Origin of the sequence: Nocardia sp. NPDC051570, assembly GCF_044454005.1 — a bacterium.
Lineage (GTDB): Bacteria > Actinomycetota > Actinomycetes > Mycobacteriales > Mycobacteriaceae > Nocardia.
The window spans coordinates 1-109216 of sequence record NZ_JBITDI010000023.1 but is presented as its reverse complement, the minus strand read 5'-3'; the positions used below and the strand labels follow the sequence as shown (position 1 = coordinate 109216).

Genomic DNA, 109216 nt, shown 5'->3' with positions numbered 1-109216 from the left:
CACAAACACGACATGATCACGCGGTGGCCGCCCTGCTACCAGCAGCCCCGTCCACCAGCGCTGCCGTCACCAACGAAGTCCGGCTGGAGTACTAGTTGTTGAGGGTCAGGATGTTGTTGACGCTCGAGTTGGTCGATACGGGGATCGGTTCCCGGCTGGCGTAACCAATGTCATGGCCTCATGCAGCTAGCGGGCCTTCGGCCAGTTGGTTCGTCGGAGCGGTCGTGCGCGTGCCCGAGCGCTGTGCCAGAAGAGATTTCGTGGTCGAAGGTCGCGGTGGTGTGTGGGGTCGGGAGTGGCGCGGGGGAACGTCGGGTTCGGGTCGCGACTGCTTTGGCGGCGGATAGTGGATCCCAGTCGGCGGTGGATGTGGATTGGTCGTGGGCGTCGCCTAGTACTGTGCCGGAACGGATTTCGCGGTCCAGGTCGCGGTTGAGGGCCGCTGCGGCGGCGTGTAGGCCGGAGAGCATTGCGCCCTCGACAGCGGGGCCCCAGGCGAGGGAGGCGCCGCAGAGGTACAGGCCCTCGATTTCGGTGCGGCCTCCGGGGCGTAGGGGGCTGAATTGGGTGATGGACAGTTCCAGTCCGTAGGGAGTGCCGTCGGTGGAACGGGTGTAGCGGTGGTGGGTCAGTGGGGTGGCGGCCTCGCGCCAGACGATGTGCTTCTCGATGCCCGGAATGACCTCGGCGACACGCTGAATCATGATGTTGGTGAAGGCTTCTTTGCGGCGCACGTATTCGGGATCGGTGCGGTAGCTGTCGTCCCCGGGCTCCGGCCAGGCGCGCAGGCCGCAGAATTCGGGGTCGGAGGACAGCAGCGTCATGACCTCGAGTACCGAGCATCCGGCGGGCGCGCCGCGCGGGTTGTCCGGATCCTTGATGGTGGTCACGCTGACGTAGGCGGGTAGACGTCCGCGGGCCTGTTCGAGGCGTTCGTCGATCGTCCGGCCGTGCCTGTTCTCGGCCAGATCCTCGAACAGTGACGTGACGTCCTCGGAGGTCGGCGCCGAGTAGAAGTTGGTGTTGGGGATGCGCTCGCTCAGGTCGATGTCCACGCCGAGATAGCAGTTGGAAGAACGGCTGCGACATCCGGAACCGCTTCACCCGCAGGGTCGTCAGGCCGCGCAGATGTTCGCGGCCGACCAACTCCAGGTAGGTCTTCTTGATATCGGCATTGGAGACCACGACCGGCGCACGCAGTCGGGTGCCGTCGGCCAATTCGACACCGGTGACCCGCTTGTTCTCGACCCGGATGCGCCGGACCGTGGCACGGGTGCGGATCTGCCCACCGTCCGCGACGACCACCTCGCCGAGCCGTGCCGAGTGCACCTGGCCGCCGCCCTTGGGGAACCAGGCGCCGTCGCTGAGGAAGTTCTGCAGCATGACGCGTGCACCATCACCGGCGTCCGATGCGGCGGACTGGCATAGGTGCCGTACTGGACCGCGAGCGCCACCTTCAAGCGCGGGCTCAGCCCGTGTGCGTTCAGCAGATGCGTCAGCGGCCGCATCGCCCACAGTGCGGCGGTACCGGCCTCGACCAGGAAGCGGGCATTGCCGAAAAGCGAAGCGGGCGTGCGGGAATGGTCGATGCTGCCGCCGATGCGGCGCAGAATGCCGACTACCTGCGGATCCGGCGTTCCTCCTCGGGAAAGGCCTCGATGAGGTTGGCCTGGTAGTTGTCCCAGCCAACCGGGATCTTCAGGGTCGGATCGGGAAAGACGATGGTGTCGAACCCGTCGCGATCCAGCGGCAGGAATTCGATCCTCTTGTCCAGGCCCACACCGCGCAGAATGCGGGGGATCTGCCCGGCGGGCCCACAGTCGCCCAGATAGTGCACGCCCACGTCGAACTCCCATTTGCCCGCGCGGCGGAATACACGGGTGCTGCCGCCGATCACGTCATAGGACTCGAGGACCAGGGTGCGTTTACCGCCAGCGGCGAGATATACGGCGGCGACCATGCTACCCATCCCGGAGCCGTCCACGATGGCGTCGAAATCGTTCGAGGTCCGGGTATCGGATGTGCTCACGGTGGTACTCATTTCTGGCAAAGTTGACGTAACTTGAAGTAACACTCGTTTGCACGCTAGTAGCACGATCGTTCTACCGCAACGGGTGACCGACCGAGGGAAGGAGTGCGAGATGACCGCTCGGCCGCGCGATCGGCTCATCGCGGGCGCGATCGACCTCATTCGCCGTAAGGGCGTCGCCGGGACCGGGATGACCGAGCTCGTCGAACGCAGCAGGACAGCGCGTCGGTCGATCTATCAGAACTTCCCCGGCGGCAAACAGGAGTTGGTCGAGGAGGCCGCACGCACTGCGGGGAAAGTGGTCACGGAGGCGATCTCGGCCGTCGACGATCGGGAGGGCTCGCTCGCTCGACTGGGCGCCTTCATGCAGATGTGGCGAGACATCCTGGTGGCCTCCGATTTTCAGGCGGGCTGCCCGGTCGTGGCCGCCGCTCTCGGCGGCGCGGAGGTGCCGACCGCCCCCGCGATCGCCGCCGAAACCTTCGCCGACTGGCAGCGGGAGATCACCGTCCAACTCGAGGCCGAGGGCCTCGACCCCGCCACCGCGGAAGCCACGGCCACGCTGGGTATCGCCGCGATCGAGGGCGGCGTTGTTCTGGCTATCGCGAGCCGCTCGCTGCTTCCGCTCGACCAGGTCACCGATCAACTCGGTGTCCTGCTGACCCATCAGCTCGCACGGTCGGTGAATACCCGGTCGGGCGCAACGTGATGGGATGAACCAGGATTCGTTCGGCGCGGGGACTTGCCTGGGTGTGGCTGGTCGGTGACCGTGGAGGGTATGGACGAGTTGCCCGAGGACCTGGTGGCGCTGCTGGAGGAGTACGGGCGGCATCTGCGGCTCGGGCGGAATCGATCGGCGCATACCGTGCGCGCCTATCTCGGCGATGCCCGGTCGCTGCTGCTGCATCTGTATGCGCGGGCGGCGGATTCCGGGGTGGGGGAGATCGATGTCGCGCTGCTGAGATCGTGGCTGGCCAAGCAGTCCGCGAGTGGTGTGGCGCGCACGACGATGGCGCGGCGGGCTTCCGCGGCCCGGACCTTCACCGCATGGCTCACCCGCACCGGGCGGCTCGCGGTGGATCCCGGCTCGCGGCTGGGATCGGCTCGGGCACATCGCACACTGCCCGCGGTGCTGGGACGTGAGCAGGCGCGCGAGGCCATGGCGGCGGCGGAATCCGGTGCAGCCCAGCATGATCCGATGGCGTTGCGGGATCGGCTGATCGTGGAGATGTTGTACGCCACCGGAATTCGGGTGAGTGAGCTGTGCGGACTGGATATCGACGATGTCGATCGGGAGCGGCGGCAGGTGCGGGTGCTGGGTAAGGGCAACAAGGAACGGTCGGTGCCGTTCGGGATTCCCGCCGACCAGTCCCTGGAGATGTGGCTGCGCTATGGTCGCCCGCTGCTGGTGAACCCCGAATCGGGACGGGCGCTACTGCTGGGCCGACGAGGCCGCCGGCTGGATCAGCGGCAGGCCAGAACGGTGGTGCACGAGGTGATTTCGGCGATTCCGGGCGCTCCCGATATGGGCCCGCACGGCCTGCGGCACACCGCCGCCACCCATCTGCTCGAAGGCGGCGCGGACCTGCGCATCGTGCAGGAGATCCTCGGCCATGCCAGCATGGCCACGACTCAGCTCTACACCCACGTGTCGATCGAACGGCTCAAGAAGGCCCACGAGCAGGCGCATCCCCGCGCCTGAACCGCCTACGTCGATCCCAGCTGGCCCGCGCGGAGCAAGGGTCCGGCTGCCGTATGTTCCGGTTGAAGTCGATGCTGTGGAAATGGGTCGAGCTTGCGCCTGAACTACTCGCGCTGGTCGTCGGTCGGTCTGTGTGAAGCGGGGGTGCGGCTGTCGTGTGTTCCGGTTGGAGCCGATGCGCTCGGAAATGGGTCGAGCCCGCATCTGAACTGCTCGTGCCGATCGTCGGTCGGTCTGCGTGCAGCGAGCGTGCGGCCGCCATCTGTTCCGGTTGGAGCCGATGCTGCGGAGATGAGTCGAGCTCGCGCCTGAACTGCTCGCGCCGATCCTCGGTCGGTCCGCGCGGAGCGGGGTCCGGCTGCTGTATGTTCCGGCTGGAGTCGACGCGCCTGAACCGCCCGGGGCGATCCTTGCGGTCGGTCCGCATGGAGCGAGCGTTCGGCCGCTACGTCTCAGGGCAGCCGGAAACCGATACCGCGGAAATGAGTCGCCCTTGTGCCGTTCGGCACGTACCGTCTTGATCATGACCGAGCTGACGGAATCGCTTCCGCTGCGTGCGCGGCTGCGCGCCGCGCTGTCTGTCGCCATGAAGAGGCGGGACCGTGTGGCCGCTGCTGCACTGCGTTCCGCGCTGGGAGCGATCGATAACGCCGAGGCCGTCGACGCCGCCGAGGTCAACGCCGGTGCGATCGAGACCAGTGCTGTCGGCCTGGGCGTGGCCGAGGCCCGCCGCCGTGAGCTCACCGAATCCGATATCGAGCGGATCGTCCGCGCCGAGGCGGACGAAAGGGTCACGGTCGCAAAGGAATACGATTCACTGGGCCGTGCGGACCGGGCCGACCAGCTGCGCGCCGAGGCCGCGGCTCTGATCGCTCACCTGTCGGCGAACTGACGGGCTGCCGCGCGGACGGTCGTTCATCCGGATAAGTCGGAAACGAAGCCCGCGTTGGCGCGTCCGCTCGTCGGATCCTGATGTCGTCGATCGTATGGTCGGCCGTGCGCTGTGGATCCGAGAGATCCCTCTCGGCGGTGACGATCGTCTGGCTGATCTGCTGAATCGTCGCCTGCAGTACTCCTTTGTCCCCCATGCGGTTTCACTCGCATCGCGCGAGTCGATGCCGCGGTGTCGGTGGTAGATCATGCCCTGCAAGGGATTTCGTTCGGGCCGCATCGTCCAACGTCCGGAGGGTCTCCACATGGATGACCGCGGCCGGATTGCCGAACTTCTGGAGGTCTTCGCGTGGACCGATTTGTGGCTGGGGCGTTGGATTTCCGGAGGTCTCCGTGCGGACCGATTTGCGGCTGGGGCGTTGGACTTCCGGAGGTCTCCGTGCGGACCGATCCGTGGCCGGATCGTCGAACTTCCCGAGATGTCCGCGCGGACCGATCCACGGTCGGATTGTCGAACTCCCGGAGGCGTCCGCCCAGACGACTCGTGGCCGGACCGGGTAATGGCATCCGCGACGGAAACTGGAGCCGTTCGTCCTGGCGGTTCGGCCGCCGGGCACGGTTCATACCTTCCCGGCCGTGCCTCAGGTGGGGCGGATCGTGGCGATGTACCTCCTCGCGAACCAGTGTTGGATCAGGCGGACCACCGGGCCGCCTAAGCGGGTGTACCAGGTGCCGGGGCGGGAGAAGGCGGCCACCACGCCGTGGACCGAATCGTCGGAGGGGTCGTATTCGACCAGGAACAGCTCCTCGCCGATCTCCGGATGGCCGGGGAGGGTGCCGTAGGCGAAGCCGCGGCGGTCGGGTTCGTCCACGACGTAGACGATGCGGCAGGGTGCGGTGACGCCCAACGGGCCGAGGGCGAGTCGCACCGTCAGGTGGGTGCCCGGGGCGGCGGTGGGCGTGTCGGCGCCGCGAAAGATGCCGGTGCCCTGCTGCATTCGGTATGTCAGGATCTGCGTGGCGGCCGATTCGAACAGGGCGCGGCCGGTGCCGAGACGTCGGCGCACGCGGAAATGGTGGTAGCCGGGCGGGAATTGATGAGCGGTGGCGCCGACTTCTGCATAGGAGAAGGGCGACTCCGGCTGTTCGGACATGGCTCCATCCTGCTGCGTTCGGAGATGCGAAGTAACTGGATATATCCCGAGCTATCGTCGATACTTCTTGCTAGGATCGCTTAGGTAACCCTAATTGTGGAGGTGTTTTCCTTGGCTCGCACCCGACACAGCTTTGTGGTCCGTGGCACCGAACGCCTGAGCGATCATCTGATCCGGGTCCGGCTGGGCGGCCCCGGTTTCGCGGCCTTCCAGCCCAACGGTTTCACCGATGCCTACGTCAAGCTGCTGTTTCCCGAGTCCGGCGGTGAGGTGACGCGCACCTATACGGTCCGCTCGATCGATGCCGAGGCCGAGGAGATCGCGATCGACTTCGTCTACCACGGCGACGAGGGCGTCGCCGGGCCGTGGGCCGCCGGCGCACGCCCGGGCGACACGATCGACCTGTTCGGTCCGGGCGGCGCCTATGCCCCCAGCTCCGAGGCCGACTGGCATCTGCTCGCCGGTGACGAGTCGGCACTGCCCGCCATCGCCGCCGCCTGTGCCGCCCTGCCTGCGGATGCCGTCGGCCGGGTCTTCGTCGAGATCGCCGGTCCCGCGGACGAATTGACCGTTGAGCGTCCCGCTGGCGTGGAGCTCAGCTGGATCCATCGCGGCGCCGGCGCGCAGGGAGAGGCGCTGGCCGCCGCGGTGCGCGCTGAGCCCTGGCGCGACGGGCGGGTGCACGTCTTCATCCACGGCGAGGCGCAGGCGGTGATGCACGAGCTGCGTCCCTACATCCGCAAGGAGCGCGGGGTCCCGGCGGAATTCGCCTCCATCTCCGGCTACTGGCGCCGCGGCCGCACGGAAGAGGGCTTCCGCGATTGGAAGCGCGATCTCGCCGAGCGCGAATCCGTCGGCTCCGCCGCCCGCTGACCCACGCCGATAGTCGGCCGGCCACGCCCACGGCTTGTCGGCGAGAGCCTCGATTCCGCAATCACGGCAGGGCCTCGCGGGCCGCTCGGCTGATCCGTGAGAGTCGTTGGCCCACAGCAGAAAACGATGGGGGCCCGCCGACTGCTCGGGTGATTCGTGAGAGTCGTCGGCCCGAAGCGGAAATCGGTAGGGCCCCACTGGCTGCTGTGGCGATACGCGAGAGTGTTCGGTTCGTAGCGGAGAGCGGTAGGGGCTCGCTGGCGGCTCGGGTGACTCGTGAGAATGGTTGGTCCACAACGGAAAGTAACAGGGTCCCACCGGCCGGTCGGGTGATTCGCGAGAGTCGTTGGGCCGCAGTGGGAATCCGATCGACGTCGCCGAATGGTGGATGGGTACAAGGGTGTCGGATGTCATCGGTTCGAATCCAATCGTGGTCGGGTGAGTGAGTTCTCCAGTGGTTTGAGTCGCAGTGGGGCGGTGTGGAGGAGGCCGAGCGGGTCGAGGTAGTCGTGGTCGCGGCGTAGCCCCCAGTGCAGGCAGACGTCGGGGCAGGACGGGTGGCCGGGCTCGAGGGTGCCCACCACCTCGCCGCGCAGGACCCGGCGGCCCGCGAGGACGGTCGCGCGCACCGGTTCGTAGGTGGTGCGCAGGCCGCCGGGATGGTCGATGGAGACGACCGGTTTACCGGCCACCTCGGCGGCGAAGGCCGCGATACCGTCGCCCGCGGCGAGTACGGATTGGCCTGCGGCGCCGCCGAGATCGACGCCGCGATGGCCCGGCAGCCAGTCGTGGGCGGGTTTGTCGAATCGGCGCAGCACCGGCGGGCGGGGATGCAGCGGCCAATCGAATCGGCCGACCGGTGCGGCCTCCGCCGCGGGGGCGGGCAGCACGATCGGAAGGGCGAGCCAGGTCAGCAGGATGAGGATGGGCCAGCGCATACCGTCAGCCTGCTCGTGCGGGGAGCTCGCGGGTATGGCGTCTTCGGCGAGTGTGGATAACTCGACGGTTGTGAACAGAGTGTGTTCACGTTCCGTCTCTCGATATCACCCACCGAGAGGCCGTCACCCGCGCGCTGTGACCGTCACCTCCACGACCTGCGCATCGGCCGCCGCCGCGATGGTGATCACCCGGCTGCCGGATGCCGATGTGACTCGTCCGCCCCGCACGTCGACGGTGTATCCGTGGGGATAGTGCAGGTCCGAGGTGATGATTTCGGTTGGGGCGGCACGCTTTTCGGGGCGATAGCGATAGTGGGTCTCGCCCGTCTTCGCGTCGAAGGTCAGCGACAGTGGGGTTCCGGCGGTGGCGCGAGGATAGGTGCGCACCAGTTGTCGGCCCAGGTCGCCGGTGAACGGGTCCGGATGGGCCGTGGGGCCGTCGATGCTGTTGTAATGCCACCACATCCAGCCGACGAGGTGGCGGTCGGCCCGGTCGAGGGTGCGGGCGGCGGTATCGGCTCGGGCGTCGCCGCCGAATTCGGTGACCAGGGCGGGGATTCCGGTGCGCGCGGCGACGGCCTCGTAGTTGGACCAGGTGCGATCGTGCTGCACATCGCACAGGCCGATCAGCTCGGGCGGCAGGCCGAGATAGATCGCCGCCTCGTTGAACGTGCAGTAGTCGTGGAAGGAGAACACGATCGACGGATCGGTGAGGGCGGGGGTGAGCGGCGGTTCAGCGATATGGGTCGGAATCGTCTCGTTCCACAGCACATTCGGCTCCCACAGCACCGTCGCCGCCGGATCACCCTCGCGGATGCGGCGCGTCAGCCGTTCGTGCACGCCTTGATACTGCGCGTCGAACTTGGGGCAGCCCAACGGAATACAGGTGGGATAGGCCACCCCCGGCCACGGCTCGTTGAGCACCTCGTAGCCGAGTACCGCGGGATTGCCGCGCAGTCGGGCGGCCAGCGCCGACAGGGCGTCGCCGAGCCGATCGGTCACGCCCCCGGAGTTGTTCCAGAAGTTCGTCCAGGCCAGATTCAGCGACAGCATCGTCGCGCTGTTCAGCGGCCAGCCCGGATTCGGTTCGCCCGGAAAGGGTTTCGGGTCGACGGCCCAGGCCGGGAAGCCGTTGCTGCCGAAGACGGCGCTCATCGAATCCTGATGATCGTCCAATAGCACATGAATGCCCGCCCGTCCGAGCGCGTCCACCGTCCGCGCCAGGCGCTCGATGTAATCGTGGTCTATATGCCCGCGCTCGGGCATGAGTCCGGCGAATTCGACGCCGAGCCGGACCGCGGTGAAGCCGTGCCTCGCGAGCAGCTCCGCATCGCGGGCGGTCACCGTGAGGCCATCGCCGGGCGTCACATAGGGCGCGTCCTTGTCGACGTTGTTCACCCCGTGCAGCAGCACCACCCGTCCGTATTCGTCGACGAACGACGAGCCCCGGACGGTCAGGCGGGAGATCGGCGCCGGATCGGCCGATGCGGGTTCGGTCACGGTCGTTCCGAACGCGAGTGCGACGGTCGCGGCCACGACGGCGGCCCAGCGAACGCCCGGAGTCAGTGCGCGCATTCCTCCACGGTGGGGCATGGGTGCGGAGGCTGACATATCTTCTGGACGATTGACCAACTATTGCCGGTGTGAATAGGGGTTGAACCGGGAGCGACCACCCCGTTTAGGTTCCGGCGGCCCTGGCCCGTAAACTGGTCCCGCGGTCCGCTCATCACCGGATCGACTTCGCGCGCCCGCAACTGTGGGTCGTCGGCTGGTCCCGATCGTTTCGAGCTAGTGCCGAATCGGGTCCGACTTCCCCGGGCGCCAGGGCAGGAATCGCCGATTCCTGCGTCAACCAGCAACGAAAGGTTGTTACGGAGCCATGGCTGTCGTAACTATGAAGCAGCTGCTCGACAGCGGCGCGCATTTCGGTCATCAGACCCGCCGGTGGAACCCGAAGATGAAGCGGTTCATCTTCACCGACCGCAACGGCATCTACATCATCGATCTGCAGCAGACGCTGACCTACATCGATAAGGCCTACGAGTTCGTCAAGGAGACCGTGGCCCACGGTGGCACGGTGCTCTTCGTCGGCACCAAGAAGCAGGCGCAGGAGGCCATCGCGGCCGAGGCGACCCGCGTCGGCATGCCGTATGTCAACCAGCGTTGGCTGGGTGGCATGCTCACCAACTTCTCGACCGTCCACAAGCGGCTGCAGCGCCTGAAGGAGCTGGAGTCGATGGAGCAGACCGGCGGTTTCGAGGGTCGCACCAAGAAGGAAATCCTCATGCTCACGCGTGAGAAGAACAAGCTGGAGCGCACCCTCGGCGGTATCCGCGATATGGCCAAGGTGCCCTCGGCCATCTGGGTGGTCGACACCAACAAGGAGCACATCGCCGTCGGCGAGGCCCGCAAGCTGAACATCCCGGTCGTCGCGATCCTCGACACCAACTGCGATCCGGACCTGGTCGACTACCCGATCCCGGGTAACGACGACGCCATCCGCTCGGCCGCGCTGCTGACCAAGGTCGTGGCCTCCGCCGTGGCTGAGGGCGTGCAGGCCCGTGCCGCGCGTGCGACCGGCGATGCCAAGCCCGAGGCCGGCGCCGGCGAGCCGCTCGCCGAGTGGGAGCAGGAGCTGCTCGCTCAGGCCAGCCCGAACGCCGAGGCGCCCGCCGAGGTCGTCGAGGCTGTCGAGGTGCCCGCCGAGGCTGTCGAGGTGCCCGCCGAGGTCGTCGCGGCGCCCGCCGAGGAGCCGGCCGCGGCCGAGAGCTGAGCAGTGTCCGATGGCGGCAGCGGGGCCTACGTGGTTACGCAAGCTGCCGCCTTCGGCCCTGACGCTGCTACCGCAGCCCGCGGACGTTTGTTCACTGTGCCGGCCCTTCCTGTTCGGAAGCGGTCGGCATGGTGGTGCTAGAGACCTAGAGACCAACATTCGAGGAGGCTCGCCAGGATGGCGAACTACACTGCCGCCGACGTGAAGCGGCTTCGCGAGCTCACCGGCTCCGGCATGATGGATTGCAAGAAGGCGCTGGAGGAGACCGACGGCGACTTCGACAAGGCCGTCGAGATCCTGCGCATCAAGGGCGCCAAGGACGTCGGCAAGCGCGCCGAGCGTGCGACCGCCGAGGGTCTGGTCGCCGCATCGGACGGCGTCATGTTCGAGATCAACTCCGAGACCGACTTCGTCGCCAAGAACGACGAGTTCCAGAACCTCGCCGGCGATATCGCCGAGGCCGCGGCCAAGGCCCGCCCGGCGGATCTGGACGCGCTGAAGGCGGTCGACGTCAACGGCAAGACCGCCGAGCAGGCCGTGCAGGAGCTGGCCGCTCGTATCGGCGAGAAGCTGGAACTGCGTCGCGTCGTGTCCTTCACCGGCCCGGTCGCGACCTACCTGCACAAGCGGTCCTCGGACCTGCCGCCGGCCGTCGGCGTGCTGGTCGAGTACCAGGGTGAGGGCGATAAGGCGGCCGAGGTCGCCCGCGCCGCCGCCATGCAGATCGCCGCGCTGAAGGCCCGTTACGTCACCCGTGACGAGGTCCCGGCCGACGTGGTCGAGAAGGAGCGCACCATCGCCGAGGCGACCGCCCGCGAAGAGGGCAAGCCGGAGGCCGCGCTGCCGAAGATCGTCGAGGGTCGCGTCAACGGCTTCTACAAGGACGTCGTCCTGCTGGAGCAGTCGTCGGTCACCGACAGCAAGAAGACCGTCAAGCAGCTGCTGGACGAGGCCGGTGTGACCGTGTCCCGCTTCGCTCGCTTCGAGGTCGGCCAGGCCTGATCGGCGCCTGATACATCGGAAGGGCCCCGCACACGAATTCATTGTGTGCGGGGCCCTTTCGCATATTCCGCTACCCGGTGTAGCCGGACAGCTTGTACACCGTGGCATTGCCGACCTGCTGCGGTGTGAACGTGGCCGTCACCCAGTTGGTGATGTCCGCGTGCTGGTTTCGGCCCCAGCCGCCGCCGGTACCGGGGAAGGCGCCCGGGTCCGTGCCCTTGCCGGGGGTAGCGCCCTGGCCGGTGCTGTTGCCGGGGGTAGCGCCCTGGCCGGTGCTGTTGCCGGGGGTAGCGCCTTGACCAGTGCCGTTGCCGCGCGCCGTGCCGCCGCCACCGTGCTGATCGCCGCCCCGGCCGGTGCCGGATGCGGTCGCTCCCGCGCCGCCGCCGCGACCGCCGCTCTCGACGATGTAGTACCCGACCTTGCCCGCCTTCACATCCTGTTGGAACTGCGCCAGTGTCGGGGTCGGATCGCTGCCGGAGAATCCGCCGATCGCCATGACCGCCTTATCGCTCTGCAGCTCCAGCCCGGCCGCCGCGGAGGAACCGTTGATGGCCGCCGCCCAGGTCGAATCGGTTGCCGAGAGCATCGCCGCCAGTTGCGGATTGGACTGTGTCTGGCCGAATCCGCCGAGGCCGCCGCGGTTTCCGGCCTGTGCCGGTCCCACCGTGGGACCGCCGCCCGAATGCGCGGTGCCGATAGTGGTGACCGTGTAGGCCGCCGCACCCGAGAGGCTGGCGAGCATCCCGATCGTCACCATCGCCGCGGCCACCCGTCGATCGATCCGGCCGTGCCACGGCAGCGCCAGCGCGATCGCCACGACGATCGTCACCACCAGAATCGCCCAGCGCAATTCGGGATGCCAACCGCTGTTGCGGTGCAGCAGCACGAAGCTCCACACGCCGGTGGTCGCCACCAGCGCCGCCATGCCGAGGCGGCCGAAGATGGTGTGCCGCTTGGTCCACATCTCCCAGACGCCGATCGCGAACATGCCGGCGACCGCCGGTGCGATCGACAGGCAGTAGTACGGGTGCACCATGCCGTTCATATAGCTCAGCACGCCGCCGTCGACGACGATCCAGCCGCCGAAGACGATCGCCGCCGCCCGCATCATGTCGGTGCGCGGCGCGCGTCCCCGCGATACCAGCACCAGCACCATCGCCAGCAGCGCGGCGGGCAGCAACCAGCCGATCTCATAACCGAATTCGCCGCTGAACAGCCGCTCGACGCCCCGGACCTGACCGCCGAACCCGCCGAACCCACCGCCGTGGCCGCCCGCGGGCATCGGCGTGGCGGCCGCAGGCGCGGCGGGCGTGGCGGCGTGCGGTGCCCCGCCGCCATGATTGCGGCCGAGCACACGCGCGAATCCGTTGTAGCCCAACACCAGATTCATGAAGTTGTTATCCGTCGAACCCGCCAGATAGGGCCTGCTGGAAGCGGGCCACAGCAGCGTCACGAACACGTACCAGCCGCTGGCGGCGAGCATGGCGACCAGCGCCCCGAACAGCTGGATGATCCTGGTGCGGATCGGGTTCGGCGCGGCGATCAGATAGGCCAGCCCCAGCGCGGGCAGCACCATCAGACCCTCGAGCATCTTCGCCAGGAACGCGAAACCCAGCGCCGCCCCGGCCAGCAGGATCCATTTCGTCGACGCCCGTTCGAGCGCCCGCACGGTCGCATAGGCGCCCGCCATCATCAGCAGGACCATGACCGCGTCCGGATTGTTGAATCGGAACATCAACGCCGCCACCGGGGTCAGCGCCAGCGCACCACCGGCCAGCAGCGCCGCGTTGTGGTTGCCGGTGATCCGCCGGACCGCGCCGTAGAGCAGCGCGACCGCGGCCACCGCCATCAGCGCCTGCGGGATCAGCATGCTCGCGCTGGAGAATCCGAAGATCCGGCCGGACAGGCCCATCACCCACTGCGACACCGGTGGCTTGTCGACGGTGATGAAGTTCCCGGTATCCAGCGATCCGAAGAGCAGGGCCTCCCAGCTCTTCGAACCCGCCCACGCCGCACCGGCGTAGAACTGGTTACCCATCCCGTTGATGGTGATGTTCCATAGATACATCACGGCCGTGGCGGTCAGCAGCGCGATCAGGCCGACGCGTTCGGCGATCCGGCCGCTACGATCGGCGGTCGGAGACGTCGCGGGCAGCGGCGGAATCGTGGGAGTGTCGACAAGTGATGTAGTCACGACCATAATTCAGCCCGACCTACTCCAGAGAATCCTGTGAGCGCGCGGTGAGCTTGCCGGGACAGTTGCGGACGGATCGAGCTCGAGGCGTCGATTCGGCGGGGGCCGGGTAACGGTTCGCGCCGGTCGTAGGGCAGGATGGACAGAGCTTTGTCACCGTCTCGTGTCCGTCTCGACACCGGATGGTCTTTTCGCATGTGTGTAGCCAGGCTGCCGAAGAGAATGGAGACCGATGTCGGACCCGGAACCGGCCCGTAAGGGCTATCGCCGAGTACTTCTCAAACTGGGTGGGGAGATGTTCGGTGGCGGCAAGGTCGGACTCGACCCGGACGTGGTGCAGACGGTCGCCGAGCAGATCGCCGATGTGGTCTCGACTGGTGTCCAGGTGGCGGTGGTCAACGGCGGCGGCAACTTCTTCCGCGGCGCCGAACTCGAGGAGCGCGGCCTCGACCGCGCCCGCTCGGACTACATGGGCATGCTCGGCACCGTGATGAACAGCCTTGCGCTGCAGGACTTTCTGCAGAAGCAGGGCGTGGACACCCGGGTGCAGACGGCGATCACGATGGGCCAGGTGGCCGAGCCGTACATCCCGCTGCGTGCCAAGCGTCATCTGGAGAAGGGCCGCGTGGTGATCTTCGGAGCGGGTATGGGCATGCCGTACTTCTCCACCGACACCACCGCCGCGCAGCGCGCGCTGGAGATCGGCGCCGAGGTCGTGCTCATGGCCAAGGCGGTGGACGGGGTGTACACCGCGGATCCCAAGCTCGATCCGGATGCCGAGATGTTCTCCGAGATCACGCACAAGGAGTGTCTCGAGCGGGGGCTCAAGGTCGCCGATGCCACCGCGTTCAGCCTCTGTATGGACAACCAGATGCCGATTCTGGTGTTCAATCTGTTGACGAAGGGAAATATCGCCCGCGCAGTGGCCGGCGAGAAGATCGGCACACTGGTTCGGTCCTGAACGGGCCGAACATGATGACGCTGTGGAGGAAACGGTCGTGATTGAAGAAGCTCTCTTCGACGCCGAGGAGAAGATGGAGAAGGCCGTCTCGGTGGCGAAGGACGACCTCGGTTCGATTCGAACCGGTCGCGCCAATCCGAGCATGTTCAACCGGATCGTCGTCGACTATTACGGCTCGCCGACGCCGGTCACCCAGATGTCGGGCATTACGGTGCCCGAACCGCGCATGGTCGTCATCAAGCCCTATGAGCAGGGTCAGCTGCAGGCTATCGAGACCGCGATCCGCAATTCGGATCTGGGCGTCAATCCCACCAACGACGGCAACATCATTCGCGTGATGATCCCGCAGCTGACCGAGGAGCGTCGTCGCGAGCTCGTCAAGCAGGCCAAGGGCAAGGGCGAGGATGCGAAGATCGCCATTCGCAACGTGCGTCGCAAGGTGATGGAGGAGCTGAGCCGCATCCAGAAGGACGGCGAGGCCGGCGAGGACGAAGTGGGCCGCGCCGAAAAGGAATTGGACAAGACGACCCACAAGTACGTCGGCCAGATCGACGAGTTGGTCAAGCACAAGGAATCCGAACTGCTCGAGGTCTAGGCCCGGCCGGCGCGCGCCGATCCGGGGTGACCGCTCGTGGGGGACGAAATGGATGACAAGTGAGCGACGGGACAATCGTGGCCGAACAAACCGCGGCCGGTGACACGGTGTCGGCCGGCGACGTGAACGGTGCACCCGCCGAGGAGGCACCCGAACCGCAGGCGCAGCCGAGCGGTAAGTCTTCGCGGGCCGGTCGCAACCTACCCGCGGCCCTGGCCGTGGGGTTCGCGCTGGGACTGTCGCTCATCGCGATCCTGTTGTTCGCGCCGAAGATTCTGATCGGTGTGATCGCGGTGGCCATCGCCGTCGCCACCTGGGAGGTGGCCAAGCGGCTGCGCGAGGCCGGTGTGCTGGTGCCGCGCATTCCGTTGATCGTGGGCGGGCAGGCGATCATTTGGCTGTCCTGGCCGTATGGGACCCAGGGCGTGGTGGGGGCGTTCGGGGCCACGGCACTGCTGTGCATGGCGTGGCGACTGTTCGATCATGGGCTCGGCGCGCAGCCGCGAAACTTCCTGCGCGACACGGCGATCACGGTGTTCGTCTTGTCCTGGATCCCGCTGCTGGCCTCGTTCGCGACGCTACTGCTGCTCGAGGACAAGGGCAATCTGCGGGTCCTGACGTTCATGATCCTGGTCGTCTGCTCGGATGTCGGCGGTTATGTGGCGGGGGTGCTGTTCGGCAGGCATCCGATGGTTCCGGCGATCAGTCCGAAGAAGTCGTGGGAGGGTTTCGTCGGGTCGCTGGTGTTCTGCGTGATCGGCGGTCTGCTCACGGTGACGCTGCTGCTGCAGGCGAATTCGATGATCGGCGTGCTGCTGGGCGTTGCCGTCGTGCTCGTCGCAACCTGCGGGGACCTCATCGAATCCCAGGTCAAGCGCGAACTCGGCATCAAGGATATGGGCACGCTGCTGCCCGGCCACGGCGGCATCATGGACCGCCTGGACTCGATGCTGCCCTCCGCGCTGGTCTCCTGGCTGGTGTTCACCGCGCTGCTGTAATCAGCCCTTCCGGGCCGCCCGGCGCAGCTGCAGGATGCGCCAGCCGCCGACCAGCGCCATCACCAGTGCGCCCGCGATCACCGACAGCAGGATGGTGACGCCCAGCGGCTGGGTGAAGTCCCAGAAGAACAGATGGGTCTGGACCTGATCGGAGTTCTGCAGGATGAAGATCAGCAGGACGATGCCGAGGATCGCGGCCGCGACCAGGGCGGTCCAGGTGTATCCGGCGCGGGTGCGCAGGGGACGGCTGTGTTTGGCGGGCGCCTTGGTCTGGGTCGGAGACGCCGGGACGGGTGCGCCTGTGGGGGCCGGAGGGATGGGGTCGCCGCTCGCGCGCGATACCGGATCCGGGCCCGGGGTCGGAACTGCGTCGCTGGTCATATCCCGATCATTCCCGATAGCTATGGCCAGTACACGTCTATCGCCCCATCGATCCGTGGCATGTCGTGCGATGTGACCGGGATATCGCCGCCCTCGCGCCTGGCGGCCGCGAACGGATGGGACACTGGAGAGGTTATGACGACCCCCCTGCCCCTCGTATTCGATGCCCCGCGCCGCGGCATGCCGCCGCGACACCTCGCCGACCTCGACGCGGAGGAGCGGCGCAAGGTGGTCGAGGAGCTGGGTCTGCCCAAGTTCCGCGCCGACCAGATCGCCCGGCAGTACTACGGCCGCCTGCAGGCGGATCCGGAACAGATGACCGACCTGCCCGCGCCCCTGCGCGCCAAGGTGGCCGAGGCCCTGTTCCCCCCGCTGCTGTCGGAGGTACGGCACGTGGTGTGCGACGAGGGCACCACCCGCAAGTCGCTGTGGCGGGCGGGTGACGGCACGCTGCTGGAGAGCGTGCTGATGCGCTATCCGGACCGCAACACCCTGTGCATCTCGAGCCAGGCGGGCTGCGGCATGGCATGCCCGTTCTGCGCGACCGGCCAGGGCGGACTGAACCGCAACCTCTCCACCGCCGAAATCGTCGACCAGGTCCGCGCCGCGGCCGCCGCCCTCCGCGACGGCGAGGTCGCCGGTGGCCCCGGTCGCCTGTCCAACATCGTCTTCATGGGCATGGGTGAGCCGTTGGCGAACTATAAGCGGGTGGTGAATGCGGTGCGCCGCATCACTTCTCCGGCTCCGGACGGTTTGGGTATCTCTCAGCGCAACGTCGTCGTGTCGACAGTCGGTTTGGCTCCGGCGATTCGTAAGCTGGCCGATGAGGATCTGTCGGTGACTTTGGCTGTGTCGTTGCATACTCCGGATGACGAACTGCGGGATACGTTGGTGCCGGTGAACAGCCGGTGGTCGGTAGCCGAAGTGCTCGATGCTGCAAGGTATTACGCGGATAAGTCCGGTCGTCGGGTGTCGATCGAGTACGCGTTGATTCGCGATATCAACGATCAGCCGTGGCGTGCGGATATGTTGGGTCAGAAGTTGCACAAGGCGCTTGGTTCGCGGGTGCACGTGAACCTGATTCCGTTGAATCCGACTCCGGGTTCGAAGTGGGACGCGTCGCCGAAACCTGTTGAGCGAGAGTTCGTTCGGCGGGTGGAGGCCCAGGGCGTGCCGTGCACGGTGCGTGACACTCGTGGCCAGGAGATCGCGGCGGCGTGTGGGCAGCTGGCGGCCGAAGGCTGAGCCACCGCCATCAGGTCGATTCGTCGGTACTCGATTCCAACAGAGAGTCCAGCGAACTGTATGTAATCAGCGGAATCCTGGTCTTTCCGAGTGGGGATCTCTCGTTTCTATTGTCATCGATCAATCAGGGCCGGGTGGGTGTGGATGACGCTGCCCTGTCGGTGGTGGGCGATACGCTGCTGGGACGAAGCGGAGGGAGGCGCGGCGGTTCGCCGAGCGCATTCGAGGACAGGACGGATCATGTATTCGTTTGACCGGATGGGATGTGAACGTGTCGCATTGGCAAAGGCTTTCGGCGACTCGGGCGATGGCCGCGTCGTTGAGTTGCCGATTGCCGGTCGACGGTTGATTGATGCCGTCGCCCACGGGATCCGAGCCTCATCGACTGGCATGACCAATGGATTCTGCTGCGTCGCAGATACGATCGGTTGGAGGCGGAACGAGATGAAAAGGACGAGGAGATCGTCGCCCTGAACGCCGAGCTGCTGGATCTCTACAGGAAGGTGCGCTCGTAGGCTCGGGCCGAATGCCGGTGCGCTGCAGCAGCGTCCGTGCAGTTGACCAGCTGCGGCCAGCTCTGGTCCTTTTCTTGTAAGGGTCGGCGATTCGTGGGAGTGTCGGCGGCAACAGGACCGCCACGGCATGGCAGCCTCGTCGGCACGGGTGACCGTGTCGTTTGGGGGTTATGATTGCGGTGCTGTCATCTCGACACCGACGCAGAGCAGTCCACGACCGCGTACTGCCCGGTTGAGGTCTTCTCGTCAGCTACGGCTCCATCGACGGTAATCCGGCAGGTGACGGAGGTTCCGTTGGTTTGTGCGCCGAGTCCTGCGATGGGGTAGGTGGAGGTGTTGTCGACCGTCATCGACCATGGCGCGGGGACGTCTGTGTCTTGCTGCTCTGCGGACAGCGCGTCGAAGTAGGTGACCGAGGACAGGCTGCCGTTGGACACCACTTCGTAGACGATGGTCTTGCCGGGCCCGGTCGACGGGTCCGCGGTCAGTGGCGGGATCGTGGTGCGTGTCGCGATGCCCGTTGCAGGCGCGGGGCTGTTGTGTGCCTGCAGTTCTGCGCGGGCGTCTGCCGCGCTGAGGTTGCTGCTGGTGCCGGTGACGGCCTTCGCCGCCTCGTGGCCGGCGGTGGAGACGAGGATGGCGCAGCTGCTGAACATCACCACGATGACGGCGATCAGGATCCATGGCCATATGTGACGCTTCCGCGGTTGCCCGGGGTACTGACCGGGCCGGGGATATTGGCCGGGCCGCGGGGCCTGAGGTGCAGTCATGACTGTTCGCCCGCCCTCTGTGCATCCCGAATTTCGGCCAGAGTGTTGATTCGACGCTGCAGATAACGAGTATGCGATCCGAACCACGAGGTTGCCCAGAACCATGTCACGAAAGGTGAGACGCGCACGGTCGACCCGAGGAGAATATGGGCTTGGTTAAGACGCTTGGCTGTTCGGGACAGACCGACGAGCCCGTAGATCGGGATGAGCTGCGACCACCATCTGGTCCACGTGGTGCGCTCGTTGTTGGTCATCCCGGCTAGTTCCTTGCCGATCCGGTCATACCAGACTAGGTAGTAAACGCCGAGTGTGATAGCGGTGAGCCACCACACCGTCCAGGCGCCTTGCCGTCGAGGGTGCGGGAACGGCTGTGGTGCCGTCATCGATTTCTCATTCCGCTGATGTAGACGCAAGATATGCATCTGCGCGATTGCAGCCGGACGAACGGGCTGGTAACTGCCTATCGCGGGCAGACATGGCTTGTTACCGGGTGTCCAGGACCCCTGGCGTGTCCTGACCGGACGTGCCGCGAACAGCCACCTCGGCCGATAAGCCGGCCGACGAAGACCTCTCGGTCACCCTCGCTGTCTCTCTGCACACCCCTGACGACGAACTGCGCGACACTTTGGTCCTGGTGAACAACCGCTGGCCGATCGCGGAGGTCCTCGATGCCGCCCGCTACTACGCCGACAAGTCCCGCCGCCGTGTCTCCATCGAGTACGCGCTGATCCGCGACATCAACGACCAGCCATGGCGCGCGGACATGCTCGGCCAAAAGCTGCACAAGGCGCTGGGCGAGTGCATGTCGACCTGATCCCGCTGAACCCAACCCCAGGCAGCAAATGGGACGCCAGGCCCCAAACCTGTTGAGGCCGAATTCGTTCGCCGCGTCAATGCCCGGGGCGTCCCCTGCACCGTCCGCGACACCCGCAGCCAAGAAATCGCCGCCGCCTGCGGACAACTCGCCGCCGAAGGGTAGTTACAGTCGAACCGGCGTGTTCGGCGGTCTGAGGCGAACACGCCGGTGCTTGATCGCCATCCTCGGTACAGCGCTCTACGCTCGCAGATCTCCGAGGGGTCGGTTGATGCGTTCGACTACCCAGTTCTCCCAACCATTGATCTGGTTGCCGACGCATTCTCTCAGCGCAGGTGAGGGCGCTGCGAACCTGAGGCCATTGTCGAGTTCTATGAACCCGTCGGAGGCCACCGTGGCGTGGAAGGTGCGTTGTTTTCGCGGTTGGTGGTGAACCAACCGGTCACCGGGATTGAGCTTTCCTTCGCTGATCAGCGGTGTGAGCATGCCAGTTGTCCCCGATGGTGAGCCTGCGGCCTTGTCTGGCAGCAGAATTCTGCGCAGTACATCGTTCGGCGTTGTCTCTACGAACGGTTCGGCTGCGTCAGCGAGGTACGCGAAGACATCATCGTCGACATCGATCTTCCGCAAAGCCATCTTCCACTCCTAAACTCTAGACTCGGATGATCAGAGTTTAGGAGTGTGTTGACTGAACGTCAAGCCCGTCGCTGTCGAGGAGCGGCCTGCCGGTGTGCGACAACTCCGCCAGGGACGAGCGAAATGCCTGGAGCACATCCAAACACTGCTTCCATCCGTGTGTTCGACCATGCCTGGAGTGGAGAAGGGGTGTCGGCAGCGAGGTCGAAGTAATCGCGGTGTCTCCGACGTTCACGGCGGGCAGCATGTCTGGGATGTGCGTCCAGACGAGGATTCACTGAGGCTCGGGGCGGGCGCGGTCGAGAACTTCCTCCTCGGTGAGTGCGCTGGAAGGGTGGTAGCTGAGGCACATGGGGGTCGTGATCTTGCTGAAGCCGGCACCTTCGGTTGCGCCGTAGAACCTGCCTGCGGGTAGGCGCGAGATGTCGTCGACTCGACCGCCTTTTGCTCGGGCCAATTCCTGGGCAGCCTGGATCTGCGCAGAGGCATTCAGTCTGCCGAAGAGTTGGGTTGCGGCATTGCCGGTAACCATGTTGTGCAGTGCTTTCGGCGCTTGGGTTGCGTACACGAGGCCGAGGCCGTACTTGCGGGCCTGGGTCGCGAGCTTGAGGGTGCTCTCCGTGGACGCTGTTGTACCGCGTGACGGGGCGAAGGTCTGTGCCTCATCGAGAACGAGCAGGCCGCCGAGCGGTTTGTCACCGGCGGGATTTCGCTTGATCCAGGCGAACAGCGCCAATTCGAGCTGATTGACGAAGGTCTGGCGTTGTTCGTCGGTGGGCAGCCCGATACAGCTGATCACCGAGATCCTGGCGCGTTTACCTGCGGTCGGAGTGAGCAGCTCGCCGGGGTCGAGGCGGGCGCCGACACCGCCGAACACGGGATCGTTGATCATGGCCGCGTGGAGTTCGTCGGCCATGTCTGCTGCCAGGTTGGCACCATTGCGGACAGTGCTCACCCCTTCGGGCAGATTGCCGAGCAATGCGACGAAAGCGTTGAGGTCTGAACCACCGTACCTGGCGAAAGAGGTCAGCGCCTGGGTCAGCACCGCGGTGCCTGTTCGCAGTTTTCGCGCGGTCAGGCCAGTGCGGGAGATCAGGCCGGCGACTGAGGCGTCGATAGAGGTTCGGAACTCGTCAGGATCATCGAGCACTCCGCCGAAGTCTGGGAGCGGGTTCAGTGCGAGCGGGCGGCCCGCTTCCCGCCGGGGCGTCCAGATGATCACCTCGGTGTCGGCGAAGTAGCGGTCGGCGCGGGCGGGGTCGTTGTTCCCCCAACCGTCCGGCATCGACGGCCACCGGTCGCCCAGCCGGGACAAGTCATTGTTGGTATCGATCAGAATGGATGAAACGCCATGAATCGCAACCTCTTCGACCAGGCGACGGAGCAGGACGGTCTTACCTGATCCGCTGCCCGCGAACACCGCGGTGTGCTTCCTCAGCAGTATCAACGGAATCTGGAAGCTGAGCCCGGTCTCGACGTTGCGCCCGAGCACGATCGACGGTTCGTCACGATCGGTGGAGGGCGCGGCGGATGCCGACGCCGTTGTGGAGGCGACGGTGGATCGCTCACCCTCGACTGCGGTAAACCGTTCTGCCCCAACGTCGATCAGTTGTTCTTCGCTCGCATTCGATGCTTCCGTCTCACCGGTAGAAAGCGATTCCGGCGCAACGACTCCGGCCCGATCGTCAGCGAACACTCGGCTGAACAACTGCGATCCGCTTGCCGGTCGCCGAACCGCCAGCCAGCCGAGAAATTCCGGCGCACCTTCGCTGAGCATCGTGCGCAACGCCGAGAAGGTTCGTAGATCCTCGGCTGATATCGGTAGCGCGATTCCTTGTGAGACTTCGAATTCGGCGACAGCCGCAGTCGTTACCGGACCGGTCGAGAAGGGTGCGTTGCGCAGAATGACGAGGTGCCTCTTCCTGGCCCCCGGATGGATCCCGGCCTCTAGGCAGGCCGAACGCATCCGGGTCAGTACGGCTCGGTGGTGGCTGTGGGCGATGGCACGGAAGCTCCAGTGTTCCTCATCCTCATTGGCCTCGTCGAGCGTCCGGCGTAGCCGGGCGTGCAGGGCGGGCTGGACGATCGTCGCCGGGTCGACTGTCAGTTCCTGCTCGCCTCGCCGCTCGAGCACGTAGCAGTGCAGCGCGGCGTTCAGCAGCGAGAACATCAGGGTGTCTTCGTGTCTGGGATCCATCGGTTCGATCACGTCCGCGGCGGAGCGCAGGTCGGTGAACCGCTTGTCCAGGGTTGTCAATTCAGCAGGGGCTGGTACTGCAGGGGTTGGTGCCGGCTGGTCGGATGTACCGAAATGGGCGAGCTCGCTGACCGTGTTCTCGGCCAGACACCGGCTTGCGTGCATCTCCACCAGTTGGAGCAGCCGACGTGGCGTGAAGTTGGGTACATCCGGATCGTCGAATGCTTTCGGCAGTACCGGCCATGTCGGGTACGGCGGCTCGAAACCCACCTCCCCGTAGAGGCTTCCGAGATGTCGTTCGACGATCGCGGAGGCCAGTGCCGCGGAAGGCATGGCGGTCGAGAGTCCAAGAACCTTGAAGCGGTCTTCGACTGAGTTCGTCGCACGCGTCGCGATCAGATCCCACGATTGCGGGAGGCATGCGGCGACTATCAGTGTGCGGACGGTTTCCTCACGCATCTGCATGAGACCATCGGCGAGCTGGCTCGCCAGGTTGTTCTCGTCGTCCTCGCCGGACTCGGCTATTACGGTGTCGACTTGGTCGAGTGCCAGCACGACGGGCCCGGTCAGCGCGAACAACCGGATCATGTGTTGGAATATCAACTGTGGCGCGTCGTTGCGACGACGGAATCCCCAAGCGGTGCGGTCTGATTCGTCGATGCCATCGGCAAGGGCGAGGAAGCTGTACCCGACCTCCCGCAGTTCCCGCTTGGCTTGGTAGAGCACCAATGCGCGCAGTGTGTCCTTGCACTGCAACGCTACTTGCTCGTCGAGTGCTTCGATCCGCTCGATGAATTCGTCGAGTTCTGGCCTGCGAACGGCGATCATGCCGTGCAGTCGCATTCGCAGCTCTTTCCCGCAGCCCGCGATGTCGGCGAGGGTGTTGAGCATCCGGCCGAGTTGCCCGCCGTCGGGAGCGAGCAACTGGTTGACGACACCGTGTACCGCACCGGCCCAAAATGACTGACCCACAATCAATTTGGGCATGAAGAACGAGCCACCCTGCTGCTGAACATAGTGCCGGAGCCAGCCGAGCATATGTGTCTTACCGACACCGCGCTCGCCGCTGAGCACCAGCCCACGCGGTGTGCTGTCAGGCCGACGTTCGGCAGCCTGTACTGCGCGGACGATCTCGTCCACCGCCACCGGATGCAGGCCGTCGACATGGTAGTTCAGTGGGCTCCACACTTGATCGGCGCTGAGCACGCTGCTGAACTGGATCGATGCGAGCGCGTGGTGATGTTCCTCGTTCACTGTGCGGCCTCGATGGTAAGCACATGTCGTGGCGTGCCACCCAGTACCACCGCCGCTTCCCGGTCCAGGTCTGTCAGGGTCTTCTGGTCTGCCTCGGCGCGTACATGTACGTCGCCGCGGCGGGCGAGCACCGCGAGGGCCCGGTCGACATCTTTGCGAGGTATGGCATCCAACCGTTCGCGCAGTACCGAAAGTCGCAGCGGCATGCCGATTTTGCGCGTCAGCTCCGCATAGGCTGCCTCCACCTGGCTCGCCACATCCGGCCGGAAAATGTCGGCGAGTGTCTGTCCGGAATCGTCGAGATGGCGCCGCAGACCGCCTAGCACGGAGTACAGCGCTCCGCCGGCGTAACCGGATCGAGCGGGGCGCGGGTGGGTCAACTCTTCGGCGCACCACACTGCCCCGCGGTCGGTGAGCTCGTGCACGAACGCGCGATTCACCATCGTGCTGCTGACCAGATCGAGAGCATTGAGGTGCCTGCGGTACTTGCCGTCAAGCTTGATGCCCGCGACCGCGTGTAGTTCGGCATTGGTGAGCTCACGCGCCTCGGCCATCAGGACGAGCAAGACACAACGTTCACTCGAGGTCAACCGGTCATCGAACATGTCAATCCCGTTCCGTTCCAATAGTTCACATCTGTGTTCGGTCAGCCACCGTGAATCCCGCTGCGGTGACGTTGATTCCAGCGGGGCTACCGGTGACGGTTCCTACCGCTCGGACCGTGTGTCCATTCCGGTGGGCGGTGATGGCGGCCTCGTAATTGGTACTGTCGCCGAGCGATACGTTCACCAGCCGTGTTCTTCCGGTCGCGGCACCGTCGACTACGAGCACGCCACGCACCTTGATGTGCCACCGGCCGCTACTCGGGTCGTCGGACAGACTGATGACAGGTCCTTCGACGACGCCAACCGGAGGCAGGGGTGCCGGTTCGACGCGCCTGCCTCCCCGGCGAATTCGCTCGCCTGCCCCTGGTGGAAACTGCACGGTCACGTCTCGCCTCGGCATCAGCCAGGACCAGTGGAAACCCAGTTCGAAAGCGAGAGTTTCGCCAGGACCAGCCAATTCGGCGAGAACCTCGCCCGAGGTCGGCGAGATGCCTTGACGAAGGATTTGTTCGAAGGCATCGTCGTCCGACGAGTACGCGGCATGCCGCACAGCCGTGGAGCCGTGCAGCAGACGCAACGCCGTCAGCCGTCCGAGCGGATCCGGATCGTCTGCGTCGATGGGCAGAGCGATATCGAGACCAACCACCCCCTCGCTGGGCGTCAAGAGCGAGCGTTCCAGCAAGGCCCCGACCGCGCTATCCGGGGTGTCGTGATGAGTCGAATGGGATTCGCCCGCAACCTCTTGCGCGCAGAACGTAATCAGATCGCGCACCGCGAGGATCGTGCGGGTGCCCGCCGGAAGCGTGATCGACCCGCGGTCGGCCTGCGTGCGGTAGGCGATGATGTCCACCCCCGGAGCGGTCATATCGCGCCAGACAGCGGTCGGCGACCGACCTTCCGCGTCGGCGACGCACTGCACCAGCTCGCGCAACCTGATTGTCGCGTCGGCGACACCATCGCTGGGTGGGACGAGCACGTCGAAGTCCTGCCAGGTCCACACATTCGCGGTGCGCCATTGGCCGGTGACGGCCCAGCCGTGCCCACGCAGGTATCCGGCCACATCATCGATTGTCGGCACTCGTCTCATCGGTACCGTCATCCGATCGGTAGTGAGGCGTTTTCAGTGACTAGTGCGCGCAGGCTGGTCGCAGTAAGGATGTTGCTCATCGGGATCTTCACCCGTAGTCGCCGTCGGACGTCCGGGTCAGGCAGTGTGTCGAGGCTGCTGAGCGATGTGTAGTAGCCGATATGCCGAAGCAACAACCCGGCGGTGCGCAGATCGGCATAGTGATTCGAACTGCGCGGAACATGAACGACGAACAGGTAACGCGGCACGGTGAAGCCAGGACCCGCGAGCTTGTTGAATTGTTGCTGGTTCAGCCCGTCGAAGTTGATCAGCCCGCTTCGGGTTTGGAGGGTAGAGACGGTCTTCACCTGCACATCGATCCGCGGCGAGAAACCGCGCGGGGTACGGCCCGGTAACTTGATACACAGATCGACCCCGTCCAAGTCCACGTCATCCTGTGACCAGCTCAAGCCCGCGGCTGAAGCGAGGACGCGTATGTAGTCGGCTCCGAACTTGCCTTGGTGGTTACCGGCGTCGAGTTGGTGATCACGCGCGTCGAGCACTGTGTCCCCTTCAAGCCGTAACCACCCCAACAGCGTTGACTACAACTGTAGCCATCGGTCAGTCGATCCCCTGGGGTTTCCCCCAATTGCCTTCCGGTGCAACGGATCGGCAGTGAGTGGACGGTATTCGGAGGTGTCGATCTGCAATGTCCGATTCGATGACGTTATCGGTCGCGACCAGGAAATCGCTGAGTGCAAACCGCGGTGGAACGCACCGCCTGGTCGCGACGCCTTGCTGTCTCCGTCGGCAGGTGCGGCGGATCCGTAAGTATAGTTCGCACGGAGCAATCGCTCTGTGCCGCAATGAGAACCGTGATGTCGGTGCGCTGGGCGGCAGCTTCGGGGGTTCGCATCGGCCCAGCGGTTGGAGACCCTGGCCAGTTGCAGGATATCGGCCGGAGTCGGCTCGTGATCACGTGGCTCGCGAGGTTGTCCGACGTCGGCAGGACACGCAGCCAGGATTCGATGAGCCACCACCGAGATCCCATGGCTCTCACCCTATTGATCACCACGATCCCGGTGCCCAATCCTTCAGATATGTCCGTGCGTGCTGTGACGATCAACCGTCACGTCGGACGTTGTTGGAGTTCCTTGCGTCGTTCCGTGATGAGAGCTGCCAGGTGACGAGTCGTTTCGGCATCGAAGCCGATCTCCCCGACCCGATCGATCCAGGGTTCTGATGCGTCGATGATCCGTGCCAGACTGCGATTGATGGCTCGTGTGGTGACGCCGAGGCGAATGGCTGCTTCTGCCCACCAGCGATAGGTGAGCTTCCCGTCTCGTCCGTAGAGCGACAGGGCCATGGGATCGTTCCAGCTCAGGTACGGCTGGGTGCTGAGCAGGTCGTAGGCCGGGGTGACTTCCCAGATGGCGTCGAGGTTCTGTCGGATCGACAAGTTCTTGCCATGCAGGTCGCCATTGCCGATGAGGTAACTGAATGCGGCGACTTCGAGCATCTGCAGGGTGGCGAGGGGACGTGAGCCACGGCCTTCGGTGACAGCGTCGGCGAGTCCTTTGATGGCTTCCTGCAATGTGATCCGGTACTTGGCGGCCGGGTATCGGCCGAGAACCTGGCAGGCGTCCTCCTGGGCCAAGCGGCGGATCCGGCCATTCGCGACGGCGCGGTCGAACCGATCGACAAACAGTGCCGTGCGCCCGTATCTGTCGACAGCGAGTTGATGGGAGGGAACGCGGATGCCACACGCGGCAGCCATATCGAGAAAGAAGTTCTCGTTCTCGACCAGGAGCGGATATTCGGGTGGGTTGAGTTTGAGAATGGCTGGTCCGCGCGTGCTGGAAATCGGTGTCGAGATCATTTGTGCGGAGACCTTGATCTGGATTCCGGGCAGCGCGGTGCGGTCGAGGTCGTCAGCGTCGGTGGACGTGGCGCGGGTGAACAACGCCGTGAAATCCGCACTGGTGGTGTCAGTCTGATCGAACAGGGGTTTCGGATCGATAGGAAGCGTTCCGGCGGGCAGCACCTGGACGTCGCCGATTGTGTCCGCGCCTACGGCCAGAAGAATGCTGAAGTGGTCGTCTTCACTGGTCCGTGCGGCTGTCGTGACGGCCGTCAGGCGCAGCCCCTCGGGCAGCAGACCGGCGAAGAAGGATGGGACCGATCCTCCGGTCGCCCTGAAGATCCCCGCTCGCTTCGGCAGAGTGAACGCGACGCGGGGCGCTTCGGAATCGGCGAGATATGGTTCGGCGTAGACGAATTCCACGTCGTCGCGTTCGCGGCGCAGGTATCCGGCGAGTCTGCCGGCTTTGTACACATCGGCGCCGTCGATGGTCCGGAGCTGGGCGAGATCGGCCGGAATGGTCACTGCTGCGCCTCCGCGGCTCGCAGTTCGGCAGTGCTGCCACCGCGGGTTCGCGCATCTGCCAGCGGCATGCTGACGAGTGTCAGCCCGAGGGCGTCGAGGATGCGCAAGGTGATCGCGAGGGTTGGTGACAATTGGCCAGCTTCCAAGGTGCGCACCGATGAGACGCCGACGTCGGCGAGATCGGCGAGATCGAGCTGGGTCAGTGCGAGAGCGCGTCGCCGTTCCGCCACGAAGGTGCCGAAGGAAGCGAGGGGACCCGTCTCGTTCCGCGATCGTCGTCGAGGTTTCGGTCGTGTCATCCCGCCTCCTATCGTTGCTATCACAGTGTTAAGCTGAGCAGATCGAGCTGATTACCCAGCTCAGCGTTGGGCTTGAACCATTAACAGTGCTATGGCAACGATAGCATGGGGAAGCTGCAGATCCTGGCGTCTATCAGAGCTAATCGTTGCGATCGCAGCGCTGATCCATCCCATGGACTTCTCTCGTCGGGCACCCACTATGCCGACGACGCGGCAGCGTCGGCGAAGCGGCGCGCCAACTGCGTGAAGGCGTTCGCGAGTTCCGGTGGGCCGACCACCGTGATACCGGCGTCGAATGTGCCGATGGCTGCGGCCAATCCGACCCATGACCACGATCCGAGAACGAGTCGGCAGCGGTCCGGACCGAGTTCCTCGACCACACCGTCGCGAATGAACCGTCCGACGACCGCGGCGGGCAGATCGAGGATCACCTCACCGCGGCAGGGCCATCCGCCGAGGCCGTCGGAGCCCTGGAACCTGTTCGTCACGAAGGTGGCGACATCCCCGCCCGGCAGCGGGCGCGGGGTGAAACGAGGTCCCGTCGGGATGCGCGGGGTGATTCGGTCGGCGCGGAAGATCCGCCAGTCGTCGCGGTCGAGGTCCCAGGCGACGAGATACCAGCGCCCACCGCGGACGACCAGATGATGCGGCTGCACTCGCCGCGGTGGAGTCGTGGGGGCGTCGCTTCCCGGTCCGGACGCGTAGTCGAATCGCAGCACCTCGTGGTTGTGGACCGCGCCGCTGAGTGCCGTGAGCACATGCACGTCGACCGGCGAATCCCGCAGTGCCGCAGGCATATCGATGGTGGTAATCCGCAGTGTGTCGATGCGGTGGCGCAGCCGGGTGGGCATGACCTGCCGGACGGTCTGCAGTGCGCGCGCGGCCGCCTCGGCGATCCCGGCGCCGGAGGAGGTGGCGATCTGCAGGGCGACGGCGAGCGCCACGGCCTGCTCGTCATCGAACAGCAACGGCGGCAGTTCGGTTCCCGCGCCGAGCCGATAACCCCCGTCCGGACCCTTGGCCGCGGCGATCGGATAGCCGAGCTCGCGCAGGCGGTCGATATCGCGGCGCACGGTGCGCTGGCTGATGTCCAGCCGCTCGGCCAGCAGTGCGCCGGGCCAGTCCCGGCGCGTCTGGAGCAACGAGAGCAGCGCCAGCAGTCGCGCTGAGGTTTTCGGCATATCTCCGATACTGCCTCGAGTAGCGGACACAAGCTGACCTCTTCCCTTGCGATCGTGGTCTCGTACCGGATGACGACCGAAGGGATTCGACCACCATGACCGCTTCCACCGCCTCGACCGCCGCGGGCCTGGACACCGAAAAGGCCGAGCTGCTCACCGAACTCGCGCTCGCGCGCACCGCCCTGATCAACTGCACCCGCGGACTCGGCGACGAGCAGGCGGGCGCACGCCCGACGGCCAGCACGCTGTCCGTCGGCGCCCTCGTCAAACACGTCGCCTCCACCGAGGCCGAATGGATGCGCTTCGTCGCCGGAGATCCCACGGCCATGCGCTTCGATCTGCCCGACGGCGTGACATGGGCGGATTTGGCGGCGGGCACCGCACGGCGGTATCCGCAGTGGGCGATCGACCACGAGAACGACTTTCGGATGCTGCCCGGCGACACACTCGCCGAAATCCTCGCGCGCTACGAGCGGGTGGCCGCCGACACCGAGCAGATCATCGCCGCCGCCCCCGACCTGTCGGCCACCCGTCCGCTGCCGGAGGCGCCCTGGCTGGAACCCGGTGCGGCGCGCAGCATTCGCCGGGTGCTGGTGCACGTCATCGCCGAGACGGCACAGCATGCCGGGCACGCGGATATCCTGCGTGAGTCGATCGACGGCCACAAGAACACCTGAGGATGAGAGTGCGTGAACGCGAATGTTCCGTTCGCGAACCGACACCCACCGCGTGTCGGTGCCGCCACAGGCTCGGCTCCGTAGACTCCGGGTGTGAGTGATCTTGCGGACTTCGAACGGCTGATCGCCGGCGATCAGGGACTGTGTGTCGTATCGACCCTGCGGGCGGACGGCACGATCCAGTCGTCGCTCGTCAATGCCGGGGTGCTGGCGCATCCCGAGACCGGCGCGCGCGTCGTGGGGATGGTGTTGCTCGGCGGCACGCGCAAGCTGGACAACCTGCGCGCCCGGGGGCGGATGACGGTCGTCGTCCGGGTCGGTTGGCAATGGCGCACCGTCGAGGGGTCGGTGTGGATCGTGGGCCCCGACGATCCGGTTCCCGGCATCGACGGCGAGCGGCTGCGGCTGCTGTTGCGTGAGGTGTTCACCGCGGCCGGTGGCACCCACGAGGATTGGGACGAATACGACCGGGTCATGGCCGCCGAACGGCGCACGGTCGTGCTGGTCGCGCCGGATCGGATCTACGGCAACGGCTGAGGCTTACTGGAACAGCTTGAGCAGGTTCACGATCAGGCGGTCCAGGCCGTAGGCGAACGGGATCGCGACCCACGCCCAGGCGAGGATCAGCAGCGGGATGCGGCGTGGAGCCGGGCCCTCGGGTTCGGTCACGCCGGATCTCCCTCCGCGACGACGGCCGGGATCCCGGCCGTCCGGTGATACTTCGCCGCGACCGGACGGATGAGCTCGTTCGCGACGAAGCCGATGCACAGCAGAGCGATCATGATCGCGAACGACGGCCCGTAGAGCGCGGGACCCGATTTCCCGTGCCGTGCACCGGAATCCGCGATCGCATTGACGATCAACGGTCCGGCCACGCCCGCCACCGACCAGGCCGTGAGCAGCCGGCCGTGGATGGCGCCGACCTGATAGGTCCCGAACAGATCCTTCAGATAGGCCGGGACGGTGGCGAATCCGCCGCCGTAGAAGGACAGGATCACCAGGGCCCCGAGGATGAACACCGCCTTGTCGGTCCGGCCCACCGACCAGACCAGAACATAGGCGAGCACACCGACGGCCAGATAGCCGCGATAGATGTTCTTGCGGCCGATCACATCCGATAGCGACGACCAGCCGATCCGCCCGGCCATATTGCCCGCCGACAGCACCGCGACGAAACCCGCTGCGGCGGTGGCCGATACGGGCGTCGCGGTATGCGCGAAGAAGTCGACGACCATGGGCGCGGCCTTCTCCAGAATCCCGATGCCCGCGGTCACGTTGAAGCACAACACGATCCACAGCAGCCAGAACTGCGGGGTGCGGATCGCGTCGTTGGCGGCAACCTCTTTGCCGCTCACCAGCTTTGCCGACACCGTCGGTGGCACCCAGCCGGTCGGCCGCCACCCCGGCGGCGGCACCCGTACCAGCAGCGGCCCCACCGACATGAACACCGCATAGGTCAGCCCCATGACCAGGAAGGTCGCGGCGATGCCGCCGTGGTCGTGGCCGAAATCCGACAGCAGCTCGGTGCTCCACGGCGAGGCGATCAGCGCCCCGCCGCCGAATCCCATGATCGCGAAACCCGTTGCCATACCCGGCCGATCGGGAAACCAGCGGATCAGCGTCGACACCGGCGAGATATAGCCGATCCCCAGCCCGATCCCCCCGACGAATCCGTACCCGAACACGATCAGCCAATACGCGTTCACCGCCGCCCCCAGCGCGGAGATGCCCAGCCCCGAACAGAAACACACCAGCGCCACCGTCATCGCCCACCGCGGCCCGCGACGCTCGACCACGGTCCCCCCGAACGCCGCCGACAGCCCGAGCATCACGATGGCGATCTGAAACGGCAGCGCGCTCCCGGTCCCCGAGATATGCATGGCCCCCTCGAGCGGCGCCTTGAACACACTCCACGCATACGCCTGCCCGATCGCCAGATGTATGGCCAACGCCGCGGGCGGCACCAACCACCGATTCCACCCCGGCGGCGCGATCACCCGGGAATACCCACCAGCGTCGACTGCTGCAGTCATGGCTCATCTCCACATCCAGCTGTGTGGGTGATCATAGGCGGCCGCCGCACCCGTCATCGGGATTCGGTTGGGACGGAGGTGAATTACCACGGTTGGGGGAGCCTGTCGATCGGGCCCGTAGCCTCACCGCGAAACCCTGACCGCCGGTGTGTCCCTCGGCTACCCTGGCCGCGTATCGAGATGGATCAGCCTGTCCAGCAACATAATTCAGGAGCTTCGCTAATGGTCTTGTCACGACTGCTCGGTGTGGTCACGGTCGGTGTGCTGATTGTCGGCGGGGTGGCCACCGGTACCGGGACGGCCGCCGAATATGAACAGCGGGAGGTGTTTTCGCCCGATGGGAGTATCGGGCGGGTCGTTGTGCCGGTGCAGGAGGAGGCGCCCGCGCCGCGGGCGGGGGTGCGGGCCGATGTGGTGGCCATTCAACAGACCGGGCCGTCGAGTGAGCGGTTCGATCTCGTGTTCGTGGGGGATGGGTATACCGCTGGTGAGTTGGGGCTCTATCGGCAGCATGCGATCGATCGGTGGAATGAGATCGCCGAGATCGAACCGTTCAAGTCGCATCGGCAGTCGTTCAATGTGTGGGCGGTCGAGGTCGTGTCGCCCGAATCCGGTGTGAGCAACGATCCGCGGGGGACCCATCGGAACACCGCTCTGAATATGACCTTCTGGTGTGGGGGCACCCAGCGGCTGTTGTGCGTCAACGAGACCAAGGCGTTGCAATACGCCCGGCTCGCGCCGGAGGTCGATCAGGTGATCGCGCTGGCCAACACCACCACCTACGGCGGCGCGGGCGGAACGGTGGCCACCTCGTCGGGCGGCAATGCCAGCGCGGGGCAGATCGTGCTGCACGAACTCGGGCATTCGGTCGGGGGGCTCGCCGATGAATACGACTACCCCGACGACCAGTACACCGGCAGCGAACCCAGCGAGCCCAATGCCTCGGTCTACACCGGCGACCAGATGCGGCAGCACCACACGAAGTGGTATCAGTACCTGGGCAAGCAGTCTCCCGACGGCGGCGTGGTCGGCACTTACGAAGGCGCGGTATATGCCAAACATGGTGTCTATCGCCCCACGCAGAATTCGCTGATGCGCTCACTGGGCCACCCGTTCAACCTGATCGGACTCGACGCGATGACGACCGCGATCGAACGTAAGAGCAGGGTGGCGTCGTCGAACCGCTAGCGTGGATGGGGTGGAACTCGCCGATGTGATCCTGCCCGACACCGATGCCGCCCGCGGCGCGCTGCTGGTGGCAACGGAGTACTGTTCGCCTGCGCTGCTGAATCATTCGGTGCGGTCCTATGTCTGGGCCGTCGCGCTGGCGCGCGCGGAGCGGATCGAATTCGACGCCGAGCTGCTGTATGTGGCCGCGGTGCTGCACGATATCGGGCTGGTTGCCGAATTCGACAGCCACACAGTGCCTTTCGAAGAGGCGGGCGGCCATGTCGCCCGGGTGTTCGCGGCGGGGGCCGGATGGTCGGTCCCGCGGCGGCAGCGGCTGCTGGAGATCATCGTGCGGCATATGTGGGACAAGGTCGAGGTGACCGTCGATCCGGAGGGCTATCTGCTCGAGGCCTCGACGGCGATCGACATCTCCGGGCGCGGAGTGGACCTCCTCGAACCCGGACTGCGGGCGGAGGTGCTCGCGCGATGGCCTCGGCTGGATCTGGTGGAGGAATTCGCGGGGCGCTTCGAGGATCAGGCGCGGCGTAAGCCCGGTTGCACGGCCGCCGAGGCCGTCGCGAGCGGTCTCGCCGGAGGAATTCGCCGCAATCCCCTCGACGAACCGTAGATTTTCTCCCGAATCGGGCGGTAAGGGCTTCGCCCTTTCTCTGCGCGCCAATCGGATTCGCTGCGCGATTCGCGAGTGAGACCGATCTCACAGTCCTACGATCGACGCATGTCGGACCCGTGGAGCGGATCAATGATGATCGAGGGGCGGGTGGTGCGTGCGGCATCGGGTGGGTCGCGGATCGAGTTTCGCAGTGGCCCAGGGGATCCGATGGCCGTCGCGGAACGTGTGGAGCCCGCCGCCCCGGGCCGGAGATTCCCGATGTCGCTGGGCCGCACGAAAACACGCGGCGACATCCACCTGATCACCTACAGCGACGGCTATCGCGTCCGGGTCGAATCCAGCCGCGACGCGCCGACGGTGCTGCGGACCGCCGCGGGTACCAAGATCGGCCTGATCCTGGTGACCGATACCGCGACCGCCGTCTCGATCACGGCGGGGACGCTGTGTCATTTCGTGCCCCATCCCGAGGAGCCCCGCACGCCCGAGGTGTTCCGCCTGCTGATCCTGGATCTGTTCGGCGTGGAGATGGGACGGCTGAGCCTGATCCGCACCCCGGAGGGCTGGAGCAGGCGTGGCGATGAACTCGCCGACAATCACCTGTGGTGGGACCGCACCGGAGACGCCCTACCGGCCCCGATCCTGGGCACCCGGTTGGCGATCGGTCGCCGCATCGATCGGGACGAACGCGATGCCCTGTTGGCCGCCTGCGTGGACATGGCTCTCGGCCTGCGCCCCTACATCACCGAGCTGAAGTGTCTCGACGGGTGAGCGGTGCAATACCCTGACTGGAATGAGTGGGTTTGCTCCGGATGCGCTGCGGGTGGGTTATGTGCCGGGTGTCGTCGTAACGAGGTGGGGCCGGGTCTGGGCTGAGCGTTTTCCCGACAGTCCGTTGGACCTGATCGGTGTGCCCCAGGCCGAGCAGGAGGCCGCGCTGCGCGAGGGTCGCGTCGATATGTGCTTCGTGCGGTTGCCCATCGACCGGGAGGGTATGCACGCCATCCCGCTGTATCACGAGAGCCCGGTCGTGGTGATCCCGAAGGATCATCCGATCTCCCTGTTCGAGGAGGTCGCCCTCGCCGACTTGTCCTCCGAACGCATGCAGGACGCCGCGGATATCGACGCGCTGGCCGACACCATCGAACTCGTCGCGGCGGTCGGCGGCGCGGCGATCATGCCGCATTCCCTGGCTCGCCTGCACCATCGCCGCGATCTGACGTTCCGCCGCATCACCGACGCCCCCGACACCCAGATCGCCCTGGCGTGGCCGATCGATAACGCAGGGGAGACCGTCGAGGAGTTCATCGGAATCGTCCGCGGCCGCACGGCCCGCAGCTCGCGCTCCCCGTCCGCGCGTGCGGAAACCGTTCCGCCGCAACGCAAGAACAAGCAGCCGCCCAAGAAGAAGACCCCCGCCGCGAAGAAGACACCTCCCGCGCGGATCAGGTCACCTCGTCGTCGCGGTCGGTAGCCCGCCTGAGCCGGACCTACCGGGGCTTACCCTGCAACCACCGGTCGCGGATCAGGATCGCGGCCATCAGGATCGAGATGCCGATCAGGAAGAAGTAGCCCGTATTGCCCGTACCGGAGGAGCTGCCCTGCGGCCCCTCGAACAGCATGGCCAACAGGATGACGATGACGACCCAACCGGCGACGCGGGCGGCGCGACGCGACTCGCCGCTCCAGCCCCATGCGGCGGACGGAACCTCGGCGGGGTCGACCTTGGTGACGACACCAGCGCTCTTGGCGGGTTCCAGTTCCGTGGCGGCCACGTTCGCTCCCATCGGTTCGTTCAGGTACGTACTGTCGCCAATATCGTGGCATACGACCGCCCGTCGTAGCCAGCCGACCCGCTAACCCCGGTTGCCATCGGTCCGCGACAATACGAGGGTGTCCGACATCGTGAGAGTCCTGCTGCTGGGCAGCACCGGTTCCATTGGCACGCAGGCGCTGGAGGTGATCGCGGCCGAGCCGGAGCGGTTCCAGGTCGTGGGTCTGGCCGCGCGTGGCGGTAACACCGAGCTCCTGGCCGAGCAGATGCGGGCCACCGGCACCACCAACGTCGCTGTCGCCGATCCGGCGGCCGCCGCGAAACTCGGTGTGACCCTTGCCGGTCCGGACGCCGCCACCGAACTGGTCCGGCGCACCGAGGCCGATGTGGTGCTCAACGCGCTGGTCGGCTCGCTCGGCCTGGGCCCGACGCTGGCCACGCTGCAGTCCGGTCGCCGCCTGGCCCTGGCCAATAAGGAATCGCTGGTCGCCGGCGGCTCCCTGGTGACCCGCGCGGCCACGCCCGGCCAGATCGTGCCCGTCGACTCCGAACATTCGGCGATGGCCCAATGTCTGCGTGGCGGCCGCGAATCCGAGGTGGCCCGGCTGGTGCTCACGGCCTCGGGCGGCCCGTTCCGGGGCTGGAGCACCGAGATGCTCGAATCGGTCAGCCCGGCCGAGGCCAAGGCGCATCCGACCTGGTCGATGGGTCAGATGAATACGCTGAACTCGGCGACGCTGGTGAACAAGGGCCTGGAGCTGATCGAGGCGCATATGCTGTTCGGCATCGCCTACGACGCTATCGATGTGACCGTGCACCCGCAGTCCATCGTGCATTCCATGGTCACCTTCACCGACGGTTCCACGATCGCCCAGGCCAGCCCGCCCGATATGAAGCTGCCGATCGCGCTGGCGCTGGGCTGGCCCGATCGGGTCCCCGGCGTGCTCGCGCCACTGGACTTCACCGAATCGTTCGCCTGGGAGTTCGCCCCGGTCGACAACGAGGTCTTCCCCGCGGTCGAGCTGGCCCGCGAGGCCGGTAAGGCGGGTGGATGCGTGACCGCGGTCTACAACGCCGCCAACGAAATCGCCGTGCAGGCCTTCCTCGACGGACGGCTGCGATTCCCCGATATCGTGCGCACCGTGGCAGGTGTGGTCGAGTCGGCCGACCGTTGGCGCGCCGAACCGGCTACCTTGGACGAAGTGCTCGCGGCCGATGCGTGGGCGCGGGAGCGTGCGCGGGCGCACGTTGGCTGACTGACGCAGGAGGGTTCGAGACCGTATGGGCTTCGCTATCGGATTCGTGCTGTTCGCGCTGGGCATCACGGTGTCGGTGGCACTGCACGAGTGCGGGCATATGTGGGCAGCGCAGGCCACCGGCATGAAGGTGCGGCGCTACTTCATCGGATTCGGGCCGAAGGTGTTCTCGTTCCGGCGCGGTGAGACCGAATACGGCCTCAAGGCGCTGCCTCTGGGTGGATTCTGCGATATCGCCGGAATGACCGCGCTGGATGAGATCGATCCGCGCGATCTGGACCGGGCGATGTACCGGCAGGCCACGTGGAAGCGGCTGGTCGTGATGTTCGGCGGCATCTTCATGAACTTCCTGCTCGGCTTTCTGCTGATCATGCTGATGGCCGTCGTCTGGGGTCTGCCCCGGCTGAGCGACACCCCGCCGGACACGATGATCGGGACGCCCAGCTGTGTGCCCACCGAGCAGCCGAACGGGCAGAAGGCCGTGCCGTGCACTGGAGTCGGTCCGGCCGAGGCCGCCGGACTGAAGCGCGGCGATCTGGTGACCGCGATCGCCGGCACGCCGATCAAGTCCTGGGACGACCTCCAGAAGAACACCCAGAACAAGTCCGGTCCGATCGTCTACACCGTCAAGCGGGACGGGCAGACGCTCGACTTCACGGTCGTCCCGCAGCAGACGGTCACCTACGCCGACCCGACCACCAAGAAGCTCACCGACACCCCACGGACGGTCTCCAAGGTCGGAATCGGCCAGATGCTGGCCTACGATCCGGTGAAATACAATGTCGTGTCGGCGATTCCGGCCTCGGCCTCGTTCACCGGCACCATGTTCGTCAATGTCGCCCAATCGCTCGCGCATATGCCCGCGAAGGTCGTGAGCCTCTGGCACGCCGTCACCGGCGGTCAACGCGATAGTGACACCCCCATCAGCGTCTACGGCGCCAGCCGGATCGGCGGCGAGACGGCCGAACACGGCCTGTGGAACGTCTTCGTCCTCACCCTCGCCAGCCTCAACTTCTTCCTCGGCGCCTTCAACCTGCTCCCGCTACTACCTCTGGACGGCGGCCATATCGCGGTCGTCCTCTACGAGAAGCTGCGAAACCTGTTGCGCGGCAGGCGCGGTCTCCCGCCGGGCGCCCCGGTCGACTATCTGAAGCTACTACCCGCGACGTACGTGGTCGTGGTGATCGGCGGCGCCTACACGATCCTGACTCTCGTTGCCGACGTGGTGAATCCGATCAAGCTGTTCCCCTGAGTTCGAATTCCTTGTCACCGAGGGCAATACGCGCTGGCACGACGTCATCCGTTTCCGCCGGACGGGATAGGCACCGACCCCGTTGCCGCCGTGGGTAATCCGCATAGGCGATGATCGACCCATGTCGTCCACGGACAAGCTCACTCGGGAATTCGGCAGCGACAACACCGCGGGCGCGCCGCCGCAGATCGTCGCCGCGATCGTCGCCGCGGCGGCGGGCCAGGCGCCGCCCTACGGCGCGGACAGCTGGGCCGTCAGCCTGGAACAGCGACTCGGCGAGATCTTCGACCACGAGGTGCATCTCGCGCTCGTCAGCACCGGCACCGCCGCCAACGTCACGAGCCTGGCGTGTATGACCCCGCCGTGGGGTGCGGTGCTGTGCCATCGCGACAGCCACCTGCTCAACGACGAATCCAGCGCACCCGAATTCGCCACCGCCGGAGCCAGATTCGTGCCGCTGGGCGGCGACGACACCAAGATCGATGCCGACGAGCTGGCGGCCGTGGTCGCGCGCGGGGCGGGCGATGTGCACAAGATCCAGCCCGCGGCGCTGAGCATCACTCAGGCCACCGAGACCGGCAGCGTCTACACGCTGCCCGAGATCCGCCGCCTCACCGCCCTCGCCGAGGACGCGGGCCTGCGCGTGCATATGGACGGCGCTCGATTCACCAACGCCCTGGTCGCCCTGGACTGCAGTCCGGCCGAGATGACCTGGAAATCGGGTATCGATATCCTCTCGTTCGGCACCACCAAGAACGGCACCATGACCGCCGAGGCGATCGTGCTGTTCGACCGAACCCTCGCATCCGAACTCGATTTCCGCATCAAGCGTTCGGGCCAGCTCAGCTCCAAGATGCGTTTCCAGGCCGCGCAGATCCACGCCTATCTCACCGACGATCTCTGGCTGCACAACGCCCGCCATGCCAACGCCATGGCGGCGCGCCTGCTGACCGGCCTCGCCGCCCTGCCCGAGGTCGCGATCATCGGTGCGTCACAGGCGAATATCGTGTTCTGCCGACTGCCGCTGCCCGTCGTCGAGGGTCTGCACTCCCGTGGCTTCGGCTTCCACGCCGACCGCTGGGGGCCGGGCGTCGCGCGCCTGGTCACCTCCTTCGCCACCACGACCGAGGATGTCGACGCCCTGGTGAGCGCCGTCGAGGACCTCATTCGATGAGGATCAGGTTCGATCCAGCCACTCCGACAGCAGGACTCGTTCGGCGTCGGTGAGCATCGGCAGTCTCGGTGCCGCCGCCCGGACCGCCACGGCCAGCGCGGTCGTCTCGTCGGCGGGCAGCGCCGGCGCGTCGACGAGGATCGACCGCAGCACCGCCTCGTACATCGCGTCGGCCAATTCGAGATCCCGATCCGCGGGCGGTAGGGACAAGAGGGTGAGCACCGCGCCGGTGCCCGCGGCATGGATGAGTTCGACCGCGCGGCGTTCGGTGACCCGCAGCCGACCGGTCGCCGCAACGCGCCGCACGCGTGCCCGCAGCACCTCCAATCCGGCGGCGGCCGCGGGGGAATGGGGTCGGCCGGGATCGGTGAGCAGGCCGAACAGCGTGGCATTGGTGAGGCCGAAGCCGATATGCGTATCCCACCCCGCCCGCAGATCGGCGATCGGATCGCCGAGATCCTCGGCGAGCGTCTTTCCGGCGATGTAGGCGGCGAAGACATGGTCGGCGATGGCGTCGAGCAGCGCGTCCTTGTCCTCGAAGTACCGATAGATGGTCGGCGCCTGCATGCCCGCCGCCTGCGCGACCGCGCGCACGGTGACCGCGGGCGTGCCCTGTTCGCGCAGCAGTCGCGCGGCGATCTCGACGATGGTCGCGCGCGTTGCGCTCCTAGCGGTGCTAGCTGCTGTCGTCTCCGGCATGTTGCCAATGATAACGCAGATCTGGTAGCACTGTTACTAACAACGATATTATCGTTGTTAATCGCAGCTCCGAGAGGTGGAAACATGATCATCGTTACCGGCGGTACGGGCCAGCTCGGCACCCGGGTTGTCGATCGACTGCTGACGCGGGTCCCGGCCGAACGGGTGGGCATCAGCGTTCGCGATATCGGTCGAGCCCAGGAGCAGGCCGCGCGCGGCGTGCGGGTTCGGCACGGGGACTTCTCCGATCCACGGTCCCTCGCGGTCGCGTTCGAGGGCGCGACGCAGGTGTTCATCATCTCCGCGAGCCAGACCGGTTCCTCGGCGGTCGAGCTGCATACCGCGGCGATCGATGCGGCGCGCGCGGCCGGGGCCGAACGCATCCTGTACACCAGCCATCAAGGCGCCGCCGCGGATTCGTTGTTCGCGCCGATGCCCGACCACGCCGCCACCGAGCGATATCTGGCGTCGACGGGCACGCCGTACACCGCGCTGCGCAACGGGTTCTACGCCGGTACCGTCCCGCTGCTGCTCGGCCGGGCGCTCGAGACCGGTGAACTCGTCGCCCCGGTTGACGGTCCCGTGTCCTGGACCGCGCATGCCGATCTCGCCGAGGCCGCGGCGATCATCCTCGCCGACGAGGGCCGATTCGACGGGCCCACAGCGCCTTTGGTCCCACCGCGCGCACTGGATCTCGCCGACGTCGCCGAGATCCTCGGCGATCTCACCGGCCGCACGATCCGGCGCGTCGTCGCCGACGACTCCGAATGGCTGGCCGCCCTGATCGCCGGTGGCGTACCGCAGGATCGGGCGACCCTGCTGCTCGGCATGTTCCAGGCATCGCGCCGCGGCGAATTCGCGACCACCGGAACCGATCTGGAGAAACTGCTCGAGCGCTCGGTCACACCGCTGCGCGCCCTCCTCGAAACGCTGGCCCAGCAGCGCTAGGCCGTCGCGCTATTCGGCGATGCGGTGTCCCGCATCGCGCAGCGCGACCGTGGCCTCCTCGACGCGGTGCGCGGGCACCAGCACCAGATCGGCGTGATAGGTCGAGGCGACGAATACCGGAACCCCGGCCTCGGACAGCGGTCCGATCACCGCGGCCAGCATGCCCGGCTGATGCAGGTTGTGGGCGCCGTCACTGTAGAACCCCTTCCAGATCTCGCCCTCGGCCCACGCCGGAGCCTCGCGAATCGCCGTGAGGCCCTCCGGCGCTCGCACCAGCGCGATCCACTCGTCGTCCTCGGGAAAGGTCGAATTGGGCAGATGCTCCACGACGAACTGTGACGGCACGATCCGGAGGCGCTGGCTGCTGCTCATGGCGGTCATCGTAGGCAGGGCCGCCGACAGCCTCGAAAAGGTAGTTTCGCGAACCGATCTCTGGATACCCGTAGGAGAACGCCATCTAGCCGGGCGGACATGCTCACTACAGCGGGAAGGAACCGGACATATGTTGATGCTCACCCCCACCGCCCTCGAGGCCGTTCGCACGCTGACCTCCGCGGAGGGCACACCGCAGGATGCCGGGCTGCGGATCTTCACCGACGACGGTGATCAGTCGCTGCAACTGGCGGTCGCGGCGGTGCCGGCCGAGCAGGACCAGGTCCTGTCCGCCGAAGGCTCCCGGATCTTCCTGGACGAGAAGGCCGCGGCCTTCCTGGACGACAAGATCCTCGATACCGGACTGGATTCCGACGGCCAGGGCGCATTCGTGCTCGCCCAGCAGGATCGGAGTATTGGGGAATGAGAGCGGCTCGCTATGCGGCGACCGCCCGAGCGGTGCGATCGGGCTGGGGCTTGTCGCGGTCGAGGGTTCGCATGAACAGCCGGAACATGGCCAGCTCCAGTCCGATACCGATCTCGGCGGCGTGGTAGGCGGCCAGTTCGGCGGCCAGGCAGTTGTCGACCAGGCGGGAATCGCTGAGGGTTTCGTCCAGCACCATCCCGCTCATGGCCTGATCGCGAGTCAGTGTGAACTCGGGTAACCAGCTCAGGGACCAGTGGCCTCCGCCGCTCGCCGCCGGGAGATACTGCGCGAATTCGGGAGTGATATCGCTGGTGATGAACCAGTCGGTGCTCTGCAAGGCCATTGGTCCGCTCTCGTTCGAGTCATGTATAACGCTCGCGTAACGTTACGGCTCGTGATCTGTTCGTGATGCGAATCACCAAGAACCTAAACGATTTTGAAGGCCAGGCTTAAGTCTCGACCTCGAATTCACGGTCCGACCATGGGTATTCCGCTAGAATTGCGGTGCTCTGAGCGCGTCCGAGATCTACTTCCGCTATGCAGGAGGTCGAAGATCAATGGTGACTATTCGGAACCACCGACGCCCCGCCCTCGTCGTGGCCGTCTTCGGGGCGATCGCCTCGGCCGCCGTCGCGGTCGCCCCGCCCGCCCTCGCCGCCGACACGATCGCTGTCACCGGCGTCGGTCCGGTCAACGTGGGCGTCACCTACAGCTGCGATGACCCGGCCCGGGTGGTCGCCATCGACGCGATGGCGGGCGCGCCCACCGCGGACCGTCCGGCGGCCACCGGTGTGCAGAAGGACATCACCTGCGACGGGAGTCCCCATGACACCGTGGTGGTCCTCACCGGATTGCCGCTGTCGGCGGGTCAGCAGGTGCAGATCCGGGTCGCACTGGTCGATGGCAACGAGACCGTCGTCTCCGGGCAGAACGCGCTGCTGACGCTCGGGTAGCCCGCTATTCGGTGCCGAGCTGGATCACCGTCGTCTGGTGATAGGTCTGGCCGGGATTCAGTGTGGTGGTGGGGAATTCGGGGTGATTGGGTGAGTCCGGGAAATGCTGGGTCTCCAGGGCCAGCCCCGCGCCCTGCCGATAGGCGTGTCCACTGGTTCCGGTGTACGCCCCGGTGAGGAAGTTGCCGGAGTAGAACTGGATCCCGGGTTGGGTGGTGCGCATGGTCAGCGTGCGGCCCGACGCCGGATCCTCGACCGTGGCCGCCGGTACGAGCGAGGTGTCGTCGCCACGGTTGAGCACCCAGTTCAGGTCGTAGCCTTGGCCGTTCATCAGTTGCGGATCGGCGTCGGTGATGCGGGCGCCGATCGCGGTCGGGGTGGTGAAGTCCATCGGCGTGCCCTTCACCTCGGCGAGTTGACCGGTGGGAATCTGGGTGGCGTCGGTGGGGGTGTAGCGGTCGGCGTTCAGGGTGAGCTTTTCGTCGTAGATGCCCAGGCCAGATTCGCCGGAGAGATTCCAGTACGTGTGGTTGGTCAGATTCACCACCGTCGGCGCGTCGGTGGTCGCGCCGTAGTCGATCGTCAGCCGATCATCGCGATCGAGGGTGTAGGTGACCGTCGCGGTGAGTGTTCCGGGATAACCCATTTCGCCCGCGGGACTCAGATACCGCAGCCGCAGCCCGACCGTATCCGCTCCGTTCTGCGGGGTCGCCTGCCATACCTTCTGATCGAAGCCGGAGGTTCCGCCGTGCAGGCTGTTGCCGTTGTTGTTCACCGGAACATGGAACGCCGCACCGTCGATCGTGAAGGCGCCCTTGGCGATCCGGTTCGCATAGCGGCCGACGATCGCGCCGAAATACGGTTTACTCGCAAAGCCATTGCTGGCCAGATATCCGTCCAGGGTCGGAAATCCGAGCACCACATTGTCGGCGTGACCCCGCCGATCGGGCGCCTCGAGGGATTGAATGATGCCGCCGTAGTCGAGAATCCGCACCCGCAGCCCGCCGTTGGCCAGCGTGTAGCGGCTGACCGGGGTCCCGTTCACCTGGCCGAACGGTTCACTGGTGATCGTCGGCGCCGCCTGCGGTGCGGAGGTGGGGCCGCTGCTCTGCGCGGGCTGGGTGGTCGCGGTGTTGCCGCAGGCCGCCACGCTCGCCACGCCGATGAGCGCACATATCCGGAGAAAGCTGTTGCCGCGCATGGCACCTCCCTGCATCCGCCCCGACGATGTCATTATCGGCGCGGCACTCGGCGGATGTCCGGCGAATCGCCCAGCCGTCACCGGCCCGCACCGGTCGATCCGATCACCACCCCACCTCGCCCGCGGCGTGTCGGTCGGCGCCGCCGCCCGCGCGGTCGAATACCGCAAAACCGGCGCCTTCAGCGCCGCGTTCCACCGGCTACCGGCCAATCCCCGAGTATCCATCACACGAATTCACCGTCCCGCGACGATCCGGCCGCGGCTCACCGCGCCGGAAATCCTCCCCACGGATGCCGGGCAGGGGATGATCAAGTCGGTGGCGGACATCCTGACCGTCACGATTCGACTACCTCGCAGGAAGCGGTGTGGGCATGGCCGACAGGCAAAGCGGGATTGTGAAATGGTTCAACGAGGAGAAGGGGTTCGGTTTCATCACCCCCGATCGCGGAGGAGACGACCTGTTCGTGCACTTCAGGGCGATCAGGAGCAGCGGCTTCAAGAGCCTCAAAGAGGGCCAGAAGGTGACGTTCGTCGCCGTTCAAGGTCAAAAGGGTATGCAGGCCGACGAGGTCGACCCGGAGTAGTAGGGGTAAGCCCGAATTCCCTGGTCGCAGAGGGGCCGCGCAGCAGTGGAAGCCTCGCCTGATCGCAGGCGCAGGCTTCGCGGCTGCGTAAGGCCCTGCGAGAGTGGGGGAGATGTTGAATCACCGCGGCCCTCGACCGCATCGACGATCCGTATCTGCTCGAATTGCTCGCAGACATCCATGCCGTGCTAACGATCGGTATCCGGCCCGGCGGGCAGGGGCGGGCGCGGCGGCTGCGGTTCGTCGGCGAAGACCCGTCTCATCTCCGGTAGCCGGGCCGGGTGCCGCATGGACAGATAACCCAGCACGGCGAGTCCGATCAGATACCAGACTCCGATGACCAGGCCCGCCTTGCTCGACGGGTAGGTCAGTGGCGTGACGAACTTCAGCGCCGAGGAGCCGATGCCCAGCGCGGTGAGCCAGGCGGGGATGAATGCCGCGATGCCGAGGATCGGAATCACCAGGTGCAGTAGCCAATTGAATTCCGAACGCTGGCGGCGCAGGTAGAACATCGTGCACGACAGGTTGAACACCATGTAGACGGCGATCATCACCCCCGACAGGATCGTGGCGAGGAATACGAAGGCCGCGGTCGGGCCGAAATGGATGCCGATCGGCAGGCCGATGGCGAGCGTCAGCACCAACTGGACGAGCACGCCGATATGCGGCGAATTCCATCGCGGATGGGTGCGCGACAGCGCGGCGGGCAGCAGCCCGATCCGGGACATGGCGTACCAGGTGCGGGTCGTCGCCAGGGTGCCCGCATTGCCGTTGGCGAATGTCGAATTCAGAATCGCGAAAAACGCCACCACCCAGCCGATTCCCCATACATCGCGGGCCAGTGTGATCCACGGGCTCCCGCTGCCGCCGAGTCCTCCGAAGGTCGCATAGCGCTGCGGCCCGAAGTACACATCGCCCGCATAGGTGGTGAAGACATAGAACAGGCCGATCACACAGCAGGACGCCACGACCGCGATCGGAATGGTGCGGCGCGGATTACGGGCCTCCTCGGCCAGCGGCGCCGAGGCCTCGAAGCCGATGAACGCGAGAACGGTGTAGATCGACGCCGCGGCGACACCGGAAAACCCGTGATACCCCGGGACCGTCGCGAAACGCAGCGTGAATACGGCCCCGGTGTTCCCCGGCCCCGCCTTGATCACGAGCCATGCCGCCAGCACGACGAATACGAGAATCTCGAACAGGCCCAGCACGGTCCCCACCTGCGCGCTGACCCGCACGCCGCGATAGTTCAGCAGCGCGATCAGAATGGCTGCCACGATCATGACGACGATCCAGGTGGTCGTGAACGGCCAATCGAATTCGTCGTGCATCACCGAACCCACGAGATAGCCGACCAGAACCGTGGTCGTCGGGCCGAGTAACGCCTCCACGAGCGCATACCCCCAGCCGACCAGGAATCCGATCGTCGGATGCAATGCCTCGGCCGGATAGGTGTAGATACTGCCCGCCGACGGCAGATGTTTGGCGAGCTGCCCGATCGAACTCGCGACCAGCAGGCAGGCCACCAACGCGAGCAGCACGGCGAGCGGCAGCGCGCCACCGGCATAGCCCGCGCCCACCGCGATCGATAACGCGACCGCACCCGCGGGCGCCATCGAGGTCACCGATTGGAACAACACCTCGCGCAGCCCGATCGCGCCGCGCGCCAGACCTGAGCCTCCGGTGGAATCGGCGGTTGCCATAACCCGCCCTCCTTTGTCTCCCGACTACGAGCATGCGGGGTTTCCGCCTCGCGCACAGCCGGATCGCCGTTTTGAGACATTTGTTCCGGTGAGATCGGACAATACTGAGATATGTCCGTCGACATCCGATCCCTGGCCTCGAGCTTCGCCTCCTACAGCGCGACCCTGTCCGGGACCGTCGGGCTCGCCTACGCCCCGGTCGGCGGAGATCGCGCCGTCACGCTCGGCGAATGGACCGGCGGCGTCGCCTGGTCGACCAGTAAGGTGCCCCTCGCGATCGCCGCGCTGCGGGCGGCCCCGGAATCCGCGAAAACCCTTGTGGTCCCGGCGATCACCCGCTCCGACAATGCCGCGGCCGAGCGACTGTGGTCGCTGCTGGGCCCCCCGGCCGACGCGGCCGAGGCGACGGAGGCCGTGCTGCGCGACGGCGGCGACACCGTCACGCGGGTGCAGTCGCGCCGGGTCCGGCCGGAGTACACGCCCTTCGGTCAGACCGAATGGACTGCCGCACAACAGGTCCTGTTCACCGCGCACCTGCCGGGCATCGAGGTCGGTCCCGATGTCCTGGCGCTGATGCGAACGCTCCATCCCGAACACCGATGGGGTCTGGCGCGGCTGCCCGGGACGGCCGCCAAGGGCGGCTGGGGACCTGACGAACAAGGCAATCTGATCCGGCAGCTGGGCGTGATACCCAATGAATCGGGCTGGACCGCAGTGGTATTGGGCGCGCAACCATCCTCGGGCGCCTTCGCCGACGGGATCGTCCTGCTCGACCGGCTCGCGCGCTGGGTCGGCAGTCACCTCCGGCGACTCCCCGCCGGACGATATCCGCGGTGATCAGGCCCGATGGAGGTAAGGTGGGATCGGAGCCGGATTCGCGGAAACCTCGACCCGAACGGATAACGCCATGGGCTCTCTCCCTCGCCGAGCCATCCGTCCCGGTGTGCTGCTGTGGGCGCTGAGTATCGTTGCCGCACTGCCCATCCCGGCCCGCGCCGATGCATCCGAACCACCCAGCGCCTATGTCGACGTCGCCGCGGCCACGGTATGGACCGCACCGGACAGCCCCCGTCCGGTCGACCAGCCTGCCCTGACCAATCCGGTCGACATCCCGCGCTGGATCGCCGATATGACACCGGCGCAGCAGGAAGCCCTCACCTCCAGCAATCTCACCCAGACACAGGCGCTCTACGGCGACCGTGTGTATGTCCTACGACAGCAAGGGGATTGGTCCGAGGTGGTGGTGCCCGGGCAACCCACACCGAAGAATCCGCTCGGCTATCCCGGCTGGATCCCCACGGTTCAGCTGGCCACCAGCCCGGAGTTCGCCGCCCTGAAGGCCACCGCCCCCTTCGCGCTCGTCGCCCGCACCCCGACCGCCTGGCTGTTCGACGACCCCGCTCTCGGCGGCCGGAACATCGAAATCAGCGCCAACACAAGACTTCCCGTGCTGGACCGCGTGGGCGACGCGATCGCGGTCGCCACGCCGCACGGCGGCCCGAAATGGCTGGACGCCCACAGCGCCGACGTCTACGCGAAGGACACCGACATCCCCTATCCCGCGGCCGCCGATCTGGTGCGTTTCGCGACCATGTTCATCGACCGTCCCTACCTGTGGGGCGGCCGCGCCGCCTTCGGCTTCGACTGCTCCGGCTTCACCTCGACCATCTATCAGGTCCACGGGATCACCCTGTCCCGAGACGCCGGCCCCCAGGCCACCGACGGCCGCGGCCGCGCGGTCGACAGCAAGGACCTACAACCCGGCGACCTGCTGTTCTACGCCAGCAACACCCACGACCCCGACTCGATCTACCACGTGGCCATGGCCATCGGGGACGGCCGGATGATCGAGGCGTTCGACTCCACCGCACCCGTCCGCATCACCCCGCTGCGGTTCGGCCCGGACTATTGGGGCGCGGAACGATACCTGCGCGCCTGAGGCGGCCCGGCTTCGCGCCCGCTACGCCCTCGGGCGGTCCAGGCGGAAATGCCTACTGCGACGGGCACTTCCGTCGCGCCGGATACGAACGTCGGGGTGTACGCCGAGATCCGTGGCGCCGAGCTTACGAATTGCGGCCGCCGAGCGGTGGTTTCGTTCATCGGTCTGGAGCCGGATCCATGCCGCGCCCCGAGCGAACACCTCCTCGATCAGCATCCGCTTGGCCCGCGCGTTGATCCCGCTACCCCATACGGCGGGGTCGAATTGCGTTCCGCCGATCTCGACACCGTCGGGGGCGGACGGCACCCAGAGGATCGATGTCCGGCCCACCACCACCTCGGCCCGCCGCACAACGAACGTGAGACGTTGTCCATCAGCCACTTTCGCCCGCACATCCGCATCGAGCTCGCCGAAATCCCCGGGCACTCGGCCGGGGAGATGCTCCCACGCGCGCTCATCGCGCACCGCATCGAACAGCTGCGGAGCATCGACAGCGCGATACAACCGCAAGGACACCTCGCCGTCGTCGAGGCGGTCGGCAGATATGTGCATCGGCCAGATCATGCTGTGCATCCCTCTGTCCTACCTCAGGATTCGGCGCGGGGCAGAGCGTCAGGACGCGACCGGCAGGTGCAGACTGGCCAGTAGTTCGGTCACGCGGCCGCCGATATCGTCGCGGATCGGTCGAACCTCGGCCACCGGCAGCCCGGCCGGATCGTCCACGATCCAGTCCTCGTGCCGGATGCCGGGCACCAGCGGGCAGACATCGCCGCATCCCATGGTCACGATGACGTCGGCGGCGCGGATGATCTCATCGGTCCAGGTCTTGGGAAACTCGTGGGAGATGTCGATTCCTATCTCGGCCATGGCCGCGACCGCCGCGCGGTTCAGGGCGCCGCTCGGCTCCGATCCGCCCGACCAGCCCAGCGCGCGTCCGTGCGCGTACTGCTCGAAGAAACCCAGCGCTATCTGCGAACGCCCGGCATTGAACGTGCACAGGAACAGCACCACCGGGATCGCATGCTCGATGCGGCCCTCCACCTTGGCCCGGGCGTGCAGCCGCTGCCGCGCGAAGCGCTCGGCCAATAGCGGCAAATACAGATCCACCGACGCTCGCGCGCCGATCTCGTCGTAGGAGTCGTGGAGGAAGTCGTGAATCGTATTGGCGTCGAAGAGGATGGTGAATTCGCGGTGCAGCCGCCGTTCGGCATGAGCGAGTGCGGTGGCATGCACGATGTCGAGGAGTCGGTAGGCCGGAGTGATCTCGGCGTACCCGGCCCGGTTCGACCGCTCGGGCATAGACACGGTAGTCAGCGTGACACCCGCATCGCTCCACGGCAACCGAACTGGGGATGAACCGATTCGAACCCGTAGGCCACAACCCGGCAACCCGCCGAAAACACGCCTCGATGAGCAGCGTGTCGCGACAAACGTTAGCGCAGCAAACCGTTCGCCGACGCGATCCGAGTTCGACGCTGTCGAGCATCCGCGGCCAGAGCGTGCAGATGCCCGCGCCGATCACCGACGCCTTCGACGCCGTGCTGACCGTCCCGGCCATCACCACGAGGGTCGACTTGTCCCTCGGCCGACCTACCCGGCGAGCGTAGCGCCGGACGATCATGTGCCCGCAGGTCGCCCACGTGAATTACTGTGTCGGCGTGGGGTTTATCGAATACGGTCCAGGTGATGTCGTCTACTTCCCGGAGGGTCCGTTCAGCGGTATCTGCGGCGTCGTCCGGGAGGTGGACGCCCGCAGATCCCGGCTACGCATCGACTTCAGCGAGGGCCTCGTGCACCGCGAGGGCGGCGTACTCCGCGAGCGGCGGCACAGCCTGACCGTCGGATTCGACGAGGTCGAATTGATCTAGGCAATCGTCATTTCGGTCGCGCCTGCCGTACGGCGGTGGCAGCGGCGTCGTGACCGCTCTCGGTCAATCCGGAAATCACACCGTCGATATCGGCCGCGGACCGATTCTGGCTGAGCTTGTACTTGGCTTCCACACGGGTGATCATCAGCTCGATGCCGACGATGGCGCGCAGTTGGCCGGCGATGAACTGCGGCGGTGCGTCATCGACGGACCATGGGGACGGGCGCCCGCCCTCATAGCGTTCGGTCAGCTCGCGGATCAGCTGTTCGACCCAGACCGGATCATCATGAACGACGAGCCGCCCGTAGACATGCGCCGTCACGTAGTTCCAGGTGGGCACCACACGTCCATGCTCGGCCTTGGTCGCATACCAGGACGGGGAGATATACGCGTCCGGACCTCGCACGATGACGAGCGCCTCGCCGACCACAGGCTGTCGCCACTGATCATTGTTACGCGCGAGATGCCCACGCAGAGTCCCGGCCTCGGCGTCGTACACGAACGGCAACATGGTGGCGACCAGCCCACCCGACGTCGCGGTGATCAGATCGGCGGCGCCGTGCCGAGCCAGCAGATCATCGACTGCCTGCTCGTCGGCGGTGAAATGTGCGGGGACGTACATGTATCCACTGTTATCGGTACGGATTGATCCACGCCAGAGCCACTTCGAACACAGTGGTCGTCACGGAATCAGGGCGTACACCTTCACGATGAACCCGTCCTCGGCCGAGCCGTAGGGGTCGGCGATGTAGAAACCGCGGCGGGACAAGGACTCTCGCTCGCGCGGGATGGGCGTCCTCGAGCCGGATGCGATATTCGACAGCACCCGCTGGTCGTAGTTGGCCCTGACATCCGACAGCACGCTGAACCGGATCGCTTCGCTGTGGGGTTCGGTCCGCCAGACGAGTTCGCGCGCCCCCTCCGGAATATCGGCCAGCGAGAAGTTCACACTCGACCGATCCTTCTGTCTCGACCGGGTATGGCCATCCGACCGGACCTCGGCGACCAGGACCTCAGCCATCCTGTGCTCCTTCATGTGCCGCGGATTGTCCCGCCCCCTCGACTTTACCAACGGGCCTGGGCGCGGCCTCCGAACACACTGTGACGTACCAGTGTTCGTGCTACCGGTGCTGATCACCGTCGGCGCCGGGGCCCTCGCCCGCACCCGGTCCGATCCTGCGCGGTCTGGCCCTCCGCCGAATGCCGGCGGACGGGGCATCGTCACCCGCTCGCTTCCGCCGCACCGCGCCGAGATCGACCACACTCGCGTCACGCCCCTCGCTGCCCGGAGCCTCCTCCGGCGCGGGATGCCGCACCGGACCGGGACCGACCGGCCACCACCCTGTCTCACGCTGCAGTTCCGATCGCAGCACGGGCCTGGTCGGCGCGTGATCGGAGCCGCCTTCCGAGCGCCAAGTCTTGTGCGGACGCTCGCTGACTTCTTCCGTCAACCGCCGCGGGCGACGCGGCAGCCGGGTGGGTCCCGTTATGCCGTCACTCGCCTCGGGGGAACCATCGAACCCGTTCCCACCCGGTCCCGGCGACGATCCCCGCCCTGGCACTTCCCGCTCCGACATCGAGCTAGCTGCCGGCCGGGGCCGTGACATCCGCCGGCATTGCCACCGTCGGTACCCTGCACTTCTTCCTGATTGCGTCGCTCACACCCGTATTCTCCCTTGAGACCGCCACACCCGTTCCGGCGCTCCCATCCTTGCGGATACGGGAGCGATCATCGGCATATCGAGCACCATGTCGGTCTCCGTCTCATCGACCCGACCCGGCGCAACGGTAGCGCGCCGGATCCATGGAGCGGAGCCCTGAATTCCTGGGCCGATCAGCTGGCCCCGGCGGCGGCATAGCTGGCGGAGATCAGAAGTTCGCAGTCGCGCCCGGGCCCGGCGGGGAACGGGAAGAGCCCGCGGGTATAGCCGAAGGCGATGCCATGGCGCGGATCGGCGAATGCCTGTTGACCGCCCGCACCGCTATGCCCGAATGAGCCCTGTCCCAGCGCCGGGTAGTACTCGGAGGTGGCATGGAAACCGGCCGTGAATGCCTTCCTGCCCCGATTCACGAGATCGTAACCGCTGGAATGGATCTGGCCCACCGCGGCGACAGTCTCCGAATCCAGCAGCGGCGCCAGGCCGTCCAGCGGGCCGATCGCCGCGGCGTACATGCGCGCCAGTCCGTCGGCCGAGGCGACACCGCCGAACGATGCGGGCCCCTGTTCGCGGATCACCTCGAGATTCGGCAGCTCCCACACCTGCGGGCCCTGCGGATTGTTTCGATTGAATGCGATGCCGGACAAGCTGTTCGGGCCGGCGGCCGCCTCGGCCGGTCCACAGATCCACGACGCGTTCACCGTGCCGATAGACCACCACCTGCGCGGAGTAGTCCGCGCCTTCCGTCGCCGTGAGCGCGGCGAATGTGTCTCGCACCGACTCGAATCCGTCGGCCACTGTGCCCTGAGCTGCGTTCTCGATCATGAGAGGAAGTCTACGTCCATTAGTGACCATTGGTCACTAATAAGGTTCGTATAGTCGTCACCATGTCTGATGCTGCGGCGACCCGACGAGGCCGTGGACGCCCCGCCCAGATCGACCGGGAGCGGATCCTCGAGGCCGCCATCTCCTCCGGGAACCTCGACACGCTGACCATGCGTGAACTCGCGGCGCGTCTGGCGGTCACCCACGGCGCCCTCTATCGCTGGGTGAAGAACCGCGAGGAACTGATCGATCTCATCAGCGATGTTGTCGTGGAACGGATTCTGTCCTCGGAGGGCCCCGGCAACGATTCCTGGCGACCCTGGCTCGTGCGTCTCGGCTGGGCCATGCACGATCAGTTCCTCGCGGTGCCGGGCTATGCCACCCATCTGTCCCGGCCACACCGCCACAACGCCCACGCCTTCGAGCGATTGCGCGCGGCGATCATCACCGCATTCACCACTGCCGGAGTCGAATCCGACCTGGCCGAGCAGAGTTACTACATCTTCCTCACCTCGGTCGTCGGCTGGCTCGCGGTCCAGGATGGTCACCTGCACTTCAGCGGTAACGCCCCTCGGTTCGAGCTGTTCCTCGATACGCTCCTGCGCGGCCTACCGGCCCGCGAGCCCGGCGCCCTCCGGCCGTGAAACGCTATGCGCCATACCGGAATGCGCAGGAAGCACGCCGATGCCGTCAGGGCGTGGAAGGCGTCGATGCCGAATTGGTGTGTGGGCATGCCCAATCGGAGCAGGCGCGGATTGACGGTGGCCTGGATCTCGTCGACGAACGGCCGCAACGTGGTGTCGTAGTTCGCCAGAGCGCCGGGCAGATCATGGGGCCGTCGATTGATCTCACCAGCCAGGACGTAGGCGCCGACCAGAGCGCCGGAGACGCCCATACCGCTGTAGGGGGAGGCGCAGTGCGCGGCATCGCCGACCAGGACCACGCGCCCCTCGGCCCACGTATCCGTCCGCACCTGCAGGACCTCCTGGGAGTAGAAGCTCTCGGTCGTCCGCATGCCGTCGAGGAATCTGTCGGTCTGCCATCCCGCGTCGAGGAATCTCTCGGTCCAGAACCGCTGCTGATGCGCCGCGACGGCGCCGGGCTGCACGCCGGAACTCGACCTGCGGCAACCGATCTCGATCGTCTCGGCCACAAGGTGGCATTCCTGATCGCGTCCGGCCTGCCCGAGCGCGATGCGCAGCTGGCGATGCTGGCCGCGGGCCGCTTCACGGTCGGCGCCGTGCTGGAAGAACAGGCCGACCTCGGCGTGGACCATGCGGTGGACATCCCGCGGATAGATCACGAGACGGCGTTCGAGGCGGGACTGGCGTTCATCGTGGACGGTGTGGCGCATCGCGTCGAGCACGATTCACCGGGCCGGGCCTGATTCCGCGACTCGACCCGTCGAAGTGCGGCAGAGTAAGCGGAATGGACCGTTTTCTGCGAGGACGTGCCCGCCTCTCGGCCGTCGCGGCCGCATTCCTGTTGCTCATCGCGTTCGTCGCCACCCAGGGATGCTCCGATCCGAGCACCGCGAATCCCGCAGTGTGGCAGACACTTCCGCCACTGGGCCCGGCGCCGGCGGCAGGGAAGACCGGGTACGCGCCCGTCGACGGGATCCGCATGTACTACGCCGAATACGGTCAGGGGCGGCCCGTCCTATTGCTGCACGGCGGCCTGGCCAACTCCGAATACTGGAACTATCAGGTCCCCGCATTGGTGCGGGCCGGATATCGGGTCATCGTCGCCGACAGCCGAGGCCACGGGCGCAGCACCCGGACCGCCGAGCCGTACAGCTACGACCTCATGTCCGCCGATGTGCTCGCCCTGATGGACTACCTCGGACTGCCGAAGGCCGATCTCGTCGGCTGGAGCGACGGCGGCATCATCGGCCTGGACATCGCCATCAATCACCCCGACCGCCTCGGCAAGCTGTTCACCTACGGCGCCAACTCCGATCCCTCCGGCCTGACCCCGCACGGCACCGACAATCCGAACTTCGCCCGCTACATCGCCCGCGCCCGCACCGAATACCAAACCCTTTCTCCCACACCGGATCAGTACAACGAGTTCGTCGCCCAGATCACGCATATGTGGGATACCCAGCCCAATGACACCGCCGCTCAACTGCAGACCATCGCGGTGCCGACCACCATCGCCGACGGTGAGCACGACGAGGTGATCCAACGCTCGCACACCGAGTATCTGGCCCACACGATCCCGCATGCCGACCTCCGAATCCTGCCCGGTGTCAGCCATTTCGGCATGCTGCAGAACCCCGACGAGTTCAACCGAGCGGTACTCGACTGCCTGAGCCGTCCGTGAATCCGGCCCGAGCTGCAAATACCGACGGCGACTTCAGAGCTCGCAATACATGACATACAGCCCGACCCGGCCGAGTCAGGTCAGCCCACTCCTCCCGTAGTTGTGCCGGGGCCGAAATCAGTGGGCGACAATCAATGTGCTGATCATCTCGGCAATCCGGCCATGCGATGCTGCGTCCAGATGCACCCCGTCCGCCCCGACCGAACCCACGGCGCCCGCGTCGGCGAACAGCAGCCCCTGGGCCTCTGCGAATTCCCGGTATGCCGCCGCCAGACCCCGAGACTTGGCAACCGATATCAGGTCGTACTCGTCACTCGATTCCGCGAACCGCGCCGCCCGGTCGTCGACCGGAACCGGTGTTACCACAACGATTGTCGGCACGTGCCCGTCCCGCCCGTAGGCGACGGACCGAATATCATCGACCAGCCCGCCCAACGCCTCCGCGATTCGCTCGACGGGCCGATCGAACCGGGCCTTCACGTCATTGGTCCCGAGCATGAGCACGATGATGTCGAGGGGGCAGTGGCTGAGCAGACACGGCGTCAGATAGGCACGTCCATTGCCGCCCGGCCGATCGGCTTGATCGAGATCGGTGGTGCGGCCGCCCAATCCCTCCTCGATCACGTCGTAGTCGTCGCCCAGGCGTTGCTGGAGTTGTCCGGTCCAGCGGATATCGATCGGCCACCGCGTGGTGTCATCGGGTTGCGCTCCATGGGTATTGGAATCGCCGTAACAGAGCACACGGGTCGCATTCGGATTGATCAGCACCGAACCGATGGTAGAACCTCGACGCGGTCCCACTGTTGGATCGCCGAGACCCTATGTGGTTGTGCCCAACACGGGGTTCGTCCGGTCACCGCATCGAGGTTTGGTTCACACCCGATTCGACGGGCTTAGTCTCCGGAGAAACAGTCACCACGCCGAGGGAGATGCCATGTCCACCACGCTGGCCCGCACCGCGAAAACCCATGCGCCGTGCGGCAGGATCGTCGATCTGGAGTGTTTCGAGGACGACGATGGATTCGGCATGATCAGCCATATCGAACGATACGGATGCGGATGCCGGTCCGTCCGCCACGATTATCACGACGGTAGCGTCGGCGAGCGCACCATCCGGCACGACGGCAGGGAGCTTCCGCCCACGGTGCTCCCGGACCAAGGCTGCTGATATCGGCTGATATCGGCGGCTCGAGGTAAGCGAGGGTGAACAGCAGGCTGCTGTGACATCCGGTCGGTGTGCCGGGTACCGCTGAACCTGAACGGTCGAGACCATTCCCTCGAACCGCACCGAACGGTACGGTCGTAAGTGCCGACAGCGATTGGGGGACAACGATGCTCGACGCCGAGGACCATTGGATCGAGGGTGTGCGTTGCGCGGTCTATGACAGCGGCCCCGACGAATGCGCCGAGGCGGTGGTATTCGTCCACGGCAATCCCGGCCCCATGGACGACTGGGCGGAACTGGCGCCGAAGATCGCCGGATTCGCGCGCGTCATCGCCATGGATATGCCAGGTTTCGGACGGGCGCAGCGCCCACGCGCCTTCGATCACAGCGTCGTCGGCCAAGCCCGATACCTCGGCCTGCTGCTCGACCGCCTCGGTGTCGAGCGGGCGCATCTGGTCCTGCACGACTTCGGCGGACCGTGGGGATTGCGCTGGATGCTGGACCATCCCGAGCGCTCGGCCAGCCTCACACTGATCAACTGCGGCGTCCTCGACGGCTACCGCTGGCACCGATACGCCAAGATCTGGCAGACGCCGATACTCGGGGAACTGTTCCAGATCGTGAGCAACCCGCGCGTCATGCACGCCGCACTCAACCACGACAACCCGAAACCGTTGCCCCGCACGTATATCGACCGGATCGACGGCTACGCGGACCGGGGTCATAAGCGGGCCGTGCTCCGGACGTACCGCAGTTCTCGCGATCCGGCCGGCGCGTTCCCGGAAATGCGCCTCGGCATGACGGCCGATGATCTACCGACGTGCGTGATCTGGGGTGACGGCGATCCGTACGTTCCGGTGCGGTTCGCCGCAGAGCAACGAAACTACTTCCCCGGGGCCGAGATTCATATCCTCGAAGGCCTGGGCCATTGGCCGTTCATCGACGATCCGCAGGCAGTGCTCACACCGCTGAAAGACTTCTTGCGCAGGCACATTCGAGTCGGGTGATCGATCGTTCAATACAGCAGGTTCGCGCGGAAGTCCGGGATCTGGCCGTTCTCGACCTGTGTGCGCCAGGTGTCCAGTTTGCCGTCCTCCATCTCCCAGAACTTCCGGCACAACTCGAAGTACTCCAGGACAACCCGGCGCCTGCCCTTGTCGAGAAGGTCCTTGGCCAAGCTCATGTTCGGGCCGAACGAATCCAGTTGCGGGGAGCCCGGTGTCGCGCCCGCTGCGAGCAGATAACGCTCGGCGTCGTCGAGGCGGCCCTCGCGAGCGGCGATGCGTCCGAGGACCATATTGCCGTCGTGCAGGGCGTTGCCGTAGTTCCAATCGCTCGGATAGGTCGGTGCCAGAGCCAGTAACTCCTGCGCGTAGCGTCGGGCGTCCTCGATCTGCCCGGCATTGAAGCTGTCCTTGGCCAGGTCAGGCAGATCGTAGAACCGGTCGAGTGCAGAGTGTGCGGAATCCGGTTCGCCCTGTGTAATCGCCAGTGTCAGTGCCGTGGCGATCTCGGGCCGGACGGATACGAATACGACGGCTGCGACCAGCCCTCCTATGACCAGTGCCGTTGCCGCATGTGCGACAACCTTTCGCGGTCGAAGTCGCCGGACGGTTGGGTGCTGCTCACTCATAACGCCTCATACACTCGGACAACAGGTTTCGGTCCGCTGGGATATCCGCGCCGGGCACGCTACCGCGTTCGGCAACGGCCAGGGCGCGGCGAAGGGCGTGTTCTCAATCGTTCACCTTGGTGAATTCCTTCATCGACCCGTCAGGCGCCGCCCGGGAGGCGACGGCGGCCGGTGTGCAGTTCGTCGATCAAATCCTCATAGGCGACGGCCAATTCGGCCAGATGTCCCCAGGTGTTGCCGAGGTCGGGGGCGGGGGAGCCGGAGAGGGCGGCATAGGCGAGGGCGGTGAAGCGGGCCATGCGGTCGATCACCGCGCCGATGGTTTCGGTGTGGATGCGGGCCGCGCCGTGGGCGGGCGGCAGGGACCGGACGGCGCACCGGTCGATTTCGGTCATCAGGTGGGCGCGTTGGGTTTTCAATTCGGGAATTCCGGGATGAGGGGCGGTCAAATGCCTTTCGTGAATGCCGGTGAGGGCGTGGGCGGCTCGCAGGATCGGATGGGTGTCGTAGTCGACCCCTCGGCAGGCGTTCAGGAGTTGGGCTTTAGTGGGTAGCGGGTTCATGAGCAGCACGAGTTCCCCCGATCTCTCGTCGAATTGTCTTGTGGCGGTGAGTGAGTGGTGTGGCGTTCACGGATATCGGCGTAGGTACAGTGATACCCTTTTCGCGAGCAGGGTGGAAGCTTTCGGCGCGATCGGTCATTGGTTCCAAGAAGGCCTATTCCAAATCGGCATACCACTAGTTAGCGAGGCGAAGCAATGAGTGGTTCGACTCTTGCCAGCAGGGTGCTCGGACGGCAACTGCAGAAGTTCCGCGAGCGTGCTGGGCTCTCTCAGAACGTCATGGCCAGAGCTGCGGAGACCTCGCCGCAGACCTACGGTCGGCTGGAGGACGGGGTGAAACACAATGTCCCCAGCATGATGATCAATGCCCTCTGCGACAGGCTGCGGGTGAGTGACAGCGAGCGACGATTCCTGCTGTCGCTCGGGGAGGAAGTCCGGCACGTGCACAAGTTCGGAGGGAAGTGGTGGCGTGCGGACATCGACGAGATCTCATCGGAGTTCGATCACTATATGTGCTTGCATGATTCGGCGCGACGTCTGACGACATGGAGTCTCAACCTCGTACCAGGCCTCCTGCAAACGGCCGGGTATCGCCGGGAAATCGCATGGGCCGAGAACCCATTGTGGACTCCCGAGCAAGTCGATCACTGCCTAAGCCTGATGACTCGTCGTCAGGAGCGGCTGACAGACTCGAGTTTTGAGGTCGAGGCCATACTGTCCGAGATGATCCTGCGCCAGATGATCGGCAGCACGAGCGTTATGGCCGATCAGCTGCTGCACCTTGTCGAGCTTGGTGACCGGCCTAATGTCACAATCCGAGTCGCTCCGTTCGGGGTCGCTAACGCTATCGGCCCGGTCGCCGGTTCGTTCGTCTGGATGGATTTCTCTCAACTCCCATCCACGAAACTCCAAGAGCCTCCGGCAGTGTACGTGGAGGAGTATGTGGGTCGACTGTATCTGGAGCGGCGCGAGGAGATCGCACCATATCGAGATGCGCTGACCCGGATTCGGCGCATCGCATTGAACACCGATGAGACCAGGAATCTGATACTTGCGATCGCAAGGGAGTATTCCGAGTGATCAGCGATCTATCGTCGGCGAGATGGTTCAAGTCCAGCCGAAGTCAAGGCGATGGCGACTGTGTCGAGATCGCCCACCTCGACGGCGGCATGGTCGGCATCCGCGACTCGAAGAACCCCACCGGCCCCGCACTCGTCTTCGCGCCGGGGGAGTGGGACGCATTCACCGCCACCGTCAGAGACGGAGAGTTCGACCGAATCTAGCCCTCACGCAACAACATTCGGCACAGATGATCGGCCTGCCGAGTGGTCTCCGGCTGACGGTACTTCGGCGTCAACGCGAGAACCTCGGCACAGGCCGTATCCAGATCGATCCGATGCCCGACCGAGACGAACACCGGCTTGACCCCGGGCTGCGTGCGCACGGCGCGACCGACGACCTCCCCGTCGAGGGTGATATCGCCGAATTCGCCTCGCGCACGGCCCGGTTCGTCGTAGTCACCCCACACGGTCTTGGCAACTCCGATGCTCGGAAGCCCGGTCAGCAGCCCCAGATGACAGGCCAGCCCGAACCGTCGAGGATGAGCGATCCCCTGACCGTCGCACACCAGCAGATCCGGTGTGGTCCCCAGCTTCTCGAGCGCCGCAATGGTGGTAGGCAACTCCCGAAACGCCAACAATCCCGGCACATACGGAAACTCGACCCGCCCCCGCGCACTCGCGCTGTCCACCACCCGAAGCGTCGCCACCTCCAAAACCACTACCGCCGCAACGACATTCCCAAGATCGTCATAGGCGGAATCGACCCCAGCCACAGTCCGCACCTCCGCCGCACCCACCCCCTGCAGTTCCACCAGCCCCCGCAACCGCTCCTGCAACGCCTCCGCCGCCGCCACCTCACCCGGCAGCTCCAACTCCATCGCCAATCGCATCAAAGCACCGTACCGTCACCCCACCCGCCCCCTCACCGCCCGCGACGATCGTTTCGTGCTCCTCGAGTCCGGTCGGCCACCAGGTCGGCGCGCCGAAGTGTCGAGAACCCTTCGGACGCAACGCATTCTGTGCCACACGTCACATTCGATTGAGCTGCAGTGAACTCGGCCTCCGGAGCTAATGTCATTCCGGACGGAACGAACCGTCGAGGCCGTCCATCTTGGATAGGGGACGTCCTGCGCGTAATACGAGGCACGGCGGGTAACAGTTACGCGTATGAACACCATCAATCAGATGTCTGCGATACAAGGAGATTCTGAAGACCATGCCTAGCGAAAACTCAGTGGGCAAGACTTATAAACCCGCAAAATTTATGCGGCGTCCGCTGACAGGGCGAAACCAAGAGGAACTTGGGATTCCCGCCAAGGCCGATTCTCTCCTGGCTTGGGAAGATAAGACGTGGAGATCGGGATACAAGGTACTGGACTACGTCAAGGCAAAAGCCCAGAAGAAAACAAAAGATGGGCAGGATCGATGGATCACCCCTACCGGGTTTTCCCTGAACAAGCAGCGATATGGCGCTTTTCCTCAGGAGGAGAAGACGGCACATCAACGCGGGTGGTATGCCTACATGAATGTGGGCATACCGCTTATCGAAGAGCGCGGTGATATTGTACAGCCTCCGCCGGATGTGATCTCTCAGCAGGCGTACGTCAATCGAACCGACCCCGCTGTTCCTGTGCAGTGGACCAACACTGTCGAGTTCTCGATTTCGAATACAATCAGCTGGTCGCTCGAGGGGCAGGTACAGCTCACCTTCGGAGCAAAAGGCGCCGCAGAACTGCAGGCGCAACTGCAGCAGAGCCTCGCGCTGAAGACGTCGCGCACCGATATCAACCACAACCACAAAGACGACATCGGCACCGAGACGCAGAATCAGACCGAGCAGACCAAGACCGACACGGCGACCGGCACCGCCACGGGGACCGGAGAGCTGTCCGCTCAGTTGATGCTCGGGATCACGGCATCTGTCAGTGGTTCGTTGACGACCGAGTGGAAACAGACGTCATCGCTCAGTGGGACTATGCCTGTTCAGTCCCGGGCAGTCGTCAGAGCCACGCAACGACGTCAGGTGAAGAGGTTCGACTACGAAATCCCCGTCGTCTTCGGCGGCTATGTCGCCTTGTATTATCCCGAGCCGGTAGATTTTACGAGCCTTGTGGCGCCTGCGAATATGGATCTGACGGAACGGACTCGCGTACAGAATCAGAATCCGAAAGCGAACGCCGCACAGCCGCCGCAATACACTCAAGTAATTGTGCATCCCATCGATATTCTCGGCTTGATCCGGGACGGTGAGAATTTCACGCAAAAGGGGGTGGCCGAGGTTGTTTCAACCCTCACCGGGGAGCATGATGTATTCGAAGTTGAACAACTTCAGGCTGGAAGTCGTTACAAGGATGGCGTGGAGGCGCCTTTTTATAAGTCCTGATTTTACGTCCGCCGAGGTGACCAGAAAGGAAGCCCATGTCTTATAAGAACGCCTTCACCGGTGGCTCGGGTGCAGCCGAGTCTGCCGAACATTCCGCTCGACAGATCTACGAAAAGATTCCCGGCGCTTGGCCCGAACGGAAAGGGGTCGATCCGGAGCTCTATGACGATATTCCCGACGCACCGCGTGATCCGAAGATCGTGAACGAGATGTCGCCGGGGGCGCTCAATATTGTCGGTAACGTCCTGACCCCCCTGTTCCAGAATTTCCAGACGGTAGCCGCCGACCAGCTCAGAGTCAGCGAAAACCCCGCATCGACATCGACTATGGCGTCGTCGACCCAGGCGGAGACCTCCAAGAATATGAAGGCAGAGGTCAACAACAAAGATAAGGCTTGATGAGCATCCGGGAACTTCGGTCATGCCCGGGTGAGTCGGCGTGACCCAAGTTCCCGGACGCTCTCTTACGCCATGAGCGCCGGGCCGCACCCGGGCCACCGCCGCCCTGTGAATCGGCGACCGCTCCCTAGACGCGCAGACACCCGCAGAACACGCCACCGCAGGGCTCCCCGATCTCGCTGCCATAGACCTCGTAATGGGCCACCGCTCCGACGATCTGCCGAGCAAGGCCGGGGTCCATCAGCGGCGCAGTGCGATCGGCAGCACTCGCCCACTCGCGCGGTGTGCCCTGCAGATCGAATCTCCTGACACCCTCGACGAACAGAGTCCACAGCGGATGGTCCGGAAAGTTGTTGAGCCGCAGGACCCATCGCCGACCACCGACGACGGCGGCCATAGGGAAGTACAAATCACCGGTCTGCTGCCAGTAGGGCCGGACATCCAGTTCGGGGCGTGGCGCGTCGAGGGAATCGGCGATGTCCGAACGTGTAATCACATCGACAGTATCGTCCACGCGGCGACGGCGACATCACGCCGCGGGCCGGTATCGGGCCGACCCGAGATCGGCCGCCCGGTGAATGGGTTCGCGATTGCCGTCCGCCGCAGGAGTTCCCGACGAGGTGCGAATAGCTGTGGGCCGCAGCTTATCTCGCTCCCGCGACCGCCTGCGCCGCAGACTCGCCGCGCAGGCCGATGCCGGTATCGAATGCTCAACCGGCCCAGATGATCTCGCCGATTGATCGTCGACTGTTCACGCCTGCCGATATTCAGCCGAACCATCGGGTGAGAGCGGTCTCGAGTGGCTCTTCGTCGGTGGCGGACCAGGCGATGTAGCCGTCGGGTCGGATCAGGACGGTGGTGGAGTCCGCATCGGCTTTCGCGGTGACGTGGTCGAGTCGGTCGGACCAGCGGTCGATCGATCTCGGTGTGTCGTCGAGGGATAGCAGCAGGCCGCGGCCGGAGTGCATCAGCCGGCTGACTCGGGTCGGGCCGTCGGGGGTGGTCAGGTCGAGGTCGATCATGCGCGGGCCGAGTCCGGGGTATTGGGTGTCCAGGCCCGACATCATGCCCGAGATGAAGTGGTTGGCCTCGGGCAGCCGGAGCAGGTCGGTGAAGAGGTCGCGGACCGTGGCGAGGTTCTCGTCCCGGATCGGGTTCAGGATCACGCTTTGCGCACGGGTGGTGCGCAGTACCCGCGCGGCGACGGGATGGCGCTCGGTGTGATAGCTGTCGAGCAATCCCTCGGGTGCCCAATCATGCACCGCCGCAGCGAGTTTCCAGCCCAGATTGACGGCGTCCTGGATGCCGAGGTTCACGCCCTGGCCGCCGATCGGCAGGTGGATGTGGGCCGCGTCCCCGGCGAAGAACACTCTCCCTTCGCGATAGCGCTCGACCTGCCGGGCGGCGTCACTGAATCGGGACGCCTCGCGCAACTCGCCCAACGTCGTCTCGGGTCCGTACACCGCTCGCAGCGCCTCGTCGACTTCCTCGGCCGTGACGGGTGTTTCGCGAGCGGGTCTGTCATCGGAGAGCTTGCCGAATACCAACCGATACAGCTCACCCTCGATGGGATGCAGGATGGTGAAGAATCCGCCCCCGGAGTTGAAGTATCGACTGAAGTGTTCGGACGTGCTGGGGACCGTGGCGGATCGGGACGCGAGGGTGAGGTCCGCGACCACCGAGGACCTCGTGCCCGCGGTGCCGGGGAAGGGGACGCCCAGCAGTTTGCGCACCGTGCTGTGGCCGCCGTCGCATGCGACGAGATAGCTGCCGTGAATGTCCCCGACCGTGACCCCGTCGGACTCCGATTCGATTGCCGAGACCTCGAATCCGCGCAGCACCGGCACGCCCCGATCGACGAGGCGCTGTTCGAGGAGGGCCTCCAATCGGGCCTGCGGGATGGCGACCGGATACGGGTGGCGGGTCCGCCACGGGCGGCAGTCCAACTCGACCGGAAGTCCAGCGAAATGGCCACCGAACTCGCCGCGGGGCAGCACGCGGTCGAGCAACGGATCCAGCAATCCACGCAGGTCGAGTATCTCCGCGGTGCGCGGTTGCAGCCCGCCCGCCCGGGACTGTGCACTCCGCGTGCGCTGCTTCTCCAGCACCACGACCGGAACTCCGGCCAGCGTGAGCTCATTGGCCAGCATCAACCCGGTCGGGCCCGCCCCGACCACGATCACTTCGGTCCGCACGTCATCCTCCAAAAGTAGACTTGATGCAAGAATACACCCGGTCTACCGATCCGGTATGGTGAAAACATGTCCGAACCAACGGGATTGCGAGAACTCAAGAAGGTGCGCCTTCGCGAGACGATCGCGGCCACGGCGATCCGCATGTTCCTCGAATCGGGGTTCGACCAGGTCTCGATCACCGATATCGCGCGCGAGGCGGAGGTCTCCCGACGAACCCTGTTCGCGTACTTCCCGACGAAGGAAGACCTTGTCCTGCAACGGTTCGCCGACCACGAGGACGAAGCGGCCAGAACGGTCAGGGCCGGGCGCACCGATCAACCACCGCTGGACAGGCTCCGAGAAGCACAACTGGACGCACTGCGCCGCCGCGACCCGAACACCGGCCTCAACGACGCCCCCGAGATCATGGCCTTCCTCCAATTGGTCTTCGGCACAGAAACTTTGGCGGCAAGACTGATGCGCTACACCTCACGCGGAGTAGCCGCACTGGCAGCTGCGCTGCACGAGAACGGTTTCGACCCACTCACCGCACGCCTCACCGCAGCCCAGGTGATCGTGCTAGAGCGCGAACTCGCCTTGATGAACCACGAAAGCCTCGTCAACGGCGAGTCCGCAGCCGACCGCTACCCGGAAGCGGTCCGAGCCACCAATCGCGCGTTCGATCTCCTGCAGGCCGCGGATCTCAGGTCGAACCTCGAAGGACTTACGGAGCCGACCGAGTAGCGTTCGATACCGGCGCCCGGTCCAGCCATGTCGCGAACGCGTCGAAGGTGAACGGGCGGCCGAGGAATGCGGCCACCAGATCGGCTGCGTCACGGGATCCGCCGGGGGCGAGGATTCGATCGCGGTATCGGTGTGCCACCGAGGGATCGAACAGGTCACCGATATCGAAGGCCGAGAACAGATCCTTCGCGATGACCAGACTCCACAAGTAGGTGTAGTACGCGGAGGTATAGCCCGCGAGATGTCCGAACGCAGTCTGGAAATGGGTGCCCGGCAATCCGGCGATCCGACTGTGGCGCTCCATGATGTCGAAGACCGCTTCGGTCTGGTCGGCGGGCCGGTCGCGGTGCAGCAGATACGACATCGCGGTGTAGCCGACCTGGGTCAGGACCGAAATCCCCTTGCCGAAGTCCTGCGCCGCCCGCATCCGTCGCACCAGCTCGGCGGGGATGGCGGTCCCGGTCTCGTCGACGGCGAACGTGCCCAGAATCGTTGCGTCCCATGCCCATTCCTCGAGCAGCTGTGACGGCGCCTCGACGAAGTCCCATTCGGTGGCCACTCCGGAGAACCGCGCCCAGTCCTGCCGCCCGCCGAGCACATGATGGATCAGGTGCCCGAATTCGTGGAACAGCGTGACGACGTGCTGGTGTTCCATCAGCCCCCGGGAGAAGTTGCACACCAGCACTCCCTCGGGCAGCAGCCGATCGGTGATCCCACCGACGAGGTCGAACTGCGCGGCGTGTTTGTATTTGCCTTCGCGTGGATGAAGGTCGAGATAGATCCGTCCGCGTCGTTCGCCGTCGGCGTAGACGTCGTAGGCGGTGACCTCCTCATGCCAGCGCGGCACATCGACCGGCCGGTACTCCAGCCCGAACAGCCGGCCGGTGATCTCGAGCAGACCGGCCCGCACCCGGGTGAAGTCGAAGTATCGGCGTACCTGTCGAGCGTCGACGTCGTACTGTTCGCGCCGGATCAGCTCGGTGTAGTAACCGACCTCGGAGCGATCGACAGTGGTGGCGGTGGGTTCGTCCTCCCGTCGTCGCGCGAGCAATGCGTCGAGGTCGCGGCGGCTCGCGGCATCGGCGGCGGTCGAGATCCGCTCGATGAACTCGGCGATGGCGTCGCCGGTGCCGATCATCTTGACGTCCGCGTCGTAGTCGGGCCAGCTGTCGTAGCCGAGGAGTCGGGCCTTCTCGTCACGAAGGTCGAACATCTCGTGCAGGACAGCGTCATTGGCCGGCCATCCCCGGGTCTCGAACTCGACCGTGAGGTCGCGGCGGGCCTCGGCGTCTCGGGCGTAGGTGCGCAGCGGGAGGTAGTCCGGGTAGTCGGTGGTGATCGTGACCAATCCGTCCTCGGCGGGTGGATGCGCGGCGATGAAGTCGGCGGGCAGCCCCTCGAGTCGCTCAGGGGTGAGCCGTATCGCGCGAACGTCGTCCCGGATGGCCCGGCCGAAGTCCTGGTCGAGCAGGGTCAGCCGCTCCGAGATCTCCCGCAGCCGGGCTCGGGTCCGGTCGTCGCGGTCCACACCACCACGTCGGAAATCGCGCAGCACGTGCTCGCGCATTCGCGAGGCCGCCTCATCCAGGCCCGCCGACTCGGTGGCCGCGACGATGTCGTAGAGCACGCGGTCGAGATCGTGATCGGTCCTGACCCGATCGACCTGCTGGACAAGCTCTTCGGCGAGCCGGCGCACGTCGGGCTCGGGGTGGACCTGGACGACCAACGCGGCGGCCAATTCGGCACCGCGCAACGCGATGTCGGCATCGTTCCACAGGCCGAGCACCGCAGCGGTGTCGCGGGGAGTGTCGTCTTTGAGCAGCTCCAGCGTCTCCGCCGAGGTCCGCAGGTTGCCGCGCACGTGACCGGAGAGCCAGTCGGACCAGTCGGCTGACGGCAGAACAAGTGGTTCGAGGGCCATTCCTAGACAGTAACGGCCGCCTCCATGCTTGCCCAGCGAATCTCGGCGAGCCTGCGGAAGCGTCACTGCCGCTGACGATTCGGACGTGTCAGGTTGGGCTACGATACTCAAATGTCGGTGACGCCAATGGTTTTGGCTTCTGACTCGAGGCCCACACTGTCAAACGGAAGCCCAATTCCGTTGCCTCCGGGTTGAAGTCCGGAGGGTGGGGAGGCGCGTTGGAAATGAAAGGATCTCGATGACGCATGCGTTGATCATCGGTGGTGGCATCGCCGGTACCGCGACCGCGATGGCTCTGCGGAAAGCTGGCATTTCATCGACCGTCTATGAGGCATATCCGACCGGTGGCGACGATATCGGCGCCTTCTTGATGATCATGCACAACGGGATGGACGCGCTGCGGGCGATCGCGGCGGACGAACCGGTCGTGGCCGCCTCGTTCCGCACCGACAACGCCGAATACCTGGACGGCGCGGGCAATGTGTTCTCCTGCGGGCCATTCGGACCCGGCCACCCAGACCCTGTCGGCCCGCGAACTCTCACCCGCGCCGATCTCTACCGCACGCTGCACAGTGAGTTGCGACATCGCGGCGGCCGGATCGAGCACGGAAAACGTCTGGTCAGCGCCGCCACGAGAGCCGACGGTCGAGTGGTAGCGGAATTCGATGACGGCACCCACGCCGAGGGTGACCTGCTGATCGGCGCCGACGGAATCCACTCCGTCACACGATCACTGATCGACCCATCCGCGCCGACCCCGCGCTACACCGGGCTCAATATCGCCTACGGATACACCGATGCGGCGGATATTCCCTTGTCGCCGGACACTTTCCGCATGATTCGCGGCGGCAGCGGGTTCGGCCACACGACCTCACCGGAAGGCATCACGTTCTGGGTAGTGCACCTTCCGGGCGCGCCCCTCGGTAAGGCCGAGATCGCGGCGACAACTGCGGCGCAGTGGCGAGAGCGGGCGACCAAGCTGTTCGCGGATGACGCGGAAACGACAGCAATGCGCATCATCAACTCGACGACGGACGAGATCATGGTCAGCGCCGTCCACGAGATCTCCTCGCTGCCGCATTGGCATCGCGACTCGATGGTCCTCGTCGGCGACGCCGCACACGCCGCATCTCCCCTCGAAGGTCAAGGCGCCTCAACGGCATTGGAAGACAGCGTGATCCTCGCCCAATGCCTCCGCGATCTCCCCACCCTCTCGGAAGCGTTCAGTGCGTATGAGCGCATCCGTCGGTCGCGCGTCGAGCGTCTGGTGGTCTTCAGCGGCCGGGCAGCGACCATGGCGGAAGCCAAGGAAAAGGCGCGCCCCGAGCGGCGGTCATGGCTGTTGGACCATCACATCGACTGGGATACACCGATCACCGACAGCGCCCGATCCCTACCGTGATGCGTGCGAATAGCGCGGCGATGTTGCGCGTGCTGCTTGCAGAGCAATGCGGTCTGCTCGTCCTGGGTCGGCTGTGTCGATAGCGTCGTGTCGACAGGGCGATGGGGCGAGGAAGGTCGACATCATGCGGGACATTCGGCACAACCGCTCCTGCGGGCGCCGCCTGGCGCGAAATGTCCTGGCGGCCGGTGGTTGTCGGGATGATGCCGTATTCGCGGTGCACCGGCACTGTGATGTCTCGTTGCTGCGGGCGCATCGCATCGTCAACGGACACACGCTGACCGAAGCGGTCGAGCTGTTGAGGGAGATCCTGCGGTCGCGAGGAATGCCGTCCGAAGGGCTTGCGCATCAACAGCTCTCGCGGTGGGAGACCGGTCGAGATGTGCCCACACCGCACTACCGCGACGCACTGTGCGTCCTGTATCGGACCAGGCCTGACCGGCTCGGCCTCGGTCACGACTACTCTGATATGTCAGCCGCGCTCTACTCCGCGGAAACCGTTGAGCGCAGCGAATTTCCGCACCCCGAGAACGGCGCGGGGTCTGATGTGGATGTTCTCGAAGAACTCACCGAGCAAGCCGGATATCTCGTCTATACCGTGGCTCCGGCCGAATTCATCCCGGCTCGCCTGACGGACATCGCGCGCATCCAAGCGCAGTTGCTGGTGGCACGATCACCGAGTGTCCGCAGGCGGCTTTACCGCGTATTCGCCAAGAACGCCGGGTTCATCGGTAACCGGATCATCGATGTGGCGGGCCTGGACGATTCCCTCGAATGGCTCGGTATCGCCCGACGAGCCAGCAGGTTGGCGGGCGACGCCAGCGTCGAGGCATGGATTGCCGGACATATCTGCACCGCATGTGCTTGGTACAGCCGAGCTTTCAGCTCCAGCCTTGCAGCCGCGCACATGGCCCAGTCGGTCGGAGGTGGTCGACCGAACGCTGCAGCGGTGTTCGGCCACCTTGCCGAGGCGTGGATCCACGCCAGAATGGATTGCCCCCGAGAGACTTTGGCGGCTATCGGTCAGGCCGATCGAATGTTCGCCACGCTGCCGGAGACCGAGAGGGTGGCCGACGGCTGCCACATCGTCGAGTACTTTCTGCGCTGGCATCAATCCGGCGCCCTGACCGCGATCGGTGCGAGAGCCGACGCCGAAGCGCTCCGCGCGCGAGCGCTCGAGCTGCCCTCGAGTCACCTGGACCCGGTCGGGCGAGCAGTCCTGCATTTGGATGCGGCTGCCTCGAAAATCGAAGAACGAGAGTTGGAGTGGGGCTGCCGGATCATCACCGAGGTGTGGGCGCGTACACCGCCGGAGTATCGAGTCGGACAGATCCCGCGCCGCGCCTGGCAGATTCTCGACAGCATCAGCCCTGCCGAGGCCACCCGTAGTGAGGTTCGAGACGTGCGAGACCTGCTCGAGACGGCAGGTGGCTGGAAATGAAGTCACGCCAGCGGGTTACGGCGTCCGGTCCGGTTTCGACTGGACGAACCGGGAGATCGCATTGCATGATCGGCCGATGTCCGACCCGCACACCATCGTCGAGCGCCAACTCGCCGCGTACAACAGCCATGATCTCGACGCCTTCGCGGCGACCTACTCCTCCGACGTGCGCATCAATCGCCGTGACGGCAGCCACATCATCGGCCGTGATGCCCTGCGGGAGACCTATGCCGACCAGTTCGCGCGGCGCCGGTGCCGGGCCGAGATCGTCGGACGCCTCATCGAGGGGGATTGGGTGGTCGACCACGAGATCGCCCATGGCCTGTCCGACGCCCCCGTGCGGGTGCTGGTCGCCTACCGGGTCCGCGACGGCCTGATCGACCGAGTCGATTTTCTCGGCTGAGACCCGAACACGCCGGTACGACCGGCTGGCCACACGCCACGATCCGAGCACGCCGCTGGCGAGGTAATCGCCGCTGCCGGTGCGACTTTCGGTTGCCACCGCGCCGCAGCGCATCCGTAACCGCATGTCACGCTGACGGCGAGGTCAACTCGGCTGCCGAGCCGCGTCAGATCCGACCGGGCGGTGACGCGGACTCGATGACATCGACCTGCACCGGCACCACTCCCGCGTCGATCATGTCGATCTGCCGAGCGGCAGCTTCGATGAGATCGATGATCCGCCCCGCCACGAACGGACCCCGGTCATTGATACGCACCTCGGCGGTCAATCCATTGTCGCGGTTGGTCACTCGCACCGTGGTGCCGAACGGCAGAGTCGGATGCGCCGCGGTCATCCCGGTCGGATCGCACACCTCTCCCGACGCCGTCCGCGGTCCGTTCGGATCACAGGTGTACCAACTCGCCAACCCCACCTCGGTCACAGCCACCCACGATACCCATATCGCTGCACGTCACGACCCAACTCTGCGGAGAACGTCCGCTACCCCGGTCAGACGATGCGTCCGCTGTGGACGCGATGGGTGATCAGCAGTTCGGTGGGATGCTGAGTTTGTGGTGGAACAGGTTGGCAGGGTCGTATTTTCGTTTGAGTTCTGACAGGCGGGCCAGGTGATTGCCCCAGTAGGCGGTCGAGATGTCCTCGGAGGTGGCGTTTTCGGCCATATCATCGTCGCCGATGTAGCCGCCGGCGCTGTAGGGGCGGAAGACGTTGTAGGCCTCGTTCAGCCAGATGTCGTTGGCTCGGCCGGCCTGGATGAGGCTGTCTTCATCGGGGAAGTCCGCGAGCTCGAACCAGCTGGACATGCCCATCGCCCAGGTGGCGCCGCGGACCGGGATCGCGGTGGCCGCCAGCAGGGGGCCGTCGTCGGGGTTCAGGCTGACCAGCTGGATTCTGCTGCCGGTCAACGGTTGTCGGGCGACGACCTCGGCGAGGTGGTTGATGCATTCGGCGTTGAGCGGTTCGGTGATGAATCCTGCGCGGATAGTCATGTAGCGCAGGTGTTCGTCGTGTTCGCGTTCGATGGCGTTCAGATCGCTGTACCAGGGCGCCGAAGTTTGGGTCAGGCCGAAGTCGCGCACCGATTCCAGGAATGTGACCGCCTCGACCTGCTTGTCGGTGGACGGCGGCAATGCGGCTTCCAGGTCGGCGAGCACGGCGTCGCGGTCGGTTTCGGTATCGGTCAGAACGGCACCGACGAATTCCACCTCGCCGAGCCAGATACAGATCCACGGGTTGGCGGTGCGTGGCATCGACAGCGCGTAGTTCTGTAACAGGGTGAAATGCTCGGCGAAGTCGATGTCGGAGCGTTTCCACTTGTAGGAGAACCGTGCCACCGCTCGTGGGGCCTTCGTCAGTTTGATCTTCGCTTGGGTGATGATGCCGAAGGAGCCGGTGCCGTTGCCGCGGATGGCCCAGAAAAGATCGGGATTGGTGTTCTTGTCGGCCACTCGCAGTTCACCGTCGGCGGTGACGATCTCGACTTGCAGGATCTGGTCGGTGAGGATGCCGGCGGTGCGGGAGTAGTGGCCGTAGCCGCCGCATTGCAGCTGACCGCCGATCCCGACGGCGACGCAGCTGCCCGCGGGCACCATGAACCCGCCCTGGTTGAACGCCTCCCGATACAGGTCGCCGAGCAGAACGCCGCCTCCGACGATCGCGACCTGCTCATCGGACCGGATCTCGATCTCGTTGAATTTCACCATGTCGATGACCAGGGCCTTGTCGTCCTCGCCGCCGAGACTCAACCCCTCGAACGAGTGCCCGCCCGAACGGGCCACTACCCGCGCGTCGGCACTTCCGCGTACGCAGTCGAGCACGGTGCGTATCTCTTGGACGCTCGTCGGCCGCACGATGCCCAGCGGCCGATAGCGGTTCCGTATGTTCCAGGTGGCCCGGGCGCGGTCGAAGTCGGGATCGCCGGGAAAACTCATCCACGTCGTCGGCAGCTTGCCCCGAAGAAGTGTTCGGATCTCGGTCACGAGCTCACCTCCTCTCGTCGGTGATACTCCCGTTCTTACCGCCAACAATGCAGGCCGATCGGCGTCGGGCCCTTCAGCTTGCAGCGCGTGTCGCAATAGCGGCAGATCGTGATCGCGACAAGATGCTGACCACGATGGAGACCTCCTCGCCCGCGCCACCGGCCGATCCGCAGGTCACCGCCGTCGACATCACCACCGGCGCGCTGCACGAGTGGACACGCGACGGCGCGGCGGCACTACCCGAAGCCATGGCAGCCAGCACCGCGGTGCCCGGCGTACTCCCCCCGATTCCCATCGACGGCCACTCCTGTATCGACGGCGGCATCGGTTCGTCGATCAACGCCCGCCTGGCCGCCGACGCGGACCTGGTCACCATCATCGAATCCATGACCGACGAATTCTCGCGCCTGCCCACCGACCAGGAAACATCCGTTATGCCGCATATCGCGCGATCCGGGTGGCCGCGTGGCGTTCCCGAAAGATCAACTGATGGAGATCATCTCGCGCCCGAGCCCACGCGAGTGGCGCCCATGAGCGTGCGTCACGGCTGATGGTCGTGCCAGTTGTTCACCGTGATACCGCGTGGGCCGAGGTCGCGCGCCAGACCGCGGACCAGCCCCTGCAGCGCGGCCTTGGCTGCTTATGGTGTGTTGGGCAGCCGTGCTGGATGTCATACCGGCGGACATGCCCGCCGTCACTCATCGGTCTCCACGCTCCGGATCACGCGAGGCTGATCACATCCGGTGGTCGGTCCGATCATGCTGAAACAGCCCCGTGTGCACGGAGTTGCGCGTAATCTGTTGTCCGGCAAGGGATCGCGCATCGAGGTGGGCGCCGATCTCGCCGAAGGGTACGTCGGCGATCATCGCGTAGCTGATGTGCCAACAGATCTGATCGCCAGTATTCGATGACCGATCCAAGTGCTTCAAGCCAGGCAGACCGCCGATCGATCTCTCGGAGGTGTTGGATGACGAGCGCCACCCAGAACCCGAACGATAAGACGCTCGACTGAGCGGTCTTTCGACTCACCCAGTACAGGGCGCGCAACGTGTCGTAATTCGGTGCCGACCGGAGCGCGGCTTGCTCTGCTTCCAAACGCTCCGCTAACTGTAACTTGGTGGTGGCCAACGCATTCCCGATATCAGGCGACTCTCCCCAAAAGCCACCTCGAGACTTATCGGACCGCCGTACAACCAGGAAATGGCCGACAACGACACGCCGTGGACGTTGGCGCGGAATTCCTCAACTAGTGAATTTGCTCGTCTCAGTACCGGGCTTCGTACGTTCGTTAAGGTAATGCGATAGGAACGGGTCGAAGATGTCTCATAACATTTCATTCCGGGCAAGAATTGTTGGAGTGGCGGTCGCAACCAGTGCCTCGGCCTGCATGCTACCGATCTTCCTCGCCACCGGCGCCCAGGCAGACACAACTCCCGCCGCGAACACCACCGTCACCCAACCCGCAAACCCCCGGGAACCCAACGGGATCGAGCCCGTCAAGCCGACCGGCAGCCGGGCGACGGCAGCCGACCGGACCCCGATCCTCGCACCGAATCAGGCACCGGGCACGGACGACGCCGCAGCCCCCCAGGGCCTCACCGACACCGCCCTCACGTTGAACCCCAACCTGCTCAGCTCAGGCCTGGACCTGATGATGTCCGCGATTGAGCTCCCACCCCACATCATCGCCAAGTTCATCGTCCCGCCGGATCAGTGGTACGGCTTCGACCAGGTAATCAGCCACGAGAGCGGTTGGAATACGTTCGCGGTCAACCCCAGCTCGGGCGCCTACGGCCTGGGCCAGGCCCTCCCCGCCACGAAGATGTTCACCCAGGGGTGGGACTGGCCGATCAACCCGGTTACTCAGCTCCTCTGGACCTACGACTACATGTGCCAGCGCTACGGCAGCCCCAACGCGGCCTGGGCGTTCTGGCAGGTGCATCACTGGTATTAGCGGTATCAGGGGGACAGCTGACACCAGTCGGCGCCCAACAGACCGATTACCACGCCCGCTCGTCGGCTAAGAGCGGACGTACTGCGCCGCAGTCGATCTCGTTATACGGAACGCCCGCTCCGCGGCAGAGCGGACGTTCCGCCCGCGCCAGGATCTGAGGTGCTAAGTCAGATTCAGAACTCGACCCAGAACGCGAACTCATTCGTCTCGCCCTCAATCTGATCCCAGGAATAGCTGAGGACCTCCGGGACCGTCACTGTTGTTCCGATGTCTGCCTGACTGACTCGGTACTGCCGTGCGTCCTGCCCTTCCCTCACAAGGTCAACCTCCGCACCCCCGGTCCTCATCGGTGAGCAGAGCGGTCGAAAGACCACGACACCGACCGTCTGCGGTCTGAACGACAAACTCGCAGAGGCATAGGGCCATTGGCGCGTCAGCACGCACCGACCCGTGACGATGTGACGGCCCTCGGCGTCGCCGTAAGTGAATCCTTCGGCAGAGGCCAACTCACCGTCCTGGTTGAGCAACCTGATATCTGTGATCTGCATTGACACTCCCCTCATGCGCTGATGCACGGCATATCGCTAACACGCTGCAACCAAGGTAACGCGGGATGGATGCCCAAGTACGGCAACGCAATACGACGAAGAAGAAGCTGCGCTCGGGTAGTAGCGGATGCTCTCCGAAGCGTTCGGCCAACCGCTCGATCCTGGTCGGCCGAACGGCCCGCCACGCGGCATTATCGGATACTATCGTCGAGTGTAGTCAGCTCCTGGTGTTTTTGCGCTGGTTGGCATTGAAGCGCGCCTTCTTCTGACGATTCCCGCACGTGTTCATGTCACACCATTTGCGGGTGCGACTTTGACTAGTGTCGAAGAAGGCGGCTTGGCAGGTTGGCGATGCGCACAAGGCCAATTTTCCGTCTCGTTCGCTTGCGATGATGCTGATCGCGTCGGCGGCGATCACGCTTAGCGCATCTTCTACGCAGGAAGCCGAGCTAAGTCGCCATTGACGATTGCCCTCGGGCGTCAGGATAGCCGCGGCCCGACCCTGAATGCTGCAGTCATTGATGACTTGGACAGCAGACGCAGGGAGAGCGTCTTGGATCGCGGCCGCTGTCGCGGCGGCGTGAATTGATTCCCTCAGTTCCCAAGCGAGTTCGAGCTGGGAGGTGGTGCAGGACTCCACGGCAAGGCCGTTCACTGCCAGCCAGTCGACGAGTCGCTGCGGCGTGGGAATGCGCTCCACAGCGTCGCCACGACGCTCCGACAGAGTCCCCGTGAAGCTGGTCGCTAGCACGTTACCAGGGCGAAAGTCAGGGAACTCGGCACGCATAGAACCACCTTAGCTGGTTGCACGCTGACATCGAGACATGTTAGAACCGTCTTAGCCGGTTCGCGATAGGTCGTAGCCGGTTCCGCGATGATGAGGAGATCTCATGCCCCGTCCAACCAGCGACGTGCAAGCATTCGAAGCCCACGCCACTGACGCTGACCTGGACGATCTGCGCACGCGACTGGCCGCGGCGCGGCTACCGGAGGCCGAGACGGTCTGTCGCGCCGCGCCCGACCCTCGCCGATGGGAACAGGGCGTTCCTCTCGCCGACCTCGTCGATGTCGTGAACTACTGGCGCACCGGGTACAAGTGGCGGTCGTTCGAAGAGCGCCTCAACCGCATCGGCCAGTTCCGCACGACCATTGACGATCTGGGAATCCACTTCCTGCACCGCCGATCCGCGCGCGCAGATGCCACTCCTCTGATCTTGACGCACGGCTGGCCAGACAGCATTGCTCGGTTCATCGATGTAGTAGACGAGCTGGCAGATCCGAAAGATGCAGACGCGCCGGCGTTCCACGTCGTGGTCCCGTCGCTACCAGGCTTTGGTTACAGCGACAAGCCGGCCACCACCGGGTGGGGAACCGAAAAGATCGCGGCCGCATGGGTGGAACTGATGGGAAGGCTCGGCTACAGCAAGTTCGCAGCCCACGGCGGCGACTGGGGAGGCAATATCACCACGGTTCTCGGCGGCAGGTTCTCGGCGCACGTTCTCGGCATCCACACAACGTTCGCGGAGGGACCGCCCGGTTTGACAACGGACGGGCTGACGGCGGTCGAGCGCAGATGGACCGAGGAAACCCGCGATTTCTGGCGCCACCGCGCGGCGTACGCGAAGCAGCAGGCGACCCGACCGCAGACCATCGGCTACTCGCTCGTCGACTCACCGGTCGGGCTTCTTGCCTGGATCCTCGATAAGTTCGCCGAGTGGACAGACACCGAAGACAGCCCGTTCGAGAGGATTTCCATAGACCGCGTTCTCGATGACGTCACCCTGTATTGGCTGACGCGGACCGGCGCATCGTCGGCCCGCATTTACTACGAAAGCCACAACTCGCTCGACCCCGAACTTCGGGTCGACGTCCCGTCAGCACTCACTATGTATCCCCGCGACATCGAGAAGTGCCCGCGCCCCTGGGCACAGGAGCGGTACCGACAGATCGTCCGATGGAGGTCGCCCGAAACCGGGGGACATTTCCCGTCGCTGGAGGTTCCCGAGTATTTCGTCAAGGACCTGCAAGAAGGCCTCGCGGCAGTGCTGGCCGCTAATCGGTGAACGCGGCTGGGTGCCGGGACTCGGAATTACAGTAACAACATCACGTATGAGGTGGCATTCAGCCCGGACGGCACCCTGGTAGCCGCCAACAGCCCCGGCGACCACATTGTGCAGTTCTTGGATGCGCGAACACATGAACAGCTGCAGCCCGTCCACGACGACACCAACATGTTGTACTCGATAGCGTTCAGCCCGGACAGCACGTTGCTCGTCACCGCCCGTAGCGACGGTAGTGTGCGGTTGTGGAATGTCCATGCCCGCCAACCCGACGGACAGCCCCTCCTTATCAACCATAGCGGCGAAACTGTCGGGTCGGTGACGTTCAGCCCGGACGGCACACGGCTGGCCGTCGGCAGTGCCGACACGGTGCAATTGTGGGATATCGGTACTCGCCAACCTGCCGGACCACCCCTCACCGGCCACACCAGCACGGTGCGGGCGGTGGCCTTCAGCCCGAACGGGGCACTACTGGCCTCCACTGGTGAAGATCGAACTATCCGACTGTGGGATGTGCATAGACATCAACCTGCCGGCCAACCCCTCACCGGCCACACCGACAAGGTTGAGTCAGTGGCATTCAGCCCGGACGGCACGCTGCTGGCCACCGGCAGTGCCGACAAGACCGTGCGGTTGTGGAACGCACCGTAACGCCACCTCAAACTGGTCGTTGACGTCACACCGTGCAGAAAACACACCGTATCGGCATTATCGCGCAGTGCCGACGGCTGCACGCTGCCCGAGATGATCTCTGTCCGTTGATCTTCAAGGTCGTCGCGCAGCCGATTCGAACCGCGCGGGTCGCGGCAATACCGGAGACTTGTACAGCCCGGTCGACGCGGTGGCACCGTCACTCGCGCAGCAGATCGAGCACCTTGGTTTCGTTGAGATCGCCATGACCGGCCTCGACCAACCGCCCGAAAATCCCGTACGCGGCGTGGCCCAGGGTGGCAGGCGCGTTCAGGGAATCGGCCTGCTCGACACCAATACGGGTGTCCTTCAGGCGCAGGGCGGCTGTGAACGCGATGTCGCGATCATGAATCCCGTCCAGCATCAATCGACCGACGCGGACCACCGTGGGGCTGGCAGCGCCACCGCGGGAAAGGGTATCCACGACGGCCGCCAAGTCGAGCCCGGCGAGCTCGGCGGTACGCAAGGCCTCGGCAGTAGACGCGATCTGGATCGAGCCGAGCAGGTTTTGCAGCAGCTTGTATGCGGTGCCCGCGCCGATCTCACCGAAGCGAATGATATTGGTGCACAACGGATCCAAGAGTGGACGTGCGGCATCGAGATGATCTCGATTGGCACCGACGAACAGGGTCAACTGACCAGCGGCAGCAGCATCGGGTAGCCCGGTCACAGGCGAGTCTATATACCGAAATCCTTGCGTGTCAGCATGTTTCGCCAGCTCCAGCACCCACGGCCGGGAAAGCGTAGAGCACTCGACTGCGAACGCACCAGCAGCGACATCGGCAGCCAGAGCACCGTTGTCCCCCAGCCATACCGCTCGCGAGGCGACGTCGTCGGCCACCATCGCAATGATTGCATCCGCTCGCTCCGCTGCTGCGCGTGGCGTGGCCGCGAGGACCGCTCCGGCCGACACGAACCCCGCCGCTTTCTCGGGCGAGCGGTTGAACACGGCCACCTTGTGCCCAGCGGCCACCATCCGTGCCGCCATTCCCGACCCCATCCGGCCCAAACCAAGAAAAGCAATCTTCGCCACTTCAGGCACCCTACCGTCTGGTACTCATCGGGAGAGTCTCGCCATCGAGACCGACAACCCCAACCGGATCCTGTTCAGCGACAGGCCAACTCCGGGAGGAATGAGACCGAAAACGGAGAAGTAACTCGAGGTTAATCGGAGATGATCAACTGCCCGGTAATCGCCATTACAGGGCGTTCCTGGTGTGGGGTGGTGTGCTGCCGCAGGTTCGGGTCGGAGGGCGAGGTGGGCTGGCCGCCGAGGTGGGAACGCGAGTTCAGGCGAGGTGAACATTGAGTACGAGCACGACTGATGTCGCGATCGAGAACGCGAGGAAGACTATGGCTCCCAGCATGTTCCGGTCGCCGCTGCGGATGTGGGCGAGGATCGCGCCGCCGAAGTAGAGCACCAGCCCGATTGCGGCGGCGATCGCGAAGGGCGGGAACCAGATGCCCCCGATGAGACCGAGCGTCGCGGCGATCTGCAGGCTCCCGAGCATGGTGAGCTGGGAAGTGGTGAGGTGGACCGCTTCGGCGAATTGGCGTATCCACGCGGGGCGGACGAACTTCATCACGCCGGACTGGAGCATCGCCAGAGCGAGCAGGACGGACAGGATCAGGGCTGCGATGTGCATGATGGCAACGCTAGGAATCCGATAGGTACCCTTTGGTAACCTTCGGACCGTGAGCTCTTCTGCCGGAATCATGTTCATGTCCGACTGTCCTGCGCGCACGGCACTCGAGATCGTCGCGAACAAGTGGTCCGTAGTCACCTTGTACGCGCTCGAGGACGGCCCCAAGCGGCACAGTGAACTTGTGGCTCTGTCCGGCGGGATCTCCCGGAAAGTGCTCACCCAGACCCTCCGCCGCCTGCAGAGCAACGGCCTCATCGATCGACAGCGGTACGCCGAAGCGCCCCCACGGGTGGAATACAGCCTGACCCCGCTCGGCCGGACTCTGCAGGAGCCGATAGCGATGCTGACGGAGTGGGCGCAGGTGCACGGAGAAGCACTCGTCGATTTCCAGGAATCGACAGCCGCGAACCAGACGCACTAGGTTCCGCACAGCCCACACCGTCGGAGAGTGCGGTGCCAAAGCATAAGGAACCGACTTCCGACCGTCGCTAGAGCGGACGTTCTGCGCCGCAGTCGATCTCGTCCCACAGAACGCTCGCACTGGCCGGGTAGGCCGAGCGCATTACTGCGCCCGGCCCCCCTCAGAACCGGACGTGCACATTGCTATGCATCCGGCTCAAGCAAGCCCGTGGGGGTCAGGTACCGTCGTCGCCGTGCGCGTCCTGACTGCCCGCTAATCCTGCAGCGACGCAATCGAAGACGTTGCCCTCTGGTCCGTTCACCGGGTATCCGGCGTCTAACTTGCCCGTCGGTTCCAGCGTCTTGGCCACCCTTTTCCTCCACAGGCTCACCTGGCCCGCGTCAGCACCCTTTCGGGTCCGGGCACGCAGTCCCGTATCCGGCTGGTTATCCGTGACGAACTGGCGGAGGGGCCAGCTGTGTCTGTCGCGGTTTCCCATTGCCTTTCGGCCACCGGCATTCGCTTCTCGGGCCATCCCAATCCCGCTCGGGGAGTTCAGCTTTCCTCACAGTCGACCTACCGGACAGCGAACTTCGTCCGGACCCCGTCGGGGTTACCACGTTCCACACGCGCGAGATACGACCGGGGAGGGTGCCTCCTCTATCCCGGGGACGGCGGTGCTCTCCCGGTCGAGTGCCGTCCTCGACCGGCGCCTGCCGCATTTCAACGGCCAGTCCCTACCCCCTGTCAACCGCAATCCATCGAACAGGGTCCTCTTTACGAGACATCAACGAAGGTTCACGCGATTCACCCGCCCGGCCTGCCCCTGACCCGTGGCCCCCGGATGGAACAGGGACCCTTCGGCGTTCCTCTGAGCTTCGCACCCTGCCGTCACCAGCAACGCACGTCAGAGCGGGGCCGGGCCTCGAGCACGAGCCCGGAACTCACACAGCCGAAACCAGTTTCGGCCCTCCTATCTGCGAGTTCACTCGCATCGTGCGACATCGTGTCGCAACGGCAGTAGTGGACGTTCCGTGAGATCGTTCAGCTACCAACGGCTGCGGCTCGCTTGAACGCCCGCACGGCGGCAATCGAGTGCGTTGGATGCACTGCGACGGGAGCTACGAGAAGGCAGCATCACCGACAAGGAAATCGCCTGAGCCGACCGCCGAACCACGATCGAACACGTTCGAAGCAGCGTGTATCAAAGCCCTTTCAGTACACGATCAAGTGCCGCCCGGCCCGCAGGTCCCCAGTGCGGCTTGCCGCCGGGGAGGCCCCGATCTCCGTTCTGCCCCATGAGCATCAGAAAGAGACTCTTCATAGCAGCCAGCCCGCGGGCGCGCCGGATCGCCGCCTCATCTGCTTGCGCGTACATCTCGAAGAACCGCGAGGCCGTATCCGCGGGTAGCAGCACCCATGCGGCGGCGAGGTCCCACGCCGGATCGCCAGCGAACATGTCACCGAAATCGACGATGCCCGAGAGCATTCCGTCCGAGACGACGACGTTCGCAGGATGGAGGTCGCCGTGCACCCACACCGGCGGCCCCTCCCACGGCTGCGCCGCTGCGGCGTCGGCCCAGACAGCCCGGACGTCGGCAGCGATGTCGTCGGGAGCAACGGCCTGCAAGAATTTCTCGAAGCCGTCCGTGCAGTTCCTGGGATGGGCGCCGCGGTCTTCAGCGATCGGTGCCTCGGCGGGTGCCTCCACATGGAGCGCCCGGAGGAAGCCCGCCAGCGTGTCGGCCGCGTGGGCGCCGCGGCTGATCGTGCCGTGGTCCAGCGGCTCACCGGGAACCCACGTCATCACGGTCCAGTGCTTGGGGAACCGCTCGGACGGTTCGCCGAACCGCACCGGGGTCGGCACCGGGAGCGGCAGGCGCGGGGCCAACACGGGTAGCCACCGCCGCTCCCCGAGCTGACGTTCCGGGGTGGAATCCATGCGCTGCATGCGCACGGCCAACCCGTCCCCAAGACGCCACATTTGATTCCCCCAGCCGCCCGCCACCTCGCGGATGGTCAGCTCTGCAAGGTCTGGATGTTGCTCCTGCAGCAGGTCGCGGACCAGGTCTGCGGTGATCTCGATCTCGCTGTCAGCCATACGAAGTCAGGGTACTGAGGCAGGATACGAAATGGCGGATCAGCGGCTTGCGATGGAACGGCCCTGAAGGTCAGTGCGTTCGAGCGTCGGTGCATCGCGGTCGTGACCGCGCGGCAGGGCATCGGTCCAGGGAGTTGAAATTGGCTCGCGACAGGCGATGTGGTTGTGTTCGAGCATGGGAACATGATCGAAACGACAGCGGTGTCGGGAGTGGCTACGGTCGCGAGGGGAACAGCGCCGACTCTGGGCCCGAACATGATGTATCCGATATCGCGGGGGCAACGATGATCGTCATCGCCCATGTCAGCGATCTGCACCTGGACACCGGCCCGCGGGCCACGCGGCGTGCCGAGCGGGTCCTGAACTACCTGCGCGGCATGGCTGACCAACTCGACGCGGTGCTGGTCACCGGTGATATCGCCGACCACGGCGCGGCTGTCGAATATGACCAGGCACGGGCGGTGCTGGACCTGCCGTGTCCGGTACTGGTCCTGCCCGGCAATCACGACACCCGCTCCGCGTTCCGGGTAGGTCTACTCAGCGAGAGCGGTTCCGAGGACGAGGTGAACCGCGTCGTCCGCATACCCGGCGCGGTCTTCATGCTGTGCGACTCCACGATTCCCGGCAGCGACGAGGGCATGTTGAGCGACCGGACACTGATGTGGCTGGACGAGGCGCTCGCCACGGAGACCGACGGCCTGCCGGTGTTCGTGTGCTTCCACCACCCTCCCGTGGAACTGCACACCCCCTTCGTGGACCGGGTTCGCCAATTCGGTGAACAGCGCCTTGCCGAGCTGTTGACCCGTCATCGGCAGGTCGTCGCGGTGCTGTGTGGACATGCCCATGTCGCCGCCACCACGATTTTCGCCGGGCTCCCGTTGTGCGTGGGCCCCGGTGTGGTCTCGACCGTCCCGCTGCCCTGCGAAGGCCGCGCCGAGGTCGACTACGACCTTGCCCCGGGACTGGCCTTTCACATCCTCGACGACCAGCACCGCCTGGTCACGCACTTCCGGGCGCTCGACTAGCCGGTGCCGTGTTCCTCGGATGCTCGGACAGCCGCTGGTAGACATCCGCACATCGGCTACTGGGCGTTCGGACCCCCGGATGCGTTTGTAACCGTGCCGAGCATGACGGGTCGTCGCGCCTCTGCCTTGACTCGAGCGTCGATGTCTTCGCTGGTCAGGTCCGTATAGTTTTGCGTGTCATAGAGATCGTCGTCGCTCAGAGGTTTTGCCGGGTGAGAGCGCTGCGGACGTGCTCGCGGAACCAGCGGTGCGCCTGATCGGCGTCCTGCCTGGGATGCCAGGCCATCCCGATCTCGATGGGCGGCAGGGCAAGTGGGATGGGAAAGGTGCGTAGCCCGAGCGCGGTGACGGCGTCGGTCAGGCCGCCGCCGGGGGTCATGCAGACCAGGTCGGTTGTTTTGACCAGCATCATCGCACCGAGGTGACTGGGTACGACGACCGCGACGTTTCGCCGCAGGCCCTGTTTGGCCAGCTCGGCATCGATCGGGCCGTGGCGCTTGGCGGTGCGGGAGATGCTGATGTGGTCGGCGGCGGCGAATCCGCGGGCGTCGATGGGGTTGTCGAGCAGTGGGTGATCGCTCCTGGCCACACCGAGTGGCGGCACGGTCGTCAAGTGTTCGGTACGGGTCTCCGGATCGAGGTGGTCCAGCACCCCCACCTCGATATCCACCACACCTTGCCGGAGGGCGGGGGTGTCCTCGAAGGATTCGGCGAGGAATACGACACCGACCCCGGGAGCCTGGGAGTGCAGTCGACCGATCAACTGCGCGGCCAGGCCTGCGAGGAGGAACTCGCTGATCTGTACGGTGAATGTTCGCTGCAGCGTGGCGATGTCGAGGCCGCCCGAAGGCGCGAGGACCGTCTCGGAACGCTCGATGAGCGCGCGCACCTCCGCCCGGAGTTCGAGGGCTCGGGGGGTGGGTGTCATCTCCTGCCCGGCACGGACGAGGAGCGGGTCACCGACGATCCTGCGGAGGCTGGCGAGTTTACGGCTCATCGCGGCGGGCGAGGTTTTGAGCCGGTCGGCGGCCTTGGTCACGCTGGTCTCCTGGAGCAGCGCGTCGAGCGCAGCGAGCAGGTTCAGGTCCACGGCAGCTCCCCGAGATTATTGCTCAGAACGGAATTATTGCGTGCCGATCTTTGCATTGCTGACACGGTATCCCGCGTCGAGGCTGGAAGTGACCGCGATACGCGGCAACGCAATTCACCGAGATCGGCAGCATTGGGAGAGTGTCGTGCGAAACAAGAACGTTTTGATCTCCGGAGCAAGTGTGGCGGGGCTGGCGCTGGCTTACTGGTTGCAGCGCGCGGGTTTTCATACGACAGTCGTGGAGCGGGCGCCCGGCCTGCGCCGGGGCGGGCAGGCCATCGACATCCGTGGCACGGCGTTACACGTCGTGGAACGGATGGGGCTGCTCGATGAGATCCGGGCCGCGACGACCGACGTGCGCGGAATGTCGTTCGTGGACAGTCGGGGTGTGGAGTTGACCAGGACCACCGAGTCCACTCTGACCAGCGGATTGATCGGCACCGACGACGTCGAGATCATGCGCGATGACCTGACGACCCTGTTGTTCGACCCGAGCCGCGCCGAGACCGAGTATGTGTTCGGCGATTCCATCACCTCGATCACGCAGGACGACCACGGTGTCGAGGTCGACTTCGAGCACACCGGTCGGCGTCGTTTCGACCTGGTGATCGGCGCGGACGGCCTGCACTCCGGCGTGCGCAGGCTGGTCTTCGGCCCGGAGTCGGAGTGCATCCACTTCCTCGGTATGTATCTCGCGATCTTCAGTGTGGAGAACTATCTCGGCCTCGACCGTTGGCAGGTGTACCACACCACTGATGACGCGCTGATCGGCGTCTACAGCGTGCGGCGGAACGCCGAAGCACGGGTGATGCTGCGGTTCGGGTCCGAGGAACTCGCCGTCGACCATCGGGATCTCGACCAGCAGAAGACCATCATCGCCGAGCGCTACGCCGATGTCGGCTGGGAAACGCCCCGGCTGCTGGCGAGTATGTGGGACGCGCCGGACTTCTACTTCGACCCGATGAGCCAGGCCTGCCTCGATCGCTGGTCGAACGGGCGGGTCGCGCTCGTCGGCGACGCGGGTTACTGCGCTTCACCGCGCGGTGGCATGGGCACCAGCATGGCCCTCGTCGGAACCTACGTGCTCGCAGGCGAACTCGCGAACAACTCCGGCGACCACCGGGTAGCTTTCGAACGCTACCAGCAGGCGATGGCAGGCTACGTCCACGAAGTCCACCAGCTCGCGCAGGACAAGGCCCTCGACAGAACGGTCCCGCCCGCCATCCTCGCTCACGCGGCCAACGCCGTCACACTCGAGGACTATCCCGTCTATTGCTGACACCGCCGAGCCGCGTACGGCTGTCCGCTACTCGGGATGTCCTGCGCCGCGGGACATCCCGACGCGAAATGGACTCGGCGACAGCGGATCACGACGACAGGACTACCGGCAACGGTCACACCACGGGAATCCCGCAGGGACAGTGCGAGTCTGGTGATGATGCTCGCCACGATCTCTTTCTCTCGGCGAGTGGGTGGGTGACGGGTGCGGGCACTGCGCATTCGTTTCCCATGTGAAACCTTCGAGGTGGACAAAATCACCTACGTCGACAACGGAATGGATTGGACGAGATCGACTGGCGGCCAACGGCTACGGCTCGCTCGAACGACCTGCACGCGGCAGAGTAGTGCGTTCGATGTCTTGCCCTCGGCGCGTGGTGATCTGAACCCTCGTAAGGTTCTCGAATCATGAGGGTACGCATCCAGGCCGGGGACAAACCGATCACAGTCACCTACGAGATCCAGGGCGATGAGCATCAACTCGCGGCCGGCGACCACGTGATCGTGGAGTACGACAATACTTTCGGCTATGCCGATGACGTACACATCGAACATGCCGACAATGGTGTCGTCATCTACATTCCGACGGGGGATTGGCGTGTGTGGTCGTCAGCCGGAATCGATATCTCGCCGTGAGAACTCATCCTGAATTCGGCATGCGCGTGCATCCCCTGGCCGAGCTGATCTCCGTCAGCGGGGCGAACCGGTCAGTGTGGCAAGCCATTCGTGTTGTGGGTGGATGCGGGTGAGCCATGCCGACAGTCGCTCGACACGGTGGGTGGGGAGAAGCGGCACCACTCGCGCGAAGTCGGCGTCGTCTTTCGCGCGATGTGCTTTGGCTTTGAAAAGCAGTGCCACCTCCGGGATAGCGTACGGGATTGCGGCGTCTCCGATCTCGACCAGTTCCGCATAAGGCAGGGTGATAGAACGATCCCGGCGACAGATCCACCTGTCGCCGTCGTGTGGTTCACGGAAGACGCCGAGGTGGGGAGCCGTGAATGCCGCAGCGGACCGCGGGGTACGTCGCAGTCGGACCGCGATCGAGGACGCGCTGATCGCGGTCGTCCTGGACAAGGGGGTACCACGCTGTCACCGTGCGCGAGATCATCGCCGGGCCGACATCAGCCGTTCCACCTTCTACCGAACCACCGAGCAGCCGGTTCGTAACATCAAGGGCCATCGAATCCCTGTGCTCTCGATCCGGCTCCTCCGAGAACAAGGTTAGATGCGACAAGCTCACGCTGGAATGACTGTTCGGTATCGTATCGATGTTCATCGTTGGGATAGTCCCTGCGGCAGTGGTCGGTGCCGCGTGACCGGTGATCGTGCCGATCAGGATCTGCCTTGTTCGCGACGCTCTGCTATAGCCGCTGAGTGGGTGTGACTGATCACCGTATTTGCCACTGGCTTTCATCGATTTGTCACCAATCGCGATCTGCACGACAGGAATTGTCGTGACGACCGTCTACGTCTGCCTCGCTGCCGTAGCCGTACAACTGAGTGACCAGCGGAGTTCGGGTTCATAATCGTGACGACGCGGCTCGGTTCGTCAACGGACGAAAGTCGATACCGTCGGAAACGGCAGATCCAGCGGCATGCCGTCGAAACTTCCGGAGAAGGCGTTCTGGAGATGCTGGATGGTCGACACCGATCCGGGAACGTCGGTGTGGCCTTTGGACATGGTGGTCATGAAGTCTGCACCGGGCCCCGCGGCATCGAAAGCGTGCGGCTCGGTGACCGTGAAGGTCAACTTCTCGCCACCGCAGCCGGTAGTAATCCGCTTCGGATAGCGGAAGGTGCCGGTATGGGGCGAGAAGCGGTCGCTCGGATAGTCGCTCATATCCTGGTACTCATAAAAATCGGGTACGCACATGGTGCGCTGACCATCGGCCGCCGTGTGCGCGAATATGCCGGTCAAGGAGCCGTCGTTCTGGTGGATCAGAAACACCTGATCGGAAGAACCGTCGGGGTTTCCACCCTGGAGGTAGTCATAGCCGTTGTTGTGGCCGGGGCCGAGCACCCAGAATCCCGGGCTCAGTTGCCCATTAGGTGACACGCCGAATCGGAGATTCTCGAAGATTCCGCTCGTTCCGCCCTGGGACATGCGCTCCTGCTCACCGGCCCAGTCGTGGATCTGTTGAGGTGCGTCCATGCTGGGAAACTTGATGGTGCCGTTCACCTTGGCCGTTCCGATTCCGGATGCCCAGAAGACCTTTTCCCCGTCCCAGGTGAGGGGATCCATCTTCGCACCGGGATGCCAGTTGCTGTAGTAAACGTCGACGAAGGTGTCGGCGGCAGGCATGTGAACCTGAAGGTGCCAGGCGTCGGCCTGCTGATCGTAGGCGAAATCGAGGTCGTTGCTGTGGAGCGCGGGCATCTGCGGCGGGAGGGTGCGGGTGACAGGTGCCGACGGGATGTTCCACTGATGTATGAAGTGGCCGTCCGGGTCTTCGGTCCGGAAGCTCATGACAGGCACCATGTATTCGTTGAAGGTCATCTGGAAGATTCCGGGACCCTCTGGGTTCAGCATCGAGAACCATTGGAAATCGATCCCAGCCGGGACAGGTTTCGTCATGTCGTAGACCGTCGCGTCGCCGAGTATCACATCGGGATCGGGCGGCAAGCCCGGCGCTGGCTCGGCACTCGCGGATGTCGGCACCACCACAGCAGCGGCGCCGAGCACACCGGCCGTCATCACCAGGGCCTTCCGAAGCAGCGACTCCATATCCAACCCCTTCCTGACCGTCAACTCCCGGGCGGCACCGAGGAAGTGCCGCTTGCAGAACCGCACCAGCACAGAACTGACCAGACAATAACCGGCTATCGAAAGAGCAAGGACGCCGTCACTCCGGTTGGCGACAGATGTCATGAACACGTCACAAATACAAGTGATCAGCGACAGATTCGCACCAACTCCCCGATCTCGACCAAGACTTCAGAACTACTTGACGGCGACGAGGTCGACCAACTGGATGTTGGGGGGCGTGGCCAGCAGGTCGTCGGCGACCTTGCCGAGTTCTACGGGAATCTGCCCGTTCAGGTGCGCTTGGCGGCCGCTCTCGGCGGCGAAGGTGTCGAAGATCCCGTAGGTCGTCTCGTTCACCTTGAACGCATACCACGTGACGGTGTCGGTCTCAGCCACCGCGAGTGCGCGGCCTGCCTCGAGAAACGCGGCGAGTTCGTCCCCCTTGCCGGGCTTGGCCTCGAGCAGAGCGAGGATTCCGAAGTTGAGAGTCATTTCCAGGTCCTTTCGAATCGGTACTTCAGAAGCCTATGACCTGGCCTTACGCGTTCGGGAGTGGCGGATGCGCCGTTCTTGTTATCATTTCCGACATGCGAATCGCGGTGGTGGCGCTCGACGGCGTCTTCGATTCGGGGCTGGCCGTCGTCCTGGACGTTCTCGAGACGGCAAACGCATTGCGTGACAACGTCGCTGGCACTCCCCCGCCGTTCGACATCGTCGTCGCCGGACTGGCCGCCACCGCACGCACCGGGCATCGGCTCGAGATTCAGACCGTTCCACTGGATGACCTGCCGAACACCCCCGAACTCGCCGTGCTACCCGCCCTGGCGGCGACACCGCCGTCCAGGATCATCGAATCCGTCCGCGAACACCCTGTGCTGGAATGGATCCCGGCATGGCACGATGCGGGCGTCCGTCTCACCGCCGCCTGCACCGGCACATTCCTACTCGCGGAATCGGGCGTGCTGGACGGCCGGACCGCGACGACGAGCTGGTGGCTGGGGCCCGTCTTCCGCGGTCGATACCCCGCGGTGAAGCTCGACGACAGCAGAACCCTGGCCCAGGACGGCCGAATCACCACCGCCGGCGCGGCTTTCGCGCATATCGACCTCGCCCTCTCGATCGTGCAACGGCGCAGCCCCGCGCTGGCCGATCTGGTCGCACGATTCCTGGTCACCGGCGATCGCCCGTCACAGGCGGCGTTCGCGGTGCCCTCGATGCTGGTCGCGAGCGACCCGACGCTGGTCGCGTTCGAACGGTGGGTCCGCGACCACATCGCCGAACCGCTCCAAATCGCACAGGTGGCCGACAAACTCGGCGTCAGCGAACGAACACTGCAACGCGCAACCGCCGTCACACTCGGAATGTCCCCTCTGGAATTCATCCAGGAGATCCGCCTCGACCAGGCCGCATACCTGCTGCGGACGACGAACCGCACCGCCGCCTCGGTAGCCGCAGCCGTCGGCTACCAGAACGTCAGCACCTTACGCACCCTCGTCCGCCGCCGCCGAGGCGTCACCCTCACCGCCTTCCGCGGATACCACGTAGAATCCATCACCAGAAAGGTGCCTTTCGAACGCGAGAATTCAACCTTCAGCAAGTCGAACTATCGCAGGTAGCAGGCATCTTTCGCCATTCCGGCGGCGCATCAGCCCGGGCAACACGATTGATCGAGGTTAGGTTTCAGACTTCGTTTCATGCATGAATCCGCTGAAGCGATCCGAGAGCTCCTCGATCGCTACACCGAACTCTGGATACAGCATGAGATGCAGGAGTGGGGGCAGTTGTTCACCGAGGATTGCGACTTCATCACGCACCGTGGCCTGTGGTCGCGATCGCGCGAGGACAACGTGCGCGGACATGAAGATGTCCCGGATTCTGTTCTCGCGCAGAAGAAGAACTACAGCCAGACGATTCTCGACGTTCAGTCGATCGCTGCCGGAGTGGTGCTCGTGCACACACAGTGGGCATGGGCTGACCACGTCTTGCCCGGCGCTGACGCCGGCGAGGACCGTCGCGGTCTCATCACTCTGGTACTCGTCGAGCGGGCGGGTCGCTGGTTGATCCGGGCGGCGCACAATACGCGGCTCAACAGCCTCGACAACTTCACCTCGGTCACTTCATAACGCCGCAAGGTTCCGATCGCCCAGGTCGGCGGTTGCAGTGCGGGGCCTACGTGGACGCTCGCGCATCGGCAATTCCGGACGTTCTGCGCCGCAGTCGATCTCGCCCTGCCGAACGCCCGCGCAGCGGCAGAAGCGGACGTTCGCAAGACGGGGCCCGGTTGACCGTTGGTCGTGGTCGCCCTAGCGCGTGGTTGTACCAATTGCGCGTGTTCGTGCGAGGTCCGCGCCGCTATCGTCCCCGGGCGCGCCGGCACAGCTCATTGATTGCTGTTTGATAACCAGATGGCGCGTTAATCGCATCGGCCTTCGGCGATACCTTAGCTTCGGGTGGACCTGTGTTATCCGATCCATTCACTGCACCGACCGCGACAACTTCACCCGCTGCGGGAACTCTCGTATTCCCGGCGTATACGAAAGCCCTATCCCTACACATGGTTAGGACGACGCAATGCGCGCACCCGGACTCGGCAGGATCGCCCTCGCGACCGTACTTATCGGCGCCGTGATGATGACAGCCGCCCCGGCGGCCACGGCCGAATCCGGCCCGCCCGGTGAACTGTGGATTCCCGAGACGGGCAGCGACACCGTCGCCGTCATGGACACCGCCACCGATACCATCACCCGTAGATACCCGATCAACGCAGCGATCGGCCCCGCTACTCCGTTGATAGTGACGGCGAGCCCGGACGGCTCCAAAGTGTATGTGGTCAATTACACCGCGCTCGCCACGCCGTCGATCGGAATCATCGACCGGCGCAACGGAACCACCCGGATAATGCCGGTCGATTTCTTTCCGAGCAGCGCCCTGGTCTCGGCCGACGGCAAGGAACTCTATATAGGGCAAAAATGTTTGCCATTCTGTTTTGGTGCGCGTGGGTTCGACGTGCTGGTGCTCGATATCGCCACCGACACTATTGTGCGGCGGCTGACCCCCGAGGGACCTGCCATCAATGCGAACCTCGGGCCCGACGGCCTACTCTACAACGGCTTCCTCGACGGGATCAGCGCTATGGATCCAGTGACCGGTGCGGTTGTCAAACCGAAGCTCAAGCTCAATGATAAAGATGCGGCCTCCGTGGCCACCCATGACGGCTCCTTTGCCGCCTTCACCCATGACGGAACCAAGATGTACGTCTTCTCTCAAACCGAAATCCACGTCATCGACGTCGAGCGCTGGACCGTCACCAAGTCCTTCAAGAACGGGCCGTTCACCGGGGTGATCTCGCCGGACGGCAGCAAGCTGTACGTGACTCAGATCGGCAACGGCACCACCGGTGTCATGGTGTTCGACACCGGTGACGAACACCTGCTGGGAACTATTCCGGCCGAGGGACAGGTCATCGGAATGACGTTCAGCGGCGACGGCTCTCGCGGCTACATCAGCGATAGCGGGCCGACGACGCGAAGTAATCTGGGCGGCTCCTATGGCCTCGATCTCTTCTTCGCTGGCATCGATGTGCGTCCGCCCGCCTACGGGCCGGGGCGGATCATCACCTTCGACCCGGCCACCGACCAGGTCCTCTCGTCCGCGCCTACCGCGGTGGCTCCGGCCATCCCGATCTGGCTGCCGAATCTCTGACGGCGATCGGCTATTCCGGTGCACGCACTGTGGTGTCCAGGCATTCACCTACTCAACTATCCATAAACACCAGGCCAACGACCACTCGAGGACAATCCCGGAGCTCTGCGAGATTGCAGCAACCTGGACGCGAGCAGCCACATGCACCACACAATCTGAACTGTTCACCAGATCATCCGCTCGAGGATACGGGCCGCTCAGGCAACAAGTTTCATTGACGCACGATAATCGGCTACTTGTGCGCGCGTTGGGAAGTGCTGTCAGCCAACCTGTTTGGACGGGTGACCAACGCGCGCTCCGCGGCAGGAGCGGATGTCGGCCGGCATTGGTTCTTTGCTCTTGATGGACATGGTATTCGACCGTCTGCCGCTAGGGTTGACTGTGTGAGGGCGGATGAGGACTTCCCTGAAGACTGGGGGCGAACCCTCGTCGGCGAGGTCGAGAGGGACGAAGACGAGTGGCTTTTCTCGGATTGGCGTGCGGTGGTGTATCCCGGAGAAACCGAGGGCCGCTATGGCCACCACAAGGAGGCTGCCGGCCGCGATGAGCTACGGCGGGGACTGGTACGACCTGACGGAGCAAGCTGAAGACGAGTACCCCACGGGTCGGCGAGTGGAGCCCGTCCGCGCCTCGACAGCCAGGCTGCTGCGAGTGATTCACGAGAACGATCTCGTTACTGTCCGTGAACAACTCAGCGCCGGAGCCGATCCCAATGCCGGTGAGGGCCCCGGCGGTGTCCACCTCAGCTTCTGCGAACCCCGCGCACCGACAGCCCTGGGGAACGCGTATTCACCCGAAATCGTGGCGGCACTGTTGGCCGCGGGTGCCAGACGCGCAGTCTCGAAACCCTGCCAACCGACATGATCTGCATATCGTCCCTTCAGAACTCCGCGCCGGCCAGTTTCGGCACGCGCCGGTCGCCGGCCGTTACGTCGGCGCGGGAAGCGGCATGGACAGTGGTCAGCGCTGCGGGCTGCCGGACTCCAATTGCGAAGTCGGACTGTGCTTTCGTCCCAAAAGGCGCTCCGACACGTTCGGTCCCGATCATCCGCTTGGCGGGCGAACCTCTGGGTGTGTGTGAGCCCTCCGCCCGTGCTCCTGTTGGCGAATTGCCATGCGTCAGAAGAACGGGGAACAGCGTCGTCCAGGACGAGACGATGGCAGCGATCGCTGAGGCTATGACGTTGATGCACGGGACTGCCACGGTGTCAGCAGAATCGGCCGAGCGGGTGGAGCGGACAGCTTTCCTGGGTACATTGGTGAGTGTGCAGATCGGGCCGGGTGATGGCGGGCGCGCAGTGCACCGCGGACGGCGTCGCTCGGTCCGACCGAGCAGTTGTTCCAGGCCCGCACACATCATCGGGTGCTCAGCGATACCAGCACCACGAACCGTTCCTGCTCGTCATCAACGCACATGACGCGTTGGACACCTTCACAGAGGTGAGTTAGTCGTGAACTGCCAGCCGCCCGGCCCGCGCCTGCCGATGACCGTTCAGACTCCGCTGTTCTCGATGTTCCGGCACCGCTGGCTTCCCCACCTCGCGCGGCGGCACGGCCCGGTTATCCACCTCAGGGTCTCCCCGGAGCTCGACGTGGCGGTGCTGTCCGACGTCGACCAGATCCGCTCCGTGTTCCTCGGCTCCACCAGCACCTTCCATGCCGGTGAGGCCAACACAGTCTTCGAGCCGGCGATGGGGGAGCATTCCGTGCTGAGCACCGACGAGGACGCTCACCTGCGCCTGCGCAAACAGCTGATACCGGCCTTCCGGGGCTCAGCCCTGCACGACTACCAGGACATGATCACCACGTTGGTGGCCGAGGAGGTCGAGCGCTGGCCGGTCGGCACACCGTTCAGCTCGCTCGAGCGGATGAACGCGGTCACGCTGGAGATCATCCTTCGCGTGATGTTCGGAGTCGAGGCCGGACACCGGCTGGACGAGCTGCGCGCTCGGCTGAACAAGGTGCTGGAGATCAGTGCGGCGGAGCTTCTCGCGGAGAACCGGCCGTGGCTGCAACGGTTCGGCCACTGGCGGCGGGCGGCGGCGAACAAGCAGCGGGTGGATGAGCTGCTGTATGCCGAGATCGCCGACCGCCGCCTGGCCGGTGACCTCGGCCTCCGGCGCGATGTGCTGTCCAGGCTGCTCACCGTGTCCTCGACGGCGCAACGCCCGTCCGACACCGAGCTGCACGACCACCTGGTCACCCTGCTGTTCGCCGGCCACGAGACGATCGCCACCGCGCTCGCTTGGTCCTTCCACGAGCTGGCGCGACACCCGGCGATCCTGGATGCGGCCGTCCGTTCCGCCGTGGCCGGCGAGGACAGATACCTGGAGGCCGTGGTCAAGGAGGTGCTACGGCTGCGGCCGGTGATCGTCGAGGTGACCCGCAGACTGACCGAGGACACCGAGGTCGGTGGTTACCGGATCCCGGCCGGGTGGACCGTCATGCCCTCGATCGTGCTGGTGCACCAGGATCCGGTGCACTTCGCCGAGCCGGCCGAGTTCCGGCCGGAGCGCTTTCTGGAGAGCAGTCCGCCCGCCGGCAGCTGGCTGCCGTTCGGCGGCGGTGTCCGACGCTGCCTCGGGGCCGGATTCGCCGTGCAGCAGGGTGTCATCGTGTTGCGGGAGGTGCTGTCACGTTTCCGGATCGAACCCGCCAGCGCCCGGCCCGAACAGCCTCGACTCCAACACCTCACACTGGTGCCCAGCCGGGGAGCCCGGATTGTGGTGCGTCCCCGGATCGGGGCATAGCTTGGTCATCGGCGTCGTCAACTCCGCGATCCCGGGCACGCCGAGCGTGATCGACAACCGTAATCGGCAGTTGCGGACGTTCCGTGAGATCGCTTGGCTACCAACGGCTGCGGCTCGCCTGAACGCCCGCGCGGCGGCATGAGCGTGCGTTGCTAGCCGTGACAATAGACCCGAACAAGCACTGTGTCTTCGGGCAGTGTCTCCAGGTAGTGTTCGTTGCCGCCGGGTGGTATCGGGCAGTCGGGCTCGTCTTCGTAGGACGTGTTCTCGTCCCAATCTTTATGTCGGCAGATGCCGCTCGGCATGTGCGTGCGTTGGGAAGCTGTGCTGGCCAACCGATCTGGTCGGCGGTCCCCAGCCGACTACCGCTGTGCCTTATCGAATTTCCACAGCTGCACCGTCGTGTCCTGGCTGCCGGCCGCGAGCGCGGTGCCGTCGGGGCTGAACGCGATCGACAGCACCGGGGCGGTATTGCCGATGAGCGGTTGGCCGACGGGCTGGCGGGTCCGCATGTTCCATATCGTGACGGTGTTTGTGGTTCCGGCGGCCAGCAGGGTGCCGTCGGGGCTGAACGCGACCGGTATCAGCCCACCGTCGACGTGGAAGGGTTGTCCGTCGGGTTGACGGGTCCGTACGTTCCACAATCGCACCGTGCGTTCGGGGCTGCCGGTTGCCAGCAAGGTGCTGTCGGGGTTGAACGCAGCCGATGCGGCCACGCCGGCGTGGCCGATGAAGGGTGCTCCGTCGGGCTGGCGGGTATGTGCGTTCCATACCCACACCGCGTTACCGTTACCGGCAGCGACCAGTCGGGTCCCGTCCGGGCTGAACGTCACCGACCGGACACCGGTGTTGTCGTCGACCGCGGGACTCAGTTGTCCGTCGAGTTGGCGAGTGGCCATGTTCCATAACCGCACCGTCTCGCCCGCGCCGCTGCCGCCAGAGGCCAGACATGTGCCGTCGGGGCTGAACGTCACCGAGTTCACGAAGCCGGTGTGGCCGGTGAGCGGTGGTCCGTCGAGTTGCCGTGTGCGCATGTTCCACAGCCGCACGGTCCCGTCGAAGCTGCCGGTCGCCAGCAGAGTGCCGTTCGGGCTGAACGCCACCGAGCGCACCAGATCGGTGTGGCCGGTGAGTGGCGGTCCGTCGGGTTGCCGGGTCCGCATGTTCCACAACCGGACTGTCCTGTCGAAGTGGCCGGTTGCCAGTAGGGTGCCGTCCGGGCTGAACGCCACCGAGAAGACCTCGCCGGCATGAGCAGTGAGGGAGCCGTCCGGGATCGGCGGTTGCGGGGTTGCGGTGACAGGGGATTCGGAGGATTTGTGTGCGCGAAGTCCCACGATGCCACCGCCGACAGCGATGAGTGGCACGGCGACGATTCCACCGGCCAGCAGTCGGCGGCGGCTGAGTCGACTCGGCGGATTCGACGGTGCCTGTGCGGCGGGGGATATGCCGGCGCCGGCACGCACAACTGTCGTGGCGGCGGGGTGCGAATTGTCGGACGCGACGGTCGGCGACGCAGCGGTTTCTGCTCGCCGCCGGTAACGATCGGTCACCAGCGTCGCGCTGAGGACTTCGGCTGCGGCGTCGACCATTTCGGTGCAGGTGCTGTAACGGTCTGCGGGGTGTTTGGCCATCGCGGTCGCGATCACCATGTCCAGTGCGGTGGACAGGTGCGGTCGCAGACGGCTGGGTGCCGGTGGCGGATCGGTGAGGTGGGCAGCCATGACGGCGGCGTGGTGGGGTCGAGGGAACGGAGGTTGTCCGGTGAGTAACTGGTAGAAGGTGCAGCCGAGGGAGTAGATGTCGGCACGACGGTCGGTGGGGTGGTCGGTGAATCGCTCAGGGGCGGCGTAGGGCAAGGAGGCGTAGACGCTGGACAGGGTGGCGGTATCGTCCAGGGTGCGGGCGATGCCGAAGTCGGTCAGCAGGACTCGTTCCCTGTCGTGGGGGTGGTGTTGGACCAGTAGATTGGCAGGTTTGACATCGCGGTGCAGTACGCCGTGATCGTGGGCGAAATCCAGGGCGTGTGCGGCATCGGTGAGCAACCGCACTACTCGCTCCGCCGACAACCCCTGGGGCTCGATGGCCAGCAGTGCGTTCGTATCGCCGCCATCGATGTATTGCATCGACAGCCACAGCGCGGGGTCGTCGGGTGCGCTGCGGTCGTGGACGGGAACGATATTCGGGTGCTGCAGGCGAGCGGCGAGCGCTGTCTCACGGTCGAACGCGATGCGTGCTTTCGGGTCGGAGGCGTAGGCGTCGTGGAGAACCTTCAGTGCGACAAGGCGTTCCAGCCGCGGATGCTGTGCGAGGTACACCGCACCCATACCACCGGTGCCGAGAAGGCGCTCGATGGCGAATCCTGCGAAAACCGTCCCCGCCTGCAGAACCACCGTCGACTCCTGTTCGCACCCCGGACACGCATGCATCCGTGTGGAAGCAATGCGGGCCAAGGCGAATCTAACGCATCGGGCAGCCGGCCGCGACCGGCGCCGTGTCGCGCCATTGGAACCGGCAAGCAACCTCGGTGCGAGATGCGGATTGTTGATTGCTGTTCGATAACCAGATGACGTTTTCGTTAGCTGAGGCCGTTGTTGATCACCTAATCTCGGAAGGTCGGGTGTTATCCAGGTCATGCGCGCCTGTCGACACCGGCTAGCGGATCTCAGGGCCCAGGATCGCTTCGGTCGAAGGGAGTCTCCCATGTTCGACGGCACCGCCGCCCCGTCATGGCGCCGCCCGGCCCTCATCGCGATCCTCATCGCCGCGTTCATCGGCCAGAACTCCATCGGGGTGCCCTACGTGCGCCGGAACGGGCCGAAGTCGGCGCTCGACTTTATCTCCGGCGATATCCTCACAACGGTCCCCGGCCGTTTCGCCGTCGTCGATCTGGCCTTCGTGGTGTTCGCCTTCCATGCATGGGCATTCGGCGAGGCCCGCCAACTCGGCATTGTTCGTTGGTGGGCTGTCTCGTTCGTGCTCTCATTTGCGGTCGGAATCGGTACGGCGATCCCGTTCTTCCTCCTGGTCCGCGACTTCACGATGGGCAGCAGACGGCTGGAACCGGATCGCGCCTGAGTTCCCCCCAGCCCCGCCCGCAACCTGACGAACCTGTCTCGGAATGTCCGACATCGGCATTTCGGCGCGAATACGTTGCCGCGCAACCGATCAGCGCCGGTCGGTACCGGGAGATGTTGTCGGGCTACGCGGGTTCGGTGCGGTAGATGTCTCCCGCGTCGGGCACCGTGGCAACGCCCAGCTCCTTCGCCACGCTCGACACCGCGTGGGCCGCGACGGACGGATCGTGGCGGCCGTCGGTGGTGAAATGCGTTGCTATGTAACGGTCGTAGTACGCGCGGGCGTCGGTCGGGGTGAGACTTGGGATGAGGGCGTTGAGGTATCGGGCGGCGAGGTCGGGCTCGTCATGGATCGTGTGCAGGGCTCGGCGGGTGGCCCGCACCAGGGCCAGTACCGCCGGATCGTTCGGTGCGATATGCGTGGGGTCCACGGCGACGCCCACGGTGGGGATCCGGAAATCGTCCCCGACGAAGGCCAGCAGCCGCAGGCCGTTCTGCTGGGCCGTGACCTCGGGCGCCAGGGTGCTGCCCACGAACGCCGCGTCCAGCGAGCCCTCGGCGAGTCGGCGGAGGTGGTGACTGTAGTCGCCCGGTGCCATGACGACCGACTCGATGTCGTTGTCCGGGTCGAGCCCGTATTTCCTGAGCACGATGCGGGAGAAGCATCCGGGCGCGGTCCTCGGTGCGTGGATGCCGATCCGGCGGCCCTTCAACTCCTCGACCGAGGTGTAGGCCTCGCGGGCGAGCAACCAGAACATGGGCCGATCGGTGTTGACGCACAACACCGTCCACGGAATGCCGTCGGTCACGCGCGAGAGCACCGCGCGGCCCAGTCCGATGGTGGCGGTCCGGCGAACCCGTTCACCGTCCCAGAGACACCCGTCGCGGAGGGCGACGTGCACTCCCTCCTGCCAGTAGTAGTCCTGCTGATCGGCGACGTAGGCGACCAGTTCCTCGTGGATACCCTGTCCGACATAGGTCAGATCGATGGTGTGCATGCGGAGCCTCCTTGCCGGGATACGTCAATCCATGGCCAGTCCGCCGTTGACCGGTGCTGTTGTGCCCGTGATGAATCCGCTGTCGTCGCCGGCGTAGAACGCGACGGCCCGGGCCACATCGTCGGGGGTCGCGATCCGGCCCAAGGCCGTCTGGGCGGCTTGGCGGCGCTGCTGTTCCTGATCGAGGGCGGCATTGGCGGTGATGGTCTCGCCCACCGGTCCCGGAGCCACGACGTTGACCGTGATCCCATGTGGCCCAAGCTCTTGCGCGACGTAGCGGGCGAACTGGCTCAGGGCCGCCTTCGAGGTGCCGAGTGCGATCATGCCTTCGCGCGGCTGCCGGCTCAGCACGGTGCCGAGATAGACGATTCGTCCGTAGCCGCCCTTGGTCATATCGGGGACAACGGCTTTCGTCATCAGGAAGGCCGCTCGCATCTCCTGGTCCAGCTTGCCGCCCAGTTCATCCCAGGAGATCTCGTCGAACGACTTGATGGCGTACGGGATCAGGGCGTTGTGGACCAGCACCTCCACCTCGCCCAGGGCGGACCGGATCTGCTCGACCATGCCCAGTACGGCGGATTCGTCACGCACATCGGCTCGTACGGCGATCGCCCGGCCGCCGGCGGAGGAGATCGATGCGACCACGCCGTCGGCCTCGTCGCGACTGCTGCGGTAGTTGACGACCACGCGCATGCCCCGCGCCGCCAGCAACCGGGCCACGGCCGCGCCGATCCCCCTGCTCGCGCCGGTGATGAGGGCGACTCTGCCGTCCTGTCGAACGTTCGTCATCTCTGCCTCGGGGAATTCGCTCGATAGCTCAGCGCGACCCTAGCCGGTCACGGAAACGGTTGGTGCCCGCCGTGACTGGGACTGTACTCCGATATCCATTGTCCGAGATAGGGTTTCGATCTGCCCGGCGGTACCGCAACCTGATTGCCGACCCGGACACCATCATTCAGATGGTGATGACCATGCGGTAGCGTGCTCGTCCTTGCTCCATCGCGGCATAGGCCTCGGCGGCCTCCGTCAGCGCCCGTTCCTCGATCCGAGCACGCACGCCCGACAGGACCGCGAACCGCATCGTCTCCTCGACATCGCGAGCGGTGCCCGACGCGTGGCCGGTGACGCTGATCCCGGGAGTGATCAGCTGCATCGGACTGATCGGTATCGGCTCGCCCGTGACGCCGACGGCCACCAGTTCACCGCGCGGCAACAGCCCACCGACCGTTTGTCCCATCGCTTGCGCATTGCCCGCGGTCGCCAGGACGACCGATACGCCACCGAGCGCCCGCAGCGCCTCGCTGACATCACCGTCGGTCGAATCGATGTAGTGATGTGCGCCGAGTTGTCTTGCGTCCTCGGCCTTCTCGGCGCCACGGGCGATGGCGATCGTCTCGAAGCCCATCGCCCGGGCGAATTGCACGCCGAGGTGGCCGAGGCCGCCGATCCCGAGAATGGCGATGCGCTCGCCGGGCATCGCCCGGGTTTTCCGCAGCGCGTCGTAGGTGGTGACGCCGGCGCAGCTCATCGGGGCGGCCTCGGCGAAGGACAGCTCCCGCGGAATCCGGGCCAGCGCGGTGACCGGGACCGTCACCGATTCGGCGTATCCGCCGGGGTACTGCCAGCTCGGCACCCGCAACTTCGCGCAATGGATGAGGTCGCCCTTCCGGCAGGAGACACACCGGTTGCAGTTCCCACCGAACCAGCCCACCGCGACGCGGTCACCGAGGGCGTAGTTGTCGACACCCTCGCCCAATTCGGCGATCGTTCCGGCGATTTCGTGCCCGGGTGTCATCGGCCAGGACATCTCCGGGAACGCGCCGTGGACGAACGCGCGGTCGGTGCCGCAGACCCCGCATGCGGAGACGGCCAGCCGCACATGGTCGCGCGGCGGGGAGATCGTGTCGACATCAACGAGTTTCAACGCTTCGCCGGCGGACTGAACGTGAACAGCCTGATGAGTAGGCATCTGCATCCTCGAGCCGTGAGTGTGGCGGTGACGGGATCAAGCACCTGGCGATTCCATTGTGCTCGCGCATCGGGTGATTACATGGCGTAATCACCGCGGCGACCGCGAGGCAGGCGCCGGGAAAGAAGGTGAAGTCAGCGGTTATTCACCGAGGACCGCCGTGCGGCCGGAATCGACGACATGGCCCATGTGCTACAACGACTCGACCAGCTCGTCATCGCCACCGACGAGCGCGGCGAGGCACGGAGGATCTGCATGACCATCTACGGCAAGGTTGTCGCCATCACCGGCGCCAGCAGCGGAATCGGTGAGGCGACGGCTCGTCACCTCGCCGCACTCGGCGCGGCCGTCGTCCTCGGCGCCCGCCGCGCCGACCGGCTCGACCGGTTGGTGGCCGAAATCGAAGCCGCCGGTGGCCGGGCAGCCGCCACGCGTGTGGATGTCACCGATCCCGACGATCTCCGCTCGCTCGTCACCGTCGCCGTCGAGCGCTTCGGCCGCCTGGACGTGTTGGTGGGCAACGCCGGGGTCAGCAGGATCAGCTCCATTGCGGATCTGGATGTCGAGGGTTGGTCGGCGATGGTCGATGTGAACGTCAAGGGGATTCTGCACGGGATCGCCGCGGCGCTGCCGGTGTTCCGCCGTCAGGGCAGTGGTCACCTCGTCACCGTCGTCTCGACCTCCGGCCTGAAGATCGTGCCCACGCAAGCGGTGTATGCCGGGACGAAGAACGCGGTGCGCACTCTGCTGGAGGGCCTGCGGCAGGAGAGCACCGACGGGGTGCTGCGGACGACGTCGATCTCCCCGGGCTATGTGCGCACCGAGCTGATCGACAACGCCGTCGACGATCCGGCCGTGCGCGAACAGGCCCGGCAGAACATGGCCGAGCTCGGTATCGATCCCCTCGCGGTGGCTCGTGCGATCGCGTTCGTGATCGACCAACCCGACGACGTCGAAATCGGGGATCTCACTATTCGGCCGACTCGCCAGGGCTGAGTGGCCGCTGTGCTTCAGCGATTCTGGACGAATGCGTCGAGGAGTTTGCGGCACAGATCGGCGAAGCGGTGCCGAGCCGTGATCTGATCGTCGGACAGGCCGTCGGTGGAAGCCGGTGAGTAGTTGACCAGGTGGATATCCTGATCCGGGGTCGCACCCAGGAAGTCCAGCAGCGCGGCGCCCTTGTTGCCGCCCTCCGGAATCCCCATATCCACCGACACCAGAGATCTGGCGTCGGTGACGGCCGCGGCGAGCACATCCGGTGCGATTCGGCCCTGCAACTGCTGCGGCGCGGTCCCACGCTTGCGATCCTCGCTGACCGCGTCCGGACTCTTCACCGCCTGCCCGTCCGCCTGCGCCTGCAGCAGCGGCACCAGATCGGTCCGATCCGCCCAGCCGTCCGGAATCATGCTGAACACCACGGATATCGGCGCGGCCGCAGGAGGCTCGGCCGTGGCAACGGCGCCGAACACGGTGGTGGCCAGGACAAGTCCGGCCACCGACACCCCCGTCACCGCGAATCGTCTTGCCGCCCCGAGCTTTCGCATAAACCGTGCCTCCTGATCCGAGCCGAACGACCGCCGTCGACGGCCAACCGTACGCTGTCGATTCCGTCCGCGGCTCGTTCGACAAGGTGCGCTTCACGAGGGTTAAGCACACCCTTAAGGCGCAGTCAGCTTGCCATTCGGACCTGTTGATCACCGTTCCTTCCTTGTATCGTGCACATCCAGCGAACAGTGTTCGCGCGGCCGCACGGCTCCCGCCCGGTCCGGCTGACCGGAGGCGCTGCGCGGGGCTGGCCTGGCCGCTCGCTACCTTGGACCCCGGCCGGTCGTCGCCGGTTCTCGTGTCGCCCCACTCACAGGGCGTGTCCCAGCCAGGCACCACTAGACTCGGGGCGAACGGGCAGCACGCAGACGAAAGCGAAAGTAGGCAGCCGAACGTGAGTGCCATTGCATTGGGGATCCCGTCCACACCGGTGGCGGTCCTCGCGCCTCGACGCAAGACTCGCCAGTTGATGGTGGGCAAGGTCGGGGTCGGCAGTGATTTCCCGGTTTCGGTTCAGTCGATGACGACGACCAAGACGCATGATGTGAACTCGACCCTGCAGCAGATCGCGGAGTTGACCGCGTCGGGCTGCGACATCGTCCGGGTCGCCTGCCCCCGGCAGGAGGATGCGGACGCGCTCGCCACGATCGCGAAGAAGTCACCGATCCCGGTGATCGCCGATATCCATTTCCAGCCGCGCTACATCTTCGCCGCGATCGATGCGGGATGTGCTGCGGTGCGGGTGAATCCGGGCAATATCAAGGAATTCGACGGCCGGGTCAAGGAGGTCGCGAAGGCGGCCGGGGCCGCGGGCATCCCGATCCGGATCGGTGTCAACGCCGGGTCGTTGGACAAGCGGATGATGGAGAAGTACGGCAAGGCCACCCCCGAGGCCCTGGTCGAGTCGGCCCTCTGGGAGGCGGGTCTGTTCGAGGAGCACGGGTTCGGCGATATCAAGATCTCGGTCAAGCACAACGACCCGGTGGTGATGGTCGAGGCGTACCGGCAGTTGGCGGCGAAGTCCGATTACCCGCTGCATCTGGGCGTGACCGAGGCGGGTCCGGCGTTCCAGGGCACGATCAAGTCCGCGGTCGCGTTCGGCGCCCTGCTCAGCGAGGGCATCGGTGACACGATCCGGGTGTCGTTGTCCGCGCCGCCGGTCGAAGAGGTCAAGGTCGGTAACCAGATTCTGCAGTCGCTGAATCTGCGGCCGCGGAAGTTGGAGATCGTGTCGTGTCCGTCGTGCGGGCGCGCGCAGGTCGATGTGTACACCCTCGCCAACGAGGTCTCCGCCGGGCTGGAAGGCATGGAAGTGCCGTTGCGGGTGGCCGTGATGGGGTGTGTCGTGAACGGTCCTGGTGAGGCGCGTGAGGCCGATCTCGGTGTCGCCTCGGGTAACGGCAAGGGCCAGATCTTCGTGAAGGGCGAGGTCATCAAGACCGTGCCCGAACATCTGATCGTGGAAACCCTCATCGAGGAAGCGATGAGACTGGCGGAAGGGATGACCGACGACGCAGCTACCGGTGAACCGGTCGTCACGGTCGGGTAGACCCCGGCTGTCCAAAAACCAGCACGTTCACATCGTTCGTGGCACGCTGTGAACGTGCGGAGTGTGCTGGAGCCGAGCCGCCGGACCCGAATCTCCGGGGCTCGTCAGCTTGCGAATCGCGATCTGGCCCAGGTGCTGCGAGTTCTGGACACCGACCCAGTGGCGAGCTGTATGGTTGCCGCCCGTTTGCAGGAGTACGGCCTCGACGGCCGCGGCGGTCACGGTGAATTGTGGAGCCGTGGCGGACCCGGGTCCTCGATGTGCTTCTCCGGGGCCAACCTCGTTCCGCTGCGCGGCGGGCAGGAGGATCTCAAGGCGTTCGCCGACCGCGCGGCGCGTTGGCCGCGGCTGTGCTCGTCGGTTGTGGGCCGTCAGGAACTGGCCCTGCCGCTGTGGGAGCTGCTCGTCGGTCAGTGGGGTCCGGCGCGCGATCTGCGCGCGGATCAGCCGCTGCTCGCGCTCGAGGGTCCCGCGCTCGCCGCGCCCGATGCGCAGGTGCGCCGGGTGCGTCCCGATGAGTTGGATCGCTATCTGGTCGCCGCGGTCGCGATGTTCACCGAGGAGATCGGTGTCGATCCGCGCAGCGGTGACGGTGGCCGGGGCTATCGGCGCCGGGTGGCGAGCCTGATCCAGGCAGGGCGGGCGTGGGCCCGGTTCGAGGACGGTCAGGTCGTGTACAAGGCGGAGGTGGGTGCGCTGTCGCGGCGCACCGGGCAGATCCAGGGTGTGTGGGTGCATCCCGAATGGCGCGGACGAGGTTTGGGCGCCTCCGGCACCGCCGCGATCGCGAATACCGTGGTGGCCTCCGGCCGCACCGCGAGCCTGTACGTCAACTCCTACAACGAGGTTGCCCGCCGCGCCTACGCGCGGGTCGGCTTCCGTCAGATAGCCACATTCGCCACGGTTCTGGTCGACTGACGCGAGTGTCGCCCCGTTTGCGGGGCATTGTCTGACTACCATCTGTGCCGTGCCAGCCCGTGCCGCCTCCCTCCGCGCGTCGCGACGGCCCGTGCCCCGGCGCCAGGCGCCGCGGCAAGGGGGAGGTGGGCGATGGTGGTTTTCTCTTGGGCCGCAGGGGGAGTCGTGGGTGGGTGCGGCGCGGCGGCGAGGGTTGAGGGGTTTGTCGGTTTTGCCGGTTGCGGTGTTGGTTGTCGCTGCGGGTGGATGTTCCGGGGAGTCGCAGGGGCCGTTGCCGGTGGCGGAGAAGTTCGTGGGGGCGTTCGGGCGCCATGATGTGGCGGGGGCGGCGGGGTTGACCAATCAGCCCGAGAAGGCCGGGGCGGCATTGGGTTCGGCGTGGGACAAGTTGCAGGCGGAGCGGTTGAATGCACGGGTGGGGGCGGCTCGGGTTACGGGGGATACGGCGACTGTCGAATACACCTATCAGTGGCGGTTGCCGAAGAATCGGAGTTGGACGTATTCGGGCCAGTTGCAGATGGGGCGCAGCGAGGGGCGCTGGCAGGTGCGGTGGAGTTCGGCCGATATTCATCCCAAGCTCGGCAACACCCAGACGATGGAGCTGCGGGCCACCCCCGCGCCGCGGGCCCGGGTGAACGAGCGGGCGGGCAGCGATGTGTTGATTCCCGGTGTGGTGCACCGGATTTCGCTCACCGCATCCGAGTCGAGCGATCCGGTCGGGGTGGCCGCGGAGCTCGCGGGAGCGCTGGGCCGTTTCGATGCCAAACTCACCCCCGAGTCGATCCTCGACGCCGCACGCGCCGCCTCCGGCGCGTATCCCGTTGCGGTGCTGGCGGATTGGGAATTCGATCAGCTCAATCCCGATCTGTTCGACCTGCCGGGAGTGAGCGTCGACAAGCAGTGGGATCTGGTGGTCACCGACCGCAACTTCGCGCCGGACCTGATGACCCAGGTGCGTCGGACCGTCATCGATGAGGTGGACGGTAAGGCCGGGTGGAGCGTGGTCACCGTCAATGCCAACGGTGCGGATACCGATGTGCTGAAAGAGGTTGCGCCGCAACCCGCTCCATCGTTCTCGTTGAGTATCGATCGGAGCGTGCAGAATGCCGCGCAGCGGTCCGTCGACGGTCGATCCGAACAGGCCGTGATGGTCGTGCTGCAGCCCTCGACCGGTGGCATCCTTGCGGTCGCGCAGAATCGGGCGGCCGATGCCGACGGTCCGGTGGCCACCTCGGGTCTGTATCCGCCGGGCTCGATCTTCAAGACCGTGACCGCCGCCGCCGCGATGACGGCCGGGATCGCCACACCCGACAGCGTGGTGCCGTGCCCGAGCACCATCGTCATCGGCGACCGTACGATCCCCAACTTCAACCGGTTCACCATCGGCAATGCGAAGCTGTCCCAGGACTACGAACGCTCCTGCAATACCGCCTTCGCCAAGCTGGCCAGCCAGCTGCGGCCCGACGCCCTGACCGTCGCCGCCGCGAAATTCGGTGTGGGCCCGGACTACACCGTGGCCGGACTACCCACCGTCTCCGGATCCGTGCCCGTCGCACAGGATCTCGCGCTGCGCACCGAGAACGGCATCGGGCAGGGCACGGTGCTGGTGAGCCCGTTCGGGATGGCGCTGGTCGCGGCGACGGTCGCACGCGGTTCGGCGCCGACGCCGTATCTGATCTCCGGACATCCGACCAGCGTCGACGGCGATCGCCCCGCCCTGCCCACATCCGTGGTGAACGGGCTGCGGTCGATGATGCGCAAGGTGGTGACCGGCGGGACCGCCGAGCGGATCGCCGATCAGGGCGAGGTATACGGCAAGACGGGGGAGGCCGAGGTGGACGGGGGATCGCATTCCTGGTTCATCGGCTACCGCGGCGATCTCGCGTGGGCGACGCTGGTGGTGCGGGGCGGCAGTTCGGATAATGCGGTCGCCCTGACGCGGGACATGCTGATGACGTTGCCGCCGGGGAAGTTCTGAACAAGGGCGATCCCGGCGAAAAGCCTTCCGGGACCTAGGGGTGGTTCAGGTCTCCGGGACCTAGGGGTGGTTCAGGTCTCCGGGACCTACGGGTGGTTCAGGTCTCCGGGACCTAGGTGGTTCAGGTCGGCGGGCTTTTGCCGGGATCGAGGGGTTCGCATGTGCCGGGTGGCCCGGCGGTCTCGCATTCGGTGCGATCAGGGTGAGTTGGTCCCGTTGGTGGATGCCGAACGGGTATGGGGGACAGGGCCGGACATTTCGGCGGAGGACGCGTCTCCGAGCAATTCGACGACGCCCGCCCCGGCCAGGATCATGCCCACGGTGACCAGGGCCAATGTCGAACGCTTCATGGTCTTCTCCCTTGTGGGTGAGTGAGATCGAAGGCTCGAACGAACGATTCGCCGACTGTTCGCCGACTCGAAAACGGTAGACCGAGAACCTGGGAAGATTCAACCCCCAACTTTGCCAACCGGGCAAATGTGAGGAATGTCCGACCAGCTCAGGGCCGATTCACCGATCCTGTTCGGCGCGATGAAGGCTCGCGGCCAGGTGATGCTGCTCGGGTAGCCCGACGGCTGCCATCCGCAGTCTGTAGTCGATCGTATCGCCGGACAGCCGCAGTGAGCGGCCCAGTGCGGTGACCAGTTTGGCCGAGGTGGTGCGGCCGATCTGGGTGGAGCCCAGCTCCATTCGCAGGTCGCCGTCGGCGACGTCGAGGGTGCCCTCGCAGATCTCGGTGATTCCGGTGGGATGGGCCAGGATCAGCTCGATGCGATCGGGACCGGCGCATCGTAGGTACCCGGTCTCGGCGTGCAGGGGGCGGCCGTCCTCGGCGTGGCGAGTGCGCTGGCGGTAGGTGAGGAACGGGCGGCCGACGTGCCCGAAGTGGATCTCCTCGTGATAGTCGAAGGAGTCGATGGTCGGGTATTCGCCATGCCCGGACCCACGCCAGGTGCCCAATAGCGGGGCCAGGCGAGCGATATCGGGGTGGGGCGCGACAGGAGGCTGGGCATCGAGCACGGCGGACAGCATAGTTGCCGCCCGACTGTTCGGTGCGCTGACGGCGCGCGGAGTTCCCCCGAATCGGGGCAGGGGGACTTGACGGCTCGCGGCACGGGTGCGCATCCGCCGATTCTCGCGATGTGTCTGTTGAGATTGCTTCAGGGAGGTGACGGTGACGACGATCGAGGCGCCCAGGCGGCGAGTGGTGTTGCAGGGGTGGGTGCTTGCGCTGCGGTTGATTCGGCCCTCGATGCGTAATGGGGAGGTGGTGACGGCCGTGCTCGCGCCGACCGTGTTCACCCTCGGGTTCTATGTGCCGCTGAATCGGGTGATGAGCTTCGTCGGGTACGGGCTGAGCAGTTATGCGCAGTTCCTGATGCCGATGATCGTCATGCAGGCGGTGTCGTTCTGCGGGACGGCCGCGGCGTTCCGGGCGGCCGCCGACGCCCGTGATGGGCTCGATGCCCGGTTCGCGACCATGCCGATGCCGTCGGTGACGCCGCTGCTCGCCCGCACCGTCGCCATGGGATACCGGATCGTGCTGTCGCTGCTGACCGCGCTCGTCTGCGGGCATGTGATCGGGTTCCGATTCTATGGAAGCTGGTGGCATACACTCGGTTTCGTCGCTTTCGCGCTGCTGGTCGGGGTGCTGATCGGCCTGGTCGGCGATCTGCTCGGCACGCTGTCGAAGAGTCCGGAGGCGACCACGCAGGCGCTCGTGCTGCCTCAGTTGATTCTCGGCATGGTGTCCAGCGGTTTGGTGCCCGCGAGCCAATTCCCGCACTGGATACAGGGATTCGCCCGCGATCAGCCGATCTCGCAGTTCGTCTTTACTCTGCGCGCACTGGCCGGTGACCGCTCGGGCCGGGCGGGCGCGGTGAGCTGGGCGGTGCTGGGTCCCGGAATCGGGTGGGCGGCGGCCGGATCGCTGATCTTCGGCGGTGCGGCCGTGCTGGTGGCCCTGCGGAGGCAGCGATGACCATGGAACTGCCGGTCGTGCTCGGCCGGACCGAGTCCTGGCGATACGCGCTGTCGCAGACGGTAATTCAGACCCGGCGGCTGTTGTTGCGGTGGCGGCGCGACCCCTTGACGATGGCGGAGTCGCTGGTGTTCCCGGCGGGGTTGCTGATCGTGCTGAATACCGTTCTGGGACGGCAGATCTCGGCCTTCTCGGGGGTCAGTGCGCTGTACGGATCGGTGCCGATGGTGACGCTGGTCTCGGCGATGTCGGGCTCGCTGGCCGGGGCCATCACACTGGGTCGCGAGCGCGACGCGGGACTGTTGGCCCGGTTGTGGGTGTTGCCGGTGCATCGGGTCTCGGGTCCCGCGGCGCGGGTGCTCGCCGAAGGGGTGCGCATCCTGACCTGCACCGTGGTGCTGTTCGGAGTGGGGGTAGCGCTGGGATTTCGTTTCCGGCAGGGTATTCCGGCCGCGGTCGGGCTGGTGTGCGTGCCGGTCGTCTATGGGCTCGGCTTTGCCACGCTGGTTACCGCTGTTGCGGTGTATACCTCCAAACCGGCTCTGGTGGAGGCGATTTCGCTGGGGTCGTCGCTGTTGATGTTCTTCTCGACTGGGTTTGTGCCGTTGGCGGCCTATCCTGCGTGGGCGACACCGATTGTGGCGCATCAGCCTATGAGTCAGGCGATCGATGCTATGCGGGGGCTGTCGTTGGGCGGGCCGGTTCGTGATCCGGTGATGGCGACATTGGCTTGGTCGATTGGGGCGATCGTGGTTTGTGCGGGGCCGGCGCTGGTCGGTTATCGGCGGGCCAGCCGGCGTTAGATTAGTGGTTGTTTTGCTTCGCTTCGCGTCGGCGGATCACAGGGGGTGTCGTTGGCTGTGTTTGTTGGCCTCCGCTTCGCTCCGGCGGGCTCGCGGCCCTGAGTCTCGCCGTTCAGCGCTCGAGACTCGCGCTTCGCGCATGCGCTTCGAGCG

Annotated in this window: 119 protein-coding genes and 2 pseudogenes; 62 read left to right on the top strand and 59 right to left on the bottom strand. The window is 65.4% G+C overall.

Features of this window, described 5'->3' with window-relative positions; translation table 11 throughout:
• Positions 1-170 precede the first annotated feature (170 nt).
• The gene (locus tag ACIA76_RS38420) at positions 171-1055 is read right to left on the bottom strand and encodes a phytoene desaturase family protein (RefSeq protein WP_397159541.1); all 885 of its coding nucleotides are present in this window, start codon (positions 1053-1055) and stop codon (positions 171-173) included.
• A gap of 13 nt (positions 1056-1068) precedes the next feature.
• On the opposite strand from ACIA76_RS38420, the gene ACIA76_RS38415 reads away from it, so the two are divergent.
• On the top strand, positions 1069-1428 hold the full coding sequence (locus ACIA76_RS38415) for a hypothetical protein (protein ID WP_397159539.1): 360 nt from the start codon (positions 1069-1071) through the stop codon (positions 1426-1428).
• Positions 1429-1618: 190 nt separating this feature from the next.
• Here the strand turns inward: ACIA76_RS38415 and ACIA76_RS38410 are convergent, their stop codons facing one another.
• Positions 1619-2029: a phytoene desaturase family protein gene (locus ACIA76_RS38410; RefSeq protein ID WP_397159538.1), complete on the bottom strand. Its 411-nt coding sequence runs from the start codon at positions 2027-2029 to the stop codon at positions 1619-1621.
• A gap of 112 nt (positions 2030-2141) precedes the next feature.
• On the opposite strand from ACIA76_RS38410, the gene ACIA76_RS38405 reads away from it, so the two are divergent.
• The 3 genes from ACIA76_RS38405 (at position 2142) to ACIA76_RS38395 (ending at position 4623) form a co-directional block, all read left to right on the top strand.
• A complete protein-coding gene (locus ACIA76_RS38405; protein ID WP_397159536.1) occupies positions 2142-2738 on the top strand; it encodes a TetR/AcrR family transcriptional regulator in 597 nt (198 codons plus the stop codon).
• 69 nt (positions 2739-2807) lie between these two features.
• A complete protein-coding gene (locus ACIA76_RS38400) occupies positions 2808-3731 on the top strand; it encodes a tyrosine recombinase XerC (RefSeq protein ID WP_397159553.1) in 924 nt (307 codons plus the stop codon).
• Positions 3732-4254: 523 nt separating this feature from the next.
• The gene (locus tag ACIA76_RS38395) at positions 4255-4623 is read left to right on the top strand and encodes a hypothetical protein (RefSeq protein WP_397159534.1); all 369 of its coding nucleotides are present in this window, start codon (positions 4255-4257) and stop codon (positions 4621-4623) included.
• A 640-nt stretch (positions 4624-5263) separates the two neighbouring features.
• Here the strand turns inward: ACIA76_RS38395 and ACIA76_RS38390 are convergent.
• A complete protein-coding gene (locus tag ACIA76_RS38390; protein WP_397159532.1) occupies positions 5264-5776 on the bottom strand; it encodes a DUF1990 family protein in 513 nt (170 codons plus the stop codon).
• A gap of 111 nt (positions 5777-5887) precedes the next feature.
• Between ACIA76_RS38390 and ACIA76_RS38385 the strand changes: the two genes are divergently transcribed.
• A complete protein-coding gene (locus tag ACIA76_RS38385) occupies positions 5888-6649 on the top strand; it encodes a siderophore-interacting protein (protein ID WP_397159530.1) in 762 nt (253 codons plus the stop codon).
• A 410-nt stretch (positions 6650-7059) separates the two neighbouring features.
• On the opposite strand, the gene ACIA76_RS38380 is transcribed toward ACIA76_RS38385, so the two are convergent.
• Together ACIA76_RS38380 and ACIA76_RS38375 are read right to left on the bottom strand one after the other, a co-directional pair.
• Positions 7060-7587 (bottom strand): M23 family metallopeptidase, encoded by a 528-nt coding sequence (locus tag ACIA76_RS38380; RefSeq protein WP_397159528.1) that lies wholly within the window; start codon positions 7585-7587, stop codon positions 7060-7062.
• A gap of 123 nt (positions 7588-7710) precedes the next feature.
• Positions 7711-9162, bottom strand: a complete 1452-nt coding sequence (locus ACIA76_RS38375) for a cellulase family glycosylhydrolase (RefSeq protein WP_397159526.1) — start codon at positions 9160-9162, stop codon at positions 7711-7713.
• 304 nt (positions 9163-9466) lie between these two features.
• Here ACIA76_RS38375 and rpsB point away from each other — a divergent pair, with 304 nt between their 5' ends.
• Positions 9467-10360: a 30S ribosomal protein S2 gene (gene rpsB / locus ACIA76_RS38370; RefSeq protein WP_397159524.1), complete on the top strand. Its 894-nt coding sequence runs from the start codon at positions 9467-9469 to the stop codon at positions 10358-10360.
• Positions 10361-10537: 177 nt separating this feature from the next.
• Positions 10538-11362 carry a translation elongation factor Ts gene (gene tsf / locus ACIA76_RS38365; protein ID WP_397159522.1) on the top strand — a complete coding sequence of 275 codons (825 nt, stop codon included), beginning with the start codon at positions 10538-10540 and terminating at the stop codon, positions 11360-11362.
• A 70-nt stretch (positions 11363-11432) separates the two neighbouring features.
• On the opposite strand, the gene ACIA76_RS38360 is transcribed toward tsf, so the two are convergent.
• Complete coding sequence (locus ACIA76_RS38360) at positions 11433-13565, bottom strand: ArnT family glycosyltransferase (RefSeq protein WP_397159520.1); 2133 nt, start codon at positions 13563-13565, stop codon at positions 11433-11435.
• 226 nt (positions 13566-13791) lie between these two features.
• Here ACIA76_RS38360 and pyrH point away from each other — a divergent pair, with 226 nt between their 5' ends.
• The 3 genes from pyrH (at position 13792) to ACIA76_RS38345 (ending at position 16113) form a co-directional block, all read left to right on the top strand.
• A complete protein-coding gene (gene pyrH / locus ACIA76_RS38355; protein ID WP_397159518.1) occupies positions 13792-14520 on the top strand; it encodes a UMP kinase in 729 nt (242 codons plus the stop codon).
• Between the two features lie 37 nt (positions 14521-14557).
• Entirely contained in the window at positions 14558-15115 is a 558-nt protein-coding gene (gene frr, locus ACIA76_RS38350) for a ribosome recycling factor (RefSeq protein WP_397159516.1), read from the top strand.
• A gap of 74 nt (positions 15116-15189) precedes the next feature.
• A complete protein-coding gene (locus ACIA76_RS38345; protein WP_397159551.1) occupies positions 15190-16113 on the top strand; it encodes a phosphatidate cytidylyltransferase in 924 nt (307 codons plus the stop codon).
• On the opposite strand, the gene ACIA76_RS38340 is transcribed toward ACIA76_RS38345, so the two are convergent.
• On the bottom strand, positions 16114-16494 hold the full coding sequence (locus ACIA76_RS38340; RefSeq protein ID WP_397159514.1) for a lipopolysaccharide assembly LapA domain-containing protein: 381 nt from the start codon (positions 16492-16494) through the stop codon (positions 16114-16116).
• 135 nt (positions 16495-16629) lie between these two features.
• Here ACIA76_RS38340 and rlmN point away from each other — a divergent pair, with 135 nt between their 5' ends.
• A complete protein-coding gene (gene rlmN, locus ACIA76_RS38335) occupies positions 16630-17739 on the top strand; it encodes a 23S rRNA (adenine(2503)-C(2))-methyltransferase RlmN (RefSeq protein WP_397159512.1) in 1110 nt (369 codons plus the stop codon).
• 700 nt (positions 17740-18439) lie between these two features.
• Here the strand turns inward: rlmN and ACIA76_RS38330 are convergent.
• Positions 18440-18910 (bottom strand): MmpS family transport accessory protein, encoded by a 471-nt coding sequence (locus ACIA76_RS38330; protein WP_397159549.1) that lies wholly within the window; start codon positions 18908-18910, stop codon positions 18440-18442.
• A 110-nt stretch (positions 18911-19020) separates the two neighbouring features.
• Positions 19021-19407 carry a hypothetical protein gene (locus ACIA76_RS38325; RefSeq protein ID WP_397159510.1) on the bottom strand — a complete coding sequence of 129 codons (387 nt, stop codon included), beginning with the start codon at positions 19405-19407 and terminating at the stop codon, positions 19021-19023.
• 167 nt (positions 19408-19574) lie between these two features.
• On the opposite strand from ACIA76_RS38325, the pseudogene ACIA76_RS38320 reads away from it, so the two are divergent.
• Positions 19575-20003 (top strand): annotated as a pseudogene (locus ACIA76_RS38320) (23S rRNA (adenine(2503)-C(2))-methyltransferase RlmN); the annotation flags it as partial.
• Between the two features lie 75 nt (positions 20004-20078).
• Here ACIA76_RS38320 and ACIA76_RS38315 read toward each other — a convergent pair.
• From ACIA76_RS38315 to ACIA76_RS38280, 8 genes are all read right to left on the bottom strand, one after another.
• A complete protein-coding gene (locus ACIA76_RS38315) occupies positions 20079-20474 on the bottom strand; it encodes a hypothetical protein (protein ID WP_397159508.1) in 396 nt (131 codons plus the stop codon).
• 274 nt (positions 20475-20748) lie between these two features.
• Entirely contained in the window at positions 20749-23925 is a 3177-nt protein-coding gene (locus tag ACIA76_RS38310; protein ID WP_397159506.1) for a helicase HerA domain-containing protein, read from the bottom strand.
• Entirely contained in the window at positions 23922-24530 is a 609-nt protein-coding gene (locus tag ACIA76_RS38305; RefSeq protein ID WP_397159504.1) for a hypothetical protein, read from the bottom strand. The genes ACIA76_RS38310 and ACIA76_RS38305 overlap by 4 nt, the downstream gene beginning before the upstream one ends.
• 25 nt (positions 24531-24555) lie before the next feature.
• The gene (locus ACIA76_RS38300) at positions 24556-25380 is read right to left on the bottom strand and encodes a hypothetical protein (RefSeq protein ID WP_397159502.1); all 825 of its coding nucleotides are present in this window, start codon (positions 25378-25380) and stop codon (positions 24556-24558) included.
• Between the two features lie 245 nt (positions 25381-25625).
• Positions 25626-26159, bottom strand: coding sequence for a DUF4365 domain-containing protein (locus ACIA76_RS38295; RefSeq protein ID WP_397159500.1), 534 nt, complete (start codon positions 26157-26159; stop codon positions 25626-25628).
• Positions 26160-26725: 566 nt separating this feature from the next.
• Entirely contained in the window at positions 26726-27982 is a 1257-nt protein-coding gene (locus tag ACIA76_RS38290) for a type II toxin-antitoxin system HipA family toxin (RefSeq protein WP_397159498.1), read from the bottom strand.
• The gene (locus tag ACIA76_RS38285; protein ID WP_397159497.1) at positions 27979-28281 is read right to left on the bottom strand and encodes a helix-turn-helix domain-containing protein; all 303 of its coding nucleotides are present in this window, start codon (positions 28279-28281) and stop codon (positions 27979-27981) included. The genes ACIA76_RS38290 and ACIA76_RS38285 overlap by 4 nt, the downstream gene beginning before the upstream one ends.
• A 197-nt stretch (positions 28282-28478) precedes the next feature.
• Positions 28479-29462 (bottom strand): helix-turn-helix transcriptional regulator, encoded by a 984-nt coding sequence (locus ACIA76_RS38280; protein ID WP_397159495.1) that lies wholly within the window; start codon positions 29460-29462, stop codon positions 28479-28481.
• Positions 29463-29557: 95 nt separating this feature from the next.
• On the opposite strand from ACIA76_RS38280, the gene ACIA76_RS38275 reads away from it, so the two are divergent.
• Together ACIA76_RS38275 and ACIA76_RS38270 are read left to right on the top strand one after the other, a co-directional pair.
• Positions 29558-30139: a DinB family protein gene (locus ACIA76_RS38275; RefSeq protein WP_397159493.1), complete on the top strand. Its 582-nt coding sequence runs from the start codon at positions 29558-29560 to the stop codon at positions 30137-30139.
• Between the two features lie 93 nt (positions 30140-30232).
• Positions 30233-30676, top strand: a complete 444-nt coding sequence (locus ACIA76_RS38270; RefSeq protein WP_397159491.1) for a pyridoxamine 5'-phosphate oxidase — start codon at positions 30233-30235, stop codon at positions 30674-30676.
• A 3-nt stretch (positions 30677-30679) separates the two neighbouring features.
• Here the strand turns inward: ACIA76_RS38270 and ACIA76_RS38265 are convergent, their stop codons facing one another.
• A complete protein-coding gene (locus ACIA76_RS38265; RefSeq protein WP_397159489.1) occupies positions 30680-30808 on the bottom strand; it encodes a hypothetical protein in 129 nt (42 codons plus the stop codon).
• Positions 30805-32172: an OFA family MFS transporter gene (locus ACIA76_RS38260; protein ID WP_397159487.1), complete on the bottom strand. Its 1368-nt coding sequence runs from the start codon at positions 32170-32172 to the stop codon at positions 30805-30807. Before ACIA76_RS38260 ends, ACIA76_RS38265 begins: the two co-directional genes overlap by 4 nt.
• Before the next feature lie 222 nt (positions 32173-32394).
• Here ACIA76_RS38260 and ACIA76_RS38255 point away from each other — a divergent pair, with 222 nt between their 5' ends.
• From ACIA76_RS38255 to ACIA76_RS38240, 4 genes are all read left to right on the top strand, one after another.
• Positions 32395-33360, top strand: coding sequence for a M64 family metallopeptidase (locus tag ACIA76_RS38255; protein WP_397159485.1), 966 nt, complete (start codon positions 32395-32397; stop codon positions 33358-33360).
• 10 nt (positions 33361-33370) lie between these two features.
• Positions 33371-33970, top strand: coding sequence for an HD domain-containing protein (locus ACIA76_RS38250; RefSeq protein ID WP_397159483.1), 600 nt, complete (start codon positions 33371-33373; stop codon positions 33968-33970).
• Between the two features lie 108 nt (positions 33971-34078).
• Entirely contained in the window at positions 34079-34741 is a 663-nt protein-coding gene (locus ACIA76_RS38245) for a hypothetical protein (protein ID WP_397159481.1), read from the top strand.
• 22 nt (positions 34742-34763) lie between these two features.
• A complete protein-coding gene (locus ACIA76_RS38240; RefSeq protein ID WP_397159479.1) occupies positions 34764-35444 on the top strand; it encodes a LysR family substrate-binding domain-containing protein in 681 nt (226 codons plus the stop codon).
• Between the two features lie 16 nt (positions 35445-35460).
• Here the strand turns inward: ACIA76_RS38240 and ACIA76_RS38235 are convergent, their stop codons facing one another.
• Entirely contained in the window at positions 35461-35745 is a 285-nt protein-coding gene (locus ACIA76_RS38235; protein WP_397159477.1) for a DUF2631 domain-containing protein, read from the bottom strand.
• Positions 35746-35863: 118 nt separating this feature from the next.
• On the opposite strand from ACIA76_RS38235, the gene dxr reads away from it, so the two are divergent.
• From dxr to ACIA76_RS38220, 3 genes are all read left to right on the top strand, one after another.
• Positions 35864-37000: a 1-deoxy-D-xylulose-5-phosphate reductoisomerase gene (gene dxr / locus ACIA76_RS38230; protein WP_397159475.1), complete on the top strand. Its 1137-nt coding sequence runs from the start codon at positions 35864-35866 to the stop codon at positions 36998-37000.
• Between the two features lie 25 nt (positions 37001-37025).
• A complete protein-coding gene (locus tag ACIA76_RS38225; protein WP_397159473.1) occupies positions 37026-38252 on the top strand; it encodes a M50 family metallopeptidase in 1227 nt (408 codons plus the stop codon).
• Positions 38253-38373: 121 nt separating this feature from the next.
• Complete coding sequence (locus tag ACIA76_RS38220; RefSeq protein ID WP_397159471.1) at positions 38374-39426, top strand: threonine aldolase family protein; 1053 nt, start codon at positions 38374-38376, stop codon at positions 39424-39426.
• 3 nt (positions 39427-39429) lie between these two features.
• Here the strand turns inward: ACIA76_RS38220 and ACIA76_RS38215 are convergent, their stop codons facing one another.
• Positions 39430-40125: a TetR/AcrR family transcriptional regulator gene (locus ACIA76_RS38215; RefSeq protein ID WP_397159469.1), complete on the bottom strand. Its 696-nt coding sequence runs from the start codon at positions 40123-40125 to the stop codon at positions 39430-39432.
• An 84-nt stretch (positions 40126-40209) separates the two neighbouring features.
• Here ACIA76_RS38215 and ACIA76_RS38210 point away from each other — a divergent pair, with 84 nt between their 5' ends.
• Entirely contained in the window at positions 40210-41073 is an 864-nt protein-coding gene (locus ACIA76_RS38210; protein ID WP_397159467.1) for an NAD(P)H-binding protein, read from the top strand.
• 9 nt (positions 41074-41082) lie between these two features.
• On the opposite strand, the gene ACIA76_RS38205 is transcribed toward ACIA76_RS38210, so the two are convergent.
• Entirely contained in the window at positions 41083-41445 is a 363-nt protein-coding gene (locus ACIA76_RS38205) for an ACT domain-containing protein (protein WP_397159465.1), read from the bottom strand.
• Positions 41446-41575: 130 nt separating this feature from the next.
• On the opposite strand from ACIA76_RS38205, the gene ACIA76_RS38200 reads away from it, so the two are divergent.
• Positions 41576-41872, top strand: coding sequence for a hypothetical protein (locus ACIA76_RS38200; RefSeq protein WP_397159463.1), 297 nt, complete (start codon positions 41576-41578; stop codon positions 41870-41872).
• A 10-nt stretch (positions 41873-41882) separates the two neighbouring features.
• Here ACIA76_RS38200 and ACIA76_RS38195 read toward each other — a convergent pair whose 3' ends face one another.
• The gene (locus ACIA76_RS38195) at positions 41883-42215 is read right to left on the bottom strand and encodes a hypothetical protein (RefSeq protein WP_397159461.1); all 333 of its coding nucleotides are present in this window, start codon (positions 42213-42215) and stop codon (positions 41883-41885) included.
• Between the two features lie 214 nt (positions 42216-42429).
• Between ACIA76_RS38195 and ACIA76_RS38190 the strand changes: the two genes are divergently transcribed.
• A complete protein-coding gene (locus ACIA76_RS38190; RefSeq protein ID WP_397159459.1) occupies positions 42430-42825 on the top strand; it encodes a hypothetical protein in 396 nt (131 codons plus the stop codon).
• Between the two features lie 4 nt (positions 42826-42829).
• Here ACIA76_RS38190 and ACIA76_RS38185 read toward each other — a convergent pair whose 3' ends face one another.
• Positions 42830-44026: an aldose epimerase family protein gene (locus tag ACIA76_RS38185; RefSeq protein WP_397159457.1), complete on the bottom strand. Its 1197-nt coding sequence runs from the start codon at positions 44024-44026 to the stop codon at positions 42830-42832.
• 371 nt (positions 44027-44397) lie between these two features.
• Here ACIA76_RS38185 and ACIA76_RS38180 point away from each other — a divergent pair, with 371 nt between their 5' ends.
• Entirely contained in the window at positions 44398-44610 is a 213-nt protein-coding gene (locus ACIA76_RS38180) for a cold-shock protein (RefSeq protein ID WP_397159455.1), read from the top strand.
• Positions 44611-44798: 188 nt separating this feature from the next.
• Here ACIA76_RS38180 and ACIA76_RS38175 read toward each other — a convergent pair whose 3' ends face one another.
• Positions 44799-46313: an APC family permease gene (locus tag ACIA76_RS38175; RefSeq protein WP_397159453.1), complete on the bottom strand. Its 1515-nt coding sequence runs from the start codon at positions 46311-46313 to the stop codon at positions 44799-44801.
• Between the two features lie 111 nt (positions 46314-46424).
• Between ACIA76_RS38175 and ACIA76_RS38170 the strand changes: the two genes are divergently transcribed.
• Positions 46425-47150 carry a hypothetical protein gene (locus ACIA76_RS38170; RefSeq protein ID WP_397159451.1) on the top strand — a complete coding sequence of 242 codons (726 nt, stop codon included), beginning with the start codon at positions 46425-46427 and terminating at the stop codon, positions 47148-47150.
• A gap of 70 nt (positions 47151-47220) precedes the next feature.
• Positions 47221-48252, top strand: coding sequence for an NlpC/P60 family protein (locus tag ACIA76_RS38165; protein WP_397159449.1), 1032 nt, complete (start codon positions 47221-47223; stop codon positions 48250-48252).
• Positions 48253-48273: 21 nt separating this feature from the next.
• On the opposite strand, the gene ACIA76_RS38160 is transcribed toward ACIA76_RS38165, so the two are convergent.
• Both ACIA76_RS38160 and ACIA76_RS38155 read right to left on the bottom strand, forming a co-directional pair.
• On the bottom strand, positions 48274-48804 hold the full coding sequence (locus ACIA76_RS38160; RefSeq protein WP_397159447.1) for a GNAT family N-acetyltransferase: 531 nt from the start codon (positions 48802-48804) through the stop codon (positions 48274-48276).
• Positions 48805-48864: 60 nt separating this feature from the next.
• On the bottom strand, positions 48865-49551 hold the full coding sequence (locus ACIA76_RS38155; RefSeq protein ID WP_397159547.1) for an arsenate reductase ArsC: 687 nt from the start codon (positions 49549-49551) through the stop codon (positions 48865-48867).
• Positions 49552-49661: 110 nt separating this feature from the next.
• On the opposite strand from ACIA76_RS38155, the gene ACIA76_RS38150 reads away from it, so the two are divergent.
• Both ACIA76_RS38150 and ACIA76_RS38145 read left to right on the top strand, forming a co-directional pair.
• Positions 49662-49859, top strand: coding sequence for a hypothetical protein (locus tag ACIA76_RS38150; protein WP_397159445.1), 198 nt, complete (start codon positions 49662-49664; stop codon positions 49857-49859).
• A gap of 51 nt (positions 49860-49910) precedes the next feature.
• The gene (locus ACIA76_RS38145) at positions 49911-50120 is read left to right on the top strand and encodes a hypothetical protein (protein ID WP_397159443.1); all 210 of its coding nucleotides are present in this window, start codon (positions 49911-49913) and stop codon (positions 50118-50120) included.
• Positions 50121-50127: 7 nt separating this feature from the next.
• Here the strand turns inward: ACIA76_RS38145 and ACIA76_RS38140 are convergent, their stop codons facing one another.
• The 3 genes from ACIA76_RS38140 to ACIA76_RS38130 all read right to left on the bottom strand — a co-directional run bounded on the left by ACIA76_RS38140 (position 50128) and on the right by ACIA76_RS38130 (position 52479).
• On the bottom strand, positions 50128-50742 hold the full coding sequence (locus ACIA76_RS38140; protein WP_397159441.1) for an FMN-binding negative transcriptional regulator: 615 nt from the start codon (positions 50740-50742) through the stop codon (positions 50128-50130).
• Positions 50743-50802: 60 nt separating this feature from the next.
• A complete protein-coding gene (locus ACIA76_RS38135) occupies positions 50803-51141 on the bottom strand; it encodes a hypothetical protein (protein WP_397159439.1) in 339 nt (112 codons plus the stop codon).
• 813 nt (positions 51142-51954) lie between these two features.
• Complete coding sequence (locus ACIA76_RS38130) at positions 51955-52479, bottom strand: serine hydrolase (protein ID WP_397159437.1); 525 nt, start codon at positions 52477-52479, stop codon at positions 51955-51957.
• Between the two features lie 186 nt (positions 52480-52665).
• Between ACIA76_RS38130 and ACIA76_RS38125 the strand changes: the two genes are divergently transcribed.
• Positions 52666-53247: a TetR/AcrR family transcriptional regulator gene (locus tag ACIA76_RS38125; RefSeq protein WP_397159435.1), complete on the top strand. Its 582-nt coding sequence runs from the start codon at positions 52666-52668 to the stop codon at positions 53245-53247.
• Here ACIA76_RS38125 and ACIA76_RS38120 read toward each other — a convergent pair.
• The gene (locus ACIA76_RS38120) at positions 53148-53546 is read right to left on the bottom strand and encodes a hypothetical protein (RefSeq protein WP_397159433.1); all 399 of its coding nucleotides are present in this window, start codon (positions 53544-53546) and stop codon (positions 53148-53150) included. The genes ACIA76_RS38125 and ACIA76_RS38120 overlap by 100 nt on opposite strands.
• Between ACIA76_RS38120 and ACIA76_RS38115 the strand changes: the two genes are divergently transcribed.
• Together ACIA76_RS38115 and ACIA76_RS38110 are read left to right on the top strand one after the other, a co-directional pair.
• Positions 53433-53990 carry a TetR/AcrR family transcriptional regulator C-terminal domain-containing protein gene (locus ACIA76_RS38115; protein WP_397159431.1) on the top strand — a complete coding sequence of 186 codons (558 nt, stop codon included), beginning with the start codon at positions 53433-53435 and terminating at the stop codon, positions 53988-53990. The genes ACIA76_RS38120 and ACIA76_RS38115 overlap by 114 nt on opposite strands.
• A gap of 41 nt (positions 53991-54031) precedes the next feature.
• A complete protein-coding gene (locus ACIA76_RS38110) occupies positions 54032-54928 on the top strand; it encodes an alpha/beta fold hydrolase (RefSeq protein ID WP_397159429.1) in 897 nt (298 codons plus the stop codon).
• Between the two features lie 117 nt (positions 54929-55045).
• Here ACIA76_RS38110 and ACIA76_RS38105 read toward each other — a convergent pair whose 3' ends face one another.
• Positions 55046-55696 (bottom strand): GDSL-type esterase/lipase family protein, encoded by a 651-nt coding sequence (locus ACIA76_RS38105; RefSeq protein ID WP_397159427.1) that lies wholly within the window; start codon positions 55694-55696, stop codon positions 55046-55048.
• 166 nt (positions 55697-55862) lie between these two features.
• On the opposite strand from ACIA76_RS38105, the gene ACIA76_RS38100 reads away from it, so the two are divergent.
• Positions 55863-56096: a hypothetical protein gene (locus tag ACIA76_RS38100; protein WP_397159425.1), complete on the top strand. Its 234-nt coding sequence runs from the start codon at positions 55863-55865 to the stop codon at positions 56094-56096.
• 164 nt (positions 56097-56260) lie between these two features.
• A complete protein-coding gene (locus tag ACIA76_RS38095) occupies positions 56261-57100 on the top strand; it encodes an alpha/beta fold hydrolase (protein ID WP_397159423.1) in 840 nt (279 codons plus the stop codon).
• An 8-nt stretch (positions 57101-57108) separates the two neighbouring features.
• Here the strand turns inward: ACIA76_RS38095 and ACIA76_RS38090 are convergent, their stop codons facing one another.
• Entirely contained in the window at positions 57109-57726 is a 618-nt protein-coding gene (locus ACIA76_RS38090) for a type IV pilus biogenesis/stability protein PilW (RefSeq protein ID WP_397159421.1), read from the bottom strand.
• A gap of 140 nt (positions 57727-57866) precedes the next feature.
• Entirely contained in the window at positions 57867-58289 is a 423-nt protein-coding gene (locus tag ACIA76_RS38085; protein ID WP_397159545.1) for a DUF4254 domain-containing protein, read from the bottom strand.
• Between the two features lie 195 nt (positions 58290-58484).
• On the opposite strand from ACIA76_RS38085, the gene ACIA76_RS38080 reads away from it, so the two are divergent.
• Together ACIA76_RS38080 and ACIA76_RS38075 are read left to right on the top strand one after the other, a co-directional pair.
• Positions 58485-59369 (top strand): helix-turn-helix domain-containing protein, encoded by an 885-nt coding sequence (locus ACIA76_RS38080; RefSeq protein ID WP_397159419.1) that lies wholly within the window; start codon positions 58485-58487, stop codon positions 59367-59369.
• On the top strand, positions 59366-59572 hold the full coding sequence (locus ACIA76_RS38075; protein WP_397159417.1) for a DUF397 domain-containing protein: 207 nt from the start codon (positions 59366-59368) through the stop codon (positions 59570-59572). The genes ACIA76_RS38080 and ACIA76_RS38075 overlap by 4 nt, the downstream gene beginning before the upstream one ends.
• On the opposite strand, the gene ACIA76_RS38070 is transcribed toward ACIA76_RS38075, so the two are convergent.
• A complete protein-coding gene (locus ACIA76_RS38070; protein ID WP_397159415.1) occupies positions 59569-60240 on the bottom strand; it encodes an endonuclease V in 672 nt (223 codons plus the stop codon). The genes ACIA76_RS38075 and ACIA76_RS38070 overlap by 4 nt on opposite strands.
• Before the next feature lie 326 nt (positions 60241-60566).
• Between ACIA76_RS38070 and ACIA76_RS38065 the strand changes: the two genes are divergently transcribed.
• Together ACIA76_RS38065 and ACIA76_RS38060 are read left to right on the top strand one after the other, a co-directional pair.
• Entirely contained in the window at positions 60567-61733 is a 1167-nt protein-coding gene (locus tag ACIA76_RS38065) for a hypothetical protein (protein ID WP_397159413.1), read from the top strand.
• 35 nt (positions 61734-61768) lie between these two features.
• Positions 61769-62131 carry a hypothetical protein gene (locus ACIA76_RS38060; RefSeq protein WP_397159411.1) on the top strand — a complete coding sequence of 121 codons (363 nt, stop codon included), beginning with the start codon at positions 61769-61771 and terminating at the stop codon, positions 62129-62131.
• Between the two features lie 127 nt (positions 62132-62258).
• On the opposite strand, the gene ACIA76_RS38055 is transcribed toward ACIA76_RS38060, so the two are convergent.
• Both ACIA76_RS38055 and ACIA76_RS38050 read right to left on the bottom strand, forming a co-directional pair.
• Positions 62259-62627, bottom strand: coding sequence for a hypothetical protein (locus ACIA76_RS38055; RefSeq protein ID WP_397159409.1), 369 nt, complete (start codon positions 62625-62627; stop codon positions 62259-62261).
• A gap of 271 nt (positions 62628-62898) precedes the next feature.
• A complete protein-coding gene (locus ACIA76_RS38050) occupies positions 62899-64326 on the bottom strand; it encodes an FAD-dependent monooxygenase (RefSeq protein ID WP_397159407.1) in 1428 nt (475 codons plus the stop codon).
• Between the two features lie 66 nt (positions 64327-64392).
• Between ACIA76_RS38050 and ACIA76_RS38045 the strand changes: the two genes are divergently transcribed.
• The gene (locus tag ACIA76_RS38045) at positions 64393-65049 is read left to right on the top strand and encodes a TetR/AcrR family transcriptional regulator (protein WP_397159405.1); all 657 of its coding nucleotides are present in this window, start codon (positions 64393-64395) and stop codon (positions 65047-65049) included.
• Here ACIA76_RS38045 and ACIA76_RS38040 read toward each other — a convergent pair.
• Complete coding sequence (locus ACIA76_RS38040) at positions 65030-66970, bottom strand: M3 family metallopeptidase (protein ID WP_397159403.1); 1941 nt, start codon at positions 66968-66970, stop codon at positions 65030-65032. The two genes, ACIA76_RS38045 and ACIA76_RS38040, sit on opposite strands and share 20 nt — an antisense overlap.
• 238 nt (positions 66971-67208) lie before the next feature.
• Between ACIA76_RS38040 and ACIA76_RS38035 the strand changes: the two genes are divergently transcribed.
• The 3 genes from ACIA76_RS38035 (at position 67209) to ACIA76_RS38025 (ending at position 70216) form a co-directional block, all read left to right on the top strand.
• Positions 67209-68372, top strand: coding sequence for an FAD-dependent oxidoreductase (locus ACIA76_RS38035; protein WP_397159401.1), 1164 nt, complete (start codon positions 67209-67211; stop codon positions 68370-68372).
• 124 nt (positions 68373-68496) lie between these two features.
• Positions 68497-69813 carry a hypothetical protein gene (locus tag ACIA76_RS38030; RefSeq protein ID WP_397159399.1) on the top strand — a complete coding sequence of 439 codons (1317 nt, stop codon included), beginning with the start codon at positions 68497-68499 and terminating at the stop codon, positions 69811-69813.
• A gap of 76 nt (positions 69814-69889) precedes the next feature.
• On the top strand, positions 69890-70216 hold the full coding sequence (locus ACIA76_RS38025; protein WP_397159397.1) for a nuclear transport factor 2 family protein: 327 nt from the start codon (positions 69890-69892) through the stop codon (positions 70214-70216).
• A 166-nt stretch (positions 70217-70382) separates the two neighbouring features.
• On the opposite strand, the gene ACIA76_RS38020 is transcribed toward ACIA76_RS38025, so the two are convergent.
• Both ACIA76_RS38020 and ACIA76_RS38015 read right to left on the bottom strand, forming a co-directional pair.
• The gene (locus tag ACIA76_RS38020; RefSeq protein ID WP_397159395.1) at positions 70383-70697 is read right to left on the bottom strand and encodes a septal ring lytic transglycosylase RlpA family protein; all 315 of its coding nucleotides are present in this window, start codon (positions 70695-70697) and stop codon (positions 70383-70385) included.
• Positions 70698-70800: 103 nt separating this feature from the next.
• A complete protein-coding gene (locus tag ACIA76_RS38015; protein WP_397159393.1) occupies positions 70801-72255 on the bottom strand; it encodes an FAD-binding protein in 1455 nt (484 codons plus the stop codon).
• Between the two features lie 134 nt (positions 72256-72389).
• Between ACIA76_RS38015 and ACIA76_RS38010 the strand changes: the two genes are divergently transcribed.
• Positions 72390-72806, top strand: a complete 417-nt coding sequence (locus ACIA76_RS38010; RefSeq protein ID WP_397159391.1) for a patatin-like phospholipase family protein — start codon at positions 72390-72392, stop codon at positions 72804-72806.
• Here the strand turns inward: ACIA76_RS38010 and ACIA76_RS38005 are convergent.
• A pseudogene (locus ACIA76_RS38005) lies at positions 72797-72886 on the bottom strand (hypothetical protein); the annotation flags it as partial. The gene ACIA76_RS38010 and the pseudogene ACIA76_RS38005 sit on opposite strands and share 10 nt — an antisense overlap.
• A gap of 127 nt (positions 72887-73013) precedes the next feature.
• On the opposite strand from ACIA76_RS38005, the gene ACIA76_RS38000 reads away from it, so the two are divergent.
• Both ACIA76_RS38000 and ACIA76_RS37995 read left to right on the top strand, forming a co-directional pair.
• Positions 73014-73166 (top strand): hypothetical protein, encoded by a 153-nt coding sequence (locus tag ACIA76_RS38000; protein ID WP_397159389.1) that lies wholly within the window; start codon positions 73014-73016, stop codon positions 73164-73166.
• Between the two features lie 446 nt (positions 73167-73612).
• Positions 73613-74209: a hypothetical protein gene (locus tag ACIA76_RS37995; RefSeq protein ID WP_397159387.1), complete on the top strand. Its 597-nt coding sequence runs from the start codon at positions 73613-73615 to the stop codon at positions 74207-74209.
• 173 nt (positions 74210-74382) lie between these two features.
• Here ACIA76_RS37995 and ACIA76_RS37990 read toward each other — a convergent pair whose 3' ends face one another.
• Both ACIA76_RS37990 and ACIA76_RS37985 read right to left on the bottom strand, forming a co-directional pair.
• Positions 74383-74757: a hypothetical protein gene (locus tag ACIA76_RS37990; RefSeq protein ID WP_397159384.1), complete on the bottom strand. Its 375-nt coding sequence runs from the start codon at positions 74755-74757 to the stop codon at positions 74383-74385.
• A 217-nt stretch (positions 74758-74974) separates the two neighbouring features.
• Entirely contained in the window at positions 74975-75544 is a 570-nt protein-coding gene (locus ACIA76_RS37985) for a CGNR zinc finger domain-containing protein (protein WP_397159382.1), read from the bottom strand.
• 103 nt (positions 75545-75647) lie between these two features.
• Here ACIA76_RS37985 and ACIA76_RS37980 point away from each other — a divergent pair, with 103 nt between their 5' ends.
• On the top strand, positions 75648-76820 hold the full coding sequence (locus tag ACIA76_RS37980) for an epoxide hydrolase family protein (RefSeq protein WP_397159379.1): 1173 nt from the start codon (positions 75648-75650) through the stop codon (positions 76818-76820).
• A 51-nt stretch (positions 76821-76871) separates the two neighbouring features.
• Entirely contained in the window at positions 76872-77468 is a 597-nt protein-coding gene (locus ACIA76_RS37975) for a WD40 repeat domain-containing protein (protein ID WP_397159377.1), read from the top strand.
• Between the two features lie 199 nt (positions 77469-77667).
• On the opposite strand, the gene ACIA76_RS37970 is transcribed toward ACIA76_RS37975, so the two are convergent.
• Complete coding sequence (locus ACIA76_RS37970; protein ID WP_397159375.1) at positions 77668-78540, bottom strand: NAD(P)-dependent oxidoreductase; 873 nt, start codon at positions 78538-78540, stop codon at positions 77668-77670.
• 256 nt (positions 78541-78796) lie between these two features.
• Complete coding sequence (locus tag ACIA76_RS37965; RefSeq protein WP_397159372.1) at positions 78797-79153, bottom strand: DoxX family protein; 357 nt, start codon at positions 79151-79153, stop codon at positions 78797-78799.
• 49 nt (positions 79154-79202) lie between these two features.
• On the opposite strand from ACIA76_RS37965, the gene ACIA76_RS37960 reads away from it, so the two are divergent.
• A complete protein-coding gene (locus ACIA76_RS37960) occupies positions 79203-79574 on the top strand; it encodes a winged helix-turn-helix transcriptional regulator (protein WP_397159370.1) in 372 nt (123 codons plus the stop codon).
• Positions 79575-79788: 214 nt separating this feature from the next.
• Here ACIA76_RS37960 and ACIA76_RS37955 read toward each other — a convergent pair whose 3' ends face one another.
• Positions 79789-79923, bottom strand: a complete 135-nt coding sequence (locus ACIA76_RS37955; protein ID WP_397159368.1) for a hypothetical protein — start codon at positions 79921-79923, stop codon at positions 79789-79791.
• Positions 79924-80757: 834 nt separating this feature from the next.
• Complete coding sequence (locus tag ACIA76_RS37950; protein ID WP_397159365.1) at positions 80758-81654, bottom strand: aminoglycoside phosphotransferase family protein; 897 nt, start codon at positions 81652-81654, stop codon at positions 80758-80760.
• Between the two features lie 284 nt (positions 81655-81938).
• On the opposite strand from ACIA76_RS37950, the gene ACIA76_RS37945 reads away from it, so the two are divergent.
• Positions 81939-82679, top strand: coding sequence for a metallophosphoesterase (locus tag ACIA76_RS37945; protein ID WP_397159363.1), 741 nt, complete (start codon positions 81939-81941; stop codon positions 82677-82679).
• Between the two features lie 196 nt (positions 82680-82875).
• Here the strand turns inward: ACIA76_RS37945 and ACIA76_RS37940 are convergent, their stop codons facing one another.
• The gene (locus ACIA76_RS37940; protein ID WP_397159361.1) at positions 82876-83769 is read right to left on the bottom strand and encodes a LysR family transcriptional regulator; all 894 of its coding nucleotides are present in this window, start codon (positions 83767-83769) and stop codon (positions 82876-82878) included.
• A 145-nt stretch (positions 83770-83914) separates the two neighbouring features.
• On the opposite strand from ACIA76_RS37940, the gene ACIA76_RS37935 reads away from it, so the two are divergent.
• A complete protein-coding gene (locus tag ACIA76_RS37935; RefSeq protein ID WP_397159359.1) occupies positions 83915-85048 on the top strand; it encodes an FAD-dependent monooxygenase in 1134 nt (377 codons plus the stop codon).
• A 407-nt stretch (positions 85049-85455) separates the two neighbouring features.
• Complete coding sequence (locus ACIA76_RS37930) at positions 85456-85683, top strand: hypothetical protein (RefSeq protein ID WP_397159357.1); 228 nt, start codon at positions 85456-85458, stop codon at positions 85681-85683.
• A gap of 54 nt (positions 85684-85737) precedes the next feature.
• Here ACIA76_RS37930 and ACIA76_RS37925 read toward each other — a convergent pair whose 3' ends face one another.
• The 4 genes from ACIA76_RS37925 to ACIA76_RS37910 all read right to left on the bottom strand — a co-directional run bounded on the left by ACIA76_RS37925 (position 85738) and on the right by ACIA76_RS37910 (position 88285).
• Positions 85738-85905, bottom strand: a complete 168-nt coding sequence (locus tag ACIA76_RS37925; RefSeq protein WP_397159354.1) for a hypothetical protein — start codon at positions 85903-85905, stop codon at positions 85738-85740.
• 109 nt (positions 85906-86014) lie between these two features.
• Positions 86015-86488, bottom strand: a complete 474-nt coding sequence (locus tag ACIA76_RS37920; protein ID WP_397159352.1) for a hypothetical protein — start codon at positions 86486-86488, stop codon at positions 86015-86017.
• A gap of 108 nt (positions 86489-86596) precedes the next feature.
• Entirely contained in the window at positions 86597-87844 is a 1248-nt protein-coding gene (locus ACIA76_RS37915) for a hypothetical protein (protein WP_397159350.1), read from the bottom strand.
• 144 nt (positions 87845-87988) lie between these two features.
• Positions 87989-88285: a putative quinol monooxygenase gene (locus ACIA76_RS37910; RefSeq protein WP_397159348.1), complete on the bottom strand. Its 297-nt coding sequence runs from the start codon at positions 88283-88285 to the stop codon at positions 87989-87991.
• Positions 88286-88380: 95 nt separating this feature from the next.
• Between ACIA76_RS37910 and ACIA76_RS37905 the strand changes: the two genes are divergently transcribed.
• The 4 genes from ACIA76_RS37905 to ACIA76_RS37890 all read left to right on the top strand — a co-directional run bounded on the left by ACIA76_RS37905 (position 88381) and on the right by ACIA76_RS37890 (position 94245).
• A complete protein-coding gene (locus ACIA76_RS37905) occupies positions 88381-89409 on the top strand; it encodes a GlxA family transcriptional regulator (RefSeq protein ID WP_397159346.1) in 1029 nt (342 codons plus the stop codon).
• Positions 89410-89487: 78 nt separating this feature from the next.
• Positions 89488-89916 (top strand): SgcJ/EcaC family oxidoreductase, encoded by a 429-nt coding sequence (locus ACIA76_RS37900; RefSeq protein ID WP_397159344.1) that lies wholly within the window; start codon positions 89488-89490, stop codon positions 89914-89916.
• A gap of 448 nt (positions 89917-90364) precedes the next feature.
• A complete protein-coding gene (locus ACIA76_RS37895; protein ID WP_397159342.1) occupies positions 90365-91495 on the top strand; it encodes a YncE family protein in 1131 nt (376 codons plus the stop codon).
• Positions 91496-92946: 1451 nt separating this feature from the next.
• Complete coding sequence (locus ACIA76_RS37890; RefSeq protein WP_397159340.1) at positions 92947-94245, top strand: cytochrome P450; 1299 nt, start codon at positions 92947-92949, stop codon at positions 94243-94245.
• Between the two features lie 362 nt (positions 94246-94607).
• Here ACIA76_RS37890 and ACIA76_RS37885 read toward each other — a convergent pair whose 3' ends face one another.
• The gene (locus tag ACIA76_RS37885; RefSeq protein WP_397159338.1) at positions 94608-96638 is read right to left on the bottom strand and encodes a WD40 repeat domain-containing serine/threonine protein kinase; all 2031 of its coding nucleotides are present in this window, start codon (positions 96636-96638) and stop codon (positions 94608-94610) included.
• A 310-nt stretch (positions 96639-96948) separates the two neighbouring features.
• On the opposite strand from ACIA76_RS37885, the gene ACIA76_RS37880 reads away from it, so the two are divergent.
• A complete protein-coding gene (locus ACIA76_RS37880; RefSeq protein WP_397159336.1) occupies positions 96949-97323 on the top strand; it encodes a DUF2834 domain-containing protein in 375 nt (124 codons plus the stop codon).
• A gap of 124 nt (positions 97324-97447) precedes the next feature.
• Here the strand turns inward: ACIA76_RS37880 and ACIA76_RS37875 are convergent, their stop codons facing one another.
• The 3 genes from ACIA76_RS37875 to ACIA76_RS37865 all read right to left on the bottom strand — a co-directional run bounded on the left by ACIA76_RS37875 (position 97448) and on the right by ACIA76_RS37865 (position 100289).
• Positions 97448-98320 carry an ABC transporter substrate-binding protein gene (locus tag ACIA76_RS37875; protein ID WP_397159334.1) on the bottom strand — a complete coding sequence of 291 codons (873 nt, stop codon included), beginning with the start codon at positions 98318-98320 and terminating at the stop codon, positions 97448-97450.
• Between the two features lie 24 nt (positions 98321-98344).
• Positions 98345-99109, bottom strand: coding sequence for an SDR family NAD(P)-dependent oxidoreductase (locus ACIA76_RS37870; protein ID WP_397159332.1), 765 nt, complete (start codon positions 99107-99109; stop codon positions 98345-98347).
• A gap of 166 nt (positions 99110-99275) precedes the next feature.
• Positions 99276-100289, bottom strand: a complete 1014-nt coding sequence (locus ACIA76_RS37865) for an alcohol dehydrogenase catalytic domain-containing protein (RefSeq protein ID WP_397159330.1) — start codon at positions 100287-100289, stop codon at positions 99276-99278.
• Positions 100290-100544: 255 nt separating this feature from the next.
• On the opposite strand from ACIA76_RS37865, the gene ACIA76_RS37860 reads away from it, so the two are divergent.
• Entirely contained in the window at positions 100545-101285 is a 741-nt protein-coding gene (locus tag ACIA76_RS37860; protein ID WP_397159543.1) for an SDR family oxidoreductase, read from the top strand.
• A gap of 14 nt (positions 101286-101299) precedes the next feature.
• Here the strand turns inward: ACIA76_RS37860 and ACIA76_RS37855 are convergent, their stop codons facing one another.
• Complete coding sequence (locus ACIA76_RS37855; protein WP_397159328.1) at positions 101300-101833, bottom strand: hypothetical protein; 534 nt, start codon at positions 101831-101833, stop codon at positions 101300-101302.
• 395 nt (positions 101834-102228) lie between these two features.
• On the opposite strand from ACIA76_RS37855, the gene ispG reads away from it, so the two are divergent.
• From ispG to ACIA76_RS37840, 3 genes are all read left to right on the top strand, one after another.
• A complete protein-coding gene (ispG, locus tag ACIA76_RS37850; protein ID WP_397159326.1) occupies positions 102229-103383 on the top strand; it encodes a flavodoxin-dependent (E)-4-hydroxy-3-methylbut-2-enyl-diphosphate synthase in 1155 nt (384 codons plus the stop codon).
• Between the two features lie 54 nt (positions 103384-103437).
• On the top strand, positions 103438-104301 hold the full coding sequence (locus tag ACIA76_RS37845; RefSeq protein WP_397159324.1) for a GNAT family N-acetyltransferase: 864 nt from the start codon (positions 103438-103440) through the stop codon (positions 104299-104301).
• A 169-nt stretch (positions 104302-104470) separates the two neighbouring features.
• On the top strand, positions 104471-106279 hold the full coding sequence (locus ACIA76_RS37840; RefSeq protein ID WP_397159322.1) for a penicillin-binding transpeptidase domain-containing protein: 1809 nt from the start codon (positions 104471-104473) through the stop codon (positions 106277-106279).
• Positions 106280-106476: 197 nt separating this feature from the next.
• Here the strand turns inward: ACIA76_RS37840 and ACIA76_RS37835 are convergent, their stop codons facing one another.
• Together ACIA76_RS37835 and ACIA76_RS37830 are read right to left on the bottom strand one after the other, a co-directional pair.
• Positions 106477-106629 carry a hypothetical protein gene (locus ACIA76_RS37835; protein WP_397159320.1) on the bottom strand — a complete coding sequence of 51 codons (153 nt, stop codon included), beginning with the start codon at positions 106627-106629 and terminating at the stop codon, positions 106477-106479.
• A gap of 160 nt (positions 106630-106789) precedes the next feature.
• The gene (locus ACIA76_RS37830) at positions 106790-107311 is read right to left on the bottom strand and encodes a peroxynitrite isomerase (RefSeq protein ID WP_397159318.1); all 522 of its coding nucleotides are present in this window, start codon (positions 107309-107311) and stop codon (positions 106790-106792) included.
• Between the two features lie 142 nt (positions 107312-107453).
• On the opposite strand from ACIA76_RS37830, the gene ACIA76_RS37825 reads away from it, so the two are divergent.
• Positions 107454-108260: an ABC transporter permease gene (locus ACIA76_RS37825; protein WP_397159316.1), complete on the top strand. Its 807-nt coding sequence runs from the start codon at positions 107454-107456 to the stop codon at positions 108258-108260.
• Positions 108257-109063, top strand: coding sequence for an ABC transporter permease (locus tag ACIA76_RS37820; protein WP_397159314.1), 807 nt, complete (start codon positions 108257-108259; stop codon positions 109061-109063). Before ACIA76_RS37825 ends, ACIA76_RS37820 begins: the two co-directional genes overlap by 4 nt.
• Positions 109064-109216: the final 153 nt, after the last annotated feature.

Coding starts and splice junctions, on each gene's coding strand:
- ACIA76_RS38405 (WP_397159536.1), top strand. CDS start 2,142: ATGACCGCTCGGCCGCGCGATCGGCTCATCGCGGGCGCGATCGACCTC.
- ACIA76_RS38400 (WP_397159553.1), top strand. CDS start 2,808: ATGGACGAGTTGCCCGAGGACCTGGTGGCGCTGCTGGAGGAGTACGGG.
- ACIA76_RS38395 (WP_397159534.1), top strand. CDS start 4,255: ATGACCGAGCTGACGGAATCGCTTCCGCTGCGTGCGCGGCTGCGCGCC.
- ACIA76_RS38390 (WP_397159532.1), bottom strand. CDS start 5,776: ATGTCCGAACAGCCGGAGTCGCCCTTCTCCTATGCAGAAGTCGGCGCC.
- ACIA76_RS38380 (WP_397159528.1), bottom strand. CDS start 7,587: ATGCGCTGGCCCATCCTCATCCTGCTGACCTGGCTCGCCCTTCCGATC.
- ACIA76_RS38375 (WP_397159526.1), bottom strand. CDS start 9,162: ATGCGCGCACTGACTCCGGGCGTTCGCTGGGCCGCCGTCGTGGCCGCG.
- rpsB (WP_397159524.1), top strand. CDS start 9,467: ATGGCTGTCGTAACTATGAAGCAGCTGCTCGACAGCGGCGCGCATTTC.
- tsf (WP_397159522.1), top strand. CDS start 10,538: ATGGCGAACTACACTGCCGCCGACGTGAAGCGGCTTCGCGAGCTCACC.
- ACIA76_RS38360 (WP_397159520.1), bottom strand. CDS start 13,565: ATGGTCGTGACTACATCACTTGTCGACACTCCCACGATTCCGCCGCTG.
- pyrH (WP_397159518.1), top strand. CDS start 13,792: ATGTCGGACCCGGAACCGGCCCGTAAGGGCTATCGCCGAGTACTTCTC.
- ACIA76_RS38340 (WP_397159514.1), bottom strand. CDS start 16,494: ATGACCAGCGACGCAGTTCCGACCCCGGGCCCGGATCCGGTATCGCGC.
- rlmN (WP_397159512.1), top strand. CDS start 16,630: ATGACGACCCCCCTGCCCCTCGTATTCGATGCCCCGCGCCGCGGCATG.
- ACIA76_RS38330 (WP_397159549.1), bottom strand. CDS start 18,910: ATGTTCAGCAGCTGCGCCATCCTCGTCTCCACCGCCGGCCACGAGGCG.
- ACIA76_RS38325 (WP_397159510.1), bottom strand. CDS start 19,407: ATGACGGCACCACAGCCGTTCCCGCACCCTCGACGGCAAGGCGCCTGG.
- ACIA76_RS38315 (WP_397159508.1), bottom strand. CDS start 20,474: ATGGCTTTGCGGAAGATCGATGTCGACGATGATGTCTTCGCGTACCTC.
- ACIA76_RS38305 (WP_397159504.1), bottom strand. CDS start 24,530: ATGTTCGATGACCGGTTGACCTCGAGTGAACGTTGTGTCTTGCTCGTC.
- ACIA76_RS38285 (WP_397159497.1), bottom strand. CDS start 28,281: ATGACACGACCGAAACCTCGACGACGATCGCGGAACGAGACGGGTCCC.
- ACIA76_RS38280 (WP_397159495.1), bottom strand. CDS start 29,462: ATGCCGAAAACCTCAGCGCGACTGCTGGCGCTGCTCTCGTTGCTCCAG.
- ACIA76_RS38275 (WP_397159493.1), top strand. CDS start 29,558: ATGACCGCTTCCACCGCCTCGACCGCCGCGGGCCTGGACACCGAAAAG.
- ACIA76_RS38260 (WP_397159487.1), bottom strand. CDS start 32,172: ATGACTGCAGCAGTCGACGCTGGTGGGTATTCCCGGGTGATCGCGCCG.
- ACIA76_RS38255 (WP_397159485.1), top strand. CDS start 32,395: ATGGTCTTGTCACGACTGCTCGGTGTGGTCACGGTCGGTGTGCTGATT.
- ACIA76_RS38245 (WP_397159481.1), top strand. CDS start 34,079: ATGTCGGACCCGTGGAGCGGATCAATGATGATCGAGGGGCGGGTGGTG.
- ACIA76_RS38240 (WP_397159479.1), top strand. CDS start 34,764: ATGAGTGGGTTTGCTCCGGATGCGCTGCGGGTGGGTTATGTGCCGGGT.
- ACIA76_RS38225 (WP_397159473.1), top strand. CDS start 37,026: ATGGGCTTCGCTATCGGATTCGTGCTGTTCGCGCTGGGCATCACGGTG.
- ACIA76_RS38220 (WP_397159471.1), top strand. CDS start 38,374: ATGTCGTCCACGGACAAGCTCACTCGGGAATTCGGCAGCGACAACACC.
- ACIA76_RS38215 (WP_397159469.1), bottom strand. CDS start 40,125: ATGCCGGAGACGACAGCAGCTAGCACCGCTAGGAGCGCAACGCGCGCG.
- ACIA76_RS38210 (WP_397159467.1), top strand. CDS start 40,210: ATGATCATCGTTACCGGCGGTACGGGCCAGCTCGGCACCCGGGTTGTC.
- ACIA76_RS38205 (WP_397159465.1), bottom strand. CDS start 41,445: ATGAGCAGCAGCCAGCGCCTCCGGATCGTGCCGTCACAGTTCGTCGTG.
- ACIA76_RS38200 (WP_397159463.1), top strand. CDS start 41,576: ATGTTGATGCTCACCCCCACCGCCCTCGAGGCCGTTCGCACGCTGACC.
- ACIA76_RS38195 (WP_397159461.1), bottom strand. CDS start 42,215: ATGGCCTTGCAGAGCACCGACTGGTTCATCACCAGCGATATCACTCCC.
- ACIA76_RS38190 (WP_397159459.1), top strand. CDS start 42,430: ATGGTGACTATTCGGAACCACCGACGCCCCGCCCTCGTCGTGGCCGTC.
- ACIA76_RS38185 (WP_397159457.1), bottom strand. CDS start 44,026: ATGCGCGGCAACAGCTTTCTCCGGATATGTGCGCTCATCGGCGTGGCG.
- ACIA76_RS38180 (WP_397159455.1), top strand. CDS start 44,398: ATGGCCGACAGGCAAAGCGGGATTGTGAAATGGTTCAACGAGGAGAAG.
- ACIA76_RS38175 (WP_397159453.1), bottom strand. CDS start 46,313: ATGGCAACCGCCGATTCCACCGGAGGCTCAGGTCTGGCGCGCGGCGCG.
- ACIA76_RS38170 (WP_397159451.1), top strand. CDS start 46,425: ATGTCCGTCGACATCCGATCCCTGGCCTCGAGCTTCGCCTCCTACAGC.
- ACIA76_RS38165 (WP_397159449.1), top strand. CDS start 47,221: ATGGGCTCTCTCCCTCGCCGAGCCATCCGTCCCGGTGTGCTGCTGTGG.
- ACIA76_RS38160 (WP_397159447.1), bottom strand. CDS start 48,804: ATGCACATATCTGCCGACCGCCTCGACGACGGCGAGGTGTCCTTGCGG.
- ACIA76_RS38155 (WP_397159547.1), bottom strand. CDS start 49,551: ATGCCCGAGCGGTCGAACCGGGCCGGGTACGCCGAGATCACTCCGGCC.
- ACIA76_RS38150 (WP_397159445.1), top strand. CDS start 49,662: ATGAGCAGCGTGTCGCGACAAACGTTAGCGCAGCAAACCGTTCGCCGA.
- ACIA76_RS38140 (WP_397159441.1), bottom strand. CDS start 50,742: ATGTACGTCCCCGCACATTTCACCGCCGACGAGCAGGCAGTCGATGAT.
- ACIA76_RS38135 (WP_397159439.1), bottom strand. CDS start 51,141: ATGGCTGAGGTCCTGGTCGCCGAGGTCCGGTCGGATGGCCATACCCGG.
- ACIA76_RS38125 (WP_397159435.1), top strand. CDS start 52,666: ATGTCTGATGCTGCGGCGACCCGACGAGGCCGTGGACGCCCCGCCCAG.
- ACIA76_RS38115 (WP_397159431.1), top strand. CDS start 53,433: ATGGGGCCGTCGATTGATCTCACCAGCCAGGACGTAGGCGCCGACCAG.
- ACIA76_RS38110 (WP_397159429.1), top strand. CDS start 54,032: ATGGACCGTTTTCTGCGAGGACGTGCCCGCCTCTCGGCCGTCGCGGCC.
- ACIA76_RS38100 (WP_397159425.1), top strand. CDS start 55,863: ATGTCCACCACGCTGGCCCGCACCGCGAAAACCCATGCGCCGTGCGGC.
- ACIA76_RS38095 (WP_397159423.1), top strand. CDS start 56,261: ATGCTCGACGCCGAGGACCATTGGATCGAGGGTGTGCGTTGCGCGGTC.
- ACIA76_RS38090 (WP_397159421.1), bottom strand. CDS start 57,726: ATGAGTGAGCAGCACCCAACCGTCCGGCGACTTCGACCGCGAAAGGTT.
- ACIA76_RS38085 (WP_397159545.1), bottom strand. CDS start 58,289: ATGAACCCGCTACCCACTAAAGCCCAACTCCTGAACGCCTGCCGAGGG.
- ACIA76_RS38080 (WP_397159419.1), top strand. CDS start 58,485: ATGAGTGGTTCGACTCTTGCCAGCAGGGTGCTCGGACGGCAACTGCAG.
- ACIA76_RS38070 (WP_397159415.1), bottom strand. CDS start 60,240: ATGCGATTGGCGATGGAGTTGGAGCTGCCGGGTGAGGTGGCGGCGGCG.
- ACIA76_RS38065 (WP_397159413.1), top strand. CDS start 60,567: ATGCCTAGCGAAAACTCAGTGGGCAAGACTTATAAACCCGCAAAATTT.
- ACIA76_RS38060 (WP_397159411.1), top strand. CDS start 61,769: ATGTCTTATAAGAACGCCTTCACCGGTGGCTCGGGTGCAGCCGAGTCT.
- ACIA76_RS38045 (WP_397159405.1), top strand. CDS start 64,393: ATGTCCGAACCAACGGGATTGCGAGAACTCAAGAAGGTGCGCCTTCGC.
- ACIA76_RS38040 (WP_397159403.1), bottom strand. CDS start 66,970: ATGGCCCTCGAACCACTTGTTCTGCCGTCAGCCGACTGGTCCGACTGG.
- ACIA76_RS38035 (WP_397159401.1), top strand. CDS start 67,209: ATGACGCATGCGTTGATCATCGGTGGTGGCATCGCCGGTACCGCGACC.
- ACIA76_RS38030 (WP_397159399.1), top strand. CDS start 68,497: ATGCGGGACATTCGGCACAACCGCTCCTGCGGGCGCCGCCTGGCGCGA.
- ACIA76_RS38025 (WP_397159397.1), top strand. CDS start 69,890: ATGTCCGACCCGCACACCATCGTCGAGCGCCAACTCGCCGCGTACAAC.
- ACIA76_RS38010 (WP_397159391.1), top strand. CDS start 72,390: ATGGAGACCTCCTCGCCCGCGCCACCGGCCGATCCGCAGGTCACCGCC.
- ACIA76_RS38000 (WP_397159389.1), top strand. CDS start 73,014: ATGCTGAAACAGCCCCGTGTGCACGGAGTTGCGCGTAATCTGTTGTCC.
- ACIA76_RS37990 (WP_397159384.1), bottom strand. CDS start 74,757: ATGCAGATCACAGATATCAGGTTGCTCAACCAGGACGGTGAGTTGGCC.
- ACIA76_RS37985 (WP_397159382.1), bottom strand. CDS start 75,544: ATGCGTGCCGAGTTCCCTGACTTTCGCCCTGGTAACGTGCTAGCGACC.
- ACIA76_RS37980 (WP_397159379.1), top strand. CDS start 75,648: ATGCCCCGTCCAACCAGCGACGTGCAAGCATTCGAAGCCCACGCCACT.
- ACIA76_RS37965 (WP_397159372.1), bottom strand. CDS start 79,153: ATGCACATCGCAGCCCTGATCCTGTCCGTCCTGCTCGCTCTGGCGATG.
- ACIA76_RS37950 (WP_397159365.1), bottom strand. CDS start 81,654: ATGGCTGACAGCGAGATCGAGATCACCGCAGACCTGGTCCGCGACCTG.
- ACIA76_RS37945 (WP_397159363.1), top strand. CDS start 81,939: ATGATCGTCATCGCCCATGTCAGCGATCTGCACCTGGACACCGGCCCG.
- ACIA76_RS37930 (WP_397159357.1), top strand. CDS start 85,456: ATGAGGGTACGCATCCAGGCCGGGGACAAACCGATCACAGTCACCTAC.
- ACIA76_RS37910 (WP_397159348.1), bottom strand. CDS start 88,285: ATGACTCTCAACTTCGGAATCCTCGCTCTGCTCGAGGCCAAGCCCGGC.
- ACIA76_RS37905 (WP_397159346.1), top strand. CDS start 88,381: ATGCGAATCGCGGTGGTGGCGCTCGACGGCGTCTTCGATTCGGGGCTG.
- ACIA76_RS37900 (WP_397159344.1), top strand. CDS start 89,488: ATGCATGAATCCGCTGAAGCGATCCGAGAGCTCCTCGATCGCTACACC.
- ACIA76_RS37895 (WP_397159342.1), top strand. CDS start 90,365: ATGCGCGCACCCGGACTCGGCAGGATCGCCCTCGCGACCGTACTTATC.
- ACIA76_RS37880 (WP_397159336.1), top strand. CDS start 96,949: ATGTTCGACGGCACCGCCGCCCCGTCATGGCGCCGCCCGGCCCTCATC.
- ACIA76_RS37875 (WP_397159334.1), bottom strand. CDS start 98,320: ATGCACACCATCGATCTGACCTATGTCGGACAGGGTATCCACGAGGAA.
- ACIA76_RS37870 (WP_397159332.1), bottom strand. CDS start 99,109: ATGACGAACGTTCGACAGGACGGCAGAGTCGCCCTCATCACCGGCGCG.
- ACIA76_RS37865 (WP_397159330.1), bottom strand. CDS start 100,289: ATGCCTACTCATCAGGCTGTTCACGTTCAGTCCGCCGGCGAAGCGTTG.
- ACIA76_RS37860 (WP_397159543.1), top strand. CDS start 100,545: ATGACCATCTACGGCAAGGTTGTCGCCATCACCGGCGCCAGCAGCGGA.
- ACIA76_RS37855 (WP_397159328.1), bottom strand. CDS start 101,833: ATGCGAAAGCTCGGGGCGGCAAGACGATTCGCGGTGACGGGGGTGTCG.
- ACIA76_RS37835 (WP_397159320.1), bottom strand. CDS start 106,629: ATGAAGCGTTCGACATTGGCCCTGGTCACCGTGGGCATGATCCTGGCC.
- ACIA76_RS37830 (WP_397159318.1), bottom strand. CDS start 107,311: ATGCTGTCCGCCGTGCTCGATGCCCAGCCTCCTGTCGCGCCCCACCCC.
- ACIA76_RS37820 (WP_397159314.1), top strand. CDS start 108,257: ATGACCATGGAACTGCCGGTCGTGCTCGGCCGGACCGAGTCCTGGCGA.